The 115343-nt window shown below is 32.8% G+C and carries 101 protein-coding genes and 1 tRNA gene (2 of these 102 running past the window's edge); 53 read left to right on the forward strand and 49 right to left on the reverse strand.

Annotated elements, in window-relative coordinates:
- The 6 genes from ACFS5M_RS02830 to ACFS5M_RS02855 all read right to left on the reverse strand — a co-directional run.
- Positions 1 to 609: the 5' portion of an FG-GAP-like repeat-containing protein gene (locus ACFS5M_RS02830; protein ID WP_183485467.1), read on the reverse strand. 1443 nt of this gene lie to the left of the window's left edge; only the first 609 of its 2052 coding nucleotides appear in the window; it begins with the start codon at positions 607 to 609; its stop codon lies off the left edge, out of view.
- Positions 610 to 636: 27 nt separating this feature from the next.
- Positions 637 to 1713 carry a hypothetical protein gene (locus tag ACFS5M_RS02835; protein ID WP_379897805.1) on the reverse strand — a complete coding sequence of 359 codons (1077 nt, stop codon included), beginning with the start codon at positions 1711 to 1713 and terminating at the stop codon, positions 637 to 639.
- Positions 1714 to 1903: 190 nt separating this feature from the next.
- Positions 1904 to 2893, reverse strand: a complete 990-nt coding sequence (locus ACFS5M_RS02840; RefSeq protein ID WP_183485470.1) for an aspartate-semialdehyde dehydrogenase — start codon at positions 2891 to 2893, stop codon at positions 1904 to 1906.
- A gap of 117 nt (positions 2894 to 3010) precedes the next feature.
- Positions 3011 to 3412 carry a large conductance mechanosensitive channel protein MscL gene (gene mscL / locus ACFS5M_RS02845; protein WP_183485473.1) on the reverse strand — a complete coding sequence of 134 codons (402 nt, stop codon included), beginning with the start codon at positions 3410 to 3412 and terminating at the stop codon, positions 3011 to 3013.
- Positions 3413 to 3500: 88 nt separating this feature from the next.
- Positions 3501 to 4607, reverse strand: a complete 1107-nt coding sequence (gene alr, locus ACFS5M_RS02850) for an alanine racemase (RefSeq protein ID WP_183485476.1) — start codon at positions 4605 to 4607, stop codon at positions 3501 to 3503.
- On the reverse strand, positions 4600 to 5247 hold the full coding sequence (locus tag ACFS5M_RS02855; RefSeq protein ID WP_183485479.1) for a thymidine kinase: 648 nt from the start codon (positions 5245 to 5247) through the stop codon (positions 4600 to 4602). The genes alr and ACFS5M_RS02855 overlap by 8 nt, the downstream gene beginning before the upstream one ends.
- 103 nt (positions 5248 to 5350) lie before the next feature.
- On the opposite strand from ACFS5M_RS02855, the gene ACFS5M_RS02860 reads away from it, so the two are divergent.
- Positions 5351 to 6079, forward strand: a complete 729-nt coding sequence (locus tag ACFS5M_RS02860) for a hypothetical protein (RefSeq protein ID WP_183485482.1) — start codon at positions 5351 to 5353, stop codon at positions 6077 to 6079.
- Between the two features lie 4 nt (positions 6080 to 6083).
- Here the strand turns inward: ACFS5M_RS02860 and ACFS5M_RS02865 are convergent, their stop codons facing one another.
- The gene (locus tag ACFS5M_RS02865; protein WP_183485485.1) at positions 6084 to 9137 is read right to left on the reverse strand and encodes a gliding motility-associated C-terminal domain-containing protein; all 3054 of its coding nucleotides are present in this window, start codon (positions 9135 to 9137) and stop codon (positions 6084 to 6086) included.
- Between the two features lie 90 nt (positions 9138 to 9227).
- Between ACFS5M_RS02865 and rsmI the strand changes: the two genes are divergently transcribed.
- Together rsmI and ACFS5M_RS02875 are read left to right on the forward strand one after the other, a co-directional pair.
- A complete protein-coding gene (gene rsmI / locus ACFS5M_RS02870) occupies positions 9228 to 9896 on the forward strand; it encodes a 16S rRNA (cytidine(1402)-2'-O)-methyltransferase (RefSeq protein WP_183485488.1) in 669 nt (222 codons plus the stop codon).
- Complete coding sequence (locus ACFS5M_RS02875) at positions 9896 to 10471, forward strand: uracil-DNA glycosylase family protein (protein ID WP_183487215.1); 576 nt, start codon at positions 9896 to 9898, stop codon at positions 10469 to 10471. Before rsmI ends, ACFS5M_RS02875 begins: the two co-directional genes overlap by 1 nt.
- On the opposite strand, the gene ACFS5M_RS02880 is transcribed toward ACFS5M_RS02875, so the two are convergent.
- Positions 10468 to 11226 carry a toxin-antitoxin system YwqK family antitoxin gene (locus ACFS5M_RS02880; RefSeq protein ID WP_183485491.1) on the reverse strand — a complete coding sequence of 253 codons (759 nt, stop codon included), beginning with the start codon at positions 11224 to 11226 and terminating at the stop codon, positions 10468 to 10470. The two genes, ACFS5M_RS02875 and ACFS5M_RS02880, sit on opposite strands and share 4 nt — an antisense overlap.
- Positions 11219 to 11809 (reverse strand): carboxymuconolactone decarboxylase family protein, encoded by a 591-nt coding sequence (locus tag ACFS5M_RS02885; protein WP_183485494.1) that lies wholly within the window; start codon positions 11807 to 11809, stop codon positions 11219 to 11221. The genes ACFS5M_RS02880 and ACFS5M_RS02885 overlap by 8 nt, the downstream gene beginning before the upstream one ends.
- Before the next feature lie 55 nt (positions 11810 to 11864).
- On the opposite strand from ACFS5M_RS02885, the gene ACFS5M_RS02890 reads away from it, so the two are divergent.
- From ACFS5M_RS02890 to ACFS5M_RS02900, 3 genes are read left to right on the forward strand one after another with little or no spacing between them, the layout of a single operon-like run.
- Positions 11865 to 12287: an OsmC family protein gene (locus tag ACFS5M_RS02890; protein ID WP_183485498.1), complete on the forward strand. Its 423-nt coding sequence runs from the start codon at positions 11865 to 11867 to the stop codon at positions 12285 to 12287.
- A 22-nt stretch (positions 12288 to 12309) separates the two neighbouring features.
- The gene (recJ, locus tag ACFS5M_RS02895; protein WP_183485501.1) at positions 12310 to 14001 is read left to right on the forward strand and encodes a single-stranded-DNA-specific exonuclease RecJ; all 1692 of its coding nucleotides are present in this window, start codon (positions 12310 to 12312) and stop codon (positions 13999 to 14001) included.
- Between the two features lie 3 nt (positions 14002 to 14004).
- Positions 14005 to 15273, forward strand: a complete 1269-nt coding sequence (locus ACFS5M_RS02900) for an MFS transporter (RefSeq protein ID WP_183485504.1) — start codon at positions 14005 to 14007, stop codon at positions 15271 to 15273.
- Here ACFS5M_RS02900 and ACFS5M_RS02905 read toward each other — a convergent pair.
- From ACFS5M_RS02905 to ACFS5M_RS02915, 3 genes are all read right to left on the reverse strand, one after another.
- Positions 15270 to 16025: a UDP-2,3-diacylglucosamine diphosphatase gene (locus ACFS5M_RS02905; RefSeq protein WP_183487217.1), complete on the reverse strand. Its 756-nt coding sequence runs from the start codon at positions 16023 to 16025 to the stop codon at positions 15270 to 15272. The two genes, ACFS5M_RS02900 and ACFS5M_RS02905, sit on opposite strands and share 4 nt — an antisense overlap.
- A 10-nt stretch (positions 16026 to 16035) precedes the next feature.
- Positions 16036 to 16488, reverse strand: a complete 453-nt coding sequence (locus ACFS5M_RS02910) for a 6-pyruvoyl trahydropterin synthase family protein (protein ID WP_183485507.1) — start codon at positions 16486 to 16488, stop codon at positions 16036 to 16038.
- A 298-nt stretch (positions 16489 to 16786) separates the two neighbouring features.
- Entirely contained in the window at positions 16787 to 18121 is a 1335-nt protein-coding gene (locus tag ACFS5M_RS02915) for an MATE family efflux transporter (protein WP_183485510.1), read from the reverse strand.
- Positions 18122 to 18203: 82 nt separating this feature from the next.
- Between ACFS5M_RS02915 and ACFS5M_RS02920 the strand changes: the two genes are divergently transcribed.
- Together ACFS5M_RS02920 and ACFS5M_RS02925 are read left to right on the forward strand one after the other, a co-directional pair.
- Entirely contained in the window at positions 18204 to 18998 is a 795-nt protein-coding gene (locus ACFS5M_RS02920) for a universal stress protein (RefSeq protein WP_183485513.1), read from the forward strand.
- Positions 18999 to 19003: 5 nt separating this feature from the next.
- Positions 19004 to 19077 (forward strand) — tRNA-Ala (locus ACFS5M_RS02925).
- On the opposite strand, the gene ACFS5M_RS02930 is transcribed toward ACFS5M_RS02925, so the two are convergent.
- The 5 genes from ACFS5M_RS02930 to ACFS5M_RS02950 all read right to left on the reverse strand — a co-directional run bounded on the left by ACFS5M_RS02930 (position 19068) and on the right by ACFS5M_RS02950 (position 28742).
- Positions 19068 to 19919: an alpha/beta hydrolase family protein gene (locus ACFS5M_RS02930; RefSeq protein ID WP_183485516.1), complete on the reverse strand. Its 852-nt coding sequence runs from the start codon at positions 19917 to 19919 to the stop codon at positions 19068 to 19070. The genes ACFS5M_RS02925 and ACFS5M_RS02930 overlap by 10 nt on opposite strands.
- On the reverse strand, positions 19919 to 22666 hold the full coding sequence (locus ACFS5M_RS02935) for a PD-(D/E)XK nuclease family protein (RefSeq protein WP_183485519.1): 2748 nt from the start codon (positions 22664 to 22666) through the stop codon (positions 19919 to 19921). The genes ACFS5M_RS02930 and ACFS5M_RS02935 overlap by 1 nt, the downstream gene beginning before the upstream one ends.
- Positions 22667 to 22736: 70 nt before the next feature.
- Positions 22737 to 24122, reverse strand: coding sequence for an OmpA family protein (locus ACFS5M_RS02940; protein ID WP_183485521.1), 1386 nt, complete (start codon positions 24120 to 24122; stop codon positions 22737 to 22739).
- A gap of 123 nt (positions 24123 to 24245) precedes the next feature.
- Positions 24246 to 25439 carry a glycine C-acetyltransferase gene (gene kbl / locus ACFS5M_RS02945; RefSeq protein WP_183485524.1) on the reverse strand — a complete coding sequence of 398 codons (1194 nt, stop codon included), beginning with the start codon at positions 25437 to 25439 and terminating at the stop codon, positions 24246 to 24248.
- 144 nt (positions 25440 to 25583) lie between these two features.
- Positions 25584 to 28742, reverse strand: a complete 3159-nt coding sequence (locus ACFS5M_RS02950) for a UvrD-helicase domain-containing protein (protein ID WP_183485527.1) — start codon at positions 28740 to 28742, stop codon at positions 25584 to 25586.
- A gap of 121 nt (positions 28743 to 28863) precedes the next feature.
- On the opposite strand from ACFS5M_RS02950, the gene ACFS5M_RS02955 reads away from it, so the two are divergent.
- Positions 28864 to 29472 carry a superoxide dismutase gene (locus ACFS5M_RS02955; RefSeq protein ID WP_183485530.1) on the forward strand — a complete coding sequence of 203 codons (609 nt, stop codon included), beginning with the start codon at positions 28864 to 28866 and terminating at the stop codon, positions 29470 to 29472.
- A gap of 631 nt (positions 29473 to 30103) precedes the next feature.
- Here the strand turns inward: ACFS5M_RS02955 and ACFS5M_RS02960 are convergent.
- The 4 genes from ACFS5M_RS02960 to purN all read right to left on the reverse strand — a co-directional run bounded on the left by ACFS5M_RS02960 (position 30104) and on the right by purN (position 34312).
- Positions 30104 to 32002 (reverse strand): amidophosphoribosyltransferase, encoded by a 1899-nt coding sequence (locus tag ACFS5M_RS02960; RefSeq protein ID WP_183485532.1) that lies wholly within the window; start codon positions 32000 to 32002, stop codon positions 30104 to 30106.
- A 127-nt stretch (positions 32003 to 32129) separates the two neighbouring features.
- Positions 32130 to 33056, reverse strand: a complete 927-nt coding sequence (locus ACFS5M_RS02965) for a PfkB family carbohydrate kinase (protein ID WP_183485535.1) — start codon at positions 33054 to 33056, stop codon at positions 32130 to 32132.
- A 55-nt stretch (positions 33057 to 33111) separates the two neighbouring features.
- Positions 33112 to 33753 carry a ribonuclease H1 domain-containing protein gene (locus tag ACFS5M_RS02970; RefSeq protein WP_183485538.1) on the reverse strand — a complete coding sequence of 214 codons (642 nt, stop codon included), beginning with the start codon at positions 33751 to 33753 and terminating at the stop codon, positions 33112 to 33114.
- Positions 33746 to 34312: a phosphoribosylglycinamide formyltransferase gene (gene purN / locus ACFS5M_RS02975; RefSeq protein WP_183485541.1), complete on the reverse strand. Its 567-nt coding sequence runs from the start codon at positions 34310 to 34312 to the stop codon at positions 33746 to 33748. The genes ACFS5M_RS02970 and purN overlap by 8 nt, the downstream gene beginning before the upstream one ends.
- 183 nt (positions 34313 to 34495) lie before the next feature.
- Between purN and ACFS5M_RS02980 the strand changes: the two genes are divergently transcribed.
- The 5 genes from ACFS5M_RS02980 (at position 34496) to pyk (ending at position 38772) form a co-directional block, all read left to right on the forward strand.
- Entirely contained in the window at positions 34496 to 34729 is a 234-nt protein-coding gene (locus ACFS5M_RS02980) for an acyl carrier protein (RefSeq protein WP_008269813.1), read from the forward strand.
- Positions 34730 to 34740: 11 nt separating this feature from the next.
- On the forward strand, positions 34741 to 35991 hold the full coding sequence (gene fabF / locus ACFS5M_RS02985; RefSeq protein WP_183485544.1) for a beta-ketoacyl-ACP synthase II: 1251 nt from the start codon (positions 34741 to 34743) through the stop codon (positions 35989 to 35991).
- 7 nt (positions 35992 to 35998) lie between these two features.
- Positions 35999 to 36739, forward strand: a complete 741-nt coding sequence (gene rnc / locus ACFS5M_RS02990) for a ribonuclease III (protein WP_183485547.1) — start codon at positions 35999 to 36001, stop codon at positions 36737 to 36739.
- Between the two features lie 114 nt (positions 36740 to 36853).
- The gene (locus tag ACFS5M_RS02995) at positions 36854 to 37330 is read left to right on the forward strand and encodes an IPExxxVDY family protein (protein WP_379897819.1); all 477 of its coding nucleotides are present in this window, start codon (positions 36854 to 36856) and stop codon (positions 37328 to 37330) included.
- Positions 37330 to 38772: a pyruvate kinase gene (gene pyk / locus ACFS5M_RS03000; protein ID WP_183485550.1), complete on the forward strand. Its 1443-nt coding sequence runs from the start codon at positions 37330 to 37332 to the stop codon at positions 38770 to 38772. Before ACFS5M_RS02995 ends, pyk begins: the two co-directional genes overlap by 1 nt.
- Before the next feature lie 139 nt (positions 38773 to 38911).
- Here the strand turns inward: pyk and dinB are convergent, their stop codons facing one another.
- The gene (gene dinB, locus ACFS5M_RS03005) at positions 38912 to 40018 is read right to left on the reverse strand and encodes a DNA polymerase IV (RefSeq protein ID WP_183485553.1); all 1107 of its coding nucleotides are present in this window, start codon (positions 40016 to 40018) and stop codon (positions 38912 to 38914) included.
- 75 nt (positions 40019 to 40093) lie between these two features.
- Here dinB and ACFS5M_RS03010 point away from each other — a divergent pair, with 75 nt between their 5' ends.
- From ACFS5M_RS03010 to ACFS5M_RS03020, 3 genes are read left to right on the forward strand one after another with little or no spacing between them, the layout of a single operon-like run.
- Entirely contained in the window at positions 40094 to 40756 is a 663-nt protein-coding gene (locus tag ACFS5M_RS03010) for a lysoplasmalogenase (RefSeq protein ID WP_183485556.1), read from the forward strand.
- On the forward strand, positions 40731 to 41228 hold the full coding sequence (locus ACFS5M_RS03015; protein WP_183485559.1) for a CYTH domain-containing protein: 498 nt from the start codon (positions 40731 to 40733) through the stop codon (positions 41226 to 41228). The genes ACFS5M_RS03010 and ACFS5M_RS03015 overlap by 26 nt, the downstream gene beginning before the upstream one ends.
- The gene (locus ACFS5M_RS03020; protein WP_183485562.1) at positions 41225 to 41770 is read left to right on the forward strand and encodes a YciI family protein; all 546 of its coding nucleotides are present in this window, start codon (positions 41225 to 41227) and stop codon (positions 41768 to 41770) included. The genes ACFS5M_RS03015 and ACFS5M_RS03020 overlap by 4 nt, the downstream gene beginning before the upstream one ends.
- Position 41771: 1 nt before the next feature.
- On the opposite strand, the gene pbpC is transcribed toward ACFS5M_RS03020, so the two are convergent.
- From pbpC to ACFS5M_RS03035, 3 genes are read right to left on the reverse strand one after another with little or no spacing between them, the layout of a single operon-like run.
- Positions 41772 to 44123 (reverse strand): penicillin-binding protein 1C, encoded by a 2352-nt coding sequence (pbpC, locus tag ACFS5M_RS03025; protein WP_183485565.1) that lies wholly within the window; start codon positions 44121 to 44123, stop codon positions 41772 to 41774.
- The gene (locus tag ACFS5M_RS03030; RefSeq protein WP_183485567.1) at positions 44120 to 44428 is read right to left on the reverse strand and encodes an antibiotic biosynthesis monooxygenase family protein; all 309 of its coding nucleotides are present in this window, start codon (positions 44426 to 44428) and stop codon (positions 44120 to 44122) included. The genes pbpC and ACFS5M_RS03030 overlap by 4 nt, the downstream gene beginning before the upstream one ends.
- A 7-nt stretch (positions 44429 to 44435) precedes the next feature.
- Positions 44436 to 50003 (reverse strand): alpha-2-macroglobulin family protein, encoded by a 5568-nt coding sequence (locus tag ACFS5M_RS03035; protein ID WP_183485570.1) that lies wholly within the window; start codon positions 50001 to 50003, stop codon positions 44436 to 44438.
- 246 nt (positions 50004 to 50249) lie between these two features.
- Here ACFS5M_RS03035 and amaB point away from each other — a divergent pair, with 246 nt between their 5' ends.
- Complete coding sequence (gene amaB / locus ACFS5M_RS03040; protein WP_183485573.1) at positions 50250 to 51803, forward strand: L-piperidine-6-carboxylate dehydrogenase; 1554 nt, start codon at positions 50250 to 50252, stop codon at positions 51801 to 51803.
- A 489-nt stretch (positions 51804 to 52292) separates the two neighbouring features.
- Here amaB and ACFS5M_RS03045 read toward each other — a convergent pair whose 3' ends face one another.
- Both ACFS5M_RS03045 and ACFS5M_RS03050 read right to left on the reverse strand, forming a co-directional pair.
- Positions 52293 to 53426 carry an ATP-binding protein gene (locus ACFS5M_RS03045; protein WP_183485576.1) on the reverse strand — a complete coding sequence of 378 codons (1134 nt, stop codon included), beginning with the start codon at positions 53424 to 53426 and terminating at the stop codon, positions 52293 to 52295.
- A 21-nt stretch (positions 53427 to 53447) separates the two neighbouring features.
- Entirely contained in the window at positions 53448 to 54200 is a 753-nt protein-coding gene (locus tag ACFS5M_RS03050) for an SDR family NAD(P)-dependent oxidoreductase (protein WP_183485579.1), read from the reverse strand.
- Positions 54201 to 54357: 157 nt separating this feature from the next.
- Here ACFS5M_RS03050 and ACFS5M_RS03055 point away from each other — a divergent pair, with 157 nt between their 5' ends.
- The 14 genes from ACFS5M_RS03055 to ACFS5M_RS03120 all read left to right on the forward strand — a co-directional run bounded on the left by ACFS5M_RS03055 (position 54358) and on the right by ACFS5M_RS03120 (position 69506).
- The gene (locus ACFS5M_RS03055) at positions 54358 to 55362 is read left to right on the forward strand and encodes an AAA family ATPase (RefSeq protein ID WP_183485582.1); all 1005 of its coding nucleotides are present in this window, start codon (positions 54358 to 54360) and stop codon (positions 55360 to 55362) included.
- A gap of 42 nt (positions 55363 to 55404) precedes the next feature.
- Positions 55405 to 56271, forward strand: coding sequence for a DUF58 domain-containing protein (locus tag ACFS5M_RS03060; RefSeq protein ID WP_183485585.1), 867 nt, complete (start codon positions 55405 to 55407; stop codon positions 56269 to 56271).
- Positions 56272 to 56282: 11 nt separating this feature from the next.
- Positions 56283 to 57962, forward strand: coding sequence for a hypothetical protein (locus ACFS5M_RS03065; protein ID WP_379897827.1), 1680 nt, complete (start codon positions 56283 to 56285; stop codon positions 57960 to 57962).
- Positions 57963 to 57976: 14 nt separating this feature from the next.
- The gene (locus ACFS5M_RS03070) at positions 57977 to 58981 is read left to right on the forward strand and encodes a vWA domain-containing protein (RefSeq protein ID WP_183485588.1); all 1005 of its coding nucleotides are present in this window, start codon (positions 57977 to 57979) and stop codon (positions 58979 to 58981) included.
- 115 nt (positions 58982 to 59096) lie between these two features.
- The gene (locus ACFS5M_RS03075; protein WP_183485591.1) at positions 59097 to 60137 is read left to right on the forward strand and encodes a VWA domain-containing protein; all 1041 of its coding nucleotides are present in this window, start codon (positions 59097 to 59099) and stop codon (positions 60135 to 60137) included.
- Between the two features lie 58 nt (positions 60138 to 60195).
- Positions 60196 to 61032: an aerotolerance regulator BatC gene (locus ACFS5M_RS03080; protein ID WP_183485594.1), complete on the forward strand. Its 837-nt coding sequence runs from the start codon at positions 60196 to 60198 to the stop codon at positions 61030 to 61032.
- A gap of 26 nt (positions 61033 to 61058) precedes the next feature.
- On the forward strand, positions 61059 to 62834 hold the full coding sequence (locus ACFS5M_RS03085; protein WP_183485596.1) for a BatD family protein: 1776 nt from the start codon (positions 61059 to 61061) through the stop codon (positions 62832 to 62834).
- A gap of 1 nt (position 62835) precedes the next feature.
- Complete coding sequence (locus ACFS5M_RS03090) at positions 62836 to 63594, forward strand: tetratricopeptide repeat protein (RefSeq protein ID WP_183485599.1); 759 nt, start codon at positions 62836 to 62838, stop codon at positions 63592 to 63594.
- 61 nt (positions 63595 to 63655) lie between these two features.
- Positions 63656 to 63949, forward strand: coding sequence for a hypothetical protein (locus ACFS5M_RS03095; RefSeq protein ID WP_183485602.1), 294 nt, complete (start codon positions 63656 to 63658; stop codon positions 63947 to 63949).
- Between the two features lie 91 nt (positions 63950 to 64040).
- On the forward strand, positions 64041 to 65609 hold the full coding sequence (locus tag ACFS5M_RS03100) for a SulP family inorganic anion transporter (protein WP_183485605.1): 1569 nt from the start codon (positions 64041 to 64043) through the stop codon (positions 65607 to 65609).
- A gap of 27 nt (positions 65610 to 65636) precedes the next feature.
- Positions 65637 to 66263, forward strand: coding sequence for a carbonic anhydrase family protein (locus ACFS5M_RS03105; RefSeq protein ID WP_183485608.1), 627 nt, complete (start codon positions 65637 to 65639; stop codon positions 66261 to 66263).
- A 31-nt stretch (positions 66264 to 66294) separates the two neighbouring features.
- Complete coding sequence (locus tag ACFS5M_RS03110; RefSeq protein ID WP_379897832.1) at positions 66295 to 66963, forward strand: DUF2490 domain-containing protein; 669 nt, start codon at positions 66295 to 66297, stop codon at positions 66961 to 66963.
- Positions 66964 to 67006: 43 nt separating this feature from the next.
- A complete protein-coding gene (locus ACFS5M_RS03115) occupies positions 67007 to 68869 on the forward strand; it encodes a SulP family inorganic anion transporter (RefSeq protein ID WP_183485610.1) in 1863 nt (620 codons plus the stop codon).
- A 10-nt stretch (positions 68870 to 68879) separates the two neighbouring features.
- On the forward strand, positions 68880 to 69506 hold the full coding sequence (locus ACFS5M_RS03120; protein WP_183485614.1) for a carbonic anhydrase: 627 nt from the start codon (positions 68880 to 68882) through the stop codon (positions 69504 to 69506).
- Positions 69507 to 69573: 67 nt separating this feature from the next.
- Here ACFS5M_RS03120 and ACFS5M_RS03125 read toward each other — a convergent pair whose 3' ends face one another.
- Together ACFS5M_RS03125 and ACFS5M_RS03130 are read right to left on the reverse strand one after the other, a co-directional pair.
- Positions 69574 to 70662: an HmuY family protein gene (locus ACFS5M_RS03125; protein ID WP_183485617.1), complete on the reverse strand. Its 1089-nt coding sequence runs from the start codon at positions 70660 to 70662 to the stop codon at positions 69574 to 69576.
- A gap of 12 nt (positions 70663 to 70674) precedes the next feature.
- The gene (locus ACFS5M_RS03130) at positions 70675 to 72807 is read right to left on the reverse strand and encodes a TonB-dependent receptor plug domain-containing protein (RefSeq protein WP_183485619.1); all 2133 of its coding nucleotides are present in this window, start codon (positions 72805 to 72807) and stop codon (positions 70675 to 70677) included.
- A 103-nt stretch (positions 72808 to 72910) separates the two neighbouring features.
- Between ACFS5M_RS03130 and ACFS5M_RS03135 the strand changes: the two genes are divergently transcribed.
- The 4 genes from ACFS5M_RS03135 to ACFS5M_RS03150 are packed head-to-tail and all read left to right on the forward strand — an operon-like array spanning position 72911 to position 77979.
- The gene (locus ACFS5M_RS03135) at positions 72911 to 73807 is read left to right on the forward strand and encodes a DUF6607 family protein (protein ID WP_183485622.1); all 897 of its coding nucleotides are present in this window, start codon (positions 72911 to 72913) and stop codon (positions 73805 to 73807) included.
- 1 nt (position 73808) lies between these two features.
- Positions 73809 to 75287: an ankyrin repeat domain-containing protein gene (locus tag ACFS5M_RS03140; protein ID WP_183485625.1), complete on the forward strand. Its 1479-nt coding sequence runs from the start codon at positions 73809 to 73811 to the stop codon at positions 75285 to 75287.
- Between the two features lie 8 nt (positions 75288 to 75295).
- On the forward strand, positions 75296 to 75781 hold the full coding sequence (locus ACFS5M_RS03145; protein ID WP_379897838.1) for a DUF2271 domain-containing protein: 486 nt from the start codon (positions 75296 to 75298) through the stop codon (positions 75779 to 75781).
- 17 nt (positions 75782 to 75798) lie between these two features.
- Complete coding sequence (locus ACFS5M_RS03150) at positions 75799 to 77979, forward strand: PepSY domain-containing protein (protein ID WP_183485627.1); 2181 nt, start codon at positions 75799 to 75801, stop codon at positions 77977 to 77979.
- Here ACFS5M_RS03150 and ACFS5M_RS03155 read toward each other — a convergent pair.
- Complete coding sequence (locus ACFS5M_RS03155) at positions 77976 to 78485, reverse strand: CvpA family protein (protein WP_183485630.1); 510 nt, start codon at positions 78483 to 78485, stop codon at positions 77976 to 77978. The genes ACFS5M_RS03150 and ACFS5M_RS03155 overlap by 4 nt on opposite strands.
- Positions 78486 to 78627: 142 nt before the next feature.
- On the opposite strand from ACFS5M_RS03155, the gene ACFS5M_RS03160 reads away from it, so the two are divergent.
- The 3 genes from ACFS5M_RS03160 (at position 78628) to ACFS5M_RS03170 (ending at position 80558) form a co-directional block, all read left to right on the forward strand.
- A complete protein-coding gene (locus ACFS5M_RS03160; RefSeq protein WP_183485633.1) occupies positions 78628 to 78984 on the forward strand; it encodes a hypothetical protein in 357 nt (118 codons plus the stop codon).
- Between the two features lie 156 nt (positions 78985 to 79140).
- Positions 79141 to 80160: a phenylalanine--tRNA ligase subunit alpha gene (gene pheS / locus ACFS5M_RS03165; RefSeq protein ID WP_183485636.1), complete on the forward strand. Its 1020-nt coding sequence runs from the start codon at positions 79141 to 79143 to the stop codon at positions 80158 to 80160.
- Between the two features lie 2 nt (positions 80161 to 80162).
- Positions 80163 to 80558 carry a hypothetical protein gene (locus ACFS5M_RS03170; protein ID WP_183485639.1) on the forward strand — a complete coding sequence of 132 codons (396 nt, stop codon included), beginning with the start codon at positions 80163 to 80165 and terminating at the stop codon, positions 80556 to 80558.
- Positions 80559 to 80574: 16 nt separating this feature from the next.
- On the opposite strand, the gene ACFS5M_RS03175 is transcribed toward ACFS5M_RS03170, so the two are convergent.
- Together ACFS5M_RS03175 and ACFS5M_RS03180 are read right to left on the reverse strand one after the other, a co-directional pair.
- Complete coding sequence (locus tag ACFS5M_RS03175; protein ID WP_183485642.1) at positions 80575 to 81474, reverse strand: toll/interleukin-1 receptor domain-containing protein; 900 nt, start codon at positions 81472 to 81474, stop codon at positions 80575 to 80577.
- A gap of 26 nt (positions 81475 to 81500) precedes the next feature.
- On the reverse strand, positions 81501 to 82502 hold the full coding sequence (locus ACFS5M_RS03180; RefSeq protein ID WP_183485645.1) for an NAD(P)H-dependent glycerol-3-phosphate dehydrogenase: 1002 nt from the start codon (positions 82500 to 82502) through the stop codon (positions 81501 to 81503).
- 130 nt (positions 82503 to 82632) lie between these two features.
- Here ACFS5M_RS03180 and ACFS5M_RS03185 point away from each other — a divergent pair, with 130 nt between their 5' ends.
- On the forward strand, positions 82633 to 83580 hold the full coding sequence (locus ACFS5M_RS03185; protein ID WP_183485646.1) for a nicotinic acid mononucleotide adenyltransferase: 948 nt from the start codon (positions 82633 to 82635) through the stop codon (positions 83578 to 83580).
- Between the two features lie 210 nt (positions 83581 to 83790).
- Positions 83791 to 84276, forward strand: a complete 486-nt coding sequence (gene lysM, locus ACFS5M_RS03190) for a peptidoglycan-binding protein LysM (RefSeq protein ID WP_183485649.1) — start codon at positions 83791 to 83793, stop codon at positions 84274 to 84276.
- 75 nt (positions 84277 to 84351) lie between these two features.
- Here the strand turns inward: lysM and ACFS5M_RS03195 are convergent, their stop codons facing one another.
- From ACFS5M_RS03195 to ACFS5M_RS03210, 4 genes are all read right to left on the reverse strand, one after another.
- A complete protein-coding gene (locus ACFS5M_RS03195; RefSeq protein WP_183485652.1) occupies positions 84352 to 85140 on the reverse strand; it encodes a polysaccharide lyase in 789 nt (262 codons plus the stop codon).
- Between the two features lie 165 nt (positions 85141 to 85305).
- A complete protein-coding gene (gene nadD, locus ACFS5M_RS03200) occupies positions 85306 to 85884 on the reverse strand; it encodes a nicotinate (nicotinamide) nucleotide adenylyltransferase (protein ID WP_183485655.1) in 579 nt (192 codons plus the stop codon).
- Positions 85885 to 85886: 2 nt separating this feature from the next.
- The gene (gmk, locus tag ACFS5M_RS03205) at positions 85887 to 86489 is read right to left on the reverse strand and encodes a guanylate kinase (RefSeq protein WP_183485658.1); all 603 of its coding nucleotides are present in this window, start codon (positions 86487 to 86489) and stop codon (positions 85887 to 85889) included.
- Between the two features lie 42 nt (positions 86490 to 86531).
- Positions 86532 to 87389, reverse strand: a complete 858-nt coding sequence (locus tag ACFS5M_RS03210) for a YicC/YloC family endoribonuclease (RefSeq protein ID WP_183485662.1) — start codon at positions 87387 to 87389, stop codon at positions 86532 to 86534.
- 120 nt (positions 87390 to 87509) lie between these two features.
- Here ACFS5M_RS03210 and ACFS5M_RS03215 point away from each other — a divergent pair, with 120 nt between their 5' ends.
- Positions 87510 to 87989: an acyl-CoA thioesterase gene (locus ACFS5M_RS03215; protein ID WP_183485665.1), complete on the forward strand. Its 480-nt coding sequence runs from the start codon at positions 87510 to 87512 to the stop codon at positions 87987 to 87989.
- On the opposite strand, the gene ACFS5M_RS03220 is transcribed toward ACFS5M_RS03215, so the two are convergent.
- The 3 genes from ACFS5M_RS03220 to ACFS5M_RS03230 all read right to left on the reverse strand — a co-directional run bounded on the left by ACFS5M_RS03220 (position 87978) and on the right by ACFS5M_RS03230 (position 90071).
- Positions 87978 to 88871: a DMT family transporter gene (locus ACFS5M_RS03220; protein WP_183485668.1), complete on the reverse strand. Its 894-nt coding sequence runs from the start codon at positions 88869 to 88871 to the stop codon at positions 87978 to 87980. The genes ACFS5M_RS03215 and ACFS5M_RS03220 overlap by 12 nt on opposite strands.
- The gene (locus tag ACFS5M_RS03225; RefSeq protein WP_183485671.1) at positions 88864 to 89217 is read right to left on the reverse strand and encodes an arsenate reductase family protein; all 354 of its coding nucleotides are present in this window, start codon (positions 89215 to 89217) and stop codon (positions 88864 to 88866) included. Before ACFS5M_RS03225 ends, ACFS5M_RS03220 begins: the two co-directional genes overlap by 8 nt.
- Before the next feature lie 128 nt (positions 89218 to 89345).
- A complete protein-coding gene (locus ACFS5M_RS03230; RefSeq protein WP_183485674.1) occupies positions 89346 to 90071 on the reverse strand; it encodes a DUF4163 domain-containing protein in 726 nt (241 codons plus the stop codon).
- 98 nt (positions 90072 to 90169) lie between these two features.
- Here ACFS5M_RS03230 and ACFS5M_RS03235 point away from each other — a divergent pair, with 98 nt between their 5' ends.
- A complete protein-coding gene (locus ACFS5M_RS03235; RefSeq protein WP_183485676.1) occupies positions 90170 to 91309 on the forward strand; it encodes a cystathionine gamma-synthase in 1140 nt (379 codons plus the stop codon).
- A 72-nt stretch (positions 91310 to 91381) separates the two neighbouring features.
- Here the strand turns inward: ACFS5M_RS03235 and ACFS5M_RS03240 are convergent, their stop codons facing one another.
- Entirely contained in the window at positions 91382 to 92149 is a 768-nt protein-coding gene (locus tag ACFS5M_RS03240) for a THC0290_0291 family protein (protein ID WP_183485679.1), read from the reverse strand.
- Between the two features lie 225 nt (positions 92150 to 92374).
- On the opposite strand from ACFS5M_RS03240, the gene gdhA reads away from it, so the two are divergent.
- A complete protein-coding gene (gene gdhA, locus ACFS5M_RS03245; protein WP_183485682.1) occupies positions 92375 to 93718 on the forward strand; it encodes an NADP-specific glutamate dehydrogenase in 1344 nt (447 codons plus the stop codon).
- Positions 93719 to 93753: 35 nt separating this feature from the next.
- Here the strand turns inward: gdhA and ACFS5M_RS03250 are convergent, their stop codons facing one another.
- Positions 93754 to 94839, reverse strand: coding sequence for a DHHW family protein (locus ACFS5M_RS03250; RefSeq protein WP_183485685.1), 1086 nt, complete (start codon positions 94837 to 94839; stop codon positions 93754 to 93756).
- 3 nt (positions 94840 to 94842) lie between these two features.
- A complete protein-coding gene (locus ACFS5M_RS03255; protein WP_379897852.1) occupies positions 94843 to 95883 on the reverse strand; it encodes an MBOAT family O-acyltransferase in 1041 nt (346 codons plus the stop codon).
- A 473-nt stretch (positions 95884 to 96356) separates the two neighbouring features.
- Between ACFS5M_RS03255 and porZ the strand changes: the two genes are divergently transcribed.
- Genes porZ through ACFS5M_RS03270 form a run of 3 tightly spaced genes read left to right on the forward strand, consistent with a single transcriptional unit; the run spans position 96357 to position 101864 of the window.
- On the forward strand, positions 96357 to 98729 hold the full coding sequence (gene porZ, locus ACFS5M_RS03260; RefSeq protein WP_183485691.1) for a type IX secretion system anionic LPS delivery protein PorZ: 2373 nt from the start codon (positions 96357 to 96359) through the stop codon (positions 98727 to 98729).
- Positions 98729 to 99451 (forward strand): DNA repair protein RecO, encoded by a 723-nt coding sequence (gene recO, locus ACFS5M_RS03265; protein ID WP_183485695.1) that lies wholly within the window; start codon positions 98729 to 98731, stop codon positions 99449 to 99451. The genes porZ and recO overlap by 1 nt, the downstream gene beginning before the upstream one ends.
- Before the next feature lies 1 nt (position 99452).
- Positions 99453 to 101864, forward strand: coding sequence for a TonB-dependent receptor (locus tag ACFS5M_RS03270; protein WP_183485698.1), 2412 nt, complete (start codon positions 99453 to 99455; stop codon positions 101862 to 101864).
- A gap of 162 nt (positions 101865 to 102026) precedes the next feature.
- Here the strand turns inward: ACFS5M_RS03270 and ACFS5M_RS03275 are convergent, their stop codons facing one another.
- Positions 102027 to 106628, reverse strand: a complete 4602-nt coding sequence (locus ACFS5M_RS03275; RefSeq protein WP_183485701.1) for a T9SS type A sorting domain-containing protein — start codon at positions 106626 to 106628, stop codon at positions 102027 to 102029.
- Between the two features lie 120 nt (positions 106629 to 106748).
- Between ACFS5M_RS03275 and ACFS5M_RS03280 the strand changes: the two genes are divergently transcribed.
- A complete protein-coding gene (locus ACFS5M_RS03280; RefSeq protein WP_183485704.1) occupies positions 106749 to 107222 on the forward strand; it encodes a regulatory protein RecX in 474 nt (157 codons plus the stop codon).
- Here ACFS5M_RS03280 and ACFS5M_RS03285 read toward each other — a convergent pair.
- From ACFS5M_RS03285 to ACFS5M_RS03300, 4 genes are all read right to left on the reverse strand, one after another.
- Positions 107212 to 107703: a DUF6646 family protein gene (locus ACFS5M_RS03285; RefSeq protein WP_183485707.1), complete on the reverse strand. Its 492-nt coding sequence runs from the start codon at positions 107701 to 107703 to the stop codon at positions 107212 to 107214. The genes ACFS5M_RS03280 and ACFS5M_RS03285 overlap by 11 nt on opposite strands.
- A gap of 37 nt (positions 107704 to 107740) precedes the next feature.
- Positions 107741 to 108604 carry a cupin-like domain-containing protein gene (locus ACFS5M_RS03290; protein WP_183485710.1) on the reverse strand — a complete coding sequence of 288 codons (864 nt, stop codon included), beginning with the start codon at positions 108602 to 108604 and terminating at the stop codon, positions 107741 to 107743.
- 74 nt (positions 108605 to 108678) lie between these two features.
- The gene (locus ACFS5M_RS03295) at positions 108679 to 110505 is read right to left on the reverse strand and encodes a TonB-dependent receptor (protein WP_183485713.1); all 1827 of its coding nucleotides are present in this window, start codon (positions 110503 to 110505) and stop codon (positions 108679 to 108681) included.
- Positions 110506 to 110599: 94 nt separating this feature from the next.
- On the reverse strand, positions 110600 to 111145 hold the full coding sequence (locus ACFS5M_RS03300) for a hypothetical protein (RefSeq protein ID WP_183485716.1): 546 nt from the start codon (positions 111143 to 111145) through the stop codon (positions 110600 to 110602).
- Between the two features lie 106 nt (positions 111146 to 111251).
- Here ACFS5M_RS03300 and ACFS5M_RS03305 point away from each other — a divergent pair, with 106 nt between their 5' ends.
- The 5 genes from ACFS5M_RS03305 to ACFS5M_RS03325 all read left to right on the forward strand — a co-directional run bounded on the left by ACFS5M_RS03305 (position 111252) and on the right by ACFS5M_RS03325 (position 114149).
- Positions 111252 to 111488 (forward strand): DUF2975 domain-containing protein, encoded by a 237-nt coding sequence (locus tag ACFS5M_RS03305; RefSeq protein ID WP_183485719.1) that lies wholly within the window; start codon positions 111252 to 111254, stop codon positions 111486 to 111488.
- A gap of 2 nt (positions 111489 to 111490) precedes the next feature.
- Positions 111491 to 112015 carry a DUF2975 domain-containing protein gene (locus ACFS5M_RS03310; RefSeq protein WP_183485722.1) on the forward strand — a complete coding sequence of 175 codons (525 nt, stop codon included), beginning with the start codon at positions 111491 to 111493 and terminating at the stop codon, positions 112013 to 112015.
- A 2-nt stretch (positions 112016 to 112017) separates the two neighbouring features.
- The gene (locus ACFS5M_RS03315; RefSeq protein ID WP_183485724.1) at positions 112018 to 112224 is read left to right on the forward strand and encodes a helix-turn-helix domain-containing protein; all 207 of its coding nucleotides are present in this window, start codon (positions 112018 to 112020) and stop codon (positions 112222 to 112224) included.
- A gap of 53 nt (positions 112225 to 112277) precedes the next feature.
- The gene (locus ACFS5M_RS03320; RefSeq protein ID WP_183485727.1) at positions 112278 to 113534 is read left to right on the forward strand and encodes a Y-family DNA polymerase; all 1257 of its coding nucleotides are present in this window, start codon (positions 112278 to 112280) and stop codon (positions 113532 to 113534) included.
- A gap of 174 nt (positions 113535 to 113708) precedes the next feature.
- Positions 113709 to 114149 (forward strand): LexA family protein, encoded by a 441-nt coding sequence (locus ACFS5M_RS03325; protein ID WP_183485730.1) that lies wholly within the window; start codon positions 113709 to 113711, stop codon positions 114147 to 114149.
- Positions 114150 to 114225: 76 nt separating this feature from the next.
- Here the strand turns inward: ACFS5M_RS03325 and ACFS5M_RS03330 are convergent, their stop codons facing one another.
- Both ACFS5M_RS03330 and atpD read right to left on the reverse strand, forming a co-directional pair.
- A complete protein-coding gene (locus ACFS5M_RS03330; protein ID WP_183485733.1) occupies positions 114226 to 114519 on the reverse strand; it encodes a F0F1 ATP synthase subunit epsilon in 294 nt (97 codons plus the stop codon).
- Between the two features lie 43 nt (positions 114520 to 114562).
- Positions 114563 to 115343, reverse strand: the 3' portion of a protein-coding gene (gene atpD / locus ACFS5M_RS03335) for a F0F1 ATP synthase subunit beta (RefSeq protein ID WP_183485736.1). The gene runs 728 nt beyond the window's last position; 781 of the gene's 1509 nt are visible here — the last part of the coding sequence; its start codon lies beyond the right edge, outside the window; the stop codon is at positions 114563 to 114565.

Here is a 115343-nt window from a genome sequence, read left to right on the forward strand (position 1 = left end):
TGAAGTTTGTAATTGTAAGTTTACATTTGAAGCGCTTATAGAAACTACATCATCAATAAAATCACCATTCATATCTACAATTGCCATGGTTGAACCACTTGTTCCTAGGGTTTGTGCAGAGAATGAAAAAGGTGTTGGTGGAGGTGGTTCGCTCAAAGTAATTTGAAAGTCAAAACCTCCAGAATTCCATTTATTATCAAATGCAATATAGTATGTAGTTCCTGCAGTGGCAGAGAAACCTGCAATTGATAAGTAACTAGACCCTCCTCCTTCAGGCTCTACAATACCAGAATCGTCATCTCCTGCAACACAAGATAGTGAAGAACAATCTCCATCATAAATTTGTATTCTTGTATCTCCTCCAGCATTTTGGTCCAAATCTGTAGAAACTGTTACGTAGCTATCTTCATCAGGTGTAAAGGCATACCATTTCCCAGCAGTAGCACCTTCACCGTTTGTAGAACAAACAGGTAATGGTATTTCAGATCCATCTACTGCATTTACAGTATGTAAACCAACACTTACCGCTAAAGCGTTATTACACGTATCTTGAGCATTAAGATTTAAAGCGCAAAACACTAGTAAAATTAAAAACGTAATTTTTTTCATGGTTATTTTTGTATTAATTATTTATTATTATCGACAAATTGTTGTTAAGGAGTTTATCCATTCTTCTACCATTACCACAGCTTCTTCATGGGCTAAAGTTCTTCCTAACAAAGGCATTCTTCTTTGAGCTAAGGTCGTACTTAATCTAAAATAAAGCATAGACCTATCTATATTTCCTGGAGAAACAATATATGTTAATCCACCAAACTGTTCTTCAGGTTCAACACAAACACCTAAATTTATTTCATCATCATTTTCATTAAATGCAAACCTTACAGGTCTATAATCGCAATGTGCATATTCAGAATGGCAATGCGCGCAATTAACATCTACGTAAGACCGCATTCTTAAATTAATAGGTTGAGAGTCATCCTCCCAATTTATAGTTGTATTTATATCGTTTGGAATACCGCCATCAAGATAACCAAATTCTTGCAATTTATGTAGTTGATTTGCAACCCCATCAGAAAAGGCATAGTCTTTATTAAGGTTTTGAGGTTTTGGGCCAATTGGCATAGGGACTGCCGCTATTTTATGGCAGGTAAAACATTCACTTTCAGGGGGTATTTTATAAGTAATATTTTTTGTTTCGCCGTTTTGAATCCACTCAACATCAGTTAAACCGCCTTCAAGACTAAATGTAGCTTCTGTTTGGTCTTCATTCCAAATGTAATTAGCAAATATCCACCCTTCAGTTTTATTAATCATAAGTCGGGTTTCAATAATCCGTGTGGTATTTGATGGTTGTACATTATTATAGTAAAAGTTTTTTATGAGAACAGTTCCTATTGGAAAATCTAGAGAGCTATAATCGTTCACATATTGAGCGCTTACATTATCTGGCATCCAAACAAAACGCTTTTTTTTAGCATAATCCGTAAATAACGCTGAATTTAAATCATAGGGAATAACACCATAAGTCGGGTTTAATTCTTTTAATTCTCCATCGAAAAAATTATATTCAGAGAGTGTTTGATAGGGCACTTCAGTAATGTCAAAAACAACAGGAGATGTAGGTATATAGTCGTCGTCTGAAGCACAAGAGAACATTGCGAAACAGAAGAGTAATGAGATAATAAATGAGGGTTGTTTTACTAACATCATTTAATTTAAAATGGGCGGTAAATTACAAAAAAATATAAGATTTCGTTAATTATTTCAGTTTAATAAACATTTTTAAGACAATAAAACCCCAAAAATCAACTCATTACAAGTTTTGTCTGTAAATTCTACTTCTCCCTTAATAATTATTAAACAGTTTAATTGCTAAAACTCCTACCTTCTAATTTGAAGATTAAATTAAATTATGAGCGACTAAGTATTCGGCTATTTGAATCGTGTTTGTAGCAGCGCCTTTTCTTAAATTGTCACTAACAACCCAGAGGTTTAATGAATTAGGTTGGGATCCATCTCTTCTAATCCTCCCAACAAACACATCATCTTTACCATGAGCATAAATGGGCATAGGGTATGTATTTACATCTATATTATCCTGAACAGTAACGCCATCAGTTTGGTTTAAAATTTGTCGCACTTCGGACAAATCAAAATCGTTTTCAAATTCTACATTAACAGCCTCACTATGTCCGCCTGAAGTTGGTATTCTTACAGCAGTTGCGGTGACAGCTATGGTTTTATCGTCAAGAATTTTTTGAGTTTCCCTCACTAATTTCATTTCTTCTTTAGTATAACCATTACTTTCAAAAACATCACAGTGTGGAATAGCATTTTGATGAATAGGATAAGGGTAGGCCATTTCGCCTTTTATTCCTGCAAGTTCATTTTCTAGTTGTTTAACAGCTTTTACGCCTGTTCCTGAAATGGATTGATAAGTAGAAACTACGATACGTTTTATTTTATACTTTTTATGAAGAGGAGCTAATACCATTACCATTTGTATGGTTGAACAATTTGGGTTGGCAATTATTTTATCCTGCGTTGTAAGGCGATGTGCATTAATTTCTGGAACTATTAATTGTTTTTCTAAATCCATTCGCCATGCTGAAGAATTATCTATAACCGTTGTGCCTATTTCGGCAAATCGTGGAGCCCATTCTAAAGAAGTATTACCGCCTGCAGAAAATATAGCAATTTGTGGTTGTAGAGAAATAGCTTCCTCTAAGCCGACAACCTTATAAGGTTTATTTTTAAAGGTAATTTCTTTTCCTATAGACTTACTTGAAGCTACAGGTATTAATTCTGAAACTGGAAAATTGCGTTCTTCAAGAACTTTTAACATGACTTCTCCCACCATTCCAGTGGCACCAATAATTGCTATTTTCATTTAAAAAAATTTTATATAACAAAAGTAATTATTAAACTAGTTATTATTTCAAAAATAGAGATAAAAAAACCACTTCATTTAATGAAGTGGTTTAAGTTAGAATATAAGTATAGCGGTTTATTTTTTCAATAAATCTCTAATCTCTGTAAGTAAATCTTCTTGAGAAGGACCAGCAGGAGCAGGCTCTTCTGCAGGAGCTTTTGTCTTATTATAAGCTTTAACAATCATAAACATTACAAGGCCAACTATAAGTAAGTTGATAATTGTGTTTATCCAAGCACCATAACGAATGGCGTTTTCAGGAGTAGTTACATTTCCATCTGCATCAACCACAGCGGCAGAAAGAACATGTTTCATACTTGCGAAATCCATACCTCCAGCAAAATTACCAACAATTGGCATAACAATATCATTTACAAATCCATTAACAACAAGGCCAACAGCTCCTGCCATAATTACTGCGACAGCAAACTCAATAACGTTGCCTGTCATAATAAAATTTTTAAACTCTTTTAACATAATTAGATATTTTAGTTAGTATTAATTAGATGCAATTTAGTTAAAAACACAATAAATTTAAGAATTGATAAATAATTTACCAACAGACTTATCGACAAAAGACACGTTTTATACGTCGAGATACAGAAGTGATTAGTTCGTATGAAATTGAATTAATACTAGAAGCTAAATCTTCAGCGGTGTTATGTGAGTCAAAAATAATGACTTCATCACCCTCATTACAATCTATGTTTGTAATATCGACCATTATCATATCCATACAAACATTTCCAATAATAGAAGCCCTCTTTCCATTAATGTTAACAAACCCAACTCCATTGCCATATTGTCGACCAATACCATCAGCATGACCAATAGGTATGGTGGCTGTTTTTATCGTCTTTGAAGCAGTGAAAGAACGATTATAACCTAAAGTTTCTCCTTTTTGAAGTAAATGGATTTGAGAAATTATAGATTTAAGAGAAGCTATGGGCTTTAGATTTTTATTCTCTATTTCAGAATTGCCAAAGCCATATAATCCAATACCACATCTGACCATGTCAAAATGTGCTTCCGGAAAATTTAAAATTCCGGATGTATTACAAATATGAAGATGAGGTTTATAACCTATTTCTTTAGTAAAGTTTTTAGCTACAATTTTAAATTTTTCTATTTGATTTTCTGTAAATGCCCTTTCGTTTATATCTTCACTAGCTGCTAAATGCGAAAAAATAGAGGCTACTTTTATTGAAGATGTATTGTTTATTGACTGAGAAACTTTTTTAACATCTTGAGTGTTAAACCCTAGTCTATTCAATCCTGTGTTAAATTTTATATGAACAGGATAATGGGTTTGTTTATGTTCTTTAGCTATAGTTAAAAAGGCGTGTAGAATATCAAAACTGTATAAATTAGGCTCAAGACATCGATTAATAATTGTTTCTAAATTTGTTTTATGCGGATGCAACACCAAAATAGGTTTTGTGATTCCTGCATCTCTAAGGGCAACGCCTTCATGAGTATAAGCTACAGCAAAACAATCTACATTTAAGTTTTGTAAATGTTTCGAAATTTCAACAGCATCACTACCATAAGCAAATGCTTTAACAACAGCCAGAAACTTGGTGTTCTCTTTTAGCTTAGATTTAATATGTTTAAAATTATGCGTAAGCGCTTTTAAATCTATTTCAAGTATGGTTTCTTGAGCTTTAGGCATTAGATTTTTTTTGCTTTAAAGAAACATCTTCAGCATCTTGTACCTTCATATTTCTTATCTTTTCTCGCATTGTAGCTTTATAGTAAGCCGCACGGCTTAATGGTTCATATTCTTCAGTCTCACCTAATAAAACAAGATCATCACTTTTAGATTTTCTGTAACTATATTGTGCTAAATTTCCTGTTCTTGTGCATACCGCATGAACTTTTGTTACATATTCAGCAGTAGCCATAAGGTTTGGCATAGGTCCGAAAGGGTTGCCTTTAAAATCCATATCTAACCCTGCTACAATGACTCGAACGCCTTTATTGGCTAGATCATTACAAATACGCACGATTTCATCATCAAAAAACTGAGCTTCATCAATACCAACTACATCACAACCATCTGCCAAAATAGGAATATTTGCAGCGGCAGGAACTGGAGTTGAACGAATTTCGTTAGCATCATGAGAGACGACCATTTCTTCATCATAACGCACATCTATTGCTGGTTTGAAAATCTCAACTTTTTGTCTTGCAAATTTAGCGCGTTTAAGCCTGCGAATCAATTCTTCGGTTTTACCAGAGAACATTGAGCCACAAATAACTTCAATCCATCCAAATTGTTCTTTATGATTTACTGTATTTTCAAGAAACATTTCGTAATTTTAACACTAAAACAAATCCATTTTCGTTTTGTATAAAGGTGGCGTAAATTTATTAAAAATCAAAAGCATAAATTAGATTAAATTTTAAAAAGTTATGAAGAGGAAGTTAGAATCTGAATTAATAAGTATTGCACATAGAATTTTAAAACTTAAAGGCAAAGAAGATATTCTTAAAATGCATGTAGAAGTTGCCGAACTTTATGAGAAGCTTTCTGTCTTAAAATTTGCTCAAGAAAATTTTGAGAGTGATATGCCAACCATTGGAAGTGATTCTTCTTTTTTTGGGATGCTAGATGCAGCATTTAATAATAAAGTGAGTGATAACATTGAGGTTGAAGATAGAATTTACGTGAATCTTGATGATGTAGAAGACGATGCTATTATGGAGCCAGCCATTGAAAAAATTAAAGACATGGTTGCACAAATGCCAGATGAAACTCATCATGTTGATGATTTTTTAGACACAGTTATTCCTAAAACTCAATTTCATAAAAATGACTTAGAAGACATTACAGCAGATTTTACAGAAATTCCGGTTTTTGAAAAGGTGAGCAATAATGATGAAAAAAAATCACTTAACGATAAGCTAAAAGCAGGAGTTTTAAATATTGGTTTGAATGACAAAATAGCATTTATAAAACATCTTTTTGATGGAAAAAATGAAGATTACGAACGTGTACTTTCTCAAATTAACACAACTAACTCATTACAAGAGGCTCATCAATTAATTCATAAAAGAGTAAAACCTGATTACCAAAATTGGGAGGGTAAAGAAGAGGTTGAAGAGCGCTTTATGGAAATAATTGAAAGTAAATTTAACTAAACATTTAATAGTTTAAATACACCCATCCTACTTTTCTTTTAATTAGATTTTCATGTTCTAAAACATAAAAGTAAGTGCCTACAGGTAAAAGTGATGAGTCACTATGTAATATACCTTTGTTTGGTTTTCCTGCCCAATTATTAAGATAGTTGTTGTTAGAATACACACAAGTGCCATATCTGTTATAAATCATCAGCTTTGCATTTGGGTAATTTTCTATACAAGGAATTTCAAAAAAATCATTATATCCATCATCATTAGGAGAAAATCCTTGAGGAATTTCTAAGCAAGGTTCATTTCCAGGAGGATTAGGGTTATTGTCATCTTCTAGAACGGTAAGCATTGCATTAGCTTGTGAGGTGTCAATATTAGTTTGGTCTGTAAAATTACTATTATTGTTAATGTATTCGCCTGCTATGTTAGAGGTTACTGGAACCGAAAACGTACAACTAGCAACACCTAACGGAAAAGTAAGATCATTTACCTGAAAGGAATCAGCACCTACAACACTAATAAAAGTTGCGGTACAGCCATTGTCTTCTTCCCAATAAGCATCGCCAGAAACCATAATGTTTGTTGGAAGATGATCTATAAAGCTAATATTACTTTGTGCTGGATTTGAAGGTAGGTTGTTAATGGTGAATGTGAGGATGCTTTCTTCACCTTCAAAAATTTCATCTGGATTAAATAGCTTAGTTAAGATTGGAGCTAAAACCTGAACGCTACTAATTGAGATATTCGTTTCTGGAGTAAGCTCTTCTCTATCAACAGGGTTAGGATTGGCTTCAGCAGTATTTACAAAAGCGCCACCAAAACCAGGAGCTTCGACAGGTATAAAAACACGAACTGTTGAATTGGCCTCCATATTTGGGATGATTCCAGAAACTTGATTATCAACAACGTTAAATGATGAAACACAAGTAGCTGTGCCAGAGGTTACCACACAGGTAGGAGCGCCAACTATCGTGAAAAATGATTCTAACTCGTCTTCAAAAATAACATCAATGGCATTTGAACTCGTTGCGCTATTTGTGATATCAACGATCCAATTAAAAGGCTGGTTTACAGTAACTGATGGGAATTCAGGAAAAGTTTGTACGACCAAATCAATACAAGGTGCAAAAAATGTGGTTGTACTTGATGTGTTATTAGATAATTCTAGGTCAACAAAAGGGCTTAAAGGATAAGCTTCAACACTATTTCCCGCTGGAATAGCAGAGGCTGAGCAAATTGGAGACCAATTTATAACGATTTCAAAAGTTACAGAACTTGCTGCTGGGAGCAACCAATCATCTTCTGGTAAAATTTCCCAAAAAACATCTGGGTTATCATCTACATCAACGACACCATCAAATTCTTCACCAATATTTGCATGCTCTATATCAAAACAAGATGCCGTTCCAGTGGTAGAGATACAACTAATAGATTCTAAAACGCCACTAGCTTGTGAGACGAGAACAGGCGTCATATATTCTGAGAGTTCAATAAAAGTATCTTCAGCACTTAAGTTACTTACAGTAATTTCATAGGTGATTGGTCCCCAACTTGTGGTGTCATCTATCGAGCCTCCTTCAGGCAATGCTGGGCTTACTTGTGTTTTTGTAACCTCTATATCAGTCGAGTCACATTCATCTACTGGAGGTAAATCAAGATAATCGAAATCAAAGTTATTAGTTAAAAAAGAATCGGTAATATCTTCAGATTCAATTGTAATACTGCTTCTAATGATGCCTTCAATAGGACCAATAGCGCATTCTGGTTCTATAAATATAACGACTGTTTGTATTGTTAAAATTTCACCAACAGGCATGTTAAAGGTATTGCTCACCCAATACTGATCAGCATCAGCAAACGTTACCGTACTACAAGGAAGAGTTGATGCACTTTCAATACAAGTAATTGAAATGATATCCCAAAGGGCATTATTAGAAATATTCCTAAAACTTACAACAACATCAGCATCTAAAGGGCCATTATTACAAATCGTCGTTTCAAAAGTAATCTCTTCATTCCATCCTATTGGTGTTCCAACTGCTGGATCTATTTGAATGGTTTCAAGACAAACATCGGTTTCTTGGCATAATTGAGCCTCAATTAAGTCCGTAATGATTTCATTTGATGTGTTAGAAGATTCATTGTCATGACTTAAGGCAATTATAGCGAAACTAGTAACATCTATCGCTTCTTCTATAAGAGCACATTCAGGTTCAAGATATTGATATACCATTTCAAATGTTAGTGAGCCACCAGATGAATATTCATGTACAGTATCAAAAGTAAAGATAGTTTCTGTTGAACTAGAATTTAAAAGAATTGGAGTGGGGGTGATATCAATATCACCAACACAATCTGTTCCTCCTGTGGCGCTAATACACTCTATAGATAATAATTGAGCAAAAGGCTCGCCATAACTTTGCGGTGTGTTTAAAGCTAAAAACGTAGTAAAACTATCTAGAGGATAAGCGATTTCACTATGATTTGTGATAGTAATTTGATAGGTTACAGAATCGCCCCAAGCGTTTATTGCAGTCCCTTCTGGAGGAGAAATTTGAGCGTGCTCAATAGTAAAATCGATGACTACATCTGTCACATCAATAGAAATAATAGAGGTGTTGTTTCCTGGGCTTGTATCTGTCACATCGTCTGGAGGTGAAATATTAACATTTGTTGCTATTCCTCCAATAATGCTTGGTGCTTTAACCACAACTTTTACTTCTATACTAGATGAAGCTGGCAGACTTGCAATAGTCCCAGTTAATACGTTACCTGCAACGCCAAAATCGGTAATAAGTGTAGCTCCTGCAATAGGGTTTTGACTTATATAAGATAGTATCGTTACGTTAGGATTGATGGTTTGGGTAAATGAAGCATTTGATACTGGACCACCTGAGTTGCTAATGGTTACCAAATACTGAAATTCTTCAAAAAGAAAAACATTTGAGATGCTACCTCCTGATAAGTCTTGTGCTTCAACTGAGATTGCTAAATCAGTGGTTTGTGCTTGGTTTGTAAGAAAAATAAATAAAGCAAGAAATGAAAATACAATCTTTTTAAGCATCAATTCGTTTTTAAGAAGTTACAAAATATGAAAAACTGTGCTTTAAAATAGTATAAAAGATTGTAAATTTGATTGTAAACCAAAGTATTAATGAAACTTTACATTGTTCCTACACCAATAGGCAATCTTCAAGACATGACTTTTAGAGCCATTGATGTTTTAAAAGAAGTTGATATTATTTTAGCCGAAGACACGAGAACGTCAGGCAAACTCCTCAAACATTTTGAGATTTCAACACCTATGCAATCTCATCATATGCATAATGAACATAAAACAGTTGACACTTTAATTCAAAAACTAAAATCAGGAAGTACCATCGCTTTAATTAGTGATGCTGGAACACCTGCAATTTCCGATCCTGGGTTTTTATTGACGAGGGCTTGTGTTGAAAATAATATTGATGTCGATTGCTTACCAGGCGCGACGGCTTTTGTGCCAGCATTAGTGAATAGTGGGTTGCCTAATGATAAGTTTGTATTTGAAGGGTTTTTGCCTGTAAAAAAAGGACGACATACCAGACTACTATTACTTGCTGAAGAAACGCGGACCATGATTTTTTATGAATCGCCTCATAAACTCATTAAAACCTTAGGGCATTTTTGTGAGTATTTTGGTGAAGGCAGACAGGTTTCAGTTTCAAGAGAGCTTACTAAGCTGTATGAAGAAACCATCCGAGGCACAGCTAAAGAAGTCTTTGAACATTTTACAAACAAGCCGCCAAAAGGTGAGATTGTAATTGTAGTTGGAGGAAAGAAATGATTGAAGATTTACTTCACGATATCAGGCAATGTAAAATTTGCGAAAAACACTTACCTCTTGGTCCCAGACCTATTGCAACAGCACATCAAGAATCTAAAATTGTAATTATTGGACAAGCACCAGGAACGAAAGTGCATGCCTCTGGAATCCCTTGGGATGATGCTAGTGGAAACCAATTGCGAAAATGGCTAAACATATCGCCTGAAGATTTTTACGATACTAAAAAATTTGCTATTATTCCTATGGGATTTTGTTATCCTGGAAAAGGAAAAACAGGCGATTTGCCACCACGACCAGAATGCGCACCACAATGGCACCAACCATTATTAAATCTCATGCCAAATGTTGAATTAATCCTTCTTATTGGGATGTATGCACAAAAATATTATTTAAAGGGTCAAGTAAAGAACACACTAACCGAAACGGTTGCTAATTTTAAGGACTACTTACCACAGTATTTACCTTTACCACATCCTAGTCCAAGAAACCGTTTTTGGCTTTCTAAGAACCCTTGGTTTGAGAAAGAAGTGATTCCAGAGTTGCAAAAAAAGGTTTTAAAATTAATTATAGATTAATTTCCAAAAAGCGCTATGTACTTCATTGCTTCATCAGGATTATCTTTCAAATTAATGCGTTTTATTTCTTTCCCTTGTTCGTCTAATTCAATAATAATTGGAACATCATATTCAGTATATGTTTTTAAGTGTTGTTTAAATGAGCCGTCTTTATTGTAAAATTTAATAGACTCATTATCATCATAAGTTGATGATATAATTTCTGAAAACACATTGCCATCTAGAATACGTTGTCTAATTCTTAAACCCTCCTTAATAAACATTTGTGATGTAATATTACCAATATTATCATAAGTAACAGACTCAACAATATCTTCATTTTGAATTTTTGATTCTATTTGTATTTGTCCACCTTCATAATATTCTTTAATTGTTCCAACACGTTTATCATGGACATAATTTACAGTTTTTAACAACTCACCTGAAGGATAAAAACTAAGGTCCTCACCATGCATTTTACCATTTTTATATTTTGTGTGAGAACTCATAAATCCAGTAGGATGATAAGCAATATAACTTCCGTTTAACACACCATTTGTTACTTCAAATTCCTCCCATTTATTTAATTCATTTCCAACCACATAATAACCATTCATTAATTCATTATCTTTAATGAATACTTGATAGCCATCTACATATCTAGAGGAATAACTTCCTCGATCTATAAGAGTAAATGTTTCTTGGTTTGTTTTTTTATCGCAAGCAATAAAACCAAGTAGAAAAATGATAAAAAAATAATCTGTTCGATTAAGCATGCTTCCCTTTATTCCATCCGTGTTTCCCTAAGTACTGGTTTCCGCTTTCTACTGCGCCTTCTTCAATAGAAGTGCCCATCGAATCGTTCCAACGGTTCAGGTAACCAAAGAGTGAAATCACACCAAGCATCTCTACAATTTCACCTTCATCCCAATATTCATGTAGTCGTTTTTGTATGGTTTCATCAACGGCATTTGGGACTTGACTTGCTGCCAAACTAAAATCTAAAGCAGCACGTTCTGCTTCAGAAAACGAAGGATGTGTTCTGTATTCCCAAATGCTGTCTAATTGTTCTTGCTCTGCGCCATAACGTTCTGCGGCACGAATTGCATGTGCCTGACAATACCTGCAACCAGTCGCATTACTACTTACCCAAGCAATCATTCGTTTTAAGGCAGAGGTCACACGACCTTCATTTGCCATAACAGCTTTATTTAAGTTTATAAAAGCTTTTGAAATTGCAGGACGACGCTGCATGGTTAATACCGAATTTGGACAAAATCCAAGTGTTTCGTTAAAGAATTCTGCGAGTTGTTTGGTTTCTAAATCATGGTCTGCAGATAATGGTGTAACTAATGGCATAGTATTATTTTTAATGGTATTTTTGAATGAACAAGTAACAAAAAAAACTTCACATATGGCAGATAAAATAACAACACAATGGAAAGGTAATATGGTATTTGAGTCTGATAACCCAAGATGGCCATCCATTATGATGGATGCTTCAAAAGACTTTGGAGGTACTGGTTCTGGAATGGCACCTAAGGCAATGATGCTATCGTCTTTAGCTGGTTGTTCTGGTTTAGATGTGGTTTCGGTTTTAGGCAAAATGAAAGTCGATATTGATGATTTTAAAATGATTGTTGAAGGTGAGCTTACCGACGAACACCCAAAATATTATCATACTGTTTCTGTAGAATATCATTTTTATGGTGATGACTTAAATGAGTCTAAAATCAAAAAAGCAGTCGACCTATCTGTTGAGAAATATTGTGGTGTCATGGAAATGTTTCGACAGTTTGCTAAGGTGAAAACATCTATTCATTATCACAATAATTAGAGAATATTTTCTATATTAGCATATGCGCTGGACTCTAAAACCAAAACCAGAAGCTGAAAAAGTGGCTTCATTAAAAAAAGCACTTCAAGTTGATGATGTTGTTACAACGCTTTTATTACAGCGTGGAATTGATAATTATGAAGCCGCTAAAACCTTTTTTAGACCAAGCCTAAATGATTTACACGATCCATTCTTAATGAAAGACATGGATAAAGCTGTTAAAAGGGTGGAGTCTGCACTTCTTCAAAATGAAAATATATTAGTTTTTGGAGATTATGATGTAGATGGCACGTCTTCAGTTGCATTAATGTCTTCTTATCTAAAGACAAAAACAGATAGTGTCGCAACGTATATTCCAGATCGCTATGATGAAGGTTATGGTATTTCCTATAAAGGCATCGATTTTGCTCATGACAATGAATTTTCACTAATTATTGCTTTAGATTGTGGTGTTAAAGCGATTGATAAAGTGGCATATGCTAAAGAAAAAGGTATCGATTTTATTATTTGTGATCATCATAGACCAGGAAATGAATTGCCAAATGCCATTGCTGTTTTAGATCCAAAACGAGAGGATTGCGAGTATCCTTATAAAGAACTTTGTGGTTGTGGCGTTGGCTTCAAACTTATTCAAGCCCTAGCGTCTAAAGACGGAAGAAATGTTGAAGATTTAGTAACGTATTTAGATTTAGTGGCAACGGCTATTGGTGCAGATATTGTGCCTATTACAGGAGAAAACAGAGTGTTAGCGTATTTTGGTATGCAAGTCATTAATGCTAATCCAAGACCAGGAATTCAAGCAATTATTAATCAGGTCAAAAAAGAAGAGCTTACCATTACTGATGTAGTGTTTATTGTTGCACCAAGAATTAATGCTGCAGGACGAATGAAGCATGGCAATTATGCGGTGACCTTATTAACCGAAACAGATACTTTTTTAGCTGAACAATACGCTGAAGAAATAGAAAATTTTAATTCAGACCGACGCGAAGCTGATAAACGCATAACAGAAGAAGCGCTTCAGCTTATTGAAGAGCAAGACGAGCAAGAGCGATTTACAACAGTTGTGTATCAGGAGACTTGGCATAAAGGTGTTATTGGTATAGTTGCTTCTCGACTTATAGAAACCTACTACAGACCAACATTGGTATTTACAAAAAGTGGTGATAAATTAGCCGCTTCAGCACGATCAGTTTCTGGGTTTGATGTGTATAATGCTTTGGAAGCATGCGCAGAACATATTGATCAATTTGGAGGTCATAAATATGCTGCAGGTTTAACGCTTAAAGAAGAAAATTATGAAGCGTTTAAACAAGCCTTTGAAGATGAGGTTTCTAAAACGATAGATAAATCGTTATTAATCCCAGAAGTTAAAGTCGATATGAAAATTGATTTATCTGAGGTAAATGATAAACTATGGCGTATTATTAAACAGTTTGCGCCTTTCGGACCAGGAAATATGACCCCAATTTTTATGACAGATTATTTAAAAGACACTGGTTATGGAAAATGTGTTGGTGAAGACGATAAGCATTTACGCGTCACAGTAACACAAACTGGAAAAGAAAAACTTGTGTGTATTGGCTTTGGTTTAGGAGATAAGTTAGATGTTGTTTCTAATAGAAAATTCTTTAAAGCAGTTTATTCGATAGATGAAAACCATTGGCAAGGCAATGTGTCCTTACAACTAAAATTAAGAGACATTAAAGCCTAATATATGTCCAAGAAAGATCCATACGCTGCATTACGAATTAAGGAATTCAACATTTTTTTAGTCTTACGATTTGCTTTAGTTTTTGCTTGGTCTATGCAATTTATTGTGATTGAATGGCAAGTCTATAGTATCACTAAAGACCCTTTATCTTTAGGAATTATTGGGCTTATGGAAATTATCCCAGCACTATCTATGGCTTTGTTTGCAGGGCATATTGTAGATCAAAAGGAGAAACGAAATCTTTTAGCTATATGCATTGCTTTATTTTCGTTGATTAGTTTAGGCTTGTTTTTACTCACTTGGCCAAAAATTGTAGAGGATTGGTCTACAAAAACTGTTTTGTACTCTATTTATGCTTTAGTGTTTTTTGGTGGTTTTTTACGCTCGTTTTTTGGGCCAACTATTTTTTCATTAATCGCTCTAATTGTTCCTAAAAAAGTATATCCAAATGCAGCAACTTGGAGCAGTTCAACCTGGCAAATGGCAAGTGTTCTTGGTCCAGCAACAGCAGGAGTTTTAATCAGCTTTATTGGTGTACACTGGTCTTTATGTATTGTATTTGGTTTGGTTATGTTTTCACTGATTGTGTTATTTCAAATAAAAAAGAAGCCAATTTTAAACCCAAAAATTGGAGAACCTGTAATGCAAAGTCTAAAGGAAGGTTTACGTTTTGTGTTTAAAACCAAAGCCATATTAGGTGCTTTAACTTTAGATATGGTCGCTGTACTTTTTGGTGGAGCAGTTGCTTTATTACCTGTTTTTGCCCAAGATATCTTAAAAGTTGGCAGTGAAGGTTTTGGGGTCCTTCGTGCTGCACCAGCTGTTGGAGCATTTTTAACAATGTTGATTACGGCCTATATTCCGATTAGTAAAAACGCAGGAATGAAACTACTAGTTGCTATTTTTGGTTTTGGAGTTTGTATTATAGTATTTGGATTATCTTCTATATTTTGGATTAGTGTTGTTGCTTTGTTTTTTAGTGGTGTTACAGATGGTGTGTCTATGGTGATAAGGCAAACCATTTTACAAATAAAAACACCAGATAATATGCGAGGCCGTGTGTCTTCTGTTAACTCGATGTTTGTTGGTTCATCTAATGAACTTGGTGCTTTTGAAAGTGGTCTAACAGCAAAATTGATGGGTACTGTGACTGCAGTAGTTTTTGGAGGAACCATGACGTTAATTACTGTATTTACAACAGGAATTATATCACCTACATTTAGAAAACTGGACTTAACAAAAGATTTGGAAGCACACGAAAATGATGATTAGTATTCTTTTAGCGACATCTTTTCGCCATCAAAAACTCCATAAGTGTAATAAGAAATCCAATCACCAAGATTAATGTATTTCGAGTTGTTTCCTAAATCAATGTTTAGTGGTAAATGTCTGTGGCCAAACACAAAATAATCTCTGTGTTTGTCTTCTAGTTTACGTTTGCAATACTGCACAAGCCACTCGTTATCTTCACCTAAAAAATTAGCATCTTCATCACCTGAAATGAGTTTGTTTTTCACCGACATATAATGCCCTAATCGCATTCCGAAGTCTGGATGTAATACACGCTTAAACAACCATTGACATAACGGATTAGTAAATACTTTTTTCATGCGTTTATAGCCTTTGTCTCCAGGACCTAAGCCGTCTCCATGACCAATAAAAAAAGAGGTATTATTAAAAGTGAATTCTTGCGGTTTATGATAAACAGGAATATGGAGTTCTTCTTCAAAATAGCCATTCATCCATAGGTCATGATTACCTACAAAATAATAAATAGGAATTCCAGAATCACTTATCTCTGCAAGCTTCCCAAGTGTTCTAGTAAATCCTTTCGGAACAACGCGTTTGTATTCCATCCAAAAATCAAACAAATCACCTAGTAAAAAAATGGCAGCAGCATCTTGTTTGATCTCGTCTAACCAAGCAACAAACTTTTTTTCGCGAGGCAAAGACACTTTTTTTGTGGGAGCCCCAAGATGATTATCGCTTGCGAAGTATATTTTCTTTCCTTGCGAAATAGATATGTGTATTGGTTTATTCATTATCGCTAGCATACCATTCAGCATAAGAGGTTGCTGTTTCTTGAAGTTTAAGTGCGTAAAGTTTTATGTTTTCTGGTAAGCGTCTTTTTATTTTAGAGGCAAAATCAATAACCATCATTTCACTAGTAGGTTGGTAATTAACCAAAAGCACATTATGCTCTCTATCTTTTAGCTCTTTAGCTAATTCAACATGTGGTGTATTTTTGTTAAATACTGTGGCATGATCGAATACGTCAACAATTTCTTCTTTCACTATTTTTTTTAGATCACTAAAGTCTATAACCATTCCGAATTTCACATTAGAATTGTCAGCAATAGGTTGTCCGATTACAGTTACAGATAATTTGTAGCTATGTCCATGAACATTTTTACACTTACCATCATAGCCATAAAGGGCATGACCAGTTTCAAAAGAAAATTGTTTTGTAATTCTAATTTTACTCATTATCTGCGTTTGTTTCTATTTATGATATAAATAACGATTAAAGCCAATCCTAATATAAGAAACAGGCCATTTCCGCTTAAAAAACTAAGGACATCCATATTACTCTTTTTTAATTTTGTTTTTATTATATATAAAAATAAAATATGCAATGGCTACTAATATAACAAAAGGAAGCAAAGAACCAATGAACACGCCTATTTCATAAGAAGAATCTGGAGCGTTGTTAATTTTCTCATTAATATCAACATTCTGTAAAAAACAAAAAAGCGCCATTATATTAAATTATGTGCTCTCAAAGTTACGTCTTTTGAGAAAGCGGTAAAAATTCTTTTCTAAATTTTATGATTAATGGTAAACCTCTGGCAATGATCCATAGTGTTAGAGCAATAAAAATAGCGAATAATTTATAGTCTAGACGATCTAACCAAAATAGTACAGGAATAAAAACTAAAAACGTGGATAGTAAGAGTACATTCCTAAGGGTTTTCATTTTACCAAGACCTTTAAATATCCCATCAAAAATAAAGGCTAAAGCACATAGAGGTTGCATTAGTAAGACTACCCAGAACACATTATAAAATTCATTTAAAACCTCACGATCTTTGGTGAAAATTGTTCCTAAAGGATAGTACAGTAAAGCGCCTAATAAGGCAATGATAACACCTATAATAACTCCATATTTAATAAGCTTATTGCTTAAAGCTAAAAGTGTTTTATACTCTTTACCTCCCAATAATTTTCCAGATAAAATATTACCAGCACTTGCATAACCATCAATAATAAAGGCGCCAAGAAACCATAAGTTTATAGCAATAGTATATGCTGCAATATATTCTTTTCCATAGCTTGTTGAAAATGAGCTAGCAAAATATAAAGTCACATTTAAAGCTATTGTTCTTACAAAAAGGTTTAGAATCATTCCTATAAAACGTTTAATTTCATTATTAAACGGAAGACTAAAACGTAGAGGAATATTGGTTTTATTTAGTAAATAGTAGGCTGAGAACAGTGCCATTAAAAGTTGGGCTGCAACACTTGCATAAGCAGCGCCTTCAATATGCATTGCAGGAATATAGCCTTCAATTCCATAAACTAAGATAAAGTCTAAAACAATATTTGCCCCAGCACCTACACTAGCGATAATCATTGGATAAAATGTGTTTTGCAGTCCTCTAAAAGTGCCAAAAACAGCTATTGTAAATAGCGTAAAAGGAAACCCAAACACACGAATTCTATAATAATCTACACTTAAATCTAAAATTAAATCAGAGGCATTATAGAGTTTAAAAATACTTTGAGCAAAAGGATAAGTTCCTATGATAATTAAAATGCTTAAAGATGTGACTATAAAAATAGCTTGAGCTGGTAGGTTTTTTACTGCATTAATGTTATTAGCACCAACATATTGTGACACTATTGATGAGATAGCACTTCTGGTTTGCCCTAAAACCCAAATAAGCATAGAAATAAATGCGCCAACAATGCCTACAGCAGCTAAAGATTCGGTTGCATTAACACTAATATTACCCACTATAGCAGTATCTGTAATAGATAGAATAGGTTCTGATATTCCAGAAATTAAAGCAGGAATAGCTAGTTTATTAATATGTTTTAAGCTAATATTTGTGATCAATTATAGAATTTTGTTTTAGAGATTATAAAGGTCGTAACTTTTAGTATAAAATCAGTATTTTTGCTATCTAAATAAAGATATAATGAAGAATATTTTAGTTCCTATAGGTTCGTCTAAAAATGCGATAAACACTTTACAATATGCTATTCATTTTGCAGAAGTAGTTAATGCAAATGTTTTTGTATTTAGGGCGTTTAGCTTAGCCGCAAGAGCTGGCGCTATAATTAACGTAGATGAAATTGTAGCCAGAGAACAAATGGCAGCTGTAAAAGAAATTGTTGATCAAGTAGATAGGAAAAATATAGAAGTAAAGGTGATTTCTGCTAAAGGAAATGTTATAGATAGTATTGAAACTGTAGATAAAGAATTAGGTGTAGATTTAATTATAGTAGGCCCAAGACCAAATGATTTACAAGAGTCTTATTATTTAGGAAGAACTACAGGAAGTATAGTGAAACAAACTGAAATACCAGTATTAATAGTTCCTGATGGTTATAGTTTTAAGCCTATAAAAAAGATTTTAACGGCTATAAAATCAGGAGTAATTAGCCAAAAAAGTGCATTAAAACCCTTAGAAGACATTATAGAAATTTTTGAAGCAAAAATGCATTTATTACAAGTTAAAACACAAGACTTTTTGCCTGAAGACCTTGAGTTTTATAGTGAGTTAGCAGCAATAACCTCCTCTTACAATAGTTCTGAAAACGCCACCTTGTTTCAAGGTGTATTAGAGCATTTAAACAAACAAAATCCAGATATATTATGTGTTTTTAGACGTAAGCGTGGGTTTTTCAAGAAGCTTTTAGAGCAGAATATGATTAAAAAAGTAGAATTTGAAAGTCGTATTCCGCTTTTAGTTTTAAAAGGAGCTGAATAAAATCTGGGGCATTAGCTCAGTTGGCTAGAGCGTTTGGCTGGCAGCCAAGAGGCCAAGGGTTCGACTCCCTTATGCTCCACTATCTTTTATAAAACTAATGCTTTTTGTTACTACTTTTTGAAGTGCAGAAGGCATTTCTTTTTCTAGCCAAGGGTGTAATGCATTAAACACATGATTACTATCGCTAATTTTGAATAATTGACTATTTAAGTTCCAAGAATGTAGGTTTTTAGCTTCTACAAATAAAACTGAAGGATCGTTTTCAGCATGAATAATAAGATAAGGAATGTTAATTTTTTTAGTTGCTAGTTCAATATTTAAGCGTTTTTCATTGGCTTTAAAATCTTCATAAAACTGATAGTTGTGAGGCATTTGTTGCTTAGTTCTTCCGTTTAAAACATACTTTACACCATTTTTTTTCCACAATTCTAAGTCGCCTGTTGTAGAAGTGCGTTTACCAAAACTAGACACACTAGCCCAAGTAACGAGTTTGGTTATCCTAGAATCTTCAGATGCTTTTATGATAGAAATGCCTCCACCTCGAGAATGTCCGATTAGGGTGATATGATTAAAATCGATTTCATTTTTAAACGCATTATTTTCAGATAGAAGATGATTTAATATGTCATCAAGATCTTCAAGTTCTTTAGAATAATTGTTTTCTGCAAAGGTGTTCAAATCTGGAAAATCAATAGGGTTTTCTATTGTTCCACCATTATGAGAAAAGTTAAATTTCACAAAAAACAAATATGCTTCACAAAAGGCTTCAGCGATTAAGTCCCAACTTCCCCAATCTTTAAATCCTTTATAACCATGACAAAATATAACCAGTGGTTTTTGCTGACCATCAGTTTTAAAAAAGGCATCCCAAACAATGGGCTTTTTTGAATCTCTAGATAGAACCAAATTTTTATAAGTCATTAGAGCTCTTTTTCTACAAAATTAATTTCAGGGTTATAAATTTCTAGAATTAGTTTTTTGAGTTCAATTTCAAAATTTAAAAGTGTTTCTTCAGAAATAAGCACTTTTTTATTTTTACCTTCTTTTTCTGCAAACTTTAAAAACCCAGCATTTAAATTTTTAAATGAAATAATACCAGCTTCAATGGGAAGTGTTGTTTTATGTTCTTGATGCATCATATAAGCATACATAAGTACCTGGAAACTTTTACTATGTTTTTTATAATCTGTTAATAGGTCTTCCCAATTAGCAATTTCTACCTGGTTTTGAGATACTTTTCCTGTTTTATAATCTATAATTCTAGTGGTGCCATTATAGGAGTCTATGCGATCTACTTTTCCAGTTAATTTGATTGGAAAATCTATTTCGGGAATGGTTAAAAGTGCATCGTTTTTTTCCTCTAAAGCTATTATTTTTATTTTATTTCCTTCTTTTAAGTCATTAATTTCTAGATCAATAAAATTGAGAACAAATCGTTTTGCGATTTCAAAAATAATGAGGTTTTTACCTTTAGTAATATCACCTTCTTTATATTCATTTTTAAAATGATGCGAAACAGTTTTATTTATTTTAGGCTTTAAATTGTTAAGAGCATCAATAGTTAAAAATTGGCCAATAAAATCTAGATATAAATCTTCAAGGGTATTATGTACTACAGTACCAAGTGTATTAAAAGCGATACTTTCTTCTACATCTTCTTGTTCTTTAATCCCTAATACCTTCTGATAATAAAAGTCGATAGGATTACGAATATAATTACTTAAAGAAGAAGGCGAGAATCCTTTAACTCCTATTTTCTTTATTTCATTTAAGATTGCGTCTGTTTTTTTAATTTGGATTAATGCATTATTGAATACATTAACTTTAGGAGTCACTATTTTGTGCTTTATAGGATGAATTTGTTCTAATTCTAATTGTGTGATAAACCTGCTTTTTTCTCCACCAGTTAAAACATCAGCTTCAGTGTTATATAAAATATATACATTTTTAGCACGTTGGATTAATCTATAAAAATGATAGGTGTAAACAGCGTCCTTTTCTTTGTAGGTTGGCAGTCCATATTCTAATTTTAAATCAAAAGGAATAAAGGAGTTGTTTGTTTTTCCAGAAGGAAGAATGCCTTCATTAACAGAGGATATAATAACGGTTTCAAAATCTAACACTCGAGACTCTAACATACCCATCACTTGTAAGCCTTGTAAGGGTTCCCCTTGAAAGTCTAATGTTGCATTGCTTAATAATTCTTTGTAAACCGAATGTAGCGTCTTAATATCTTGAATATAATAATATTCAGTATTTAATCGCGTAAGTTCATTAAAGAGCTCGTTAAATCGGTATAAATATTCTAGCGAGAGTTTGTTTGATGCTTTGTTTTTATCTAATTCTGTTTTAATTGTTAGAATTAGCTGAGAGCAATTTTCAAGTAGGTTTTTGACATTATTTTGTTTCATAACAAACAAAGTGTCTATTATGTTTTCTGAAGCTCCAGAAAGCGCTTTTAAACGTTCTACAGTAAGATACACTATATTATTGGACAGAATAGTTGATGTAATTTTAGAAGCAACATCTACGTTATTATCATTAAAAAGAGGTCTGATAAATTGATGAGAAATAATTGCAATAACGTCTTTATAATAAAAGGTATTACTTGCTTTTTTGTGTAAGTTAAAAAGCTGGTCAAATAAGGAGGACAAAGGAATATACTGTAAAGGCAATCCCATTGTGATATTTAGTGCATCTATAGATTTTGGAAGCGCGTTTAAAGTTGGAGTTAATAAATTCTCATCAGCAAGAACAACAGCAGTTTGTTCTAGGTTATTTTTCTTTTCTTTAATCTCTTTGAGTAATGTTCCAATAAATTTTGCTTGCCCAATATTTTTTGGAATACCAAAAACTTCTATGTTTTTTTCTTTTTTATAATGGTTACTTTTCCAATTAAAGGCATTGTTTTTATAGTACTTCCAGTTTTTATGATGCTGCCTTGTAAATAAACCAGCATCATGATTTAGGTTATTAAAGAAGTTCTGATCAATATCCCAAAACACTTCTGCTAAATCATTTTGTAATAATTCCTGAATGATAATTCCTTCAGCTGAATTTAAAGCATTAAATCCTAGAAAAACATGCTGTGTTTTAGAATTATTTTGAATGTAAGACTCTAAATTTTCAACAGCTTCTCTATAAATCAATCCCTGATAACCCGTTTTAAGTTCTAAAAGTTGTTCGACAAATTGAGTGTAATAAAGATTAATTTTGTTCCAAAACAATAAATATCTTTTTACAAAATCTGTTTTATTTTCTTCTGTCGACCAGTGTTTTAAATCTTGAATAGCACTTAAATAGTTGAATATTTTTTCTTGAGGAATAAGATACCTATCTATTTCATTAAAGTCTTGGAGGAGTATTTGAGCCCATTTTGAAAACGAATCGAAGGGTTCTTGATTGTCTTTATCTGTAAGTTCTAGGTAAACGTTATAAAAAACAAATAGTAATTCAGTATTAGAGGTTTTTTTTAGCTGAGATAAATCTTCAACAAAAGTCTCAATACTAATTATTTTAGGAGCTAAAATCGTTTGGTCAACTATTTGAGATATTTGATGTTTTAAGAAAGTTCCTGCGCGTTTACTTGGTAGAACAAAGATAAGGCTTGAAAGGTCTTTGTTTCTATTTTGTAAATCTTTTAATACATCTAAAATGAAAGTTGTCATTATATAAAAATAAAAAACGCTTCGAATTATCGAAGCGTTTTTTTAAAATATTTAGATTGTTAAGTATTCCTTATTTTCTAAGTTTAACTTCAACACGTCTGTTATTTTTCTTACCAGCTCTTGTTTTGTTCGTATCAATTGGATACTCTTCACCAAAACCAGCAGCAGTTAATCTTTCAGCACCAATTCCGTTAGAGATTAAATAATCTCTTACAGCGTTTGCTCTTCTTTCAGATAAAATTTGATTAGAAGATTTAGCACCATCACTATCAGTATGACCTTCAAGTGTAAAGTTAGACTCTGGGTATTCTTTTAAGATTGCAGCGATTGCTTGTAATACTGGGTATGTCGCTTCTTTAAAACTTGCTTTACCAGAATCAAATAAGATTGTTCTAGCATAGTTGTTTAATGTAGCCATAACTTCAGCAGTAGGCTCTACAGCTTCAGGACAACCGTTATTAGCAACAGTACCAACTTCGTTAGGACATTGGTCATCTTTGTCTAATACACCATCACCATCAGCATCTGGCCAAGGGCAACCATTGTTAGCAGCAGGACCAGCTTCGTTAGGACAGTTATCATCGCCATCGGCAACACCATCGTTATCAGCATCTGGACAACCAGCTAAAGCTTTTAAACCTGCAACAGTTGGACAGTTATCATCGCCATCAGCAACACCGTCGCCATCGCTATCAGGACAACCATTAAACTCAGCTAAACCAGCTTCGTTAGGACAAGAATCTTTACTGTCTTCAATACCATCACCATCACTATCAGGACAACCCATAAAGGCTTCTAATCCCCATACGTCTGGACAAGCATCGTCTTTGTCATATATACCATCCTCATCAGTATCTTTTCCGCCAAACTTAACAGAAACACCAGCATAATGTTGGAAATGAGAAGTTAAATAGTCTTCGAAAGCATGCTTATAGTTAGTTTGTAGAGTTACACCTACATTTTCAGTAAACCAATAGTTGATTCCTAAAGCACCGTTAATTGTACCTGCACCAATTTCATCAATCCAAGTATATCCACCACCTACACCAATAAATGGCTCAAATGTTTTGCACTTTAATAGATCAGAAAAACTGTACTTTACAGTACCATCAATAGCATAATAAGTCATATCATCTACTCTTATACTAGGTTGATTTAATGCTTCTCCTACTTTACTAATTTTGTTAATAGATCCTGTTACACCAACCGTAAAGCTATTGCTTACGTATTTAGAAACAGTAAGTGAAGATAAAGAAGGAAGAATGTTCCAGTGATCTTCAGCGTTGAAGAATTCATCAAAATAATCGCCTTGTGGAGCGTCTTCTCCAACTGGATAGACATCAACTGCGTTTACCCCAAAACTAACTGCCCAAGGATTGTTTTCATCTTGTGCATAAGTGTTGCTAAAACCTAATACAAGCAACATAGCTAACAATAATCTGCTAAGATTTTTCATATTCAAAAATTTAATTTTTAAGTGTTAATTGTAAACAAAAGTAAGTTGTTAAATATTATTTACAAAGACAAATATAGAAAAATATTCAAAAAGTTAGTGAAAATCTATTACTTAGGTGCAAAATCAAATGATATCTAAAGTTTTTCCAACTTTAATGAAGCCAGCTATAGCCTTGTCTAAATGAGATTTTTCATGTGCTGCTGAGAGCTGTACTCTTATTCTTGCTTTTTCTCTTGGAACAACAGGAAAAAAGAAGCCAATAACATAAATTCCTTCGTCCAAAAGCATGTTTGCCATCGTTTGAGATAATTTTGCATCATACAACATCACAGGAACAATTGCAGAATCTCCATCTACAATATCAAAACCTGCATCTTTAACCCCTTTTTTAAAGTAATTGGTATTCCATTCTAATTTGTCTCTTAAAGAGGTGTCATTTTTAAGCATATCGAATACTTTAATGGAAGCACCAACTATTGCAGGTGCAAGCGAATTTGAAAATAAATAAGGTCTAGAGCGTTGACGCAAAATATCAACAATTTCTTTTTTAGCTGTTGTATAACCTCCCATAGCGCCTCCTAGGGCTTTTCCTAGGGTTCCTGTAATGATATCGATTCTTCCTAAAACGCCTTTTTCTTCTAAAGTTCCTCTTCCTGTTTCTCCTATAAATCCTGCTGCATGGCATTCATCAATCATAACCATAGCATCGTATTTATCTGCTAAATCACAAATTTCATCTAAAGGCGCAACAAGACCATCCATTGAGAATACACCATCGGTTACTATTATTTTATTACGTGCACCATTTTTGTTGGCTTCTATTAACTGTTGCTCTAAATCTGCCATATCATTATTTGCATAACGATAACGTGCTGCTTTACATAAACGTACGCCATCTATAATAGAGGCATGATTTAATGAATCTGAAATAATAGCGTCCTCTTTTCCTAACAACGGTTCAAAAACACCACCATTAGCATCAAAAGCTGCAGCATATAATATTGTGTCTTCGGTACCATAAAAATCGGCTATTTTTTGTTCGAGTTCTTTGTGAATATCTTGCGTTCCACAAATAAATCGCACAGATGACATTCCGAAACCATGTGTATCCATAGCATCTTTTGCTGCTTGAATCACGTCTGGATGAGCCGATAAACCTAAATAGTTATTGGCACAAAAGTTTAAAACCGTTTGCCCTGTATTTAAGGTAATTTCTGCACCTTGTGGTGAAGTAATTATGCGTTCTTCTTTGTAAAGTCCGTTATCTTTTATGTCTTGCAATTCTTGTTGAAGTTGTTGTTGAATCTTTCCGTACATTTTGATTTAGTTTTTTACAAATTTATAATGTTTTTTGCGTTAGTGGTAGAAACGGCATCCTTTTTTGTTTACAAAAAAGATATAGTGAATGACACGACGCTTTTAGCGCAAAGTTATAAAGCGCTAAAAGGGTAACGCCCTTATTTAAAACTGAACAATTTTTATATCATCATTAATATAGACTAGGATTTTTTTAATCACCTTGTAAGGCATTTCTTCAATGATATTTTGGTAATTGTCTAGTTGTAATTGATGGCTTTTAGCTTCATGGCCTGTTTTGTAATCTATTATAACGGCTTCTTTTTTAGAATTCACGACGAGTCTGTCTGGTCTGATTATAACCTTGCTTTTAGAGATAATATCGCGTTCATTATATATGGTATTTTCTGAAGTAAAGTACTGATTTAATTCATTATGCTCTACGATTTGCCTTACTGTTTTTTGCAAAACGACGGCTTGATGAGGGTTAATAATTGAATGGTCTAAAAAATGAGTAATGGCAAACGTAATATCGTCTTTGGTATTAATATGTGCCATGATATCGTGAATTAAGTTTCCCTTTTCAATCGCTTTTTCTTGTTCGGTATTCCATAAATAGCCAGAATTGGTCACAATTTTTATATTATGGCTTTCTTTTGATGTCGAAATAAATTCTTTCTGTTCAATACGTTCTGTTGTAGTGGGTTTTTCTTCTGACATTTTTGTTGAATTGCCATAGGTGTATGTTGTTTTGTGGTCACTCCATTTCTGCTTTTCTTTTAAATAATTGATAAAGAGACCTGCAAATGTTTTTGGGTTTTTTAATTCTTTATCTGAAACATTCTTTTTAGAAATGATATATAATTGTTCAATGGGTCTGGTTAATGTGACATACAATAAATTTATATTATCTAATTCTAATGCTGCTTCATGTTTGTTATACAGGCTTAGTCCTTGCTCGCCATAATTTTTAAAATTCTCTTTATTATAGTTTAACAGTGTATGTGAAAATCCATTATAATGTTCTGCTTCAAGCTCAAACCATTCTTTAGGATCAATTTCATTATATACTTTTAAATCTGCATAGGGAAAAATCACCACAGGAAACTCTAACCCTTTAGATTTATGAATCGTCATAATTTGAACGGCATTTTGACCTTGAGGAGATATGATACTTAAAGATTGTTTTTTATGTGCCGAGTGTTCTAAGAAACCAGAAAGGCTTGAACCTTGTTTTTGAGTGTATTCTAAAACAAAATCTAAATAAAATTGCACATAAGCATTTGAGGTTTTTACTAAATTAAAATGACGAACAATGGTTTCTGCTATTTCGTATAATGGTAATTGTAATAATTGATTTGGTGTTAAATAGATATGGTAGGTCTCTAAACTTTTAAAGGTTTGAAAAAGAGACTGTTTAAGATGATGGCTAAAAAACTGATGTTGGTCATTGACTTCAAATTTTTGAGCCAAATAACGAAGCGCGTTAATTTTGATTTCTTCATTTTCTGGCTGCACCAACAAATTTAAAAGCTGGTCTATAAATTGTACTTCAGGGCTATTAAAAACAAGCATGGTTTCTGAAGACATTATAGGAATAGAAGCTGCGTTTAAGTATTCAGCAATGGCAATACCATCCTTTCCCCTTCTTACTAAAACACAAATATCTTGATAATTAAAACCATTTGCTTTACAATTAGTTATGGTTTCTAATACCTTATGCGGAAAGATTTCATCTCTGTCTTCATCTTTAAGGTCTAAAAAATCTAATTGAATATAGCCTTCTTTTTCAATCGATGTTTCTTGATTTGAGCCATCTTTATATAAATCGGCATAATCTGTATGACTAAAAAAAGTTTGACTTAGGTAGTGAAAAAACGAATTATTAAAACAAATAATCTCTTGAAAGCTTCGGTAATTAGCAGGAAGGTTATCTACATGTTGTGGCACATTAGGAAAAGGAAACACTTTCTTAGAATATAAATCAATAAACTGTTCAGCTTCACCACCACGCCATCTGTAAATAGCCTGTTTCGCATCACCAACCAAGAGTGCAGAACCTTGAACTTGTTTCAGATTTTCACTAGACAAAGAATGATCTATAAGCGGAATTAAGTTTTCCCATTGTAATTTGGAGGTGTCTTGAAATTCATCAATAAAATAATGTTGAAACTTTTCGCCTAAACGTTCGTAAATAAAAGGTGTTGGCTGACCTTTTATCTCATTACTTATAATGGTATTAAATTCTGAAATAAGCATTTTATTCTGCTCTTGTTTAATACCATTAAGTTCTTTATAGATTGCGTTAAGAACAGACAAAGGCGTCACGTTTTTATAAAAAGAAATTAAAAATCGTGATTTAAAAATAAGATCTTTTGTCGTGTTGAAGGCTGCCATTAATTCTGATTGAATGGCATCTATAGTCGAAGCAATTTCTGAAGTGACCCGTTTTGGATAAAGCGATTCACTATTTAGTAAGGCGATTTGCCAATTTAGATCAAAATTAGCCGAAAAGTTTCTAGTCGTTAACTTTTGAAAGTACTTGGGTAAATAGCTGCTCGTAAAATCATTAAACTGTAAGCCACACTCCTCAATAAGTGTTAACACATTTTGGGCAGTTTCTACTATTTGCACTTCAATATTTTGTATATCCTTTTTTAATTGAGCTTTTAGGGTTTTAAAATCTTCAAGCGATTTGTCTTTTAGTTTTTCAATAGGCTCTAAATCATTTTCACTTACTAAAAGTTTTGCAATTTTATTAAAGTCATAAGCAATATCCCAACTTTTATCGTCATCTACTTTTTCAATGGCAAAATCGACTAATACCTTTGTGAGCTCTGTATTGGTTCCTGCTTTAGCTATTAGGCTATCAACCGCTTCTTGCAACAGTGAATCTTGATCGAGTTCAACTTCAAAATTTAAAGGCAATTTTAAATCATGAGCAAAGGTTCTTATAATTTTATGTGTAAAACCATCAATGGTAGAAACATCAAAAGCCGCATAATTATAAATAATACTATTTAGTATTTTTTTAGATTTATGATGAAGTGCCTTAGACTCTATTTGTAATTCTTCAGTAATGGCCTCAAACATACTATTCGGTTTTTTAAGGATTTCTTCTGAAGAAAATTGCGTTAAGGTTTCAATAATGCGTTCTTTCATTTCCCCAACAGCTTTATTTGTAAACGTAATAGCCAAAATGTGTTTAAACTGTTCTTGATTGTTAGATTGGAATAAAATTTTAAGATACTCTTTTACTAAAGTGAAGGTTTTCCCACTTCCAGCAGAGGCATTATAAATTGTAAAAGGATATTGGCTTTGCATGAATAAAATTTCATACAATATAAAAACTATCAATGATTTGATAACTATTTATTATTTTTAATTGAAGGCATTTATACGTAAATTTGAAAGAATTTAATATTAATACTAAAAAAGAAATACTATGGCTTTCGAATTACCGAAATTAAAATATGCTTATGATGCTTTAGAGCCTCATATTGATGCACGTACAATGGAGATACATCACACCAAACACCATAATGGATATACAACAAAATTAAATGCTGCTATTAATGGAACAGATTTAGAAGGGAAATCTATTGAAGCAATTCTTGATGGTTTAGACATGTCTAATAGTGCTGTTAGAAATAATGGAGGCGGTTTTTATAACCACTCATTATTTTGGGAGGTTATGAACCCTGAAGATAGAGGTTATCTTTCTGGTGAATTAAAAGATGCTATTGAAGCAGAATTTGGATCAAAAGATGCTTTTATTGAAGCGTTTAGTAAAGCAGCTGCAACACAATTTGGCTCAGGTTGGGCTTGGTTATGTGTGCACAAAGGTGGAAAGGTTGAAGTATGTTCAACTCCAAATCAAGACAACCCTTTAATGCCTGGAGTGACTTGTGGAGGCACACCAATATTAGGATTAGATGTTTGGGAACACGCTTACTATTTAAATTATCAAAATAGAAGACCAGATTATATTAGCGCATTTTTTAATGTGGTAAACTGGAATGAAGTAGAGCGTCGTTACGCAGAGGCTAAATAAATAAACGTTTATTCGAATAATGAAAAGCAAACCTATTAAGGTTTGCTTTTTTTGTTTTCTGAAGAAAGTAATAATAATAAAAGGTGAACAGAGTTCACCTTTTATCGTCCCAAATCTACCATAAACTTAACCTACTTATGTTATGGAGATATACAAATAACGGAAAACTATTCCGTTTATTTTAAAAATCCTTGAATTATTTATTAACTATTGGAAATGAAAAAAGGTGAACGAGAGTTCACCTTTTTTGCCCCAAATCTACCATAAACTTAACCTACTTATGTTATGGTTCTGCTAATATAAGTGAGCATTAATGAATTCTAGAAAATTATTAGATAAACGACTAATAAATTAGTCTAAAGGAATTAAAGGGGATAATTTAGAACAAAGTGTTTCTTAAATGTAGTGTTGAATGGTTCGCGAAAAGGAAAACGCTTTTTGAAACTATTAAGCAATAAAAAAGGTGAACGAGAGTTCACCTTTTTTGCCCCAAATCTACCATAAACTTAACCTACTTATGTTATGGTTCTGCTAATATAAGTGAGCTTTATTGAATTACAGAAAATTATTAGATGAAAAGCTTTTTTTCTAGCTTAAGGGTTAAAACCTTAGTCTTTTAAACCTTAATAAATTAATAAGCGCGCTCTTTATTTCCTTCAAAGAAGTTTATAAATGCTTTATTGACAACTCGGTTTCCTCCAACTGTTGGGTAGTTACCTGTAAAGTACCAATCGCCCAAATTTTTAGGACAAGCTATATTAAGATTACTTACTGGTTGAAAAATAATTTTCACCTCAGCATTAACACTTTCATCACTTAATAATATTGAAATTTTATTTGAGATTTCTTCATCTGTAAATTGATCGTAGAGTTCTTTTACAAAGTTTTTAACCTTTGCATCTTCTAGGTGAACTTGTTCTTTACATTTTTCATAGACCGTTTTAATCATATCCTGTTTGTTATGATCTTTCAATAATTCTAGCATGGCTTTAAAAGCCACTAAATCTTCAAGTCTAGCCATATCTATTCCATAGCAATCAGGATAACGTATTTGTGGTGCAGAAGAGACGACTACTATTTTTTTAGGATGTAATCTGTCCATCATTTTAATAATACTCTTCTTTAATGTTGTTCCACGTACAATACTGTCATCTATAATTACTAAGTTGTCTGTTGGTTTAATAACACCATAAGTCACGTCATAAACATGTGCCACCAAATCATCACGACTACTATCTTCTGTGATAAACGTTCTTAGCTTTACATCTTTAATCGCTATTTTTTCAATTCGAGGTCTTTCACTTAAAATTTCTGTTACTGTTTCAGCAGACAAGCCGCCTTTGCCGTCTAATATTGCTTGTGTTTTTCTTTGATTTAGAAAATCTTCAACAGATTCAATCATTCCAAAGAATGATGTTTCTGCTGTATTTGGTATGTAAGAGAATACCGTATTTTGAGTGTCATTATTAATAGCTTCTAATACTTTTGGCATTAATAGTTTACCAAGCTGCTTTCGTTCTTGATAAATTTCAGCATCACTTCCTCTTGAAAAATATATACGCTCAAAAGAACAGGCTTTACGCTCTAAAGGTTCAAGTATTTTTTTAATAGAAACTGCGCCAGATTTTTTTGTAATGATGGCATGTCCAGGTTCTAATTCTTTGACATCATCAAAATTGACATTAAAAACAGTTTGTATGACTGGGCGTTCTGATGCTACAACAACAACTTCATCATCTTGATAATAATAGGCTGGTCTAATTCCTGCAGGATCACGTAAAACAAAAGAGTCGCCATGACCTAAAAGCCCAGCCATAGCATAACCACCATCCCAATTTTTCGCTGCTTTTTTTAAAATTTTAGCAAGATTGAGTCGTTCGGCAATTAAAGGTGAGCATTCATTTTTATTGTAACCTTCCTTTTTAAGCGTTTTATATATTTTGCTAACCGAATCATCTAAAAAATGACCAATTTTTTCCATGATGGTAATAGTGTCTGTGTATTCTTTAGGATGCTGACCAAGATCTATGAGGTTTTTAAACAGTTCTTTTACATTGGTCATATTAAAATTACCAGCGAGAATAAGATTTCTGTGCATCCAATTGTTTTGTCTTAAAAAAGGATGAACACTTTCTACACTATTTTTTCCGAATGTGCCATAACGTACATGACCTAAAAGGACCTCTCCAATATAAGGAATGTGTCTTTTTTGAAGCGCAACACTATTTTGATATTCAGGATGTTCAGTGAGCTCTTTGTTAATCCGATCATTGATTTGAGCAAAAATATCTTGAATAGGTTGTTGGGCAATTGAGCGTACCCTACTTATATAACGTTCACCAGGTTTGGTGTCTAATTTAATACTTGCAAAACCAGCACCATCTTGTCCGCGATTATGCTGTTTCTCCATTAAGAGATACATTTTATTGACACCATAAAATGCGGTTCCATATTTTTCTTTATAATACTCTAATGGTTTTAAAAGTCTAATGTGGGCAATTCCACATTCATGTTTTAAAGCATCGCTCATTGTTAGGTTGTGTTGTTGTTTATTAGATTTCAGCTTCTACTGAAATGACCGTTTATTGTTTTCAAAATGCTTGCATTTTGAAGTGTTAATATTAAATAAAAACGCGCTCAATTAGGAGCGCGTTGGTTTATGATAATTCAATGTCAAATTGAGTTAGTTGTTTAAATTGCTGTAAGCGTTGATGTACTTCTTGCTTGGATAAATTTTCCATACGTTGTGTCCCAAACTTTTCGACACTAAAAGAAGCTAATGCAGATCCATATATTATAGCGTTCTTCATGTTTTCAAAAGAAGTATCTCCGGTTTTAGCAATATAACCAGCAAAGCCTCCAGCAAAAGTATCTCCTGCTCCAGTAGGATCAAAGACCTCTTCTAAAGGTAAAGCAGGTGCATAGAACACATGATCATCATGAAATAAAAGTGCGCCATGCTCACCTTTTTTAATAACCACATATTTTGGGCCCATTTCATGAATCTTTTTAGCTGCAACAACCAAAGAGTATTCTCCTGTAAGTTGCCTTGCTTCTTCATCATTAATGGTTATAACATCTATGCGTTTTATCACTTTATGTAAATCTTCTAGAGCACAATCCATCCAAAAATTCATCGTATCAAGGATCGTTAATTTTGGTTTGGTCTCCATTTGGTCTAGCACACTCATTTGTACCATAGGATGCAAGTTTCCTAGCATTACAATTTCTGCATCTCTATAATCTTGAGGCACTACAGGGTTAAAATGTTCTAACACATTTAATTCTGTTACTAGGGTGTCTCTAGAGTTCATATCGTTATGATATTTACCTTTCCAATAAAAGGTTTTACCTTCTTTAACGATTTCTATACCAGAAATGTCAATATTTTTATTAGACAATAAATCTAAATATTCTTGTGGAAAATCGCCACCAACGATAGAGACGATTGAGGCGTCTACATTAAATTGCGAAGCTGCAAGTCCAATAAAGGTTGCTGCACCACCAAGAATTTTATCGGTTTTACCAAAAGGGGTTTCAATAGCATCAAAAGCTACTGTTCCTACAATGACTAATTTGCTCATAAAGCGTGTATCAAATTTTTGCAAATATACGATTTTTAAATGCTATGAAACGAATTTATTTTCTTCCAAAATCTGCAGGAATTTCACCCCAAGCTTTGGTTTCCCATTTTACTATAACCGTTTTATACTCGTTCTTTTTTAACCAATCTATAGCGCGATCAATTAATTCAAATACATCTTTGTTTTTTTCATTCCGTTCTAACTTGGTATTACATGTTTTCTTTTTTACCCAGCTCATAGCCGTTTTAGAATCTGTATATATAATTACATCACTATTTTTTTTCTTCAACAAAGCAAGTCCGTGTACTAAAGCTAAAAATTCACCAATATTGTTTGTTCCTTCTTTGAAAGGCCCTTGAATGAATAGTTGCTTTTTAGTTTTAGTATCTACGCCTCTATATTCCATTACTCCAGGATTCCCACTAGAGGCAGCATCTACAGAAATAGAGTGAAAATTAGGTTTTCCAATTTTTTTGAGCTGAGCTTCAGTAAGGGTGCTTTTAAAGGTTTTAGATTTTCCTATATAATCTTTATAGTTTCCTTTAAGGGCTTTTTTAGCGGCTTCAAAAGTGCTAAACGATTTGTATTGTGCACCTTGAAAATCTTTTATTTGTGCTTTACAATCATCCCAAGTTTCAAATACACCAGTATGGTGTCCTTTCCAAACGGTATAATATTTTTTCTTTTTTTTAGCCATTTAAAAGAGAGTTGACAACGTCTGGAAAATGTTTCATTTCAAGCTCATGAATTTTAGAGGCTACATCTTCCGCAGAATCTGAAGCTAAAACCATGCATTTTGATTGAAAAATAATAGCACCTTCGTCATATTGTTCATTTACATAATGAATAGTAATACCAGTCTCTTTTTCGTTGTTGTTAACAACCGCTTGATGGACATGCATTCCATACATACCTTTACCACCATATTTTGGAAGTAATGCAGGATGAATATTGATGACTTTATTAGGAAAATGAGCAAGAATATTTTTAGGAAATTTCCAAAGAAAACCAGCAAGAATAATAAGGTCTGGTTGTGCACATTTTAAAATATTAAGCACATCTTCTGTTTCTGTAAAGGCGATTCTATTAAAAGATAATGCGCTAACATTCAGTTTTTTACAACGACTCAATACTTTGGCATGAGGATTGTTAGTAAGAACCTGAATGACAGAAGCATTTTCTCTGTTGTGAAAAAACTTAATTAAATTTTCAGCATTAGTTCCACTTCCGGACGCAAAAATTACAATACGTTTCATTTACAGATAATAATGTTAAAATTGTTCAAACAAAAAAAAGAATAATTATTAACAATTAGAGGTATAAAAAGAAATATTCAGCTTTATTTATTAAATTACAATCACATTTTTGAACTAAAGGTGTGTATTACAATAAAGTTTTTTATTTTTGCCATCTAATTAAAACTTAAAATTAAAAAGATTATGTCAGACATTGCATCAAGAGTAAAAGCGATTATCGTAGACAAATTAGGTGTTGATGAAAACGAAGTTGTAACTGAAGCTAGCTTCACAAACGATTTAGGAGCAGATTCATTAGACACTGTAGAATTAATCATGGAATTCGAAAAAGAATTCGATATTCAAATTCCAGACGATCAAGCTGAAAATATTGCAACAGTTGGTCAAGCTATTTCATATATAGAAGAAGCTAAATAAGAACAAACTTTATGGAACTAAAGCGAGTTGTAGTTACTGGTTTAGGCGCATTAACACCAATTGGTAATACCAAGAATGAATATTGGGATGCTTTAATTAGTGGGAAAAGTGGCGCTGCACCTATAACCTATTTTGATACTGAAAAGTTCAAAACAAAATTCGCTTGTGAAATAAAAAACTTTAACGCTACCGATTTTCTTGATAGAAAAGAGGCTCGTAAAATGGACAAGTTCACTCAGTATGCTATGGTAGCTTCAGATGAAGCTATCGTAGATGCTAAGTTAGATCTTGATACTATAAATAAATTACGAGTAGGTGTTATTTGGGGAGCAGGAATTGGAGGACTGGAAACATTCCAAAATGAAGTACTCAACTTTGCTGAAGGCGATGGTACTCCAAGATTTAATCCGTTTTTTATCCCTAAAATGATTGCTGATATTGCCCCAGGAAATATATCCATTAAACATGGATTTATGGGACCTAACTACACTACAGTTTCAGCTTGTGCCTCTTCAGCTAACGCTATGATTGATGCCTTAAACTATATACGTTTAGGACATTGTGATGTTATAGTTACTGGAGGTAGTGAAGCCGCAGTAGCTATTGCAGGAATGGGCGGCTTTAATGCCATGCACGCTTTATCAACTAGAAACGAAAGCCCAGAAACAGCATCACGACCTTTTGACGCCACCAGAGATGGTTTTGTTTTAGGTGAAGGTGCAGGTGCTATCATCCTAGAAGAATACGAACATGCAAAAGCAAGAGGAGCTAAAATATATGCTGAGGTACTTGGTGGCGGAATGTCATCTGATGCGTATCACATGACAGCACCTCATCCAGAAGGTATAGGTGTTATTGCTGTGATGAAAAATTGCTTAGAAAACGCAGGACTGAAACCAGAAGATGTAGATCATATTAACACTCATGGTACATCAACACCTTTAGGTGATGTGGCTGAATTAAAAGCAATCTCAGAAGTTTTTGGTAGTCATGCCAAACATATAAATATTAATTCAACAAAGTCAATGACTGGTCATTTATTAGGAGCTGCTGGTGCTATAGAATCTATAGCGTCTATCCTAGCCATCGAGCATGGTATAGTGCCTCCAACAATCAATCATACGACTGTAGACGAAAATATTGACCCTGAATTAAATTTAACTCTTAATAAAGCGCAAAAGAGAGACATTAAAGTCGCGATGAGTAATACTTTTGGGTTTGGCGGACATAATGCTTGCGTAGTATTCAAGAAACTAGATTAAATTTCGAATGAGCTACATTCGTAACATATTGAATTCCCAATCTAATGATGATGGGAATTTTTTTTCGGCTTTGAATAAAATTTTAGGGTTTAAACCAAAACGGATAAAATTTTATAAAACAGCATTCACTCATCGTTCAATGAATATAAAAAATAGCAAAGGACATGCTATTAATTACGAACGGCTTGAGTTTTTAGGTGATGCCATGCTAAGTGCTGTAATTGCCTCTCATTTATATGTAGAAGTCCCTAGTGGAGATGAAGGCTATCTTACCAAAATGCGCTCTAAAATTGTGAGCAGAGAACATTTAAACGAACTGGGTCGAGAACTAAAACTAATTGAATTTGTTGACAGCAAAATCCCAAAAGGTCAGTTTGGAGATAATATTCATGGAAATTTATTCGAAGCAATTGTAGGCGCCATATTTCTTGACAAAGGATATAAGTATTGTGAAAAATTCATTTTTCATCGAGTTATTACTCCACATGTAGACATCGAAAGATTAGAAGGCAAAGTCATAAGTTATAAAAGTTTACTAATAGAATGGTGCCAAAAGGAAAAGAAGGCATTTAATTATGATGTTTATGAAGATACAGGGAATGATGATATTAGACATTTTTCTGTAAAACTTTCAATAGACAAGAAGATTGTGTCTAAAGCAAGAGCAACCTCAAAAAAGAAGGCCGAAGAAAAAGCTTCAAAACGCGCTTTTTTTGTATTTCAAAAACAAATTCCTAGAGCGATTTAAGTCTTTAGTGACGATAACGTTTTCGTAATAATTTCCTTTTAAGATTACCTTTAACTTAACATAATTAATCGTTTTTAATATTATATTTACATGAATTAATAGGAAGTTATAACTGTGCGTAAACTTATTCTTGAAGATTTTTTAGAAGATATAGACTATGCCTTAATTGGAATACATTGTTCAATTGAAGATTATAGACTAGCGTATTTATTAAATCAACATCTAGGTTTAAACCTTAAACGCAAAGCTTCAGATATAGAATACAACGATACTTCTAGTTATTCAATTTTTGAATGGGAAGATGACAAACAGTTAACCGTATGGAATTTAGCGTCTAATACTTGTAAAATAGAAGTTAAAGATGCTATTGATGCAGACTCGTTATTTATTAATGATGAAAGTTTCACGAAAACGAAACACCTTATTCCAGAATATAAAAAGGTGAATTTTATTTTAAAAATTAGCGAAATACCAAATCAAAATATTGAAAAAGTCATTTTAAATAAAATTCTTAGTATTCCACAAGTCATGACAGCATATAGTATAGATGCGACCCAATTAAAAACCACTGATAATTTAATATTCAATTAATGTTAAAAAGAAAAAAAACCAAAATAGTAGCCACATTAGGACCAGCAACAAGCACAAAAAAAGTTTTAAAAGCCATGCTTGATGAAGGTGTTGATGTGTTTAGAATAAACTTCTCTCATGCAGATTATAATGATGTAAAAAAACGCATCAAAACAATAAGAGAACTCAACGATGAGTTTGGCTATAACGCTGCAATTTTAGGCGATTTACAAGGACCAAAATTGCGCGTTGGCGCCATGAAAGGCGATGTTATTGTTAAAGAAGGCGATGAAATAATTTTCGCTACTGGAGAGCGTTTTGAAGGCACAAAAAAACGTGTCTATATGACTTACGATCGTTTCCCACAAGACGCCAAACCTGGAGAGCGTATTCTACTTGATGATGGAAAACTTATTTTTGAAGTCCTTTCTACAGATAAAAAATCTGAAGTCAAAGCTAAAGTGATTCAAGGTGGACCTCTAAAATCTAAAAAAGGAGTTAACCTTCCCAATACCAATATCTCACAACCAGCTTTAACCGAAAAGGATATTGAAGATGCTATTTTTGCTATAGAGCAAAAAGTAGATTGGATGGCCTTGTCTTTTGTTCGTCATGCCGAAGATTTAATGCAACTTGAAGAATTGATACAAAAACATAGCGATCATAAAATTCCTATAATTGCAAAAATCGAAAAGCCTGAAGCTGTAGAAAATATAGATAAAATTGTGGCGTATTGCGACGGACTTATGGTCGCTCGTGGTGATTTAGGCGTTGAAATTCCAGCAGAAGAAGTGCCGCTTATCCAAAAGCAGTTGGTCTTACGCGCCAAAAAAGCAAGAATCCCAGTTATTATTGCCACACAAATGATGGAAACCATGATTTCTAGCCTCACACCAACACGAGCAGAAGTTAATGATGTGGCCAATTCGGTTATGGATGGCGCTGATGCTGTAATGCTTTCTGGTGAAACTTCAGTCGGACAATATCCTGTGCAAGTAATAACGCAAATGGCTAACATTGTAAAAAGTGTTGAAGATTCACCCTTAATTCAAGTACCTCATTTACCACCTCATATTCGTACCAAACGTTACATTACAAAGTCTATTTGTTATCACGCAGCCAATATGGCTAACGAAATTAACGCCAAAGGTATTTCAACACTTACAAATAGTGGATACACCGCGTTTCAAATTTCTGCGTGGCGACCAGCAGCACATATTTTAGTTTTTACATCTAATAAGCGCATTTTAACCCAACTCAATTTACTTTGGGGCGTAAAAGCATTCTTCTATGACAAGTTTGTGAGTACAGACGAAACCATTGAAGATGTAAATGCCATAGCTTGTAAAAAAGGCTACCTCGAAGAAGGCGATATGTTAGTGAGTTTAGCTGCAATGCCTATTCAAGAGAAAGGAATGGTGAATACTTTACGCGTTACAGAAATTACGAGTTGTAGTTTTTAGAATTTGGGCGTTTTTTTGTGTGACACAAAAACCACGCTTTCCGCTATATCTTTTTATACTGTACTTGATTCAGTATAAAAAGGATGCCGCTGCAATCGTTAACGCAGATTCAAAGAATTTAGAGGCTTTAGTGTAAGATTTAAAATTCAAATTTTAATTGAACACTTACTTCTTTCTCCTTTTTAGTCAGCGTTTTTTTCGTTTTTTCTGTGTTGAGATTAGATAAAGAAATACCAAGCAATCTAACCGAATTACTCAGTTTTTCTTGATACAGTAAGTCTTTAGCAGTTTCAAGAATAATACTTTTATCACTTATAAAATAGGGTAAAGTCTTACTTCTAGTTTGTAAGGTGAAATCACTATATTTAATTTTAAGTGTAATTGTTTTCCCTGCGACCTTACTTTTATGTAAACGTTTCGAGACTTCTTCAGCAATATGCTCTAATTTTTCCAACATAAAGATTTCAGAAGATAAATTTTCATTAAACGTACGTTCTGCAGCTAACGATTTTCGTGTTCGGTTGGGTTTAACCTCGCTAGTATGAATCCCACGAACAATATAATAATACGATTTCCCAGACTTTCCAAAGTGCTCTTCTAAATAGGCTACAGATTTTGATTTTAAATCCTTTCCAGTAAAAATGCCTTTTTGATACATTTTTTCAGCGGTAACTTTACCAACACCATAAAACTTCCTAATGTCTAAGTCTTCTAAAAATTGTAACACATCTTCTGGATTAACGGTTTTTTGTCCATTAGGTTTATTATAATCGCTCGCGACTTTAGCAATAAATTTATTAATGCTAATGCCTGCAGAGGCTGTTAACCCCACTTCTTTAAAAATACGCTCACGAATCTCTTTCGCTATTAATGTGGCACTCGGATTTCCCTTTTTATTTTCTGTAACATCTATATAAGCTTCATCTAAAGACAAAGGTTCAACCTTATCTGAGTAGTCATAAAATATTTTTTTTATCTGTTTAGAAATTTCTGAATAACGTTCAAATCGAGGTCTTACAAAAATAAGTTCTGGACAATTTCGTCTTGCTTGCATGCCGCTCATGGCGCTTTTCACACCAAATTTTCGTGCTTCATAACTTGCAGCACTAACAACACCACGTGTTCCACTGCCACCAACAGCAATAGGTTTTCCTTTGAGTTCAGGATTATCCATTTGCTCTACAGAGGCATAAAATGCATCCATATCAACATGAATAATTTTTCGTATTGGTAAATCGCTAGACATAATGTAAATTTAGACATTATCTGTCTTTTAATTTGGGCATCTCGAACTTTTGAATGTAAAATATTTATTTAAAATATGAAAAAGAGGACACACTTAGTCTTAATTGTTATCTCTGTAATACTCACAATAACCTCTGTATATATAGAGCATAAGATAATGCACTTTATTTTCAAACCATTGTCGACAATTCTAGTTATACTTTTACCTGTACTATACGCTAAGAACACTTTAAAACCCTATAAAAACATCATATTATTAGGCTTAATATTCTGCCTTATTGGAGATGTGTTTTTAATGTTTGATAGTTATTTTGTTTTTGGACTAGCTTCTTTTTTAATTGGTCATGTTTTATTTATATATGCCTTTACGACGATAAATGGGTTTTCAAAAAACATAAAAACTCTAATTCCATTATTAATGATAGCGAGTATTATCTTTTTTAATTTAAAAAATCATTTAGGTGATTTACTTATACCAGTTATATTATACATTACATGTATTGTTCTTATGGCTTGGCAAGCCATAAACCTATATGTTTGGAAAAAGGAATATGGTTTTTTGCTAATTACTATAGGCGCTTGTTTATTTATGGTATCAGATACTGTTTTGTCTATTGGTAAGTTTATATCTGATTTCACAATAGCACAATTTTTAATTTCTTCCACTTATTGGTCTGCAATTGCATTAATTGCTTTATCAACAATTTATATTAATGACAAATCAAAATCACATATCTAGTATAGAAATTGAACGTAAATTTTTAGTAACTTCAAATGTTTTTAAAGATCAAGCGTACACACACACGCCTATCACGCAAGGCTTTTTAAGTACAAATAAAAAAAGAACGGTTCGTGTAAGGCTAAAAGGAGAACAAGGGTATTTAACCATAAAAGGAAAATCATCTGCAAATGGTTTGTCCCGATTTGAATGGGAAAAAAAAATCTCTAAAGATGAAGCTAAACAACTGTTAAAGCTTTGTAAAAAAGGTATTATCGATAAAATACGATACGAAATCAAAGTTGAGAATCATATTTTTGAAGTCGATGAATTCTTAGGAGATAATACAGGTTTAGTTCTTGCAGAAGTCGAATTAAAATTTGAAGATGAGTCATTTCCAAAACCAGATTGGCTTGGTAAAGAAGTTACAGGAAACCCTAAATATTATAATTCACAATTAAGTAAACAACCATATAAAAACTGGAAATTATGAGACAGATTATAGTTTTAATTTTTGCAGCCATCACTCTTATGGCATGTAAAAAAGAATCGAATATTACTAGTGAAGAGATTAAAGATGATATAAGTACAGTCCCAAAAACTGAAGTTGTTGAACAAATTATTGAAGAAATAGAAGAGGTCAAGCCGTCTGTAGCCGAACTCAAAGCACAGCTTACTAAAGACGGATTTCAGATTTTTGATTATGTTGATGAAGAAACCAAAGACACGATTTTGATGCAACAATATTTTATAGCTTTTTTAAAGCGTGGACCCATAAGAAATCAAAACGAAGAAGAAGCTAAAATTTTACAAGAAGAGCATCTTAATCATTTAGGAAAGATGTATGATTTAGGTTATGCAGATATTTCTGGACCTTTTGGTGATGATGGCGATATACGAGGCATAACTATTTATAATGTACCTACTCAAAAGATGGCAGATAGCTTAGCAAACTCTGATCCCATGGTAAAAGCAGGTCGATTAGAAATAGAAATTCATCCATGGTGGGCAGCCAAAGGTTTTTCGTTGCGTTAGATTATATTGAAACTTCAATCCATCGTTTAACTTCATTCCCTAACTCATCTACTACAGTAATGAGGTGTTTCCCTACTTTTGGGCTAATAGCCATATCATGAATGTCTTTTGTCGTACCTAAAAAGATGTCGTTTATATACCAAAACAATGTCGTTTCTGGCTTAGAATGTGCAATTTTTAAAATGAGTTCATTGGTCTTTCCATCAAAATCTTTTGGCAAGAAGACCGTTGTGGTTTCTTTAGGGTAAATGAATTGCATAGAGGCTGCATAATCATCTAAGCAATCATTTCTAAAAGGCGGTAAAGGTTTATAAAACGGATTTTTCGTTTTGTAATAAAACGCCATTAAAGGTGGTAATACAAACCAAGACTTGTTTACAATGTTGTTGATATTTTCGCAAGATGAATTGACTTGATACTGTTCGTTTTGGTCTAAATGAATTAATACATGATATGGACAAGGTTTTGTTTTCAGTCCACTATTTTGAATGTATTTAAGTTCGGTGTTTTCGCAAGTTTCAGTCGCGCGAAACCCACTTTTAATACAAATATCAACTTCTTGCATGTCATCAAAAGGTTTTGAAAACCAGTCGCTATTTGGTAAAAGATCAAAAACATCAAATAAAATTGGAGCCGCTGTTTGTACACCAACTAAACCTGGTCGTCCTTCACCATCAGCATTACCAACCCAAACACCTACCACGTAATCTTTGGTCGTCCCAATAGCCCAAGCATCACGAAAACCAAAACTTGTTCCTGTTTTCCAGGCAATGGGTTTAGAACCATCAAAAAACTCCCAATTTTCGTCATTTTCTGGCCTATTGACTTCCTTTAAACTTTCATAAGTCAGATAAATGGAAGCTGCGTCAAATAATGTTTTTTCAGGGCTTTTTTTTCCGAAATCTATGCTTTTTGAAGCCAAAAACGTAGGTTCACAAAATTCATTTGAATAATACTCACTAGAGTTTTCAGTATAATGATTTAATGTAGAAGACAATGAAGCATAGCTCTTACATAAGTCCCAAAGATTACTTTCTGCACCTCCAAGAACTAATGTTAAACCATAATGATTTGCATTATACTTGAGGTCTTTCAACTTTAATTCTTTTAAATAATGATGAAATCGATCAAGACCAAAACTTTGAAGCATTCGAACCGCTGGAACATTTAACGAACGAGATAATGCACGACTTGCAGGAACAGCGCCATCGTATTCTTTATTGAAATTTTCAGGAGTATAGTTTCCAAATTGAGATGGTACATCTGCAATTAAAGTATTAGGTAAAAGATCTCCAGAATCTAACATGGCAGCATATAAAAAGGGCTTTAAGATACTTCCTGTACTTCTAGGTTTGTCAACGATGTCAACATCTTTTTGATGAGTTTTGTCAGTTGGCGAATTTCCTACATAAGCTAAAACTTGACGCGTTTTTACATCTAAAACTAAAACAGATATATTGTGAATTTCGTTTTGTTTTAATAGGTTGTAATGGGTTTTTACAATGGCATTGGTTTGTTTTTGAAGACTTAAATTAATGGTCGTTTGTACACGTTGTCCATAATTTTTTTTAGCTACTTTTTGTAATAAGTGTGGCGCCGTTTGTGGCAATGGAAATGGTTTTTGTGGCAAGCCTTCAGCAACAGACAAATTGTAAGTTAATGTATCAATAATGCTTTTATGAAGCAGTTTTTTAAGTAAGCGGTTGCGTTTTTCTATTAAGAGTTTTTGGTTTTTACCAGGATAGATTAAGCTTGGTGCATTTGGTAAGACCGCCAAAGTAGCACTTTCTGCCCAAGAGAGTTGATTGACATTTCTGTTAAAATAGCGCCATGAAGCTGCATCAATGCCAACAACGTTTCCACCAAAAGGTGCATGACTAGAATAATAGGTTAATATTTGTTCTTTGCTTTCGCGGAATTCCAATCGTGTGGCTAGAATAAGTTCTTTAATTTTTTCTAAATAAGTTCTTTGTTGACCTTTTCTAGATAAACGAATGACTTGTTGGGTGATGGTACTTCCTCCACGTTTTATTGCTCCAGATTTCACATTGTCACGAAGTGCTTTAAAAATAGAAATAGGATTAAACCCAGGATGTTTGTAAAAGAATTCATCTTCAAATTGAATAATACACGTTTTAAATTTCTCAGGAATACTGTCGTTTTGTGGAAATCGCCATTGACCATCTTTAGCAATTTGAGCACCTAATAATTCATTATTAGCACTTGTTATAACAGTCGCTGTAGGATCTTCAAAAAGCTGTTTGGGTAAACAGAAATAGTAAGCCGTTAAAAGCACGACTAATACAGCTGATTTAATTTTGTGGCGTTTTATGTAAGCTATTATTTTGTTCACGAATTAAAGTCATACTCACGTTCTACTTTGCAAATTCTAACATGGTACCAATTGTACCAATCTTGTCTTCCTTTAAGCTGAGCCACTAGATGTTCATTGTGTTGCTTCCATTTTTTGATAGCATCTAAGCTTTCCCAATAGCTTATGGTTAGGCCAACATCATTTCTTGCGGAATCTATTCCTAAAAATCCATCTTGTTGTTTTGCTAGAGCTTCCATTTTTTCAGCCATTTCAGCATAACCTTCTATATTTTCATTTTGAGTTGAGGTGAAAATGACTGCGTAATAGGGTTTAAATTCTTTCATAAAGTTATTATTTAGTGACTTCAATCCAACGACCTTTTGTTCTTACTAAAAATTCATTATCATACATGGCTTCAGCTTGTACACCTGGTAAATAGTAGGTGCCAAGATACGATGCATTTAACATCACATTAAACGTTTTGGTGTCGTATTTTCCTTTTTGAGGCAAATCGAAATAGAAGTTTACACGATCATCACGAATATCTGTAAAACGTGCCTGACTTGTCGTTGCGCTCCCAAAATCTGTAAAACGTGTATTGATGATTTCCCAACCTGAAGGAAAAATTTGTGTTAAAGCCACATCATTAATGCGTTCATTTTTAAGATTACTCACTTTAACTGTTGCCACAAAATCTTGTCCTTGTTGTAGCTTTGAGATATCAATCAGGTTTCCTTTTACATCTTTATATACCACAGAAACACTAAGTCCGCGTTGCTCGGTCAATTCTTCACCTAAAGGGAGTTTCCCAGAGTTTAACACACGAACATAAATTACATTGCCTTGATTGTTCTTAAAAGATAATGCATTGCTTCCTTCCTTAATTATAAGGTCTCGTTGTGCAATAGCGCTTTTGGTATTAATAGATTCTGATTCTCCATTAATAGTATAGTCAAGCTTTAGTGATTTTCCGCCATTGGCCTCTACCATTTTTGCCATGGCTAATAAGCTATATGCTGCAGTTTGTGTGCTCATCCAACGGTTACTAGATAAATCTTTTGCGATTGTTTTAGAGAGTTCTCTAGCGCGTTGATCTTTTGTAATAACCATTGTTTCTAATGCCATGGCACGATTTCTATCTCTTGAACCATAAGTGTAGTAGTTATATTTAGGCACTTTAAATTCAATATTGGCCATTTTAGAAATTTGGGCACTTGCTTCTTTTTGTCCTGCTAAAGCATAAGCAGCAGCTAAACGCCATTTGGCTTCATTAGAAATTTCTGTGAATTCACGTAAACGATTCATGGCACTTAAATCTGGACTACCAGCTAATGCTAATGTGTATAACCTGTATGCTTGTGCTAAATCAGAATTATAGACTTTATAGCTTGGCCTCCAATCACGAGCCGCTTGTTTTTGATAAGCGATCCAATTACTTTTAAAAGTGAGCGGAAGCACAAAGCCTTTCTTTTCAGCTTCAATCATAAAATGACCAGCATAACTCGTTCCCCAATCATCAGCAGAGTGTTCTCCCATCCAATAACTCATACCTCCATTGGGTCTTTGGAAAAAGCCTAATCGTTTGATGCCATTTTCTATATTGGATTGAATTTCTTGTTTCTTTTTATGTGTTAAATCGAAAATGTCATTTAAATATAATTGAGGAAACACACTCGATGTTGTTTGCTCTACGCAACCATGAGGATATTGTACTAAGTATTGTAAGCGTTTTGAGAAATCCATTGGAGGCATGGTTGAAAACTCAACGGTTGCAGTGTTCGTTCCATGAACGCCGAAGGTTGAAAAACCTAAAGTTTCAGATGCATTTGCTTCAAGGGTTTGATCTAAAGTAACAGAAGATATAGGGTTTGTGTTTATCACATCGAGCTCCACTTTATAGGTAGATTTTTCGCCATTTCCAGACGCGATAACTTCAACAGTATTAACACCTTTAGCTTTGCTAACATCTAATTCAAAATAAGCCATTTGCTCATCGGGTTTCAAAAAAGCTAAAGATTGATTTTTGTTGCCAACCACAGAAATACCATCACTTAAATTTAAACTAATAGTTACATTCTTCACATTAGGCTCCATAGCAAAAACAGTTACAGGAAGTGTTACTTTTTCACCTGGACTTAATTTCCGCGGAAGCGTTGCCAATACCATTAATGGTTTTTTCACCTGAACAGTTTTATCTGTACTGCCATAAGCTTCCATAGAAACATCTCCAGCAACGACCATTGTTCTTACAGATCCAATATAATTTGGCATTTTAATTTTATGAGTTTTATCTTCATTAGAGTTGAGTTGAAAAGGCCCTAAAAATGTCACAACAGGTTTAAAACGATTTGCTTTTTTATTTTTGCCTTTTGCAGCACTACCATCTCCACCAATAGCAAATACTTGATCAATACTTCCAGAATAGGCACCAATAACATCGTCAAAAATATCCCAAGTTTTTACACCTAAGGCTTCGCGTTTGTAAAATTCATCCCAAGCATTTGGTGTTTTGAATCGTGTTAAATCGAGTAAACCTTCTTCAACCATAGCAATAGTATAGGTCATTGATTTGTTGTTTTTTTCTGAGACAACAACCTCAAATTCTTGTTCTGGACGCAAAGTATTTGGCATTTTAATTTCTGGCTCTAGCTTAGTGCTTGGGTCTTCGACCATTATAGGAATGACACCATAAAGTCGAATAGGTAAATCGTTAGCAGTAATCGCATGAGGTTGTAAAAGTGAAATATTTACAAAGACATTGGGTGCCATTTGTGAAGTTATAGGAATATTAACAGTGGTTTCTCCAGTTGCTGTTTTTACCCATTTATATTCGAGAACTTCTGTACCATTTTCTATACTTATTAATGCGCGACTTTCAGGGCTAGAAGGGAAGGTTATTTTAGCTGTTTCTCCAACATTATAATTTTCTTTATCTGCAGCAAAAGCTAATATTTTTGCCGCTTCTTTATCTCCATAAGGCACATACCAATTTTTATAGAAATAAGCTGTTCGTCCTGTAGCATGACCACTTTTTGGATCGATGACACGAATTAAAAAACGCCCTCTATCACTTTCAGGAATATTTAAATTGAAACTGGTTTTCCCATCTGCATCTGTATCGAGCTTCATGTTTTTATAAGGCTGATGATACGAGCTTGAAGTATAAGAAGCTAAATCATCATAAGAAGAATTCCACCACCAACGCCAATTTATTTTGTAGATTTTCACTTCTAAACCACTTCTTTTTAAGGGTTTGCCTTGAGCATCTACGACTACAATATCAAAGGTTTGATTCTCATCTGTAAAAAAGGAGCCATAAGCATTACCTTGAGGAGATTTCAGTCCAACAAAAGAGGTGTAAGGCGCATATTCTTTAGTGAAGGTATCCATAGAGAAGTCTCCACCATTTTCAAAAGCACGTACTAAAAATTGAGCATTTAACATACCTGGAGCGTTACTTCCGACGTTGAGTTTGTTGGTAATATTAGCTATGCCTTCTTCATTAACCTTGCCATCAAAAACAATGACTTCTTCCGAAGAAAACGAACGCGAAGGATCACGAAACACATATGCTTTGTAGTTTTTAAAACTAGAATAAGAATTGCTAAATTTCGCTTTAATTTCTGTTTTTACATGTTTAGCAGGCGCACCATGAAGCCATTTTACATCTAATTTCCCATTAAGAGGGTTTGTTCCTGTTAAAATATCATCTTCAAAATCGACTTTAATTTTTAAACGATTTGGTTTAACCGTTTCAACATTTAGTCTTTTATAAAAAGTGGCACCACCAACCGAAACTTTAGCGTTCCAGTTTCCTGTTTTATCTTCAGAAGACGTAGGAACAGTAAACGTATAAAAATGATTAAGGTTGTTTGTGGTTACCTTTTTATAGGCTAATTTCCCATTAGCGTCTGTGACCTCCATTTTCACAGGATGTCCTATTGGGAGTTTATTTCCAGCGTCATTAAGCATAAAAGTAAGGTGTAGCGAATCTCCAGGTCTCCAGACACCACGTTCGCCATATATATAGCCTTTAAGTCCGCGTTGTAATTGGTTTCCAGAGACATCAAATTTGCTTAAAGACAGTGAGTTTCCATCGTTTAGTTTAATGTAACTTGTATTATTTCCTTTGGAAACAATCGCGAAAGCAGCATGGTTTTCGGTAGAAACTGTAGCTAATCCATCAGCATCTGTTTTAGTAGAAAGAATTTCTTGTTGCTGAAAATTATAAAGTGTAATTGAAGTGTTGGCTTCTGGATTCGTATTTAAGATATTAGTTACGGCAAAGTAATATTTATTGTTTGCACCTTTTTTTGCAATGATGCCTAGATTGGACGCCAGAAGATTTTGAGCTACGGTTTGGTTTTGGTAATAGGCTTCTTTACATGGGTTTTTTCTGTCGTTCCAGTTGTAATAATTGTTTCTGTAGCTGTAGGTTAAATTGTCCCAATATGCTTCTTCACGTAGGTCTTCATCTTCGGTAGATGATGCTGAATACTCATTGTAATAATCGTCTTCATAGTCGTCCTCTTCATAATAATCGTCATTATTTTCAACATTTGTGATATTTTGATTCCCTTCACAATTATATAGCGAATATTCTTTTTTAATATCTAATTCAACACGATAAATAGCGCCAGGATCGGCTTTAATATATTTAGATAAATCGATGCTATAAGCTTTCCATTTCCCAGTATTTTCTGCTTCATCCTGTAAAGTTATGGTTTGTTTTGCTATACGACGACCAACACGTCTCACATCATTTCTATTGTTGGTGTTAAGATTATTGTCTTGTAAAAATTGAAGGATATTATCTTCAAAAATCTTAATGATACGAACATCAACTGCTTTCAGGTTTACAGCTTCAAAATTGAACTTTAATTCTTGCGAATTTGGTAAAATCACACCATTGCTAATAAGTCGAATTTGAGGTTTTTCATCTTCAAAAGCTATTAATTCTGAAAATGGTTTTTTGAGTTTAAAGCCTTCAGTGTTTATAATGCCTTGAAAGACATCGACTTGCACATTGCCAACTATTTTAGTGTCTGGATAGGCTTTTAGTACGTTACCATCGACTATATATTTGGGGTTTTTCACGTTTTGAATGGTAACTAAACCATCAAAATTTTGTTGTTTTTTTAATGGATCTGAAAAATTAATAGATAAGTATTGTTCTGGGCTTTGAACCACTTCCATTTTGGTAATTACAAAATTGTTTTGCCCAGGAATTAGAATTGTGTTTTCCCCAATATTGTCTGCCTTTATGGCTTTTCCGTTCCATTTTATTAATATCTCGCTGTCATCTATAAATCGATTAATACTATCAATTTTAAATTCAAAAACTTTAGAATTTTGAAAAGATTCATTCCAAACAATGTCAATTTTTTTTCCTTTTTGAGACGCGTTAACCAACTGCTTGGCATCATTAAGTGAAATGACATCAGCAGCCCGAAGCACACCTTCAAGGTATTGCCATTCTTTACTATAGGACTGTAAGTTGTTCGTGACAAGATTAAAATTAGGGGTAATGGTTTTAAATTGAAAGGTGTAGGTTTTGAATTCTGAAGGGATGTTTTTATAAATAGAACTTAATTTAAGATTTACTGTATATTCGGTATCTGCATCTAATGGTTCATCTGGAATAAAATGAATTGAATGTTTGTTGTTAACAATGATTTTGCCAGACACCTGAGGCTTAATAGTAATAATATGGTCTTCAATTTCTTGATTGATTTCCCAAGCATCAACATCATTAGATAAATTAATTTCAATAGGTTTAGTAACCGAAACGCGACCAGAAGTGGTGTAGCTTATATAGTTTTTAAACTTAAATAAATTATCGGTTTCGACTTCCTTTTTTTTACATGAAAACACTATAGTTAGTAGTAAGACTAGAGTAAATAGCTTTTTAATTTTCATAGTGCTTAGATATTTATTGTTGAACGTTTGTTAAAGCAGTGTAATACAATTCCTGTTAATATAATTACTTCTTTTAGAAACGGTTTAGATGTTTTGAGGCTGTTAAAATCATCATAAAGTTTAGACTTATTATAAAAATCAATATGTTTTTAAAGGTAATATTTTAAGATTTATTTCTGAATAACACCAGACAATAAATTAGTATATTTGCATCACATTTTAATAAATCATAAAACACAATCATATATGGAAGCAATCGCTACCGATTTCGGAATTGAAAAAGCTCTAAAACAACTTGGAGTTAAAGATATAAATGAAGGAACTTCTACAGGTTCAAATAGTTTTTCAAATGGAGACATTATAGAATCATTTTCGCCTGTTGATGGACAACTTATAGGAAAAGTAAAAGCGACTACAAGAGATGATTATGAAAAAGTGATGATCACAGCAACTAAAGCTTTTAAAACGTGGAGAGATGTTCCTGCGCCTCAACGTGGAGAAATTGTGCGTCAGTTTGGAAACAAATTAAGAGACTTAAAAGAACCTTTAGGTAAGTTAGTGTCTTATGAAATGGGTAAATCTTTACAAGAAGGTTATGGCGAAGTTCAGGAAATGATTGACATCTGTGATTTTGCAGTTGGATTATCAAGACAATTAAACGGACAAACGATTCCATCTGAACGTCCAGGACATGTGATGAGAGAACAATGGCATCCTATAGGTGTTGTTGGAATTATCTCTGCATTCAATTTCCCTGTTGCAGTTTGGTCTTGGAACACAGCTTTAGCTTGGATTTGTGGTGATGTATGTGTCTGGAAAGCTTCAGAAAAAGCACCTTTATGTTCTATTGCTTGCCAGAATATAATTGCAGACATCTTAAAAGAAAACAATTTACCAGAAGGGATTTCTTGTATTATTAATGGCGACTATAAAGTAGGTGAAATGATGACAACAGATACAAGAATTCCACTTGTGTCTGCTACAGGATCTACAAGAATGGGACGAATCGTTGGTAAAACGGTTGCCGAACGTTTCGGGAAATCGTTATTAGAGTTAGGTGGAAACAATGCCATTATTATTACACCTTCAGCCGATTTAAAAGTCGTGGTTCCTGGTGCTGTTTTTGGTGCTGTTGGAACTTGTGGACAGCGTTGTACATCGACAAGACGATTAATTATTCACGAATCTGTTTACGATAAAGTACGTGATGCTATTGTAGGTGCTTATGGTCAGTTAACTATTGGAAACCCGTTAGACGAAAAAAATCATATTGGACCATTAATCGATCATGATGCTGTAAATACCTATTTAGCTGCAATTGAAAAAGCGAAAGCTGAAGGCGGAAATGTATTAGTTGAAGGTGGCGTTTTAGAAGGTGAAGGTTACGAGTCTGGGTGTTATGTTAAACCAGCAATTATTGAAGCTGAGAATCATTTTGAAATTGTACAACACGAAACGTTTGCTCCAATTTTATATTTAATGAAGTATTCTGGAGAGGTAGAAAATGCCATTGAAAAACAAAATGGAGTTGCTCAAGGTTTATCTTCTGCTATTATGACCAATGAAATGAAAGAAGCCGAAAAATTCTTATCATATGCTGGATCTGATTGTGGAATTGCTAATGTCAACATTGGAACATCTGGTGCTGAAATTGGTGGTGCTTTTGGAGGTGAAAAAGAAACTGGTGGTGGACGTGAGTCTGGATCTGATTCATGGAAAGTGTATATGAGGAGACAAACAAACACAGTCAATTATTCTGACGAACTGCCTTTAGCGCAAGGGATTAAGTTTGATTTGTAATATATAGCAATGAAAATTAAAGATGTCTTAATATTAGTACTTATAGATGTTGTATTCACAAATATTTTCGCTTATTTGGATTATGATGGCGAAGGTTTCAACTATATAATAGAAATGTGGCATTTATTGCTGATTAGCATTTTAGTATTTATTATACTACCAATAATTTTATTGTTGATTTTTAAAAAATCCAAATATCGTCTTTTAATTTCGTGTTTAGGATTTTCTCCGTTAGTAGCTCTTATAATCTATTTGTTATAGATATCAGAAATATTAAGCAAAAAGCCGTTTTCATTGAAAACGGCTTTTTTTTGAATAAAAAAGAAAAACCTTGCCTCAGACCTAATTCATTCAGGGTTAAGCAAGGTTTAATATCTTACGATTAATAGCTCCACAAATATATAATAAACAAAGCATGCTTAACTATAGAAATATATGGTTAGCTTGAAATTTTATATAGTTGGTTGTGTTTTTTGTATAGTTGGTCATTTAGCTATATTTAACTTTCCTTAATATGCGTAAAGATTCTTTATATAAGATATACGCATCAGCACTATACTTTTTAATAAATGGCTTCACTTCGACTAATTTATCAATAGCCTCATGAAATGAATTTAAATAGCAGATTAAATAGGTTTCAGGCATATTCATTAAATCAATTTCTTCATTTTTATTAAGCTTTAATCCTTTTTTTAGTTTTTCTAAAATAGCATTGTTGGCATTATAAATATGATGCAAAACTTTTTTATCGAATTGTGGCGGTTCAAAAAGAAGCTTAGTCTCAATCGTATAATTGGCATTGTTAGAAAATTGAATCAAGGTTTCCTCTAAAGGATAATACTTAGATGTGTTTTGAAGACCAAGATTAACGTATTCAATAATTTTAAAGCCATCATTGTCAAAACTTATAGCGACTTCATCTAAAGTTGAAAAAAATAAACGCACTTGTTCATTCACCATTTCAATATCTACTCTAGAGTAGAAAATAGTATCGTCAACTATTTTTTTTTGACCAGACCAACACAACACAAAATACTCTTTAAAAACTTTATACTGCGGATTGTAATCTTTACGCTTATTTAAAAACTCAAAAACAGCATCAAGTGTATGTTGAATATTATTTTGCGCATGATTCTCAATAGCCTCAACAATTTTTGAATTAACATCTTTAACTTCAATATCAAAAACCTTAGGCATGCTCATGCTTCCATCTCTGAAAAATACAGAGCCACCATAGTACTTCCATATATTTTTCCGCAAAGAAGTGAGACTGTCTATAGGTCTAATAGTCACTAAACCTACAACCTTATTGTCAGGTAAATGAGGAAAAGGAATGTTTTCATATTGTACTATTGGAGGGTTGGTTAAATAGGCATTGATGAGGTTTTGGATTTTGCTATCATCAAAAAAATCGACTCCAATAATGTTATTATCTTCATCTTCAACACCAATAACAATGTAGGAGTTGTTTTTGGGGTTACTGTTAGAGAGTGCACAAACATGTTTTAAAAATTTAGCTTTACCTTCCTTCTGACTAATATCTATTTTTCGTTTTTTGTCATAAAAACTATTTTCATCGTTATGAGCAAGAAGGTTTTTAATAAGTAAACGTTTGTTAATCATGATGTCTTTCTAGCGAAGAAATTATAATTCTTTTTTTACAATAGTCGAACTTGCTTGAGCAGTACAAAACACCAATAAGTCTGCAATGTTTACATGTGCAGGACGAGTAATAGCAAAGTAAATAATGTCTGCAATATCTTCAGGTTGAAGCGCTTTATATCCTTTATATACATGATCTGCAATAGCATCACCTTTAAAACGTACTTGAGAAAATTCTGTTTCAACTAATCCAGGATTAATTGCACCAACTTTAATACCAAAAGGGTTAAGATCTATTCGCATACCTTCGGTTATTGCTAGAACGGCATGTTTACTAGCACAGTAAACACCACCTTTTGGATAGACTTCTTTTCCTGCTGACGACCCAATATTTATAATCTGACCAGATTGTCTCTGAGTCATTTGAGGAATTATCGCTTTACTAACATACAATAACCCTTTTACATTAATGTCCATCATAGCATCCCAATCTTCTATATCTCCAGTTTGAATTGGGTCTAATCCGTGTGCATTACCTGCATTGTTAATTAAGATGTCGATCTGTTTAAAGTTTTCAGGAAGTGACGCAATCGCATCAAAAACGGTTTGCTTATTCCGAACATCAAAATTTAAAGTAAATACATCTGTTTGTTTGCTTAAGGCTTGTTCGATAGTATCTAACCGTTCTTGTCTTCTTCCACAAAGGATAAGTTTAATACCATGTTTCGCAAATTCATGCGCTGTAGCACGACCTATTCCGCTTGTTGCTCCAGTAATTAAGGCTGTTTTTGTCATAAAAAAATTTGAAGTTTAAAAATACTAAACTAAAAACGCATAAAGTCTTTTAAATAGGGCAATTTTTAACCAATTATTAACAGGGATGAACGAAAAATTTTAACAATTTGCACTTCCAAATTAAGAATGATAAATTCTAGAGATTAAAAATTAAAATATGATGGAAGATACAGGGACTATTGATATTAAGTCTATTAATGAAAAAATTGAAAAAGAAAGTGCTTTTGTAGATTTATTGACTTTAGAAATGAATAAAGTCATTGTAGGGCAAAAACACATGGTTGAACGTTTACTAATAGGATTATTGGGTCAAGGCCATATTTTATTAGAAGGTGTGCCTGGTCTAGCAAAAACATTAGCTATTAATACACTATCTCAAGCTGTAGATGGCAGCTTTAGTAGAATACAATTTACTCCTGACTTATTACCTGCTGATGTTACAGGAACGTTAATTTACAACATGAAGCAAAACGATTTCACCATAAAAAAAGGACCTATTTTTGCCAATTTTGTGCTTGCTGATGAAATTAACAGAGCGCCTGCAAAAGTACAGTCAGCTTTACTTGAAGCCATGCAAGAGAAACAAGTGACTATTGGTGATGAAACGTTTGTTTTAGACAAACCGTTTTTAGTTATGGCAACTCAAAATCCAGTAGAGCAAGAAGGAACTTACCCTTTACCTGAAGCACAAGTAGACCGTTTTATGTTGAAAACCGTTATTGACTATCCTAAAATGGATGAAGAACAAATGATTGTTCGAGCAAACCTAAAAGGTGCTTTTGAAAAAGTAAATCCAGTCGTTTCTATAGCAACAATTCTTAAAGCTCAAGAAGCAGTTCGTGAAGTATATATGGATGAAAAAATTGAGAAATACATTCTCGATATTGTCTTTGCAACACGTTATCCTGAAAAATATAAACTAGCTAATTTAAAACCTTTAATTTCTTTTGGAGCATCACCTCGTGGTAGTATAAATCTAGCCACAGCGGCTAAATGTTACGCCTTTATTAAGCGTCGAGGCTATGTGATTCCTGAAGATGTTCGAGCAGTAGTTCATGATGTTTTACGTCATAGAATTGGGATTACTTACGAAGCTGAAGCCGAAAATGTAACTTCAGAAGATATCATCAACAAAATTGTAAACGAGATTGAAGTACCATAGTAGTTTCTTATTTATGACCTACCTTATAATGCTGAATGAATAATGGACACTAAAGAATTACTAAAAAAAGTACGCAAGATTGAGATTAAGACACGACGTTTGTCTGATCATATCTTTGGAGGCGAATACCATTCGACCTTTAAAGGGCGTGGTATGACCTTTTCTGAAGTGCGCCAATATCAATATGGAGATGATGTTCGAAATATTGATTGGAATGTGACTGCGCGTTATAACGAACCTTATATAAAAGTATTTGAGGAGGAACGTGAGCTCATCATGATGCTCATGGTTGATATTTCTGGTTCCGAATTATTTGGAACCGAAGACCAATTCAAAAATGAAATTGTGACTGAAATCGCAGCAACTTTAGCGTTTTCAGCAACTCAGAATAATGATAAAATTGGACTGATTTTATTTTCAGATGAAGTCGAACTTTATATTCCACCAAAAAAAGGACGCTCACATGTTCTTCGCATTATTAGAGAACTTATAGAATTTGAACCTAAAAGTAAACAGACAAATGTTGCTGAAGCATTGAAATTTTTATCTAATGTGATGAAGAAAAAGGCGATTGTTTTTATTTTATCTGATTTTATTGCAGACAACTATAAACAAAACCTCAAAATCGCTTCAGGAAAACATGATGTTACTGGAATTCGTGTGTATGATAAACATGAACAAGAGATGCCTAACATAGGAATGGTGCAAATGCAAGATGAGGAAACTGAAGAGTTAATGCTCGTCAATACACAGTCTAAAACGGTACGTCGAAACTACGGCAGATTCTATCATGATAAAGTGGAGTACTTTAAAGATAGCTTTGCAAAATCGGGTTCAGGAACTATAGATTGTCGTGTTGATGAAAGTTATGTGAAAAAATTATTAGGTTATTTTAAACGTAGAGGATAACAGTATTTAAAGTGAAGAAAATAGAGTTTATAAATAGAGATGTAAAAACGGCCAAGGCTTCAGTATTTCTGACGTTAGCTTGCCTTTTTTTGCCTTTTATCTTATCAGCACAAGTAACATCTTCAATTGATTCTACGTCTATAAAAATTGGAGAACAAATCACGTTTAAAATTCAGGTTGAGACTGACACAACAAATGTTGTGGTTTTTCCTGAAGGGCAAACGTTTCTTCCTTTAGAAGTTATTGAATCATATAAAGTAGACACAACCAAAAACAATGATAAGTATAACCTTATTAAGAAATATGGTCTTACTCAATTTGATTCTGGAGCATATACCATTCCGCGTCAAAAAATTGTTATTGACTCTAAAGTGTTTTACACAGACTCACTTCAGGTAGAAGTTAAAAATGTGATTGTCGATACAACTAAGCAAGGGTTGTATGACATTAAGCCTTTTATTACAGTTGAAAAAAGTCCGAGCCAATGGTGGAAGTATGTTTTACTAACATTACTTATTTTATCATTAATAGGGTTTCTTTTATATTGGTTTATTTGGCGAACAAAACCACTTTCTAAAGAAGAAAAAATTGCTCAGCTTCCGCCTTATGATCGTGCAAAATTAGCACTTCAGGAATTAGACGAAAGCAACTATTTAGAAAATAAAGAGTTAAAAGGTTATTATTCTGAGTTAACGTTCATTATTAGAAAATATTTAGATGAAAAAGTGTATGATCATGCGCTTGAAAGCACAACAGACGAGTTAATAGATAGGCTAAATCTACTTAAAGATGGTAGTCAAATAGATTTAAGCAAAGACGATATTAAAAACATTGAAACAATTCTTAAACGTGCCGATTTAGTCAAATTCGCAAAATCTGCGCCAGATATAGAACTTGCAAAATTAGATAGAAATACTATTGATTTAGAAATTGATCAGGTTAAAGATGCTCTTCCCGAACCAACCGAAGAGGAGAAGCTATTAAACGAACAGTATCAAGAAGAATTAGAACGCAAAAAGAAAAAGAAAAAAACAATTATTACTGTTGCAGTGGTTCTAGGGCTTTTAATTGCAACCTTTGTAGGCTTCGGTTTGAAATACGGTTTCACTTATGTTAAAGACACCATTATAGGTCATGAGAGTAAAGAATTATTAGAAGGACATTGGGTGACAAGTGATTATGGTTTTCCACCAATAACAATATCAACACCAAAAGTTTTAAAACGCGACAACCCTCCAATTCCTGAAGAGGTAAAAGCGCAAATGGAAATGACCAACTTTAGTTATGGAAGTATATTAGACTTCTTTAGCGTGAGTGTTTCTACCGCAAAATTAAAGAATCATGAAGCTCAAGAAGAAATAGATCTTAATCAAGCAGCCGAAAGTGCTATCAAGCAAATGGAAGCGCAAGGGATAGAAAATATTTTGGTGAAACACGATAAGTTTGTAACCCCAAACACTGCCGAAGGGCTTAAAACGTATGGCTCTGCAAATTTCCCTGTTTTGAATGCAGATGCCTTTTATGAAGGCGAATACGTGTTATTACATTTTACAACTCAAAATGTAATACAGCAAATTACAATAACATGGAGAAAAGAGGATACTTATGCTCAAGATATTGTTGAGCGAATAATAGATTCAGTTGAACTCACAAAAGAAGCATCGCCTGAGAAAAATCAAGACGATAATTAAAATGAAGATTGTACATGTTTGAAGGTATTGAATTTTTAAATAAAGAATTATTCTGGTTGTTTTTATTACTGCCTCTAGTTGTGCTATGGCACATTTTTAAGCACAACAAACAAACCGCAGAGTTGAAAATTTCTAGTTTAAAAGGCTTTAAAGTAACATCATCTTGGTTACCAAAACTAAGACATTTACTTTTTGTATTACGTTTATTTGCATTAGCTGCATTAATAACAGCAATAGCAAGACCTAGAACTGTAGATGTTTCAACTAAAACTAAAACCACGCGAGGCATAGATATTGTTATGGCTATTGATGTGTCTGCAAGTATGCTAGCTAAAGATTTACGACCTAATAGACTTGAAGCTTTAAAATCGGTTGCAGCCGAATTCATTGAAGGTAGGCCAAATGACAGAATCGGACTTGTAGAATATGCAGGAGAAAGCTATACAAAAACACCAATTACAAGTGATAAATCTATTGTATTACGCTCTTTAAATGACATTAAGTACAATAACATAATCGAAGGAGGGACAGCTATTGGAATGGGTTTAGCAACTTCTGTAAACCGTTTAAAAGATAGTAAAGCGAAGAGTAAGGTTATTATATTATTAACAGATGGTGTCAATAATTCAGGGTTTATTGACCCAAAAATAGCCAGTGAACTAGCTGTTGAATATGGTATAAAAACATACACCATTGGATTAGGAACCAATGGAATGGCTTTATCACCAATTTCAATCTTACCGAGTGGAAATTTTCAGTATGGACGTGTGCAAGTCGAAATTGATGAAGAACTGCTAAAGGAAATAGCCGAAACTACTGGTGGAAAATACTTTAGAGCAACAAATACTCAGAAGTTAGCCGAAATTTATGATGAAATTAATAAGCTTGAAAAAACAGAAATAGAAGAATTTAAGTTTTATAATTACGAAGAAAAATATCGTCCTCTAGTGCTATTAGCAGGATTGCTATTAGTCTTAGAGCTCTTATTACGCTTCACTATTTTTAGAAGTTTTGTGTAGAAAGTATAAGTAATTAAGATTAAAGAAGAGAAGAAGAAAAATAAAGTAAACAAAAGTATATTATGTATTCGTGGTGAACAAATAGACAGATCTACGAAAAGCAAATAAACAATTAATGTATCAGTTAGAAGAAAAAATATGGTTTTGGGTTTTAACGATTATTCCAGCAATAATCCTACTCTTTTTGATGCTTCAACTTTGGAAACATCAAACGCAAAAAAAGTTTGCCAATACAGCTATTTTAAAAAAATTAAGCCCAAATCAGTCCTTTTTTAAAAGCTTATTAAAGCTTGTGGTTTTGTGTTTAGTCTTTGCTTGCTTGGCAATTGCATTGGTAAATCCTAAAATAGGAACTAAGTTAGAAACGGTTAAGCGGGAAGGTGTTGATATTGTTTTTGCAGTCGATGTTTCTAAAAGTATGCTAGCTGAAGATATTGCACCTAATCGTTTAGATAAATCAAAACAATTAGTCACTCAAATCATTAATAACTTAGCAAGTGATCGCGTTGGAATTATTGCTTATGCGGCAAAAGCATTTCCGCAATTACCAATCACAACAGATTATGCAGCAGCTAAAATGTTTTTGCAAAATATGAATACCGATATGCTGTCTTCTCAAGGAACAGCAATTGGCGAAGCTATTCAATTAGCTGAAACATTTTTTGATAATGAAGAGCAAACGAATCGCGTGCTTATTATTATCTCTGATGGGGAAGACCATTTTGGCGAATCTGCAATTCGTGCAGCCGAAAAAGCCAAAGAACAAGGTATTAGAATTTTCACAATTGGTGTTGGCGACATTAAAGGTGGTCCAATTCCTATAAAGCGAAATGGAATTATTTTAAATTATAAAAAGGATAGACAGGGTGAAACCGTTATTACAAGACTAAATGAAGAAAGCTTAAAAAATGTAGCTAATGAAGCCAATGGTGTTTATATAAATGGAAAAAATACAAATGAAGTTGTTGAAACCATTAGAGATATTTTAAACAAAATGGATAAAACAGAGTTTGAAGCTAAAGAATTTGCCGATTTTAAAGATCAGTTTCAGTGGTTTCTTGCATTTGCTATTATACTCTTATTTATTGATATATTCTTGTTAGAACGTAAAACAGCATGGTTAAAAAAGCTCAATTTATTTAACGAAAACCTTTAACTAATTTTATAAAACCTTTAACGATATTAAAACCAGTAGTTTTTTAATTTAGTATAAAATGAAACACATTGTAATTATAATATTAGCATTTTTCAGTATATCTTCTTTTGCACAAGATAAAGAAGAGCAAGAATTATTAGCTTTAAAAAAAGCCAATGATTTAGTTTATAAAGCTAATGAGTTAGTTGATAATGACGATTATGTTTCAGCTGAAATGGAATATCGAAAAGCCATTTCTGAACAGCCAAATCTTGCTGTCGGAACTTATAATTTAGGCAATTCCTATTATAAAAAAGGTAATTTTGATGAGGCCTTATACCGTCATCAGCAAACCATTAAAAACGCAGCATCAAAAGATGAAAAACATCGAGCGTTTCATAATATTGGAAACATATTAATGCAAAACAAAAAATGCAAAGAAGCAACCGAAGCGTTTAAAAATGCATTACGAAATAATCCTACAGACAATGAAACGCGCTATAATTACGCTTTAGCTAAAGAGTGTGCAGAGCAGCAAGAGCAGCAAGAACAAGACAAAGAAGACGAAAACAAAGATCAGAACGAAGAGAAGAACGAAGAGGAAAAAGAAAAGGAGCAAGATAAAGAGCAGCAAGACGAAAACAAGGAAAACAAACCTGAAGACGAAGGCGAGAAAGATGAAAAAGAAGGAGAAGACAAAGAAGATGAAAACGGCAAGCCTAAAGATGAAAAAGAAGATAAAGGTAAAGGAGAGGAAGAACAAAAAGAAAAGCCCCAACCACAGCCAGGACAATTGTCTCCTCAACAAATTAAAAACCTCTTAGAAGCCATGAACGATCAAGAGCAAAAAGTTCAAGACAAGGTTAATGAGCAAAAACAAAAAGGCGCGAAAGTACAAACCGAAAAAGATTGGTAAAAAAACAAACCAATTTTTGATAATATATGAAGCAATTTAAATACATAATAACACTATTTATACTACTTTTTACAAGCATCACTTTTGCTCAAGTGAAATTTGAAGCTAAGGTAAGTAAGAAGAGATTAGGTATTAATGAGCGTTTACGAATTGATTTTGAAATGAATGAAGATGGAGACAACTTTAATCCTCCAAGCTTTCAGAATTTTACAGTAATTGGTGGTCCAAATCAAGCTGTTAGTCATTCTTGGGTCAATGGAAAAAAATCATTTAACAAAACATATAGCTACTTTCTAGCTCCGAAAAAGAAAGGGAAATTCACTATAAATCAAGCAACTATTGAAATTAATGGAGAAATTTATAAATCTACTCCAGTAACTGTTGAAATTACAAGTGCTGTAGATAAACCCAGAAACCCTAACGATCCAGATGTTGTAGTTGCAGATAATATTCATTTGGTTGCTGAGGTTTCTAAGACAAACCCTTATTTAAATGAGGCTATAACTGTTGTTTATAAATTATACGTATCTCCCAATACAGGAGTAAGTAATTGGCGTGAAATAGACAGTCCTAGATACAATGATTTTTGGTCTCAGAGTATTGACCTTAAAGGTTTAAAAATTTTAAATGGCACATACAAAGGCGAAGATTATCGCTATGTTGTTTTAAGAAAAACAGTGCTTTATCCTCAAAAAACAGGAAAATTAGAAATAGAGCCATTAAGTTTAGATATTACTGTTGAAGTGCCTACGAATAGACGAAATATTTTTGGAGAGCGTTTAATGACCCAAGCGCATAAAACCATTTCTGCTGGAAGCAGAACAATTAATGTAAAAGCTTTACCAGAAAACGGAAAGCCTGCAAATTTTACTGGTGCAGTTGGGGATTTTAGTTTTAAGGTTACAACGTCTAAAAACAAATTAAATGCTTCAGAATCTTTACAAGCTAACGTTACCGTTTCAGGTAATGGAAATTTAAAACTATTTGAACTACCTAAATTAAGCGTTCCTAGTTCATTAGAGGTATACGAACCAGAAAACACAGATAATATAAATACAGGACTTAGTGGAATGCAAGGTAAGCGAAGTGAGAGCTATACTATTGTTCCTCAGTTTAAGGGTAAATATCCAATACCAAGTATTTCCTTTTCTTACTTCGATTTAAAAACCGAATCATATAAAACGATTGCATCTAATGAAATGGTTGTTGATGTCCTAGAAGGACCAACAAATAATACCACGTCAAACGATAACTTAAATACCAACGGAAGTGGTAAACAAAAAGTTATTTTAAACAATGATCAATTTGCTTTTATTAAAACCAAGCCTAATTTATTGGCTATGGAAAAGAATAATTTCTTTAAAACCTACGGATTTTGGTCTGCGTTATTAGCACCACTTTTAGCCATTCCACTTGCTATTGTATTCAGAAATAAACGGGAAGAACGAATGGCAGATGTAGTAGGAAATAAAATAAGAAAAGCAGATCGCTTAGCGAAAAAATATTTAGGTGAGGCTAAACGTGCTTTAGGACAAAAAGAAGCCTTTTATGTGGCTTTAGAAAAAGCATTACATAATTACTTAAAGGCTAAATTACAAATTGAAACAAGTGAGTTTAGTAAAGATAAAATCTCAGATATTTTAAAAGAAAAACAAGTTAGCCAAAATATTATTACAGAGTTTATTAGCATTTTGATGCACTGCGAATTGGCACGCTATACACCAATTACACAAGTTGAAATGCAACAAGATTATGAAAAATCATCTCGAACCATTTCTGAAATAGATAAACAAATTCGTTAGTATGAAGTCTGTTTTTTACATATTAATAGCATTAGCAACAACAATTTCAGTAGCACAAAACGATGCTCTTTTTGAGCAAGGTAATGCACTTTACAATGAAGGGAAATTTTCAGAAGCAATATCTAAATATGAACGTATTTTAGACACCAAAAAACATTCTGCAGAGTTGTATTTTAATCTTGGTAATGCGCACTATAAGCTTAATAATATTGCGCCAAGTATTTACTATTTTGAAAAAGCATTACTACTAGCACCAAATGACAAAGAGATATTACATAATATAGCCTTTGCAAGAAATATGACTGTAGATGATATAGATCGCATTCCAGAAGTCGGTTTCTCAAAGCTGTTTAAAAACCTTACTAATAAGTTGAGTTTTGATACTTGGGCTTATATTTCTGTTTTTGCAATGTCCTTTTTTGTGCTGTTATATTTAATGTATTACTTCAGTTATTCAACTGCCAAAAAAAGACTAGCGTTTATTGGTAGTTTAAGTTTCCTAGTAGTGACTTGTATGGCTTTATTTTTTGCTTTTAATAAATTCAATATAGATAAGGATGACCAACCCGCTATTGTGTTTTCTCAAGAAGCATTGGTTAAAAGCGAACCTAATTTAAGAAGTGAAGAATCTTTTAGACTACACGAAGGCACAAAAGTTCAAATTTTAGATACAGTTAAAAACTGGAAAAAAATAAAACTTACAGATGGGACTACAGGTTGGATTTCTTCTGAACATATTAAAGTGCTAAAAGAGATTTAATATTTAATTAACACCATAAAATTTTAATATATTATATTTGTAATTAATTTTTTAAAAAAGAATGCAAAAAAAGGGAATATCTATATTTTTATCAGTAATTTTTTTACTGTTCATAGCGACACCAACCATTATTACAATAGTTGATGATACAGTAGATATTTCTATTATTTTCTCTACTTCAGAAGAAGAAAATCAGAATCATTTAAATGTTGAAACCTTATTTTTAAATAAGAAAATGAATGAATTAGGTTTAGTTTTCACTTCAACAGAAAATAATTTAGGGTATTTCTTTAAAAACTACCCTAAACCTCATTTAAATCTTATTTCCCCACCTCCCGAACAACACATATTATAAATCGGTTTTTTTAGGCTAATTATTTAGCCAAGAGTTAATTTTAAGAATACCTTTAATTTCTTTAGGATTAGAGGAAAAACGAATTTATTATATGTTTAAAACCATTAAAAATGACATACCAGCGAGTATTGTTGTATTTTTTGTGGCTTTACCTTTATGTTTAGGTATTGCTTTAGCTAGTGGAGCACCACTTTTTTCAGGATTAATAGCAGGAATTATTGGGGGGATTATTGTTGGCAGCTTAAGTGGCTCAAAAATAGGAGTAAGTGGTCCAGCGGCAGGATTAGCAGCTATAGTTTTAACAGCTATTGGCTCATTAGGAGGTTATGAAAACTTCTTGGTGGCTGTTGTTTTAGGAGGAGTTATTCAACTTGTTTTTGGCTTATTAAAGGCTGGAATTATTGGGTATTATTTTCCCTCATCAGTAATTAAAGGAATGTTAACAGGAATTGGAATAATTATTATTTTAAAGCAGATTCCACATTTCTTTGGTTATGATAAAGCATTTACATTATTTAAGGTAAATGGAGAAAGTACAACAACTCAAATACTTAATATTTTTGATCATATCCAATTAGGATCAACTTTAATTGGAGTTATTGGATTAGCAGTTTTAATATTATGGGATAAAGTGTTGTCAAAAAAAGGGAAAATATTTCAAATCATACAAGGCCCTTTAGTCGCAGTTGCTGCGGGAATTGTATTTTATATAATCACTCAATCCAATCCTACATTAGCTATTACTCATTCGCATTTAGTTAGTGTTCCTATTCCTGAAGATATGTCTTCGTTTTTAGGACAATTTAGCTTTCCAAATTTTGAAGTAATAACGAATCCCGAAATATGGATTGTTGCTTTTACTTTAGCGCTTGTCGCTAGTTTAGAAACCTTATTGTGTGTTGAAGCTACAGACAAATTAGACCCAAACAAAAATGTAACACCAACCAATAGAGAGTTATTAGCCCAAGGTACAGGAAATATTTTATCTGGCCTTATCGGAGGCCTGCCTATAACTCAAGTAATTGTTAGAAGTTCAGCAAACATTCAGTCTGGAGGACGTAGTAAATTGTCAGCAATTATTCACGGGTTTTTGTTGTTAATTTCGGTAATGATTATTCCAAGGTTATTGAATATGATTCCATTATCTGTTTTGGCTGCAATATTGTTAATTGTAGGTTACAAATTGGCAAAACCAGGATTATTTAAAAAAATGTATGATTTGGGATGGAAACAATTTATCCCGTTTACTGTAACTGTAATCGGCATCGTATTTATTGACTTATTATATGGTATAGGGCTTGGGCTTTCTGTTGGGATAGTTGTTATCTTAATTAAGAGTTATCAAAATTCACATTTCTTACATAAAGAAGGTGAAGGATTAGATGACAGTAGAGTAAAAATGACCCTTGCCGAAGAAGTAACCTTCTTTAACAAAGGAGCTATTTTAAAAGAACTAGATAATTTACCTGAAAACTCGCACTTAGAGTTAGATGTAAGAAAAACGAGGTATTTAGATAATGATATTATAGAAATATTAGATGATTTTGCGTTTAAGGCAAAAGAGAGAAACATAAATATTAAATTGATTTCTGAACGAGGAGAAGCAGAAAACCCTCCAAGTTATATTGAGTTTTTTAAGCTCAGACAGAAATCAGCATAAACAAATAAAAATTAAACAAGTATAATTATGAAAGCACATACAAGAGAAACACAAGCAACAATGACACCTCAAAAGTCATTAAACTATTTAAAAGAAGGAAATATAAGATTTCAAAATAATTTGAAAGCGAATAGAAACCTATTAGAACAAGTAAATGATACAAGTGAAGGACAATTTCCATTCGCAACCATTTTAAGTTGTATAGATTCAAGAGTATCTGCCGAACTGGTATTTGATCAAGGTTTAGGCGATATTTTTAGTGTTCGTATTGCCGGCAATTTTGTTAATCAAGATATTTTAGGAAGTATGGAGTTCGCGTGTAAATTAGCCGGAACAAAACTTATAGTGGTCTTAGGACATACCGCATGTGGCGCTGTAAAAGGGGCTTGCGACGATGCGAAACTAGGTAATTTAACAGGAATGTTGGCTAAAATAAAACCAGCAGTAAATGCAGTAGTAGAACCAACAGATCAAAGCTTAAGAAACTCTTCAAATTCAGAGTTTGTAGATAATGTTTCGGCGAAAAATGTGCAACTTACAATAGATAGAATTATTGAAGAAAGTCCAGTTCTAGCTGAAATGCAAAATAATGGAGACATTATGATTGTTGGCGCTATGTATGATATCAATACAGGAGTAGTCACATTTTTATAACTAATCTTTTGGTTTGATGAAGATAAGCATTATGAAAAAGAATATAAGTATGGTAGCATTAACAGTTATATTAATGCTGCCTACTTTTTCCTATAGTCAAGATAGTAATTTAGGCAATTGGTTAATCTATATTGGTAATAAAAAGCTAAACACAAAATGGAATTTACATCATGAATTACAATATAGAAACTATGATGCTATTGGAGATTTGGAACAATTGCTCATAAGAACAGGTTTAGGATATAACCTAACGGAAAACAACAATAACCTTTTATTAGGTTATGGTTATATTTTATCTGAAAACTATGTAGGTAATTCTAATGAAAAAGTTTCAATAAATGAACACCGAATTTTCCAACAGTTTACATCAAAGCAAAAAGTAGGCAAACTTGGATTAAGTCATCGCTATCGTTTCGAACAGCGTTTTGTTGAAGATGATTTTAAGATGCGATTCAGGTACTTTTTAGGGTTTAAACTCCCATTAAAACAAAAAGAAGATAATGTTAGCCCATTATATCTTTCAGCATATAATGAGGTGTTTTTAAATGCAGAATCATCTGTTTTTGACAGAAATCGTGTTTATGGTGGATTAGGGTATCAATTTTCAAAAGCCTTAAGGCTCGAGTTAGGTTACATGAATCAATTTTTTGAAACCTATGGAAGAGATCAAATTAATGTAATTGCCTTTGTGAATTTCTAAACATAAACATAAGTATAATTTAAAACTCAAATACAACTAAAATATGAAAGATTTATTTTCTAATATTAAAGGCGATGCCTTTGGAGGAATAACCGCTGGTATTGTTGCATTGCCACTAGCTTTAGCCTTTGGGGTGTCTTCAGGGCTAGGACCAACAGCTGGATTGTATGGCGCAATTTTCATCAGCTTTTTTGCCTCTCTATTTGGTGGAACAAATACTCAGATTTCTGGACCAACAGCTCCAATGACTGCTGTTTCTATGATTATAATTGCTGGGATTATAGCAACAAATGATGGTGATGTAAACAAAGCACTACCTGTAATTTTAACAGTTTTTTTATTAGCTGGAATAATGCAAATCGGATTAGGTGCATTGGGCTTAGGAAAGTATATTCGATATATTCCATATCCTGTAGTGTCAGGATTCATGACAGCTATTGGTGTTATTATTTTATTGACTCAGGTTTTACCTTCATTAGGATATTACCCAAAAGAAGATATGGAGTTTGTTAACCAATTTAAACCTGTAGCTGAAGAGGTAATTCTAGAAAATATATTAAAAGAAGAAGCTGGAGAAGGAATACTTGTGCTTGAAGATTTTAAAGAAACAATATCACGAGCAAATAAAATTTCAGATCAGGATATCTTAAAAGAATCACAAACACTTGCTGCTAAAGAAACTTCTGGAGCTTTAGGTGCTATTAAGGCCTTCCCAAGAGCAATTCAAAACATTAATTGGCTAGAACTCATATTGGCTTTAGGTACTATATTTATAATCTATGGTTTTAAACGTATCACTAAAGCGGTCCCAAGCACGTTGGTCGCTTTAATAATTATGTCTGGAATAGCTGTTGGATTTAGTTTAGATTATAGGCCTATTGAAGAAATTCCAAGTGGATTACCTATACCTAACCTTGAAATTTTTACAGCGTTTAAGTTAAGTAGTATTACACCTTATATTTTTACAGCACTAACACTCGCATTATTAGGTGCAATTGATTCGTTACTAACAAGTGTCGTTGCAGATAATATGACTAAAACTAAACACAAACCTAATAAGGAATTAGTAGGTCAAGGTATTGGAAATAGTATTGCAGCTGTATTTGGAGGAATACCAGGAGCTGGAGCGACTATTAGAACTGTTGTAAATATTACTTCAGGAGGGAAAACTAAATTATCTGGAATGATAGCTGGTGTCATGTTATTTATCATTTTAATTGGTTTAGGACCTATTGCGTCTAAAATTCCAGCCGCTGTTTTAGCAGGAATCTTAATTACAGTAGGTATTGGTGTTATGGATTATAAAGGGTTAAAAGCTATCCCTAGTTTACCAAAAGATATTAAATTAGGACCTCTAAAGCTGAGTTCGGAAGTATTAATCATGTTAATTGTATTAGTGCTTTCAACGTTTTGGAACTTAGTGTATGCTGTAGGAATAGGATTAGTTATTGCGTCATTAATGTTTATGAAAAAAATAGGTGATTTAACGGCAGAACGAAGTGATGTAAAACCACTAAAGGAAGAAGCTTGGAAAGATGAAATAGGCTTCCCTGAACAGTTAAAAGAAGAAGTGTTTATTAAACACCTTAAAGGACCACTATTCTTTGGCTCTACAAGCGATTTTCAGCAATTAAGAGATCAAATTCCTGAAACGGCTTCTACCGTTATAATGCGATTGGGTCGAATGCAATATATGGATCAATCAGGATTATATGCTATGGAAGATATGCTACAAGATTTAAAGCAAAAAGATGTCGATGTACTTTTTGTAGGCTTATTAAAACAGCCTAGATATATGATGGAACGAATCGATATTATACCTGATTTTATTTCTGAAGAACATATTTTTGATAACTTTAAAGACTGTGTGAAGTGGATTAAAGAAAACGTAAAAGACAACAATTAAACCTAATACTATGAAACTAGTTAAAGTTTTTGAGAACAATAAAGAATGGATTAAGTCTAAACTAAACGAAGATGATAAATATTTTGATAAATTAGGAGCAGGACAAAACCCAGAATTATTGTTTATTGGTTGTTCAGATAGTCGTGTAACTGCTGAAGAATTAATGGGACTAGGTCCAGGAGATGTATTTGTACATAGAAACATAGCGAATATGGTTTCTGGAACCGATTTAAACGCTATGTCTGTGGTTGAATATGCTGTTGTTCACCTTAAAGTAAAACATGTTGTCGTTTGTGGGCATTACTCATGTGGAGGAGTAAAAGCTGCAATGCAGCCTGCTGACTTAGGAATTCTGAATCCTTGGTTACGTAATATACGTGATGTCTATCGATTACATAAAGTGGAGCTAAACGCCATTGAAGATGAGGAAAAAAAGTATGATAGATTAGTTGAGCTTAATGTAAAAGAACAATGTGTAAACCTAATTAAAACGGCGGCTGTACAAAAAGCCATTCGAGAGAGAGGTCTGCAAGTACATGGTTGGGTGTTTGATATTCATACAGGTGAACTCATCGATTTAAAAATTGATTTTGTAAACTATCTAGAAGGTATTCGTGAAATATATCATTTGGATTAGAAAAGTAAAAAGCCACTCTAAAATAGAGTGGCTTTTTTATTTTTAAAGACTAATATTAAAAATAAAACTACTGCAGTAAGCTATACACAAATTCAGGATAACCACGTTCTCCAATCTCGTTTGTTAATGCTAAAAATTTTAGCTTATATAAATTACCATCAGTATCATTAACAACATAAAACACATTCTCTTTTAATGATGGTAAAGATCCTGGTCCACCACCATTTCTCCAGCTACTACCTATGATTCTTTGGTCGTTATAAATAAAGTTAGCATCAACAACATCTGCAAGGCTAAAGTCTTCGTAAGTAAGCGGATCGACTTCAGTATCAATCATATATACTGCTACATTTGATTTTGAGTTATTAGTTACAAAATCAGAATAACCGTAAGATCCGTAACCATCAATTTCATTGGTAAAAACTGTAAAGTTTAAATCCCAATTCGTTTTTTCAGGTTCTACATTGACTTCAGTTTCTGTATTAAAACTAAAAAAAGTAAAATTGTAATTACTGTCTTTAGAGATAGTTACTTCTTCATGTGTTACAGCATCTAAATCGGCATATTGTAATACATAATCATTACCATTTTTTAGCACTCTAATTTTTTTCCATCCTCTAGAATCTCCAGAAACAGCGACGCTTCCAACAGTAGGTGTTTCAGTTCCAACTTCGTAACCTAGATTTACTAAGTATACTTTATTGTTTGTTTCTGTATCAGAAATTTGTGCAATAGCTGTATTAGAAATAGAACCATTTGGCGCGTCTATATAAGCCATATTTGCAGCATCAAACGTTCCAACAGCAACTTGAGGTTGTAATTCTTGCACTTCAGTTGAAGAAGAATTTACAGCATCAATATCTGTAGAAGTCAACTCAGCAGTTGCCATATAAATAGAACTATTTATAACAACTCTAAAGTTGGTTCCAGTATAAAATCCTAAATCCCAAGAATCACGTTGAAAATTAGAACTTGTGTTTGTACTTAAATCAATATAAACTTGATTTTGTTGATTAGGTCCACCAACTTCAGGAGCCACTGCAGCACCTTCAATTACAATTTGAATTGGTTCTGAAGGACCGTTGTCATCGCTACTACAGCTTGTAAATGCTAGTACAGAAATGCTTATAATAAGAGTTAAAAATTTGTTTGTCATGATAAATTGTTGTTAAAAATTAAGGTTATATAAAAGTTTTAAATAATAAGATCGTCCGTAGCCTAAAAGCAATGCACTGTTATTTGAGGCGTGTGTTCCTCCTGTAGAAGCATTATTAATACTAACATTAGTAACATCTAGCAAGTTTCGCCCTCCAACTGTGACTTGAAATTTATTGTCAAAAAAGAATTTTTTTATTGATGCATCTAATAAACCATAACCATCAGTGGTTGCCTTTGTGTAAATAGCATTACCTTCATTATCACTAGACGTTGCTAGGTAATTTTGTTGCTCTCCATTATATTTTAAAAGCAATGTAAAAGCGGTGTTCCACTTTGGAACTGTATAAGTTGAGCTTGTATTTAATTGAATAGCATACAAGAAATTATCTTTTGCATGTTCTTCGGAGTTAATTACTCTAGAAATACCTTGTAAAGTAGCTCCTAAATTAAAGGTCCATAGATCTGTCTTTATCGTATTTTCTGAAGTGAGTCCCCAAAGGCGATAAGCATCAATATTAATATATTTGTATTGTAATGGCGTTGTATTAACAACAGCTAACTCAATTTTGTCGCTGAGATCTAAGTAGCTCACTTTAATCGCATTTAATAAAGAAACATCATTAATCCAGCTTCTTTTTTTAAGATTCAAAAAGGCAGAGTAACCACTTTCAGGCTCTAAATTTTCATTCCCTTGGACATCATGATTAGAATCAACAAAGTAGTAGTATAATTCTTCAAAATTTGGTGTTCTGTAAGATGTTCCTACATTTAAACGCAACTCAAACCCATTGTTCATTAAGTGTCTTGCGCTTAATGAAGCAAGAAGTTTAGAGTTGAATTTAGAATTATATTCATAACGCAAGCCAGGTCTTAAAGAAAACTGATCTGTAAACTGGTATTCTGCAGAACCATAAGTAGCAATACTATAAATAGATTGGGTTTTATCACGCTCGAATTGAAACCCTGTAGCTTGGGTGTCAAAGCCTTCAATATATCTAGTTTCATAACCTAACTGAAAGTTAAAATGATCACGTTTAATTAAATTATTAATAGAACCATTAGAAAAGAAGACCTTTGTAGATTGATAGGTTTCATCTGTTTCATTAGAGGTGTCTTCTGTTAAGATATAATAGTTAAATGTGTTTAAATCTCTTTGTTGTTGTTGATATGAAAAAGAAGCTTTGTAGTTCGCTCCAGCATTAAATTGACCATTAATGTTAACATTATTTACAAATCTATTGGTGTTGTAAATTTTATCAGTAGCCGAAGGGTTACTAGTTTGATTTTCTACATCAATGTTTGCTCTTACACTAGCATCGTAGAAATTTAATTTCTCATTAAAATATTCAAAACGATAGTTAAGTCTAAATTTATCTGATTTATAGTGTAATAAGGCGTTGGTATTTATTTGAGTTTTAGGAAGCCAGTCGTATCCTCTTAACCCATCATCAAAATAATAATCTTCACCCTTTTTATGATTAAGAAAGCCTGCAAATTGGTTTCTATTAAAACCAACTTTTGTAAACCATTTTTCATTTATATTGTGGGCTACATTTACAGATTGAATATGTCTACCTTCATCAAACCAAGCATATTCATCACTAACGGTTTCTTCTTGTAATGAGGCTTGAATCTTCCAGTCACTTTCTATAGATTTTTTAGTAATAATATTAATAACTCCAGAAACCGCATTAGCTCCATATTCTACTCCCATCGCGCCTTCAACAATTTCTATGCGTTCAACATCGTCTAGATTGATTTGTGTTAAATCGGTGTTATTGCCTAAGCCATTATCACTTACTAACGGAATATTATCAATTAATATGTTGAAGTATTGTTCATCTAAACCAAAAAATGAAATATTAGACTTTCCCGTTTGTGAATTTGCAGTAATGGTAAGGTTTAAATTAAAATTCAATAAATCTGCTAAATTATTAGCAGCTTGATTTTCAATTTGTTCCCTTTTAATAACAATAACATTATGAACAGACCTTTTTATGGATTGCGGATTGTATTGTCCTGTGATTACAACTTCGCTAAGTTGCTCAACTTCAGTCGAATCATTTTTATGTTCTTGGGCAATTCCAAAAAAAGGAAATAAAATTATAAAATAAAGTGAAATTTTATTTTTATTTAGACTCATTCTATTTAAATTTGCGGCAAATATAATAACTTATTTTAATTCAATCTAAATAAGAATAATAATATTTTAATTTTTTTAAAACCAAAAAAAGAACACTTTTAAAATGAAACGATTAGCTCTATTATTAGTAGTATTTACTGTCACATTAAATGCACAAAACAAAAAGGAATTAGACCAAAACGCTATAAAAAGCATGTGTGGTTGTTATGAAGTATCATTTAATTTTGCTGAAACTTTTCAGTATTCTAACGACTCTACTTACATACCATCTAAAACAAAACATGACAAAGGTTTAGAATGGGTTCAGTTAGTTGAAGACCATACTAACAAAATCTCAATGCAACATTTATTAATCGTTGGGAAGCCTGATAGTCCTCATATTGTAAAACACTGGAGACAAGATTGGGAATATGAAAACACTAATTTATATACTTACGATCACGATAATAAATGGCGTTTTTTAAGCCTGCCTAAAGCTGAAGTTATAGGTCAATGGACACAAAAAGTATTTCAGGTAGATGATAGTCCACGTTATGAAGGCACTTCTTCTTGGGTCCATGTTGATGGAAAAAGCTATTGGGAAAACACGACTTCTGCGCCTTTACCAAGACGAGAATATACAAAACGAAGTGATTATAACGTAACCGTTAGAACGAATAGACAAGAGATTACTCCTCAAGGTTGGATTCACGACCAAGATAATGATAAAGTAATCAGAGAAGATGGTAAAGATGATGTTGTTCTGGCTCAAGAGAAAGGGCTAAATACTTACATTAAAGTAGAAGATAGTAGATGTAAAGCTGCTCAAGATTATTGGAAAGAAAACCAAGAAAAATGGGCTTTGGTACGAGCTAAATGGAATGAAGTTTTTGCTAGAAATAAAGATTTAGTATTGGCAGAAAAAGTAGAGAATAAACTGTTATATAAATATTTATTTGCTAAAGAAGGATTTGAAACTAGTGAAGCTATTAATCCATTAATTGAATCATTTGTTAAATAATATGAAGGCTTTAAAACCACTTTTAGTACTTATAGTTTTAGCTCTTAGTTTTCAGGGTTTTGCTCAAGATAATGTGTTTTTGAAACGCGATTTTTGGACTGCAAATCCAACCATTAAAGACATTGAAGCTAAAATCAATGAAGGCCATAATATTGCCCAAGCAAACAGCAATAATTTTGATGCTGTTGTTTATGCGCTTTTGCAAAATGTTGATCATAAAACGATTCAATATATCCAATCTAAAAAAGGGAATGAGGTTAACAAGCTAACACATGATGGGAGAACCTATATTTTTTGGGCAGCATACAAAGGCAATATTGAAATGATGGAATACCTGCTAAAAAATGGGGCTAAAACCGATTTAACCGACGATAAAGGCAATACGATCCTAAACTTTGCAGCGTCAACTGGACAGCAAAACACGAAGGTTTATGATCTTTGTATTGCAAATGGCGCAGACCTTAAAAACGATGTCAATCCCGATGGTGCTAACGCTTTATTACTTGCAGCACCTTATGATGTCAATTTTAAACTTATTGACTATTTCACATCAAAAGGTTTAGATATTAATAGCGTTGATGCGAATAATAACGGAATTTTCAATTACGTAGCTAGAACTGGAAATATTGAGTTGCTAAATTCACTGTTAAAAAAGGGAGTAAAAGGAAATGATCAAGCGTTTATGTTTGCTGCCTATGGTACACGAGGTAAAACCAACGGACTTGATGTTTATAACTATTTAGAAAGCTTAGGTTTAAACCCTAATACAACCACAACAAAAGGAGAAACACCGCTTCACGTTTTAGCTGCTAGAAGTAAAAATTTAGAACTTATCACTTATTTTATTGATAAAAATGCAGATGTCAATCAAATCGATAACGATGGTAACTCTGCGTTTTTAAATGCTGCTAGTAGAAACAATCTAGAAGTCATTCGTTTGCTATTTAGCCATGTAAAAGATATTAATGCAGTGAACAAAAAAGGCGAATCGGCTTTGGCTTTAGCGACAGCGAATAACTCGTCTGAAATGGTTCAATTTTTATTTGAAAACAATGCAGACATTTCGGTTATTGATGCCAATGGAAATAATTTAACCTATTATCTTATTAATTCATACAACTTTAAAGATATCGAAGATTTTAAGATGAAATTAGAGTTGTTACAAAAACAAGGCTTAGATATTACCAAAGCTCAAAAAGACGGAAACACCTTATTTCATTTAGCATTAGATAAGAATAATTTAGAGTTATTAAAATGGGTAAATACGTTTAATGTTGATGTAAATGCTGAAAATAATGAAGGCATTTCACCATTACATAAAGCCGCAATGACAGCTAAAAACACAGATATTTTAAAGTACTTAATGTCTATTGGAGCTGATAAAAAGGCGCTTACAGAATTTGAAGAAACGGTTTACGATTTAGCTTCAGAAAATGAAGTTTTAAAAGAAAATAATGTCTCAATCGACTTTTTAAAGTAAAATTATTTATGATGAAATTAAAATCAATATTAACCGTCGGTCTTATACTTTTTGCACTGTTATCTTTTAAACCTTTTGCAGATTCTACAAAATACAAGTGTATGATTCAAATGACAAATTACACAGGTGAAGGTGCTTATGTTGTTATTTCGTTAATCAATCCTGAAGGTCACTACGAAAAAACATTATATGTCCAAGGTGATGATGACGAATGGTATCATGATATTTCTGAATGGTGGACTTTCTACGGAAAAAAGCATACTGACATTGATGCCATTACTGGCGCGACAATTTCTGGAGGTGAACGTCAAATAAGTGTTATAGATATTGAAGATTCTAAAATTGATTCTGGATACAGTATTCGTTTTGAAACAGCTGTTGAAGATCAAGAATATTATGCTCAAGATGTTGAATTTCCTTTAACATCAGAAAATGTAAAGAGCAAAAAAGAAGGCAAAGGTTTTATTCGTTATGTGCGTATGATGCCAAACTAGTCTAAAACATAAAAATTATGACCATTTCCATCTGGAGATATAGCCACCTTGCTTTGGCTTTATCTTCTTTTGTTTTTATACTTTTAGCTTCTATTACTGGAATTGTTTTAGCTTTTGAGCCAATCTCAGAACAAATTCAGCCTTATCATAGCGAAGAGTTTAATGAGGTTACGCTTGCTGAAACACTTCAGGTTTTACAAGACACTTATCCTGAAGTTATAACTCTTGAAGTTGATGCTAATCAATTTGTTTTAGCTTCAGTCATGACGAATGAAGGGAAAAGTTTAAACGGTTATATTAACCCTAAAACTGGCCTGTATCTTGGTGATAAAATCGAGTCTTCTAAATTTTTTCAATGGACGACCAATTTACATCGTTCCTTATTTTTAAAAGGTATTGGACGCTTTTTCGTGGGTTTGTGTTCACTTTTATTATGCCTAATTGCAGTTTCAGGTACTGTTTTAATCTTAAAGAGACAAGGTGGCTTTAAAAAGTTTTTTTCAACAATTGTCAATGAAAACTTCAAGCAATATTGGCATGTGGTTTTAGGACGTTTGTCACTTATTCCAATCATAATCATTACAGTTACTGGAGTGTATTTGTCTTTACTTCGGTTTAATATGTTGCCAGAATTTAAGGCAACTCATCATATAAATTTTGAAACAGTTTTAGCCACTCCAAAACAAGACATTCAAGATTTTAAACTTTTTAAAAACACTAAACTTTCCGAAGTAAAATCAATAGAGTTCCCTTTCTCAAATGATGTTGAAGATTATTTCACCTTAAAACTAAAAGATAGAGAAGTTATCGTGAATCAATTCACAGGAACTATTTTAAGTGAAATAAAGTATCCACTAGTCAAATTCTTTTCTAACCTAAGTCTGAATTTACATACAGGAAAAGGCAGCATACTTTGGTCTGTTATTTTAGCCATTGCTTGTGTTAACATTCTGTTTTTTATCTATTCAGGTTTTGCGATGACTTTAAAACGACGTCAATCCAAACTAAAAAACAAGTACAAAAAAGACTCTTGTCAATATGTAATTCTAGTTGGCTCAGAAAATGGAAGTACTTTACCTTTTGCTAATACACTTTACGAACAATTACTGAAAGCTGGTAAAAGAGTTTACATTACAGAACTTAATAACTATACGACTTTTAATAAGGTAGAGCACTTATTCGTCCTAACCTCGACTTATGGTGAAGGCGAAGCACCAACGAATGCAAATAGGTTTTTAGAACTATTAAAAACAACCGAACAAAACCCAAAGGTGTCGTTTTCTGTTGTTGGTTTTGGATCTTTTGCCTATCCAAATTTTTGTCAATTTGCTTTTGATGTCGATCAGGCAATGCAACATCATTTTCAACAAAAACTACCAGTGTTCACCATTAATGACAAATCGGTTGAAGCTTTTCAAGAGTGGATAAAGACAACACAGCTGCCATTAGATATTCCTAAAGACAAATTAGCTTTAAAACCAAAATTAACCAATACGCTTTCTGTGGTGTCTAAAACACAATTAAGCGACCATCCAGATCAAACATTTACTATAACCTTAAAAACTAAAAATGCAAAACGCTTTACTTCGGGCGATTTACTAGCAATCTATCCTAAAAATGATTATCGAGAACGCTTATATTCTATCGGAAAAGTTAATGGCCATATTCAGTTAAGTGTAAAGCATTATGAAAACGGATTAGGCTCAAATTTTCTTTATAATTTTCAGTTAGGTCAAACCTTTAAAGCGAGGATTATTAATAACGCAGCTTTTCATTTTCCTAAGAAAGCGCCTCGCGTCATTATGATTGCAAACGGAACAGGAATCGCACCTTTTTTAGGCATGATTCAGCAGAATAAAAAACATGTTGAAACCCATTTATATTATGGCTTGCGTCAAAAAGCATCTTTAGAGCTATATCAGGATATTTTAAAAGAAAATTTACAAACCAAACACTTGTCTAATATGCAGCTTGCTTTCTCTCAAGAAGGTAAAAAAACGTATGTACAACACCTGATAAAACATGACGCTAAATTTATTGCAGAAACACTTAAAAATAAAGGTGTTATTCTGATTTGCGGTTCGTTATTAATGCAAAAAGAAGTATTGCAAACCTTAAATGATATCTGCAAACAAGAAGGTCAACAGTCATTAAGCACCTTTAAAAATCAAGGTCAAATTCAAACGGATTGTTATTAATTTTCAGAATCCTCAGAATTGTCTTCGGCTTTAATAATACTAGGAAAAATCATTGGAGCTAAAGATTTTACAGGTTCATACAATATAGAATCCTTTAAATCGTCTTCGCCTACAAAAGGAATCGTGCTGTTCATTCGACTAAAAACAACTAGGATAATGCTTAAAATTAACCCTATTTTTAAAGCGCCAAAAACACCACCTAAAAATTTATTAATAATACCTAAAGCGGCAAAATCAGCAAGCTTTGTTAAGGCTTTTCCAGCTAAAGAAATCACCAAAATAATCACAACAAAAGTAATTGCAAAGGCTACAATATTTATGTAATCTTCTTCCCAGCTTACTTTACTTTCTAAAATTTCTGCCGCAAAATTACTAAAATGAATTGCGCCATAAACACCAGCTACTAAAGCGACAAGCGAAGCAACTTCAACAAAAAGACCTTTCATAAAACCACGAACCAAACCAAAAAGGAGGAAGACACTTAAAATAATATCTAAAATACTCATGTGTAATAATATTTCTGTAAATATAAGTTAACTTTGCAACTTTAAATTAATGAAACTAATATTCGCAGGTATTTATTGTATACTTATGTTGAGTTCAGTTCCATGATTTATCAAGAACCCAAAAATAATTTATCCTAATTTAATGTCAAGAGATCAAGAATTAAAAGAACGTTGGAATCTGGTAGTTAAAAAACTATCCGATCAATTTGCAGATGGCGACACACTAGATTTAGATGCTATTATTTACCTCATAGGTCTGCAAGAACTTGGTCAGTTAGACCGAAAATTTAAGAAAGATCATAAGTTAGACCTCATGCATATCGCGATTTGTAAACTCCTTATGCCTTATGGATACTATGAATTTGACTTTGTAGATGAAGATGGTTGGCCACATTATATTGCAAAAGAAGAGTTGCCAAATTTAAAACCAGGAGAGCAAAGTATTTTAATGAAAGAAGCCATTGTTAGCTATTTTGTAGAAACAGAATATATCGATTAGTTTTTGGGCGTTACCCAAAGGGTCGCGCTTTCCAATACAATCTTTTTATAATAAGATATCTTGCCTTGCAAGAATCTTAATAAAAAGGATTTCCATTACAATCGCTAACGCAATTCACGTAAAAAATAGTAAATTTGCAATCATTTTAAGGACATCATGATAGACAAGATAAAAGAGCTTATCGCTGAAGCAGATAATTTTAAAGCACAATCTAAGGAAGAGGTTGAGGCATTTCGTATAAAATATTTAGGATCTAAAGGCTTACTAAAAGAGTTCTATGGCGAACTAAAAAATGTGGCTAATGATCAGAAGAAAGAGTTTGGTCAAATCATTAATCAGCTCAAGAACACAGCCGAAAATAAAGTCAACGCCTTAAAAGAAGCCTTTGAAAATCAAGAGGAAGCAAAAGGTGTTTATGGCGACTTATCGCGTCCAAGCGAACCAATCGAAATAGGTGCTCGACATCCAATATCAATCGTTAAAAATCAAATAACAGATATTTTTTCGCGCATTGGTTTTAATGTTAGTGAAGGCCCAGAAATTGAAGATGATTGGCATAATTTTACCGCATTAAATTTACCAGAATATCATCCTGCACGTGATATGCAAGACACGTTCTTTATTCAAACAAATCCAGATATTTTATTGCGAACACATACCAGTTCTGTACAAGTTCGTTATATGGAAAATAACCAGCCTCCAATACGTACAATTTCACCAGGACGTGTATATAGAAACGAAGCTATTTCTTCAAGAGCGCATTGTTTTTTTCATCAAGTAGAAGGATTATATATTGACAAAGACGTGAGTTTTGCCGATTTAAAACAAACACTACAATATTTTACTACAGAAATGTTTGGGAAAAGTAAAATTCGTTTACGTCCTTCCTATTTTCCATTTACCGAGCCAAGCGCTGAAGTTGATGTGTATTGGGGATTAGAAACCGAAACAGATTACCGAATCACTAAAGGTACAGGTTGGTTAGAAATTATGGGTTGTGGTATGGTCGATCCAAACGTATTAGAAAACTGTGGTATAGATGCTTCTGAATACTCAGGATTTGCTTTTGGAATGGGAATAGATCGAATAGCAATGCTGCTTAATCAAATTAGTGATATTCGCTTATTAAGCGAAAACGATGTCCGTTTCTTAGAGCAATTTAAGTCGGCCTTATAGTTTTGAAAAAAGATATTAAAATCCCTAAAGTAGAAGGTGTTTATATTGCGATTGTTAAAGAATATAACGACATCTATAAAACTCAAGATTGGAATGCATATATTATTAACGATAAAGCAGTCGATTTAGACATGGTGCTTATTGTGACTAGTGGATATTCTCAAGATAAAATAACGTCAACATTTAGAAAAAAACTAGAACGTCTTCCTAAAAAGAGTTATGCGAAAATCGAATTAATGCAAGAAGAATTATTTGCACTAAACAACACCTTTAAAGTTACTTTTTTTGAAGGCAACAACATGTTTGATAAAACATATCTCTTTAGAAAAAATACAATTAATCTTAAAGCCTTGCAAACGATTCCATTAATGGACGCTAAAGGTGTTTTGGTTAAATAAATTAGTGTTTTTAATCTTATTTAGGCTTAAAACCCGACAATCCTAAAAAGAGTAACATTAATGTGGAAACTAAAACAGAACCAAAAAAGATAAACATAGATTGTTCCATTATCGTGCTTTGTTCTCTAATAAAAACAAATCCAAAAAAGAAAAAAGCAGAACCAACAACTCCAGTAACGATACTGTAAATAATATATTTTTGCTTTTCTTTTGCGATTAAGCGCAAAATGAGAGATAAGATAATTAAAGCACTTATTATCACATAAAAAGGAATCGCTGCAATAGGTCGAGCAATTAATTTATAGACTTCAGGATCATAATCACTAGGTATATTTATTGCCGACTTTGCTACAGTTGCAGCAGAAATAATTAGAGAAATACTAAGTAAACTATAGATTAGCGCTTGAACCCAAAATAATATTCTTTCATTAGTTGTAGGAATGTCAAACGAAATAATTTTTCCTAATGCTAAAATATCAGCGTCCCATTTACTATCAGAAATAGTAATGGCATTATAATTCAAAATAGGTGCTAATTTTTCAGGTAATTCTTCTGCTCTAGGAAGTACTGTGCCTTCAATTAATACTGGAAAAATACGAATACCATGCTCCATTGCCATAACAATTTCTTGAGCGACCCAATCATTTGGATTGTCAATTCGTCTATTACCATCAGAATCAGCAGTTGTTAGCCACTGAGGGCCAATCAGCACAATAACGGCATCAGCAGTACTGACTTGACTTTCTATATCTTTAGCATATTCCGAACCACCTTTAATATCTTCAATGTCGCGAAACACTCTATTTTCTCCAAAATAATCACCCAAAGAATCAGATAATCGTCCAGCATAGCCTTGCGTATCAGATCGCCTATAACTGATGAAAATTCTACCTTGTTTCTTTGAGTTAAAAAACATTAATGATGGTGGTTATTTACTAAATATTAATCTAAATTCTCGGTTAATTTTTTAAACACTTTTTTAGCGTCTTTACCTTCATACAAAATATCATAAACTGCATTTATAATAGGCAAACGTGTTTTCTTTTTGTTTTTTTCGTTGAGTAAATGTGCTGATTTTGTTGCATAATAACCTTCAGCAACCATATTCATTTCCATTTGCGCAGATTTAACAGTATAGCCTTTACCAATCATATTTCCAAACATCCTGTTTCTAGAAAAAACAGAATAGCCCGTAACTAATAAATCACCTAAATAGGCTGAGTTATTAATATTGCGCTTCATCTTGTGCATTTTTTTTATAAAGCGTTTCATTTCACGAATGGCATTACTCATAAGCACACTCTGAAAGTTGTCACCATAACCCAAACCGTGAGCAATTCCAGCAGCAATCGCATAAATGTTTTTAAGCATTACAGCATATTCAGTTCCAATAATATCATCGCTTATTTTCGTTCGGATATAATCGCTCGATAAGGCATCAGCAATGGCTTGCGCTTTTTCGGCATCTGCACACGAAATGGTAAGATAAGACAAGCGTTCTAAAGCGACTTCTTCAGCATGACAAGGTCCAGCAATGACAGCAATGTTTTCAAAAGGAATTTTATAATTATCATGAAAATGCTCACCAACTAATAATCCAGTCTCAGGAATAATACCTTTCACTGCCGAAACAATAATTTTATCGTTAATATTTGTAGTGAGTTTTTCTAACTCAGCATGGATAAAAGCAGATGGGATTACAAAAATAAGCACATCTGCATAAGCCGCCATTTCATTTATATCGTTGCTAAGTTTGAGCTGTTCTAAATGAAATTCTACAGAGCTTAAATAGCTTGGGTTATGCTGCTCTTTTATTAAGTGCTCTTTAATATAAACGCTTCGCATATACCAACCCACTTCTTGCTGATTTTCACATAACATTTTTACTATAGCAGTTGCCCAACTTCCACTTCCAAAAACAGCATATTTTAACGGTTTGTTCATAAATCAATTCTAAATAGAATATCAAAAATACATAAAATATAAATCATATTAAATATCTGAAAATCAAGCAAATGTGTTTTTGGCATGTGTTTTGAATGTTTAAAAGTATTAATCAATAAAACGGAAGATTATGAAAACGACAAAATTACTTTCAGGATTTGCTTTAGTAGCATTATTATTTACCTCATGTTATCATGAAGATGTTATTGTAGACTATAATGAACCAACACCAACAATTTCATTAAATCAATTATTAGGGTCTTATGAATTATGGTATGTCGATATTAATCAAACTATTGGTTATGGCGAAACACGTTTTTTACAAACGGCATTTACTGTTTCATTTAGAGGAGGTGTTTTATACGCCAACAATAACCTTGTCGGAATTGGGAGTCAAGGAGGAGGTTTTGGAATCTCAGTTGGATATTATGATGCTTATGATATGATATTAGATGTAAGCCATGATATTGACGGTTATGAAACTTTTGATGTCTATCAAATAGATTATAATACTATAGAATTGTATAACCCTTATAATAATACATCCTACTTTTTACATGGTTTCCAACGCTCAACTTTCGATTATGATTACGTGTTTTATGATAATATTCATTATTTCATGCAAGAATATGAAGCTTGGGAAAAAACATACACGAGTGACTATGGTGCTTTAAATGAATTTGATAATGAAAACTTTTTACAGTTTTTAGCTGGCGGAACAGGCGATACCTTTAGAAGCTCACAAGACCTAATAGGAACTCACCCAGACTATTTGTATTGGGATTACACAGGTGTTTATGGTATTGGAGATGTAAGCGGAAACATGTACCAAAAAACTTTAACATTAGATTATGATTACTTTGACAATGAATTTTTTGAATTAAGCGTTATAAATGACAACACGATAGAATTGTTTCACAATGCGTCAGGAACTTTATACGAATTTAAAGGAAGAGGTTACATTCAGTATTTAAAAACGGGAACAACTATAGATAAATCTAAAACGAGTGCAGATAAAAAACGTGTTCAACGTTCTGCTAAAAAAGAAAATACGCGTACAAGTACGCGCACATTATAAAAACTTTGGTTGGTTAGTTAATTAAAAAACTGTTTAAGGAGAAATCTTTAAGCAGTTTTTTTATAAAAACATGTGACTTTTTAAAAGGAATTGTGTCTAAATAAGTATAGCTAACTTTGGTACACTAATTGTTAACATTAATTGGATTTCAGTATATTTTTATTGAAATTTACAAAGACATAACATTAACCCTTAAAACAACAAACACACATGGGATTATTTTCATTTATTAAAAACGCAGGAGCAAAGATTTTCGGAATCGGAAAAACCGATGCCGAGAAAGCAGCAGAAGCTAGCGCAGAAGAGCTTAAAGAAGAAGCATTAGTAGCTCGTAGATTAGAAACTACAGTTGCAGATTTACAATTACAAGTAGAAGGTTTAAACATATTTATTGACGATGATGCAGCTACTATTTCTGGAATGGCTTACGACCAAGCCACTAGAGAAAAAGTTATATTAGTTGTTGGTAATAGCGAAGGAATTGCTACTGTAGATGATCAAATGACTGTAGAGCACGTTGAGCCTGAAGCACAATTTCATACTGTTGTAAGTGGTGACACTTTAGGTAAAATTGCAAAAACATTTTACGGCAATGCAATGAAATACCCTGTCATTTTTGAAGCGAATAAACCAATGCTTACAGATCCAGATAAAATTTATCCAGGACAAGTATTACGCATACCTGCTTTAGACTAATAGAAACTACTTATGTAATTTGAAAAGGCTGTCTTTTAAGGCAGCCTTTTTATTTTTATACTTTGGGCAACTATTTTATTGTTTCAAAGCTTTAATATATTTTCCCTTATATATTTCAAAATTATCAAACCATGCATATTCAGTAGTATATTCTCCTTTTTCATTTTTTGGAGAATAATCAGGGGTATGACCTCCATGAAATGTGTCAAAATAAAAATGTGTTATTAACGAACTATCTTCTGCAGCACTTCTATATTGAATTAATTCTTGAGATACTTGTAGTATCCCATCTACCCATATTTCACAACGACCATTTTTAGAATTAACAGGCTTGTTTAGTTTAACATAAATTGCAACATCATTATATTCTCCTCGAGTAAAAACCGTATTAGATGAAGTTATACCGTCTCCCCATTTATTAGGCTTGTTTTGATAATAGATATAGGATGCAATTTCTCCTTTTTCTTTAAATGTAGCTCTTACACTCCAACCATCATCTTGCATTTTTTTGCCACCAACAATTTTATTATTAGGTATTAACCCATGAATTTTACCACTCTTTACAAACTTAAAATCTTTTGAGAATTTAACCGAAAAATTTAAGGTGGCTTCCTCTAGGCCTTCAGGTAATTCAAAAATACGGGCAACTATTCTGCTTCCCTTTTCATAACCTACATATGAAACTTTAATGGCATTCGAATTATTTATTCCTTCATTTTCATTTAACTCAATTAGCTTATGAGATAATAATTTTTTTATATGAGGCTGATTTAAATCTTTATCAAAATCAAATTTTAAAACAGGCTTATAATTACATGAAAACATAAAAGCGGTAAGAATAAGAAAAGTAATTATATTTTTCATAATAAATTATGTAGTTGGTTCACGAAAACAGTTTAAATAAAAAAATATTAGAAACAAACTCTTAGCTCATATCTTTAATTATATTATTGATTTTTTTTATTTGTAAAAATAAGATATTAAAGATTTATTAAGTTGGTCAATATTTTGACATTATAACAGTAAAAGTTACTTATAAAAATTCATTTCATCCAAATATTCCCAAACATACTCAGGTAGCATTGGTTTAATATTCTTACCTTCTTTTATTGCTTTTCTTATAAAAGTAGAAGACAATTGCATAATTGGAGCATCAACATGATGAATCTTTTTATGAGCATCAAATGGTGTATTTATTTTACCTTCAGATAATCGTGGATACACATAAAGCTCATGATTTTGTAAAATCAATTCATAGTTTTTCCATTTATGAAAACTCTTCAAATTATCTTCTCCCATAATCAAGCTAAACGCATAATCAGGATGCTTTTCTTGTAAATAAGTGAGGGTGTTTATCGTGTAATTAGGTTGCGGTAATTTAAATTCAATAGCACTAGGTTGAAGTGTATCATAATCTTTGGTAGCACGATACACCATTTCTAAGCGTTGATAGTCTTCTAGCAATGAGCTTTTCTTTTTAAACGGATTGTGAGGTGTGACCACAAACCATATTTGATCCAAATCACTATACTCTGCCATGTGATTAGCAATCACTAAATGACCAATATGAATAGGATTAAAGGAGCCAAAATACAATCCAACTTTCATTTTTAAGCTTCTTTTTTTTTAGGGTTTACAAAAGCATCAACTAATGTTTCAGCTTCTTTTAATGCCTTATCTAAATTGTCATTTTCAATAACCACATCAAATAAAGGTGCTGTGGCTAATTCAGCCGAAGCTTTTGCAATGCGCATGTTTATTTTACCTGGAGTTTCAGTTTTACGCTTCTTTAAACGAATTTTTAATTCATCAATACTAGGTGGTTTTACAAACACTGCTAGTGTTTCTTCTGGAAATTTTCGTTTAATACGTAAACCACCAGACACGTCAATATCAAAAATAACATGTTTCCCTAGCTTCCAGATGCGTTCAACTTCAGTTTTTAAAGTGCCATAAAAATTATCGCGATAAACTTCCTCCCATTCTAGAAATTCATCCTTTTTAATTTTATTTTTAAAAGCTTCAATAGATAAAAAATAGTAGTCTTTACCATCAATTTCTTCACCACGTTTTTCTCTTGATGTTGCTGAGATAGAGAACTCTAAATTAAGTATTTCTTGCTTTAATAAATGCCTTACAATAGTCGTTTTGCCAGAACCTGAAGGTGCAGAAAAAACAATTAATTTTCCGTTATTTTTGTTTTGTTTAGTCACTAGATTGTTTTTTGTGAATAGTTTTTAAAGACTTATTATTGACTATAAAACGTTTAATAATTGTTCCTTTATTTTTTCTAGTTCATCTTTCATTTGAACTACTAATTTCTGCATTGGAGCATAGTTGCTTTTAGAGCCAATGGTGTTAATCTCGCGCCCAATTTCTTGAGAGATAAACCCTAACTTTTTTCCATTAGAATCTTTAGAATCTAAAGCAGAAATAAAATACTCTAAATGGTTTTTTAAGCGCACTTTTTCTTCTGTGATATCAAACTTCTCTATGTAATAGATGAGTTCTTGCTCAAAACGATTTTCATCTACTTTTTCTTTTAATTCGTCAATACCTTTGCGCAAACGCTCACGTACACCTTCAATACGCTCAGGATCCATAGTAATAACTTGTTCAAGTAATTGATCTATAGAATCGATTCGGTTTCTAAAATCAGATTCAAGGACTTTTCCTTCGTCTAATCGGTAAGTATCAATTTTACTTAATGCCGATTTTATTTCATTTAAAATCGTCTTCCATTCATCATCGTCAATATCATCTCGTTCAGTATTTAAAGCATCAGGAAAGCGAACAGCCATTTTTAAAAGTTCAGTTTCATCCCCATTTACAACTTCTCGAAGTTGTTTGATATATTGCTTTACTACTGGCTTATTGAGTTGTGTTGTTGTGTCTTCACCAGTCATTTCAACATAAATAGAAAAATCTATTTTGCCTCTCTCTAATTGTTTTCCAATAAGTTTTCGTAAGCTCAACTCTTTACCTCTATAAATAGAAGGCATTCTCGCATTCAAATCCAGGTTTTTACTGTTAAGTGACTTAATTTCTATTGTAATTTTTTTAGTTGGTAACTGTAATACAGATTTACCATAACCTGTCATAGAATGAATCATAAAATAGTTTTTAGAAGTACAAAGGTAACTAAAACTAAAGGTTTAGAAAATAGTATTTTATATTATGCGCGCATAATATATTTTGTAGATTTGTAGATTTGTAGTTCTAAAATTTACAAGATGTACACAAAACAATTTGAAATTCGCTGGAGTGATGTAGATGCTAATGCTCATTTAGCTAATAGTGCTTATACTAATTTTATGAGCCATACAAGGATGGCCTTCTTTATCGAGAAAGGGTTTAGTATGAAATCGCTTCGAGAGTATAATATTAGTCCTGTTGTTTTTTATGAACACATGTATTATTTTAAAGAAGCCTTTTTAGGGCAGCCAATTACAGTGAGTTTAGAGGTTTCAGGTTTAAGCGAAGATGGTATGTTTTTTAAATTTGATCATAACTTCTATAACTCTAAAGGAGAAAACATAGCGCATTGCGAAATGCTTGGAGCTTGGATTGATTTTAAAGCGCGTAAATTAACGGTATTACCTAAAGCGTTATTAGTAATAGCAGAAGCATTTCCAAAAGCTGAAGGTTATAAAGTTTTAACGAAAGAAGACACTAGAGAAAAAGGGAAAACACCTAAAAATTTAGTTCTTTAATTGAGGTGTTTTACTCACTAAATACACTCCTGAAAATATAAGTAACATGGCCACTATTTTTATAGTATTAATAGTATCTACTCCCATAACTAAAGCAAAAACACCTGCAATGACTGGTTGTAAATAAATAAAAGTACCTACGGTTGATGCTTTTAATTTTTTTAAAGCCAAAGGGTTTAGCAAATAGGTAAAAAACGTTGCACCAATGACTATAAATGCTATAGAAAAATAAACATATGGAGTAAAACTTTCTAGTTTTATGTCTTGTATATCTGAATAAGCAAAAGGAATAACCATAAAAAACCCAAACAAAAACAACCATTTTATAAAGGTAAAGGGATGATATTTTTCGGTTAATTTCTTAATGATTATGATATAGAGGCTATAAGAAACAGCATTTATAAAAACCATTATATTTCCTAACAGCACATCATCTCCTTCTCGTGATGATTTGCCATAAACCGAAAGTAGTATTGCTCCAGCAAAACCCAATAATATACCTGCAATTTTTAATCCTGTAATTTTTTCTTTTAAAAAAATAGCAGAAAACACGAGGATAATAATAGGCGTCGTAATCATTATTACAGAAGCATGTATAGGCGTTGTAAGTTCTAGACCTTTTAAAAACAGCAACATGTTGGTTACAACGCCAAAAACTGCCGCTAAAAAAAAGGTTTTAAAATCTTTTTTATCAATTTTTTCTTTAGGCATAAAAGCATCTAAGATCCAGAATAGTATAGTCGCTCCTAAAATGCGTAAAAGCACTAAGCCAAAGGGTTTTATATAACCGCCATTCATTACAAACTTAGCAAAGGTATAGTTTAAGCCATAGAGTAACTGCACTAAAAAAACGGCAAGTAAAGCAAAAGTTCTACTATTCATTTAAGGCTTGTTTTACAGCGTCAACATTTGCTTTTGAATTTCCTATAAAAATAGAATTGTTAATAATAAAAACAGGACGACTTAAAAATGTATAATGATGTAAAATATAATGTTTGTAATCTTTTTCAGTTAACACTTGATTTTTCAAGTCCATTTTCTTGTACAACTGAGAGCGTTTACTAAAAAGGGCTTCATAACTTCCAGATAAACTTTTCATTTGTTCAAGTTGCTTTACAGTAATTTCTTCAGTCTTAATATCTTGTAATACAAAACTAGAAGGTAGATTTAATTCCTTTAAAATACGGCTACATGTGCTACATGTTTTTAGGTAGTATACTTTTTGCATATTGAAACGTTTACGCTACAAATTACGTCCATTTAATTGGGAAATAATTGTTTTTTGCTAAAAGAATAATCTTCAAATAATTTTTTTAGCATTAAATTAAAAACAGAAAACGTGGTTGTATTTATAAACTAGATGTTGAGGTATTCATTTGCAACTTCAAAAGGAATTGCAAATTCTATTATTTCTTTTTCAAAAGTATTAATCTCAAAATTATCATATAAGATAATAACGCCTTCATCACTAAAGCCTAAAGTTTTGGGTAATTTAAAGGTGTCGTTATTTAAAAGTGCTTCAGCATCAATAAAGGAAGAGCGAACCTCTTTGTTGTAATACTTTTTTACTAAATCTGTAAAACCTGAGATATCATTTACTAAGTCTTCTGTAGAATAAAGTGCTCCTGTTTTTGGATTGAAGTTAAAAAATTGAAAAACCATGGCACTATTAGCCGCGCCAGTATTTATGCTAGAATTCATTGCTACACAGGCAATGTTTTCATTGTTATAGATTAACTCTCCTTCAATCAAAGCTTCCCAAACAGGCAATTCGCCTTCTAATTCTGTAGAAATTAAAGTATTAAAATTAGAGAAAGATGCGTTAAAATCTTCAATACTTGAATCTAAAGTTGTTTGTTTTTCTCTTGAAGCATCTAGATGTAATGCACTACACACAAAATCATTAAGTGTTGCATTGATAGTTTTTGATACTTGTGATTCACCTTGTGCTTTAGGGATGTTTATTTCAACAATAGTAGCAGTACTTTTTAAAATATTAATTTCTGAAAACTGAAGAGAACGGGTTTCTTTTTTACAAGAAGAAACAAGTACCAGACAAATAAGTAAACGAATTAATTTCAACAGAAAAAAGGGTTAAAAGTTAAACATAGATTAAAGATATTGTTTCCGTTTGAATACAACGAATTAAAAGTTATTTTTGTTATAAATAAATGATAAATATGAAATTTAACACGAAAACAATTCATGGAGGTCAACAGCATGATCCTGCTTATGGTTCAGTAATGCCTCCTATATACCAAACGTCAACATATGCGCAGAGCACACCAGGAGGACATAAAGGCTATGAATACTCTAGAACACATAATCCGACTAGAAATGCTCTAGAAAATGCTTTTGCAAGTATTGAAAATGGCAATTTCGGTTTAGCATTTGGGTCTGGCCTTGCTGCTATTGATGCTGTAGTGAAACTTTTAAAACCTGGAGATGAGGTGATATCAACCAATGATTTGTATGGAGGAACTTATCGATTATTCACAAAAATATTTGAAGACTTTGGGATTAAATTTCATTTTATAGGTATGCAGAACGCTTCTAATATTGAAAGCTATGTGAATGCCAATACTAAATTAATTTGGGTTGAAACACCAACTAACCCAATGATGAATATTATTGATATTAAAACTACAGCAGCTATTGCTAAAAAACACAACGTGCTGCTAGCTGTTGATAATACTTTTGCGACACCTTATTTACAACAACCATTAGATTTAGGTGCAGATATTGTAATGCACTCTGCAACGAAGTACTTAGGCGGACATAGTGATGTGGTTATGGGAGCTTTAGTTGTTAAAGATAAAGATTTAGCAGATAAATTATACTTTATTCAGAATGCTAGTGGAGCTGTTTGCGGACCACAGGATAGCTTTTTAGTATTACGTGGAATAAAAACTTTACATGTGAGAATGCAACGTCATTGTGAAAATGGTAAAGCTGTTGCTGAGTATCTTTTATCTCATCCAAAAATAGAAAAAGTATATTGGCCTGGTTTTGAAAGTCACCCTAATCATGAAATCGCTAAAGCACAGATGAATGATTTTGGAGGCATGATTTCGTTTACAACAAAAGGGAACAATTATGATGAAGCCATTAAAGTTGTAGAAAACCTAAAAGTCTTCACTTTAGCAGAATCTCTTGGAGGTGTAGAATCGCTTTCTGGACATCCAGCGAGTATGACTCATGCAAGTATTCCAAAAGAAGAACGAGAAAAAACAGGTGTTGTCGATTCTCTTATTCGTTTAAGCGTTGGTATAGAAGATAAAGATGATTTAATTGCGGATTTAAAACAAGCCTTAGGGTAGTATATAAAATCTACTAGATACAAAAAAGCTCAAGTTAAAACTTGAGCTTTTTTGTATCTTATTGTTATTGTTTTAATCTAGATAATAGATGTAGCCAAAATTTAACCAGACTAACCAATCATTATGTTTGTTATAACTCAGGTTATGGTTTAGACCATCAATCCAGTCGCTAAAGTAATATTGCCATCTTAAATCTATCATTAAATCAGATAAAACGGTTAATTTATAACGTGCACCAATACTAGCTACAGTTGACCAAGAACTTCCAGAAGCAGGGTTTACAGCCTCATCATTCCACGCATAATAAAAATTACCTGGATTTTGAATACTTTGATCTCCCCAAGTTGTACTTGCTTTTGGTGTAAATGAGGTATAATGTGCACCTAAACTAATAAATGGAGCAACTCTGTATGCAAATCCTTGAAATGATCTAATACTTAAAGGAAAGTATTCTAACTGCATACCAATATCAAGGTTGTTAGCTTCACCTTTATGAGCTCTTAATCTGTTGTCGGGAACTACGAATTCACCAAAGTGATCTAACTTAGTTTTATTATAAGAGAGTTCACTACGTAATTTAAAGTGGTCATTAAAGAAAGTATCTGTAGAATAACAGTTACAATCTGCTCTATATGCAAAATTAATATAATGAATTAATCCTATACCAATTCCTGTATTACCAAAGTTTGTTTCTCCGCTATTTCGTACTCCAAAATCTGATCTGAACTGTACAGGACCAACGATAACACCTACTTCATGCGAAATTCCAAGTTGAGAAAAAGCCGTATGAGTCCCAATAGCTAGGAAGAAAAAAATGGTTAATTGTTTCAAATTGAACATGGTATGTTTTTCAAAATTAGAGCAAATTAATAAAAACAAATATATAAAAACAGAATAGAACAGAAAATATATTTGTTAAAAGGTAATTACTCTACTTATTATTAATAACAGATAAGTTTAATAAATATTATTCAATCTCTATTGCTAAAAGCAAAAAAAAAGTAATTCTTTTTTAAAGATAATGTATATTTGCCTATTAAAAATTTGTTGTATAATACTTTTCAAATGAAAAATAAAATAGAAGCTTTTTTAGATTTAGTTAAAGAAAAAAACAATCACGAACCAGAATTTATGCAAGCTGTTCATGAGGTTGCTGAAACTGTAATTCCATTTATTGAGAAAAACCCTCAATATCAAAATAAAATGCTATTAGAGCGTATGGTTGAACCTGAGCGTACTATTATTTTTAGAGTGCCTTGGATTGATGATCAAGGGAATACTCAAGTAAATAGAGCTTTTAGAGTCGAATTTAATTCTGCTATCGGTCCATATAAAGGAGGGTTAAGGTTCCATCCATCAGTAAACTTGAGTATTTTAAAGTTTCTAGGTTTTGAACAAGTCTTTAAAAATTCATTAACAACACTACCAATGGGTGGAGGAAAAGGAGGAAGTGATTTTAACCCTAAAGGGAAAAGTGACAATGAGGTAATGCGCTTCTGTCAATCTTTTATGACTGAATTATTTCGTCATATTGGTGCAAATACAGATGTTCCTGCTGGTGATATTGGTGTTGGAGGCCGTGAAATAGGCTATATGTTTGGGCAATACAAAAGGTTACGTAATGAATTTACTGGTGTTTTAACAGGTAAAGGAATCACCTATGGAGGGTCTTTAATTCGTCCAGAAGCTACAGGATATGGTTGTGTGTATTTCGCTAAAAATATGCTAGCAACTAGAGGAGATTCTTTTAATGGAAAAACAGTCGTTATCTCTGGTTCAGGAAATGTGGCACAATATGCATGTGAAAAAGCAACTGAATTAGGTGGAAAAGTAGTAACGATGTCTGATTCATCAGGTTATATCCACGATGCTGATGGTATAAATGCTGAAAAATTAGCATTTATTATGGAGCTTAAAAATGTAAAAAGAGGAAGAATAAATGAATATGTTGACAAGTATGCTTCAGCAACATTCCATAAAGGCGAAAGACCTTGGAGTGTTAATTGTGATATTGCTTTACCATGTGCAACACAAAATGAACTTAATGTAGATGAAGCACATTCATTAATAAATAATAACGTGATTGCTGTAGCTGAAGGCGCTAACATGCCTACAACCCCAGAAGCTATTGAAGCATTGCAAAAGGCAAAAGTGTTATTTTCTCCTGGAAAAGCATCAAATGCAGGAGGTGTTGCAACTTCAGGATTAGAGATGAGTCAAAATTCATTACGTTTCAATTGGACACGTGAAGAAGTTGATGCTAAGTTAAATCAAATCATGAACGATATTCACGAATCTTGTGTGACTTATGGCAAGGAAGAAGATGGATACATTGATTATGTAAAAGGTGCAAACATTGCTGGGTTTGTAAAAGTAGCAGATGCAATGTTAGCTCAAGGTGTCGTATAGATATTAAATAAAATATAATTAAAAGTTAAGGCTTGCTATTTTGCGAGCCTTAATTCTTTTAATAAAACATCAAAATTGCGTTCTGAGACTTCTAAAATGAAGATGTCAGGATTTTCATTTTCAATCTTTATTTGGCTTATATTCTTATTATATTTTACATAAACGACCTCATTAAAAGTCTCGTTTAAAAAAGGAAATAATTCAAAACCAAAAGAGTCTCTATACATAAGAAGTTTTAAATCTTTATTTATGTTTTTATAAGCGTGATAATCATTTGAATTTACTATGGTTTCAACAGAAGAATTCGCAGGTTTATTATAATTTATAATTGTTTCTTTGTTATAATTGTTAATCATTCTAGTAATATCGCCTTGAAAGGTATCTTTCTTTATCTCAAAATAAGAAAGCGGAATAATAGATAATTGATTATAATCTTTAATCACCTGCTTCATAATATGTTCATAAGCAAAATAAGCACCATGGCTATTCCAATGAGTATCTGTTTTAATATACAATTGGTTTTGCTCCTTTTTATCACGTAACGTGCTCCTTAAGTCAATAGATTTTATATGATCTGAAGGTTTAATAGTTGCTAAAAACTGTGTGATAGGTGTAGGTTTTTGCTGTATGTTAAATGGAAGGTTCTCTTTATATATGGTGCTTTTATTAGGAGCCACTACAAAGTAGAAGCTCACTCCTAAATGCGTTAAATAATCATTTAGATTTTTAAGGTTTTGCCTCATAATATGCAAATCTATTTTCGAGTAGGTTTGCATTCCAAAAGTATTATTTAAAACATTGTTATGATGGTTCCCTAAAAAATACCAATCATCACTCCCTTTTACAACTCTATTGGGTAAAGGGTCTTCATTAAGAATGTTGGATTTGATATTTATATAAAAATCAACGAAAGAAGATTTTAAACCATAATGTTCTAAATAGTATTTTTTCAATTTAGTAAAGGCAGTTCTTTTAGTTTCATTTTTAAGGTCTGGGAACGTTGTTAAATTGGCAAACTGAGACTTTTTTTCTAAATCTGTAAACATCAAAAGGTTTGGAATTAGCAATAGAGCTAAAAACAATATAATGACAATGGTTGATCTTTTTTTAGTGTATATCATTAATTAAAATTTAAAGTATACAAATGGGTTATAAGCGCCTTTTGAAATATAAATATAATCGACTAATAATAAGATAAATAAGCTCGCTATTTTTAAATTCACAAATAAATTATAGGTTGAAGTTTTATTTAAATCTTTTAAGTGTTTTATATGGTTTGTTATTTTTTTATGAATAGGAGTTGCTAATATTATAGCAAATATTAGTGTGATAATAATTTCCTTATTTAAATAAAAATTTAAATACTCATAGTTGGTTGTTGATGAAAAATTAAACATGTTTTTCATGTATGTAAAAGCTTCAGGAAGTGTATCGCATCTAAAAATAGGATATGAAAAATTAATAATAACTAAAGTGTATATTAAACTTATTTTAGAATTTACAGACTCTAAAACTTTATTAAATCCTAACTTTTCAATCACTATGAAAAGGCCATGATAACAACCCCAGAGTATATAATTCCAACTAGCACCATGCCATAAACCCATTAAAAAGAACACTGCAAAAAGATTTAAATAAGTTCTTAATACGCCTTTTCGGTTACCTCCTAATGAGATGTATAAATAATCCTTAAACCAACGTGATAATGTAATATGCCAACGCCTCCAAAATTCTTGAATAGATTTTGCGATATATGGATAATTAAAATTTTGCGGAAAATTAAATCCAAACATTTTACCTAAACCAATAGCCATATCTGAATATCCCGAAAAATCAAAATATACTTGAAAACCAAAGGCAAATACACCAACCCAACCAATTAATGGAGAAATATCTTCAACAGGTAAGCTAAAAATACCATCAACCAAAAAAGCACAGTTATTGGCAATAATGACTTTTTTAGTCAACCCAATAATAAAGCGCTCTACACCTTCAGCAAATTTATTGATAGTGACTTCTCTGTTTTTTAATTCAATCTCAACTTCAGAATATCTCACTATTGGGCCAGCTATTAATTGAGGAAACAGTGTAACATAAGTGGCAAAATCAATAAAATTCCTATTAGCTTTTACATGTCCTCTATAAACATCAACAGTGTATGACATAGTTTGAAAGGTATAAAAGCTAATTCCTAATGGTAAAATTATGCTTGAAAAATATTGCGCACTAGCAGAACTAATATCGTAAGCTTCTAAAAGTTGGGATAAATTTGTAAAAATGAAGTTAGAGTATTTGAAATAAAATAGAATGCCTAAATTAAATAAAATTGAAAGCGTTAAGCCTAACTTTCGTTTCCCTTTAGAGATAATTATTCCTGCGAAAAAATCAACAAAAGCAGATAATAAAATTAAAATAACTAACTCTTTTTCTCCCCAAGTATAGAATCCTAAACTAAAAAGTAGCAGGACAAAATTCTTTAACTTTTTAGGAGATAAAAAATAAATTAGAAGAACCAGCGGAAGAAAAAGAAATAAAAAAAAAGGGCTACTAAAAAGCATTAATCTTCATTAAATATGGTTAAAGGTATAATAAAAAAACCTATTTTTGGTTATAATATTTTAGATTATAGAACTTAAAAATGAATTCATATAAATACGTTTACATTTTATTATTTTTTTTAAATTTTGGCAATTTGTTTTCTCAAGATTTTTCTAATGATTGGGAAGGCTATTTTTCATATTTAGATATTGCCGATATTTCTCAAAGTGAAGAAAAAATATATGCTGCAGCTGATAATGCTATTTTCACTTATGATATGAATACTAATGAAATTGAAAAAATTTCGACTATTAACGGACTTTCTGGAGAAACCATTTCTGCGATTCATTATAGTTCAAATAATGAATTATTGATTATAGGTTACCAAAATGGATTAATGGAAATTGTATTTGATGATGATGATGATGTGCTAACAATTATTGATATTTTTGAAAAACCTACCATATCTCCTGAAAACAAAATAATAAATCATTTTAATGAGTATAATGATGTCGTTTATATTTCTACCGATTATGGAATATCGGTTTATGATTTAAACAATCTAGAATTTGGAGACACTTATTTTATAGGTGATTTAGGGACTCAAATAAAAGTAAAAGGGACTACAATTTTTAATGAAGAACTTTACGCTGTAAGTTCCGATGCAGGTGTTAGAAAAGCGCTTGTCGCTAACCCAAATCTAATAGATTACCAACAATGGGAAACCATTAGTAATATAACTAATTGGAGTGGTATCGAATCTATAGAAAACAGATTATTTGCAATTAGATCTAATAGAAGACTGTATGAAATTGTTGATGATAGCTTTTCCGTTTTTCAAATTTATGATTTTCCTCCTGTTGATATTAGAAATGTCAATGATAAACTAATTGTTACTACAGAAAAAGAAGTGTTTATTTATAATAACACCTTGCTACAAATTTTTAATGCTACGGTTAATGAGGAATATGATCCTATTTTTACATCATGTACAGTAACACCTAGCGAAGACGTGTTTATTGGAACTACAGGAGAATTAGTTGATGGAAAACCAGGCTATGGTCTTTTAAAAACTTCATTTACAAACCCTTTAGAATATGACTCGATTCACCCAGAATCTCCATTATTAAACGAAGTGTTTTCAATAGAAGTCTATGCGAATCAAGTTTGGGTAGTTTATGGAGGACATTCTATTTCTTATGGGTTAACAGGCGCTAATAGGAAAACTGGAATTAGCCATTTTAAAGACGAGCAATGGATAAACACACCTTATGATACTATTGCGGCAACGATTACTAGACCTTGGAATTTGTCTGATGTATCAGTAAACCCTTTTAACCTAGATCAAACATTTGTGACATCTTTCTATTCAGGATTAATAGAAACCAATTTAGAACTTCCAGTTACAATCTATAACCAAGACAACAGTACAATTATACCTTTTGCTGGCTCATTTCACATAACACCGTTTAGTAAATATGATGAAGATGGAGCACTTTGGGTTTTAAATTCTCGGGTTACTTTAGCATTAAATAAATTTGATGACGGCGTTTGGACAGATTATGATTTGTCTGATGTTATAGATTCTCCAGGTGCAAGTTTCGGTTTTTCTGACATTGCATTTGCTCAGGATGGCACTATGTTTATTGGGTCTTACGCGCATGGTGTTATCGGAACATCAATAAGTGGAGGAACCATTAATGATATTAGAAGCCTCTATAGTGAAGAACAAAACATGCCAAATCAGTATGTTACTTCAATAGCAATGGATAATAGAAATCAACTTTGGATTGGAACATTTAAAGGATTAAGGGTCCTGTATAATACTTCGAATTTTTTTAGCGCACCATCTCTTAGTGCCAATGAAATTGTCATTTTAGAAGATGACGTTCCTAAAGAATTATTATCGCAACAAATAATCTCTGGTATAGCTGTAGATGGTTCTAATAATAAATGGATTGCAACCATAGGCGCTGGACTTTTTTACTTTTCCCCAGATGGTCAACAAACTATTTTTCATTTTACTAGTGATAACTCACCTTTACCTTCAAATAACATTATCGATATTGCCATAGAAGATTCCGACGGCACCTTATATATAGGTACAGATAAAGGGTTATTGTCATTTAACCCTGGAGGTTCTGCTCCAACCGATAGTCTAGAGGAAGCATATGTTTTTCCAAACCCTGTAAGACCTGAATTTAATATTGATCAAGACAAAGTTAAAATTAGAGGAATTGCTAAAAATGTAAATATTAAAATAACAGACATTGAAGGTAACCTTGTTGCAGAAGCTGAAACACGAACAAATACCAGATATAAAGGCTATAATTTAGAAATTGATGGTGGTACTGCCTTTTGGAATGGAAAAAATTTATCTAATAACATTGTGGCCTCTGGAGTTTATCTTGTTATGTTATCTGACCTTGAAACATTAGAAACTAAAGTTTTAAAAGTAATGGTAGTGAGATAATGATTTCAAAAACTAATGCTATTGTTTTATCAAGAATAAAGTATAGTGATAATGATTTAATAGTCAGATGTTATACAGAGCAATTAGGTGTAGTTAGTTTTTTATTAAAAGGAGTTTTAAAAAACAAAAAAGGGAAAGTAAAAACGGCTTACTTTCAAATGCTATCACAATTACAACTTGAAATTAACTACCAAGACAACCGCTCTTTACAATATATTAAAGACGTAAAGCCTCATCTCATTTATTCCAGTTTACACACAACGATTTATAAAAGTACGATAGCTATGTTTTTAGCAGAAGTACTATCTACTTCTCTTCAAGAGGAGGAAAAAAATGAACTACTTTACTCGTATTTAGAAACCACTTTTCAATGGCTAGATATGCATAATGAATATTCTAATTTTCATTTACTTTTCTTATTAAAATTAACAAAACATCTTGGGTTTTATCCAGAAATTAAAGACATAGATTTGTCTTTTTTTAATTTGAAAGATGGTAAGTTTGAAAAAACATATAGTGATTTATATAGTATTTCTGGTGAAAATTTAACACTACTAAAACAATTGTTAGGCACAACATTTGATGCTTTGCCTTTAATAAAAATAAATTCACGTCAAAGACAAGCTTTTTTAAATATGTTATTGCTTTATTTTGAATTACATTTGGGAAGTTTTAAAAAACCAAAATCACTTGAAGTTTTTAATCAAGTTTTTAACACCTAACATGAAGTATATTATTGTTATTCTTAGCTGTATTTTTGCTACTTCAATCGCTTCAGCACAAAAAATAAAAGTAATTAATCAAATTACTGGCGAAGCCATTCCTGGAGTTGCGGTATATAATGAAACTAAAACACTAAGCACAACGACGAATATAGAAGGCGAAGCAAATTTAGATAGCTTTGCACAAACCGAACGCATCTATTTTCAGCACATCACATTTAAATTAACTTCAAAGCTAAAGTCAAAAATAAAACCAGAAACATCAATATTACTCGTTCCAAAATCTCAAGGCTTAGATGAAGTTGTACTGTCTGCTTCAAGATTTGAACAAAGTAAAAGAGATATTCCTCAAAAAATTATAAACATTAAGGCCAAAGAAATTCAAATGGCCAACCCTCAAACTAGTGCAGATCTTTTAGAGCAAACAGGTCAGGTTTTTATCCAAAAAAGCCAATTAGGTGGTGGAAGTCCAATGATTAGAGGGTTTTCTACTAACAGATTATTAATTACTGTTGATGGCGTACGTATGAATAATGCTATTTTTAGAGGAGGGAATTTACAAAATGTCATCTCAATAGATCCTTTTTCAATTCAAAACACAGAGGTTACTCTTGGTGCAGGATCTGTTATTTACGGGAGTGATGCCATTGGAGGTGTTATGAGTTTTTACACTAAATCACCAAAACTGTCTTACTCAGATTCTATTCAATTTAATGCTAACGCGACGGTTAGATATGCAACTGCAAACCATGAAAAAACAGGGCATTTAGATTTTAATATAGGCCTAAAAAAGTGGGCTTTTTTTACAAATGCTAGCTATACTTCTTTCGATGATTTAAGAATGGGAAAGCATGGACCAGATGATTATTTAAGACCAGAATATGTGGTGACAACTAATGGAGAAGACCATATTGTACAAAACAGTAATCCGCGGATTCAAAAATTTACAGGCTATAATCAAATCAATTTTATGCAAAAAGTACGCTTTGAACCTTATGATAATTTAAGTTTTGATTTAGGATTATACTACTCTACGACTTCAGATTATCCAAGATATGATAGATTGATTAGATATCGTGGCGACCAACTGCGTTCAGCCGAGTGGTATTACGGTCCACAAAAATGGTTTATGTCTAATGTTGGATTAACAAAATTAAGCAGTAGTTCTAACTTGTATGATAAGATTAAATTTACGACAGCTTATCAAAACTTTAAAGAAAGCAGAGTAAACAGAAATTATCAATCAACTAGCCAAAGCCATAATGAAGAACAAGTCGATGCCTATTCTGCCAATGCCGATTTTGAAAAAAAATTAAATGCTAAAACCGAATTATTTTATGGCGCAGAATATATTTTTAATCAAGTATTTTCTAAAGCCTATTCTAAAGATATATTAACTCAGGAACGCGAAGCCATTGTAACGAGATATCCTAATAAAGCAACGTGGCAATCTGCAGCAGTATATACAAGTTTAAAATATAAACCAAATAGCAAGTTTGTATTGCAATCAGGACTACGTTATAACTATGTGTCTTATAAAGCAGATTTTAAAGCCAATAACGTTTTCTTAAATTTACCTTTCGATAATACTAAAAACAGCTCAGGTGCTTTAACAGGAACAGCTGGAATAAGTTGGTCGCCTAACAATACAATACAATGGAAACTAAATGGCTCTACAGCTTTTAGAGCTCCAAATATTGATGACATCGGAAAGGTTTTTGATAGCGAACCTGGCGCTGTTGTAGTGCCTAACGAAAACCTTAAACCTGAATATGCTTATGGTGGCGAACTAGGTTTAAAACTTAATTTTTCTGATGTTATAATTTTAGATCTAGGTACTTATTACACATATTTAGATAACGCCTTAGTAAGAAGAAATTATACGATTAATGGTGAAAGTGAAATTATGTACGATGGAGAGCTAAGCCAAGTGCAAGCAATTCAAAATGCATCTAAAGCATGGATTTATGGTTTTGAAGCTGGTGTAAAAATTAATTTTTCTGAAAAACTCAAACTTACATCTCAGTATAATATTATAGGAGGAACAGAAGACGATAATGGAGTTGAAGTACCAGTAAGACATATAGCGCCAAACTTTGGAAACACACACCTTATATGGTCATCTCACAATTTAACTCTAGATGCTTTTGCAGTCTATAATAACGAATTATCCTTTTTAGATTTAGCACCTTCAGAAGCTGAAAAAGATTATATATATGCTTTAGATGGTAACGGAAATCCTTATTCGCCATCATGGTACACTTTAAATATTAGAGCCCAATTACAGCTCCTAAAAAAAACGGTTTTATCTCTTAATATAGAGAATATTACAGACCAGCGCTATAAAACATATTCTTCAGGTATAGCATCACCAGGACGCAATTTTATAGTGTCTTTAAGCCATAGTTTGTAAAAGTAGGGCGTTCCCAAGACCAGTCTTGGTCAGGCTATTCGTTATATCTTTTATGTAAACTTCGTGCCTCAGCTTCCATAAAAGGATGCCACTGCTATCCTTAACGCAAATAAAAAGCCTTCTTTTTAAGAAGGCTTTTTATTATAAGGTAAATTCATATATTTAGTTTCGCTTAACGGCTTTCTTGGTCACCACCACATCATTCGATAAGGTGACTTGAGCAATATAAGTCGCCTGACTTAAATGTGATAAATTATAAACTTCAGTGTTGCTATGACCTTCTAGGTCATAGAGTAATCGACCAAGTGTATCGTACAATTTCACATTTTTAATCTCTAAGTTATTTGATACAGAAAACTTTACACGACCATCTTGTAATTCTATAATCGTTAAAGCGTTATTAAGTTCATATTCATCAACAGATAACGATTGAGTCGTAAATACAAGCTCAAAACGATCATTTATAACACCAGCTTCAGCAGAAAAACTATATGGCGAAGCGGTTAAGTTATGTGTAAAACCTAAGGCATTATCTTTTAAGTAAATGTCTTGGTTTTCAGTTTCAAATAAACCATCAATTGCTCCAATAGCAATATGGTAGCTCCCACTCTCAACTAATTGTACACCTAAAGGAATAATATCAGTTTGTAAAAATGGTAAAGCCCTTCCTTGAATAGTAAACCCTAAGCCATCTATTGTAGAATAAAATCCTTGACTATTTTGAACATCAGCGATAGCATCATAGAGTCTATCTCTACCCATAGTTGCGTTTTCAGCATATCCAACTAAAATTCTATTTGTCCCTTGACTTTCAGAAATTAAATCTAACCATATTCTGTGTCGTTCTCCAATAAAGCCAGTTCGCTCAGTTGTAGATTTTTTTGAAGCTATTTTATAAAATTGTGAATTATCGTAGTTAGGGCCAATACCTCTCATACTATTGTTAAATTCTACAGTATAAGAATTGGCAGCATAATTACCTGCAGTTTCAGCAACATTAACCATAAAACTTTGACCTGCGCCTATAGACACATCTCCTATGCCACTAGACATTCCCATACCATTATATGCTATGTAGTCTGCGGCAGTATAATTTGAATAGAAATCATCATAAAAAGGATCTCCGATGCCTGTATTAGGTAAAGTACCATGTGTCCATAAATTCACGAAACCATCTAAGTTAGAATTTGTAGGGTCATTTAAAAAAGTATAGGCGTCAATGGCTGAAGGATATGGATTTCCTAATAAATTCCAGTTATCGTCAATACCTAAGAGACTTCCTCGAGAAACCGTTCGGGTAACAACACCATTAAATGGTACGCCACCATTAAAAGTTGCTGTATGGTTGTTATGTATGGTTGTACTCATTCCATTAGGCCCTCTTAAAATATAACCAACTCCAGCCAACATAGTTTCACCATTTGCAGGAACCCAATTTCCTTGACCACCAGCTGGATTAGCAATCGTTGGATTCCACCTAAAAATTAAATTTGTTGGAGTACTAGGCGAAATATTATTAACCGTATAATTTGAAATAGGAGATGACCAATACACATAATCTTGTCTTCTAATAGATGCAATACGCTCCATGCTAATATTTCCAATATTAGTACCAGAATCATCACCTTGTACTAATGAACCATTATTGTTAATATTGAAATCCCCATAATTAGTAACATCAAAATTTACATAAACATAACCTCCGTCTGCGACGGTAAGAGTTCTACCACCATTTATTGTAAGGTTTCCATTTAAGTATAAGTCATTTGATATATTCGTATCAAAATCATTATTTAAAATAACATTATAAAATTCTTCAGGTATTGCAGGTATTGGTATTCCACCAGTAATTATTTGGTCAGTAGTTCCTGTAAATTCAACAGTACCATTTCCCTCATCAAATCCTGAAGCACCAACATTATTTGTCCAGTTTCCATAAAGGAAAATTTTATCATCAGCATTAGCTGTGTTCATATCAAGAAACCCTTCGTTAACACCAACAGGGTCATCAATTAGTAAATCACCATGAACTTCTAATATATTGCTGGTTGCACTATTTACTATCTCAACTTTCTCACCTTCAATAGTTAAATTATGTGCTCTAGCTACACTACCGTAATTACTCGCAAAAGGATTTGTAGCGTCAATTATAGCACCGTGGTCAAAGCTATTATCAGATACGATAACATCAACAGTTTCGTCCGGAACTTCTAAAGTATCCCAGTTACTACAGTTAAACCAGTTTTCATCAGCATTACCTGTCCATTTCCCATCAATATAAGTGTTTGTTGCTATGGTTAAAGCTGGGCAAGTTACATTTCCTTTATAGTCATAGCCTCCTGCAACATAAGCAGCACTACTTGTATAAGTATCCCAATTAGCTGTAGTATTTATTAAAGATATCCAATCTAATCTGGCATTGGTTATTGATGAAAAATCAACAACATCGGGATCATTAAATTTCACATAACCAGGACCAGTTGGAGCCACCGTATTAAAACACTCTAAGCCAGGGTAAATCGTTGATCTTGTTGTGCTACCAGTAGGACCTCCAGGAGCTGCATCCCAGCCACTTTCTGTCCAACCATAAAGTACATTTCCTCCAGTATAAGTACTATGTTGTGCTGTGTCATTAGACCAAATACCACCTTGCATAATCCAAACATCATCATTAGCATTTAAATTAAAACCACCAACACTAGCACCGCTTACAGCATCTTTAGTCCAATTAGTATCAATCCCGCCGCAAGTGTAAACATCAAAATGGCTACCATTAGTAACATTTGCAGTCGTGGATTCAATAACGATTATTGTTCCAGCATCTAAGTCAGGACCATTTCGTGTTATGGATATCACACCTTCTGTACCTCCCCATTCACCAGCATACCTTCTTTCGTAACCATTATCTGTAAGATAAATACGTGTACCTGCCGTAATGTCTCTAAAAATAACAAAGGCTATTTGATCTCGACCACTACCTAAATTAGTATTAACAGCAAGAATAGCGAGATCTCCTGGGTCTAAAACAGTTACAGGTGTTATATCAAAAGGAGTACTGATTTGAGAGGTAATTCCAAATCCTGCGGATGCAGTAAGTGTAAAGCCAGTACCAATAGCAGTATGAACAATAATGTTGGTAAACGTTGCAACACCAGCTACTGCATTAACAGTAGGCGTACCAGTCATTGTTCCTGTACTTGTTAAAGTAACAGGACCTGTAAAATTTGTATTTGGATTACCACAAATATCAGCTACAGTTACAATAACATCAGTCATAGTTGAGTTTAAACCAGTATTAGATGGTTGAACAGTAAACACTAACTCAGTTGCAAGAACGTCAATTACATTCTGTCCATTTGTTGAAAATTGAGTAGCAAACGAACTTTTGCCTGAGCCAGCACCTGAAAAGTTAACATTGGCATTAGTGATACCGAAAACAAAGTCCTCACCATCAAAGGCGTCAGGACCAAGAGGGCATTTAAGTGATAATCTTAAAGAAAATGTCCTTTGTGTATCATCACCTACAGTTACATCAGCTCCACTCAATCCAGAAAATTGTATTTGGGATGCCGAAACCACACCAGTTGCTATCCAAGTTGAACCATTAAATAGATCAACACTTTCTATAGCATCAGACCAAGTGGTAACTTGATTACCTGTATACTGGGTAATTGTTAAATCTGTTAATATGGTTGGTAAAATATCTGCATCATTAAGGCCAGCTCCTCCGTCACGGACTCTAAATTGCCAGACTTGTACACCTTCGGTAGAAGTCAATGGACTTGTGTCATTTGAAAGGCTACTAATAAGGGCTGATTCTGAACCAGGAACACTAACTATATCAGAAGCTCCACTTCCGCCAGCGGTAACATTTCCTGTGACAGCCACATTTTGAGTCGTAGCACCTCCACCAGCATTAGTTATATTAGAAGGACCATATGTTCCAATGGGTAGACCAGCATTTAATCGCACAAAGACATCTGAAGCAGCAAGACTACCTCCTGTATAGGCGTAAGTTAGAGAATTAGTATAAGTTCCCCCTAGAGTTTTAGAAATTGAGAAGTTTGCTGGCGCAGTGACTGTAATGTTTCCGGCTGCTGGGGTAAGATCGGTAGCGCTTAAAGAATAAGATTGAGCTGCTGAAGGTCCTCCAGGAAATACATAATCTAATCCAGTTATAGATGTAGGGCTAGCAGTTATTGTAGGTGTGGGTGAACTTGATATTCCTTCTATTTCAAAATCATCCCAACCCGCATAATCACTACCTCCATCTTGAAATCCTATCATCCTTAAGGATACACTTGTTGTACCAATAGGTGCATTAATTGTCACCGTAGTCCAAGCCCCTGTATTTTTAAGTAAGTCTACAGGAGCTCCAAAAGCTCCGCCATTATAAGCAATTTGATACCTTAAATAATCTGGGCCATCAAAACCAATAGTATAATATCTAAAAGATGTCGTTACATTTGTATATCCACTAACATTTACATTATTAAGTGTAAGTGTATGATCAAAACTACCACCGCCATTAGGATTGTTTAAATCTCTTATGGCCCAAAAATCACCACTAGTACCTGTAGGCGCATTATTAGTAGATCTAATTGCCCAATAGTCACTGCTAATATTATAAGTCGCAGGGCTAATTGCATAGCCCCAAGTAGGAGTAGCCCCATCAAAATCTTGAACAGCTATAGTGGTTTGTGCAAACCCAAAAGCAATAGCGCTTAAAAAAGCTATTAATAAGAGGGAGAATTTCTTAATCATAGTAAAAACATTATTTTTGCTATTTAGAGCATACAAATATAAATTAAACCCTTTATAAATCAGTATTTTAAAGTTATTGTTTTATTAACAAAATGTTACTTTTTCCATATTAAAAACTCAATGAATCCGCAAAAAACATATTCTATCGATGAAGCGCAGGAAAAATTAGAATTTTATTGTAGTTATCAAGAACGTTGCCATAAAGAAGTCGTTGAAAAGTTAAAGGACATGAGAATGATACCTGAAGCTATTGATGTAATTGTTGTTTATTTAATACAAAATAATTTTTTGAATGAAGAGCGCTTTGCAAAAGCATTTGTGAGAGGGAAGTTTAGAATAAAGAAGTGGGGGAAGTATAAATTGACTTTAGAATTAAAGAAAAAAAATATTAGTAAAATAATTATTAATCTTGCTCTTTTGGAAATTCAAGAAGCTGAATATTTAGAGACGTTTCATGCTTTAGCCGAAAAAAAGGCTGAAACTTTAAAAATGTCTAATCTTACTGTGAAAAAGAAGAAGTTAGCAGATTATTTATTATATAGAGGGTGGGAAAGTCACTTAGTTTACGACAAAGTCAATGCGCTTATAAATTAAAGACTAAGCCAGCGTTTATAGAAAATTGATTGTGTATTTTATCAGTATAGCTTAAATCATCAGTTTTATACTTTGCTAAAGGAATATTAATTTCTGAGAAAACCCCAAATCCATCTGAAAAAAAGTAGCGCGCTCCTAAATGGGTTCCAAAATTTTTCAGACCAAGATTTAACCCAGGATATACATCAAAATTATTATCAATATTAATCACATTTCCAATATTTGCATTAATTCTGGCTTTAACATCTAAGCGTTTAGCAAAAGCTTTATCAATAGAGCCATCAATTCCTAAAGCATAAGTAGAAGAAACTCCTGCAGAAATGTTTTCACCTAAACCATAGTCGAAGCTAGCAAATATGCTAGTAGCATTGTCTTGGAAATTCGCACCAACTTGTACTTTTTTATCGCCTTTACCAGTATAAGATTGCGCTTGTATTAGAGTGATGCTACATAAGGCTAAAAGTGTGAATATATTTTTCATTTCGTTTGGGTTAAAAATTATAAAATGTGACGCAAAATTAGCTATTTTTTTTGTGAGTTCTTACTATTGCTTGTTGGTTTTTCCAATCGATCCAGCGTTGGCCTTTTAGTTTGCGCATTAAGTTATCAAAATGACGGATAAAAGTAATATTATATACTGCTTTTCCTAAATTTATTGGGTTTTTAGCTACTGCTCGTAAACTCATAGAAAACCCTGGACTTATATATTTCATATAATGCCAATAACCTTCTGGCATGAATAAAACTTCACCATGATTTAATTCTGTATAGTAACCTTTTGCATGTTTTAATGCAGGCCATTTTTGCAAATCGGGATTGGAAAAATCAATATCTTCTCTAGTAATTAATGAATGAGGAATTTTATATAAATATTTTGTTTGCTTTTGGTCAAAGAGAATACACTTCTTTTTACCTTCAAAATGAAAATGAAAAATATTTGCATAATCGATATCATAATGCATAAAGGTATGAGCGTCCTTTCCTCCAAAAAATAGCATGGGCAAACTTTTTAAGATGCGTAAGCCAATATTGGGATAATTAAAATCGTCTTGAAGTTGTGGCACTTCTTTTAAAATATTCCAAAGAAAAATGCGATATTTTGTTGATTCCCTTTTGAGTAAATCTATATAATCACTCATTTTCATTGTAGTATGAGGTTCGTTAAAACCATCTTTATAATCTACAGGTCTGTCATCATATAAAGGGACAATTTTGTCTCCAGCAACCTGTTTCATATAGTCTAAACTCCATTTTGAATACGCAGGCCAATCTTCAATAAAATGCTCGATTACCACAGGTTTTTGTGGTTTTAAGTAGTGGGTTATAAAATCCTCTTTTGTTATCGTTTTAACACGAGGAATTTGTTGAAGATTTAGTTTCAATTTTAAAGCTTTAAAGACTACAAGTTAATAAAACAACTCTAAAGGAGGATTGTTATTTTAACGAAGTAACAACTTTATTTTAATTTATACTTTAGTCCAAATAACAAATTGCCTTTAGGCATTGGAACGAGATTTGTTTCAGAATATTCTGTATTGAAAATATTATTAGCTACAATTGAAATTTCAAAAGCATTCAAGTCATAATTTACTCCAGCATCAACAACAGAGTAACTGTCTCCCGAAGTTCTTTCTGCATATTTATAGACAAGATTTAAAAACAGTTCTTTTGTTGCCTGTCCGTGCCAACCTAAAGTTGCTTGATGCTTTAATGAATTAATAGAGTATCTTGAAAAATTACTTGAAACGGCCTTTAAATCATCTTCTAAAAAGGTGTATCCTGTTTTTAGGTTTTGTGTTAAGTTTCCAGTTTTTAAATTATATGATGCATTAAGCTCAATTCCTTTTGTGTTTAAATCTCTTATATTGGTTGCTTGCCATAAATCGTCTTCATTTTCTTTAACAAAATCAATAAGTTTTTTAGAATCTCTATTAAAAATCGCTGCAGTTATATTAAAGTTTCCAGAATGAAACTTTAGCCCTAACTCTTCAGAAATGGCTTCTTCAGGATCTAAATTTTCGTTTCCTAACGTTGTTGGATCACTATAAAACAAATCTGTATATGTTGGTATTCTATAGGTGTAACCAATATTTCCATAAAGTTTTAAATTTTCATTTAACTTATAACCTAAATCTAAACCAGGAAAGGCATGGAATTTAAAATCCGAAAAATAATTCATAGCCACTCCAGGAGTTATATCTAACTTGTCGTTTACTAATTTAAATCGATGTTCTAAAAATATAGTGGTCATAAATCGGTTTCTAGCACCTAAATTATTACTTGATAAGTAAACTTTTGCAACATCAACACCAAAACCAGTAATACCTAAGGAAGATTTATAAGAAGTGTTAAGTTCTATGCCTATTTTATTCGTTTGGTGTAGATTTCTATAAATAGAAGGGTTGTGTCTAACAAACACATACATGTCTTGATTTCGTCTCCAGTACAGTCTTGGCTTAAATGTGAATTTGCCGTTTTTAAATTCTGAAGACACACCAACTAAACTAGATTGTGTTTCTTCATATTGATGAATAGCTGAAGGACTTGCATAAAATCCATTGGCTCCAAATTTGCGTTCAGTAAAAAAGCCAATTATTTGTATTGGTGTTTTACTTTTATTAAGTGTTCCTTTTAAAAAATAGTTCTGGTTTATATAATCTGTATTGTATCGATATCCATCTGAAGTATTTACAGAGGCATGGGCAATTATTGAGGCGCTTTTAAAATCTTTACCTAAAGTTCCCGTGACATTTTGTTGGTTGTAAGACCCTAATTGATAGCCTAAAGACGTTACTTTTTCTGCATCATTTTTAGTGACAATATTTACTGCGCCTGTAAAAGCGTTTTGGCCAAAAACACGAGCGGCTGGACCTTTTATTATTTCTATTCGTTCAATAACTTCAATAGGCAAAGCCATATTCATAGTATGATGACCTGTTTGAGCGTCTTCTACTTTTATACCATCAATTAATAATAAAGTTTGGTCAAAACCACCACCACGAATGTATAAATCGGCTTGCATTCCTGAGGTTCCTCGACGTCTAATATCTACGCCTGCAACTTGTTGTAGTAAATCTGCAACATTTGTTGTCGCACTATTTTTAATATCAGTTTGAGATATTACTGTTATGGTTCTTGAATTTTCTGAGAATGGTAAATCTATTCTTGTAGATGAAATAATTACAGAATCTAACTGTTGTTCTTTTTCTAATTCTTGCGAAAATAATGTATAACTAGCTGTACTTAAAGCTAATAAAAATAAGACTGTTTTTTTAGTACTCATACCTTTGTTTTAAAGGGGCAAAAGTAGGTATTTTCCTTTAGAAAGTATGTTATTTCAATTCTAGTTTTATTGTTTTTTAAAGCCTTATTTTAATTTATGTATAGGCTTTAGCATTTTGTTTTAAAGCTTCTTTATCTATCCACTTATAATCATTAGGAATAGTTGCATCTAATAAGTCAATATTCAATTCTTCCGACAAGTCATAGCCAACCTCAAGTGCACTCTTAAAATTGTTTTCAGAGTACAATTCAAAATGCTTATTACCATTATACCAAAGGTTAACTTCAAAAACATAAGCGCCATTAGTTAGTGGTTGATGAAAAATAGAAACATATTCGTAATTTTTGATGGTTTTCCAGCGACCAACTTTTATAGGGCCAACCTCTCTGGTTGACCGAAATTTAGAGGTCTTTAAATTGACATATATCCTTTTTTGGGAACTAAAACCAATGCCAATTCCAATCAAGTAAATAATAACCTCTGTTAGAGTCCCAATTTTTTTGAAACTATTTAAATTGAAATAATTATATAAAACAGATGAACTTATAATAGCTATAACTGCCGTAAAACATAAAGCCGCAATGATTAATTGCCAGAAAGGTTTTTTTGCACCTGCTATAATAATATTGCTGTCGTCCACGAGTCAAATATAAACATAACTGTTATAATACTTTTTGAAATTATTTAAAAAAATTATTGTTTTTCGATAATTATTGTATATTTGTTATCGTTAAACAATAATAATAATGAAAACTAAACTTGCTACATTTAGAATTTTACTCATCATTTTTGTGGTACTATATATTTTCGCATTGTTGTTTTATGTGCTTACAGCATTTACAGGAGAGCATATTGTTGAAAGCATGTTATTACCATTCTTTTATCATTTTATGGTTTTAATTGTTGGTCTTGGCATCTTGGTTATTGAAGAACTTCAAAAACGCGCTTTACACATTAAAACCGAAAACGAACTCACTATATAATTATGAAAGATAACACCACACTTCTAACCTTTATCACTTGGGGAATTTTATTATCTTCAGTTTCGGTATTGCTAAATGATATTCGTGAATTTGATTTTAATCAATTTGAAAGTTTTCAAAATTGGGCAAAATCTGCCAATAAGGATACGCCTTGGTTTTCCTCACAAAATGCAATACAATGGAGTTACTATGCCATTAGTGCAGCTCTGTTCTTTTGGAGAGCTTATCTTATTTTTGGCTTTTCTTATTTCTTGCCGATTTTAAAAGAGATTGAAAATAAAAACTACTTTAGCGATAACAATATCAAGTACTTTAAAAAAATTGGAAACATATTTATTCAATACACAATTAGCGTATTAATTTTAAGATTTCTTCTTGCAGCGATAGGAGCATCTACTTTTAACTTTTTGAATGAACTCAAAGCTGAATTCACATTTTTAATTCCAGCAGGATTAGCGTTTTATATTATTGCTGAAATCTTTAAACGCGGAAAACAAGCCGAAGAAGAAAACGAATTAACCATATAATTATGCCAATAGTTGTAAATCTAGATGTTGTGCTTGCCAAACGTCAAATGAAAAGTAAAGACTTGGCAGAAATTATTGGTATCACAACGGCAAACCTTTCTATCTTAAAATCGGGCAAAGCAAAAGCCATACGATTCTCAACACTTGAGGCAATTTGTAAAGCTCTAGAGTGTCAGCCTAGCGATATTCTAGAGTATGTTGAAGATTAATTTTAACAAACATAGATTAAAAATTTAAAGCACTTTTCTTGTATCTTTAAACCATGTTTGCACTAGTTGATTGTAATAATTTTTATGCGTCTTGTGAACGTGTTTTTAATCCTCATTTAGAAAGAAAGCCAGTTGCTATTTTAAGCAATAATGATGGTTGTGTTATTTCTATGAGCGACGAAGCGAAAGCTTTAAAACTTCCTTTTGGCGCGCCAATTTTTAAATGGGAAAGCTTCTGTAAAGCAAATAGTATTCATGTGCTTTCTTCAAATTATTCCTTGTATGGCGACATGAGTTCTCGGGTAATGAATATCCTAAAACAATTTACTCCAGATGTTGAGGTGTATAGCATAGACGAATCGTTTTTAGAATTTAAAGGCTTTGAACAGTATGATTTAAACAACTACGGACTTCAAATTCGACAACGTATTTTAAAATGGACAGGCATTCCAACCTGTGTAGGTATTGCACCAACAAAAGCACTAAGTAAAGTCGCTAATAAAATTGCTAGAAAATTTCCTAACGAAACCCAAGGCGCTTATATTATAGATTCTGATGAGAAACGTATTAAAGCCCTAAAATGGATTAAGCTAGAAGATGTTTGGGGCATTGGTCGAGGCCTAAGTAAACGCTTAAAAGCTAAAGGCTGTAAAACCGCTTACGATTTTACTCAATTGCCTGATGCTTGGGTTTTAAAAAATTTTTCAGTAACCGAAGCCAGATTAAAACGCGACTTAGAAGGTGTGCCTACTTTGCAATTAGAAGAACAAAAAACAAAGAAAGCCATCGCAACCACACGAAGTTTTGAATATACATTTTCAGATTTAAATAATATCAAAGAACGCATCTCTACCTTTGCGACAAGCTGTGCCGAAAAATTACGAAAACAAGGATCTAGCTGTCATGTAATTATTGTCATATTAAGTAGCGACAGACATAAAAAAGATTTAGAACAACATCGAGGAAGCACCATGGTAAGCTTACCATTTCCTACCAATTCGTCATTAATTATTAGTAGTGAAGCTGTAAAAGCGGTCACCTCTATTTTTAAAAAAGGCATTAAATATAAGCGCGCAGGTGTTATCGTTTCTGGATTAGTGCCTATAGACAATCATCAGTTGCACTTGTTTGAGCACGAAAATCCGAAACATAAATATTTAATGCATGCCATAGACGATGTCAATACGAAGTATGGTGATTATAAAATAAAACTAGGCAATCAAGATTTAAAACGTACCTGGAAAATGCGTCAAGAACGTTTGTCGCCAAAATACACCACTAACATTAACGATATTATAAAAGTCAAATAATCATCATCATTTGGGCGTTACCTAAAGGTCGCGCTTTCCGCTATATCTTTTTTTGCTGACATTCCTGCTAACGCAAGAATCCAAAAAAAAGGATGCCACTGCAATCGCTAACGCTTAAAAAGTTTCAAAAGAAACTTTTTAATTACGTATATTTAAAACATAAAACAAAACCCAATGCTACTACACGAATCAAAGACACTTACTTTTTTTACTCCAGAAGTTATTGAAAACACTGGCGCAATATTTTTTGACACAGGCATTTCCGCAGGATTCCCTTCTCCAGCCGAAGACTTTAAAGAGCAACGCATAAGTCTTGATCGCGAATTGATTAAAAATAAAGAAGCTACTTTTTTTGCTAAAGTTAGCGGACAATCTATGATTGGTGCAGGTTTAGACGATAATGATTTATTGGTAATAGATAGAAGCTTAGAGCCAACACATAATAAAATTGCCGTTTGTTTTTTAGATGGCGAATTTACAGTAAAGCGTTTAAAAGTAGATGCAGACGGACTTTGGTTGCAGCCAGAAAATCCAAATTACCCTATTATACGAATCACAGAAGAAAATGATTTTGTCATTTGGGGCATTGTGACCAACGTGATTAAAAAAGTTTAAAAAAGTAAAACCTGATATAAAACAAAAAACGCTTCAGAATCACTGAAGCGTTTTTTTATATAATTTATTGTTGTCGTTAGTCTGCTAAAACAATGACCTTATTATCTTTCATTTCAATCGTACCAGATTTAATCTTTAACGTTAAAACTTTATCATCATCATTATGCGGAACCACCTCAGCATGTAACTCATCAAATACTAAATGACTTTGCGTATGTATATGAATTTTTACAGTGCCTTCTTTTAAAAGTGAGACAATAGGAGCGTGGTCTTTTAACATCTCAAACTCTCCATTAACTCCAGGAACAACAACAGAGTCTACATCTGAACTAAATAAGGTTGCTTCTGGTGATACAATTTCTAAATACATGGTTTTAATGCTTTAGGCTTTAAGCTTTAGGCTTTAAGCTCGTTTATGCGTCTGCTAACATTTTCTCTCCAGCTTCAATAGCTTCTTCAATCGTTCCTTTAAGGTTAAAGGCTGCTTCTGGTAAGTGGTCTAATTCACCATCCATAATCATATTAAATCCTTTAATAGTTTCCTTAATATCAACTAATACACCTGGAATACCTGTAAATTGCTCAGCAACATGGAAAGGTTGTGATAAGAAACGTTGTACACGTCTTGCTCTACCTACAGCCATTTTATCTTCTTCAGATAATTCTTCCATACCTAAAATAGCAATAATATCTTGTAATTCTTTATAGCGTTGTAATAACTCTTTTACACGTTGTGCACAGTCATAATGTTCAGCACCTAAAATATCAGCAGTTAAAATTCTTGATGTAGAATCTAAAGGATCCACAGCAGGATAAATACCTAACTCAGCAATTTTACGAGACAATACTGTTGTTGCATCTAAGTGAGCAAACGTTGTTGCTGGCGCTGGATCTGTTAAATCATCTGCAGGTACGTAAACCGCCTGTACAGATGTAATAGATCCTCTTTTTGTTGATGTAATACGCTCTTGCATCGCACCCATTTCTGTTGCTAATGTAGGTTGGTAACCTACGGCAGAAGGCATACGACCAAGTAAGGCAGATACCTCAGAACCAGCTTGTGTAAAACGGAAAATGTTATCAACGAAGAAAAGTACATCTTTTCCTTGTCCTTCACCAGCACCATCACGGAAATATTCTGCAATAGTTAATCCTGAAAGTGCTACACGAGCACGAGCTCCAGGAGGCTCATTC

Source organism: Lacinutrix iliipiscaria (assembly GCF_042686125.1).
In the GTDB taxonomy this organism is placed as follows: Bacteria; Bacteroidota; Bacteroidia; order Flavobacteriales; family Flavobacteriaceae; genus Oceanihabitans; species Oceanihabitans iliipiscarium.

Bases quoted from the DNA above. Each gene is read 5' to 3' on its own strand.
- ACFS5M_RS02835 (WP_379897805.1), bottom strand. From the start codon at position 1,713: ATGATGTTAGTAAAACAACCCTCATTTATTATCTCATTACTCTTCTGT.
- ACFS5M_RS02840 (WP_183485470.1), bottom strand. From the start codon at position 2,893: ATGAAAATAGCAATTATTGGTGCCACTGGAATGGTGGGAGAAGTCATG.
- mscL (WP_183485473.1), bottom strand. From the start codon at position 3,412: ATGTTAAAAGAGTTTAAAAATTTTATTATGACAGGCAACGTTATTGAG.
- alr (WP_183485476.1), bottom strand. From the start codon at position 4,607: ATGCCTAAAGCTCAAGAAACCATACTTGAAATAGATTTAAAAGCGCTT.
- ACFS5M_RS02855 (WP_183485479.1), bottom strand. From the start codon at position 5,247: ATGTTTCTTGAAAATACAGTAAATCATAAAGAACAATTTGGATGGATT.
- ACFS5M_RS02860 (WP_183485482.1), top strand. From the start codon at position 5,351: ATGAAGAGGAAGTTAGAATCTGAATTAATAAGTATTGCACATAGAATT.
- ACFS5M_RS02865 (WP_183485485.1), bottom strand. From the start codon at position 9,137: ATGCTTAAAAAGATTGTATTTTCATTTCTTGCTTTATTTATTTTTCTT.
- rsmI (WP_183485488.1), top strand. From the start codon at position 9,228: ATGAAACTTTACATTGTTCCTACACCAATAGGCAATCTTCAAGACATG.
- ACFS5M_RS02880 (WP_183485491.1), bottom strand. From the start codon at position 11,226: ATGCTTAATCGAACAGATTATTTTTTTATCATTTTTCTACTTGGTTTT.
- ACFS5M_RS02885 (WP_183485494.1), bottom strand. From the start codon at position 11,809: ATGCCATTAGTTACACCATTATCTGCAGACCATGATTTAGAAACCAAA.
- ACFS5M_RS02890 (WP_183485498.1), top strand. From the start codon at position 11,865: ATGGCAGATAAAATAACAACACAATGGAAAGGTAATATGGTATTTGAG.
- recJ (WP_183485501.1), top strand. From the start codon at position 12,310: ATGCGCTGGACTCTAAAACCAAAACCAGAAGCTGAAAAAGTGGCTTCA.
- ACFS5M_RS02900 (WP_183485504.1), top strand. From the start codon at position 14,005: ATGTCCAAGAAAGATCCATACGCTGCATTACGAATTAAGGAATTCAAC.
- ACFS5M_RS02910 (WP_183485507.1), bottom strand. From the start codon at position 16,488: ATGAGTAAAATTAGAATTACAAAACAATTTTCTTTTGAAACTGGTCAT.
- ACFS5M_RS02920 (WP_183485513.1), top strand. From the start codon at position 18,204: ATGAAGAATATTTTAGTTCCTATAGGTTCGTCTAAAAATGCGATAAAC.
- ACFS5M_RS02930 (WP_183485516.1), bottom strand. From the start codon at position 19,919: ATGACTTATAAAAATTTGGTTCTATCTAGAGATTCAAAAAAGCCCATT.
- ACFS5M_RS02935 (WP_183485519.1), bottom strand. From the start codon at position 22,666: ATGACAACTTTCATTTTAGATGTATTAAAAGATTTACAAAATAGAAAC.
- ACFS5M_RS02940 (WP_183485521.1), bottom strand. From the start codon at position 24,122: ATGAAAAATCTTAGCAGATTATTGTTAGCTATGTTGCTTGTATTAGGT.
- kbl (WP_183485524.1), bottom strand. From the start codon at position 25,439: ATGTACGGAAAGATTCAACAACAACTTCAACAAGAATTGCAAGACATA.
- ACFS5M_RS02950 (WP_183485527.1), bottom strand. From the start codon at position 28,742: ATGCAAAGCCAATATCCTTTTACAATTTATAATGCCTCTGCTGGAAGT.
- ACFS5M_RS02955 (WP_183485530.1), top strand. From the start codon at position 28,864: ATGGCTTTCGAATTACCGAAATTAAAATATGCTTATGATGCTTTAGAG.
- ACFS5M_RS02960 (WP_183485532.1), bottom strand. From the start codon at position 32,002: ATGAGCGATGCTTTAAAACATGAATGTGGAATTGCCCACATTAGACTT.
- ACFS5M_RS02965 (WP_183485535.1), bottom strand. From the start codon at position 33,056: ATGAGCAAATTAGTCATTGTAGGAACAGTAGCTTTTGATGCTATTGAA.
- ACFS5M_RS02970 (WP_183485538.1), bottom strand. From the start codon at position 33,753: ATGGCTAAAAAAAAGAAAAAATATTATACCGTTTGGAAAGGACACCAT.
- purN (WP_183485541.1), bottom strand. From the start codon at position 34,312: ATGAAACGTATTGTAATTTTTGCGTCCGGAAGTGGAACTAATGCTGAA.
- ACFS5M_RS02980 (WP_008269813.1), top strand. From the start codon at position 34,496: ATGTCAGACATTGCATCAAGAGTAAAAGCGATTATCGTAGACAAATTA.
- fabF (WP_183485544.1), top strand. From the start codon at position 34,741: ATGGAACTAAAGCGAGTTGTAGTTACTGGTTTAGGCGCATTAACACCA.
- rnc (WP_183485547.1), top strand. From the start codon at position 35,999: ATGAGCTACATTCGTAACATATTGAATTCCCAATCTAATGATGATGGG.
- pyk (WP_183485550.1), top strand. From the start codon at position 37,330: ATGTTAAAAAGAAAAAAAACCAAAATAGTAGCCACATTAGGACCAGCA.
- dinB (WP_183485553.1), bottom strand. From the start codon at position 40,018: ATGTCTAGCGATTTACCAATACGAAAAATTATTCATGTTGATATGGAT.
- ACFS5M_RS03010 (WP_183485556.1), top strand. From the start codon at position 40,094: ATGAAAAAGAGGACACACTTAGTCTTAATTGTTATCTCTGTAATACTC.
- ACFS5M_RS03015 (WP_183485559.1), top strand. From the start codon at position 40,731: ATGACAAATCAAAATCACATATCTAGTATAGAAATTGAACGTAAATTT.
- ACFS5M_RS03020 (WP_183485562.1), top strand. From the start codon at position 41,225: ATGAGACAGATTATAGTTTTAATTTTTGCAGCCATCACTCTTATGGCA.
- ACFS5M_RS03030 (WP_183485567.1), bottom strand. From the start codon at position 44,428: ATGAAAGAATTTAAACCCTATTACGCAGTCATTTTCACCTCAACTCAA.
- ACFS5M_RS03035 (WP_183485570.1), bottom strand. From the start codon at position 50,003: ATGAAAATTAAAAAGCTATTTACTCTAGTCTTACTACTAACTATAGTG.
- amaB (WP_183485573.1), top strand. From the start codon at position 50,250: ATGGAAGCAATCGCTACCGATTTCGGAATTGAAAAAGCTCTAAAACAA.
- ACFS5M_RS03045 (WP_183485576.1), bottom strand. From the start codon at position 53,426: ATGATTAACAAACGTTTACTTATTAAAAACCTTCTTGCTCATAACGAT.
- ACFS5M_RS03050 (WP_183485579.1), bottom strand. From the start codon at position 54,200: ATGACAAAAACAGCCTTAATTACTGGAGCAACAAGCGGAATAGGTCGT.
- ACFS5M_RS03055 (WP_183485582.1), top strand. From the start codon at position 54,358: ATGATGGAAGATACAGGGACTATTGATATTAAGTCTATTAATGAAAAA.
- ACFS5M_RS03060 (WP_183485585.1), top strand. From the start codon at position 55,405: ATGGACACTAAAGAATTACTAAAAAAAGTACGCAAGATTGAGATTAAG.
- ACFS5M_RS03070 (WP_183485588.1), top strand. From the start codon at position 57,977: ATGTTTGAAGGTATTGAATTTTTAAATAAAGAATTATTCTGGTTGTTT.
- ACFS5M_RS03075 (WP_183485591.1), top strand. From the start codon at position 59,097: ATGTATCAGTTAGAAGAAAAAATATGGTTTTGGGTTTTAACGATTATT.
- ACFS5M_RS03080 (WP_183485594.1), top strand. From the start codon at position 60,196: ATGAAACACATTGTAATTATAATATTAGCATTTTTCAGTATATCTTCT.
- ACFS5M_RS03085 (WP_183485596.1), top strand. From the start codon at position 61,059: ATGAAGCAATTTAAATACATAATAACACTATTTATACTACTTTTTACA.
- ACFS5M_RS03090 (WP_183485599.1), top strand. From the start codon at position 62,836: ATGAAGTCTGTTTTTTACATATTAATAGCATTAGCAACAACAATTTCA.
- ACFS5M_RS03095 (WP_183485602.1), top strand. From the start codon at position 63,656: ATGCAAAAAAAGGGAATATCTATATTTTTATCAGTAATTTTTTTACTG.
- ACFS5M_RS03100 (WP_183485605.1), top strand. From the start codon at position 64,041: ATGTTTAAAACCATTAAAAATGACATACCAGCGAGTATTGTTGTATTT.
- ACFS5M_RS03105 (WP_183485608.1), top strand. From the start codon at position 65,637: ATGAAAGCACATACAAGAGAAACACAAGCAACAATGACACCTCAAAAG.
- ACFS5M_RS03110 (WP_379897832.1), top strand. From the start codon at position 66,295: ATGAAAAAGAATATAAGTATGGTAGCATTAACAGTTATATTAATGCTG.
- ACFS5M_RS03115 (WP_183485610.1), top strand. From the start codon at position 67,007: ATGAAAGATTTATTTTCTAATATTAAAGGCGATGCCTTTGGAGGAATA.
- ACFS5M_RS03120 (WP_183485614.1), top strand. From the start codon at position 68,880: ATGAAACTAGTTAAAGTTTTTGAGAACAATAAAGAATGGATTAAGTCT.
- ACFS5M_RS03125 (WP_183485617.1), bottom strand. From the start codon at position 70,662: ATGACAAACAAATTTTTAACTCTTATTATAAGCATTTCTGTACTAGCA.
- ACFS5M_RS03130 (WP_183485619.1), bottom strand. From the start codon at position 72,807: ATGAGTCTAAATAAAAATAAAATTTCACTTTATTTTATAATTTTATTT.
- ACFS5M_RS03135 (WP_183485622.1), top strand. From the start codon at position 72,911: ATGAAACGATTAGCTCTATTATTAGTAGTATTTACTGTCACATTAAAT.
- ACFS5M_RS03140 (WP_183485625.1), top strand. From the start codon at position 73,809: ATGAAGGCTTTAAAACCACTTTTAGTACTTATAGTTTTAGCTCTTAGT.
- ACFS5M_RS03145 (WP_379897838.1), top strand. From the start codon at position 75,296: ATGATGAAATTAAAATCAATATTAACCGTCGGTCTTATACTTTTTGCA.
- ACFS5M_RS03150 (WP_183485627.1), top strand. From the start codon at position 75,799: ATGACCATTTCCATCTGGAGATATAGCCACCTTGCTTTGGCTTTATCT.
- ACFS5M_RS03155 (WP_183485630.1), bottom strand. From the start codon at position 78,485: ATGAGTATTTTAGATATTATTTTAAGTGTCTTCCTCCTTTTTGGTTTG.
- ACFS5M_RS03160 (WP_183485633.1), top strand. From the start codon at position 78,628: ATGTCAAGAGATCAAGAATTAAAAGAACGTTGGAATCTGGTAGTTAAA.
- pheS (WP_183485636.1), top strand. From the start codon at position 79,141: ATGATAGACAAGATAAAAGAGCTTATCGCTGAAGCAGATAATTTTAAA.
- ACFS5M_RS03175 (WP_183485642.1), bottom strand. From the start codon at position 81,474: ATGTTTTTTAACTCAAAGAAACAAGGTAGAATTTTCATCAGTTATAGG.
- ACFS5M_RS03180 (WP_183485645.1), bottom strand. From the start codon at position 82,502: ATGAACAAACCGTTAAAATATGCTGTTTTTGGAAGTGGAAGTTGGGCA.
- ACFS5M_RS03185 (WP_183485646.1), top strand. From the start codon at position 82,633: ATGAAAACGACAAAATTACTTTCAGGATTTGCTTTAGTAGCATTATTA.
- lysM (WP_183485649.1), top strand. From the start codon at position 83,791: ATGGGATTATTTTCATTTATTAAAAACGCAGGAGCAAAGATTTTCGGA.
- ACFS5M_RS03195 (WP_183485652.1), bottom strand. From the start codon at position 85,140: ATGAAAAATATAATTACTTTTCTTATTCTTACCGCTTTTATGTTTTCA.
- nadD (WP_183485655.1), bottom strand. From the start codon at position 85,884: ATGAAAGTTGGATTGTATTTTGGCTCCTTTAATCCTATTCATATTGGT.
- ACFS5M_RS03210 (WP_183485662.1), bottom strand. From the start codon at position 87,389: ATGATTCATTCTATGACAGGTTATGGTAAATCTGTATTACAGTTACCA.
- ACFS5M_RS03215 (WP_183485665.1), top strand. From the start codon at position 87,510: ATGTACACAAAACAATTTGAAATTCGCTGGAGTGATGTAGATGCTAAT.
- ACFS5M_RS03220 (WP_183485668.1), bottom strand. From the start codon at position 88,871: ATGAATAGTAGAACTTTTGCTTTACTTGCCGTTTTTTTAGTGCAGTTA.
- ACFS5M_RS03225 (WP_183485671.1), bottom strand. From the start codon at position 89,217: ATGCAAAAAGTATACTACCTAAAAACATGTAGCACATGTAGCCGTATT.
- ACFS5M_RS03235 (WP_183485676.1), top strand. From the start codon at position 90,170: ATGAAATTTAACACGAAAACAATTCATGGAGGTCAACAGCATGATCCT.
- ACFS5M_RS03240 (WP_183485679.1), bottom strand. From the start codon at position 92,149: ATGTTCAATTTGAAACAATTAACCATTTTTTTCTTCCTAGCTATTGGG.
- gdhA (WP_183485682.1), top strand. From the start codon at position 92,375: ATGAAAAATAAAATAGAAGCTTTTTTAGATTTAGTTAAAGAAAAAAAC.
- ACFS5M_RS03250 (WP_183485685.1), bottom strand. From the start codon at position 94,839: ATGATATACACTAAAAAAAGATCAACCATTGTCATTATATTGTTTTTA.
- ACFS5M_RS03255 (WP_379897852.1), bottom strand. From the start codon at position 95,883: ATGTCATACACTGTTGATGTTTATAGAGGACATGTAAAAGCTAATAGG.
- porZ (WP_183485691.1), top strand. From the start codon at position 96,357: ATGAATTCATATAAATACGTTTACATTTTATTATTTTTTTTAAATTTT.
- recO (WP_183485695.1), top strand. From the start codon at position 98,729: ATGATTTCAAAAACTAATGCTATTGTTTTATCAAGAATAAAGTATAGT.
- ACFS5M_RS03270 (WP_183485698.1), top strand. From the start codon at position 99,453: ATGAAGTATATTATTGTTATTCTTAGCTGTATTTTTGCTACTTCAATC.
- ACFS5M_RS03275 (WP_183485701.1), bottom strand. From the start codon at position 106,628: ATGATTAAGAAATTCTCCCTCTTATTAATAGCTTTTTTAAGCGCTATT.
- ACFS5M_RS03280 (WP_183485704.1), top strand. From the start codon at position 106,749: ATGAATCCGCAAAAAACATATTCTATCGATGAAGCGCAGGAAAAATTA.
- ACFS5M_RS03285 (WP_183485707.1), bottom strand. From the start codon at position 107,703: ATGAAAAATATATTCACACTTTTAGCCTTATGTAGCATCACTCTAATA.
- ACFS5M_RS03295 (WP_183485713.1), bottom strand. From the start codon at position 110,505: ATGAGTACTAAAAAAACAGTCTTATTTTTATTAGCTTTAAGTACAGCT.
- ACFS5M_RS03305 (WP_183485719.1), top strand. From the start codon at position 111,252: ATGAAAACTAAACTTGCTACATTTAGAATTTTACTCATCATTTTTGTG.
- ACFS5M_RS03310 (WP_183485722.1), top strand. From the start codon at position 111,491: ATGAAAGATAACACCACACTTCTAACCTTTATCACTTGGGGAATTTTA.
- ACFS5M_RS03315 (WP_183485724.1), top strand. From the start codon at position 112,018: ATGCCAATAGTTGTAAATCTAGATGTTGTGCTTGCCAAACGTCAAATG.
- ACFS5M_RS03320 (WP_183485727.1), top strand. From the start codon at position 112,278: ATGTTTGCACTAGTTGATTGTAATAATTTTTATGCGTCTTGTGAACGT.
- ACFS5M_RS03325 (WP_183485730.1), top strand. From the start codon at position 113,709: ATGCTACTACACGAATCAAAGACACTTACTTTTTTTACTCCAGAAGTT.
- ACFS5M_RS03330 (WP_183485733.1), bottom strand. From the start codon at position 114,519: ATGTATTTAGAAATTGTATCACCAGAAGCAACCTTATTTAGTTCAGAT.